78 protein-coding genes and 2 pseudogenes are annotated in these 84,138 nt (G+C 61.3%); 34 read left to right on the top strand and 46 right to left on the bottom strand.

What is annotated here, in order from left to right; translation table 11 throughout:
- The 3 genes from C9383_RS24475 to C9383_RS24465 all read right to left on the bottom strand — a co-directional run.
- On the bottom strand, positions 1–3,393 hold a 3,393-nt coding region (locus C9383_RS24475; protein WP_107338884.1), incomplete at its 3' end, for a DUF6531 domain-containing protein.
- 158 nt (positions 3,394–3,551) lie between these two features.
- A complete protein-coding gene (locus tag C9383_RS24470) occupies positions 3,552–6,635 on the bottom strand; it encodes an efflux RND transporter permease subunit (RefSeq protein WP_090370380.1) in 3,084 nt (1,027 codons plus the stop codon).
- Between the two features lie 2 nt (positions 6,636–6,637).
- On the bottom strand, positions 6,638–7,744 hold the full coding sequence (locus C9383_RS24465; RefSeq protein ID WP_090370382.1) for an efflux RND transporter periplasmic adaptor subunit: 1,107 nt from the start codon (positions 7,742–7,744) through the stop codon (positions 6,638–6,640).
- A gap of 96 nt (positions 7,745–7,840) precedes the next feature.
- Between C9383_RS24465 and C9383_RS24460 the strand changes: the two genes are divergently transcribed.
- The 4 genes from C9383_RS24460 (at position 7,841) to C9383_RS24445 (ending at position 12,160) form a co-directional block, all read left to right on the top strand.
- Entirely contained in the window at positions 7,841–9,043 is a 1,203-nt protein-coding gene (locus C9383_RS24460; RefSeq protein WP_090370384.1) for a multidrug effflux MFS transporter, read from the top strand.
- Positions 9,044–9,148: 105 nt separating this feature from the next.
- Positions 9,149–10,009: a pirin family protein gene (locus tag C9383_RS24455; protein WP_060752455.1), complete on the top strand. Its 861-nt coding sequence runs from the start codon at positions 9,149–9,151 to the stop codon at positions 10,007–10,009.
- 173 nt (positions 10,010–10,182) lie between these two features.
- Complete coding sequence (locus tag C9383_RS24450) at positions 10,183–11,628, top strand: mechanosensitive ion channel domain-containing protein (RefSeq protein ID WP_060752456.1); 1,446 nt, start codon at positions 10,183–10,185, stop codon at positions 11,626–11,628.
- A 94-nt stretch (positions 11,629–11,722) separates the two neighbouring features.
- On the top strand, positions 11,723–12,160 hold the full coding sequence (locus C9383_RS24445; RefSeq protein WP_090370387.1) for a carboxymuconolactone decarboxylase family protein: 438 nt from the start codon (positions 11,723–11,725) through the stop codon (positions 12,158–12,160).
- Here C9383_RS24445 and C9383_RS24440 read toward each other — a convergent pair whose 3' ends face one another.
- Positions 12,161–14,302 carry a TonB-dependent siderophore receptor gene (locus tag C9383_RS24440; RefSeq protein WP_090370389.1) on the bottom strand — a complete coding sequence of 714 codons (2,142 nt, stop codon included), beginning with the start codon at positions 14,300–14,302 and terminating at the stop codon, positions 12,161–12,163.
- Between the two features lie 119 nt (positions 14,303–14,421).
- Entirely contained in the window at positions 14,422–16,296 is a 1,875-nt protein-coding gene (locus C9383_RS24435; RefSeq protein WP_090370391.1) for a sigma-54-dependent Fis family transcriptional regulator, read from the bottom strand.
- A gap of 309 nt (positions 16,297–16,605) precedes the next feature.
- On the opposite strand from C9383_RS24435, the gene C9383_RS24430 reads away from it, so the two are divergent.
- Genes C9383_RS24430 through C9383_RS24420 form a run of 3 tightly spaced genes read left to right on the top strand, consistent with a single transcriptional unit; the run spans position 16,606 to position 19,730 of the window.
- Complete coding sequence (locus C9383_RS24430) at positions 16,606–17,586, top strand: thiamine pyrophosphate-dependent dehydrogenase E1 component subunit alpha (protein WP_060752460.1); 981 nt, start codon at positions 16,606–16,608, stop codon at positions 17,584–17,586.
- Positions 17,587–17,610: 24 nt separating this feature from the next.
- Positions 17,611–18,630: an alpha-ketoacid dehydrogenase subunit beta gene (locus C9383_RS24425; RefSeq protein ID WP_060752461.1), complete on the top strand. Its 1,020-nt coding sequence runs from the start codon at positions 17,611–17,613 to the stop codon at positions 18,628–18,630.
- A complete protein-coding gene (locus tag C9383_RS24420; protein ID WP_090370393.1) occupies positions 18,627–19,730 on the top strand; it encodes an acetoin dehydrogenase dihydrolipoyllysine-residue acetyltransferase subunit in 1,104 nt (367 codons plus the stop codon). Before C9383_RS24425 ends, C9383_RS24420 begins: the two co-directional genes overlap by 4 nt.
- Before the next feature lie 37 nt (positions 19,731–19,767).
- On the opposite strand, the gene C9383_RS24415 is transcribed toward C9383_RS24420, so the two are convergent.
- Positions 19,768–20,664 (bottom strand): helix-turn-helix domain-containing protein, encoded by an 897-nt coding sequence (locus C9383_RS24415; RefSeq protein WP_090370395.1) that lies wholly within the window; start codon positions 20,662–20,664, stop codon positions 19,768–19,770.
- A 139-nt stretch (positions 20,665–20,803) separates the two neighbouring features.
- On the opposite strand from C9383_RS24415, the gene C9383_RS24410 reads away from it, so the two are divergent.
- From C9383_RS24410 to C9383_RS24390, 5 genes are all read left to right on the top strand, one after another.
- On the top strand, positions 20,804–22,162 hold the full coding sequence (locus C9383_RS24410) for a glutamine synthetase family protein (protein WP_090370397.1): 1,359 nt from the start codon (positions 20,804–20,806) through the stop codon (positions 22,160–22,162).
- A gap of 23 nt (positions 22,163–22,185) precedes the next feature.
- Complete coding sequence (locus tag C9383_RS24405) at positions 22,186–23,274, top strand: polyamine ABC transporter substrate-binding protein (protein ID WP_090370399.1); 1,089 nt, start codon at positions 22,186–22,188, stop codon at positions 23,272–23,274.
- Positions 23,271–24,569, top strand: a complete 1,299-nt coding sequence (locus C9383_RS24400) for an NAD(P)/FAD-dependent oxidoreductase (protein WP_090370401.1) — start codon at positions 23,271–23,273, stop codon at positions 24,567–24,569. The genes C9383_RS24405 and C9383_RS24400 overlap by 4 nt, the downstream gene beginning before the upstream one ends.
- 120 nt (positions 24,570–24,689) lie before the next feature.
- Positions 24,690–25,487, top strand: a complete 798-nt coding sequence (locus C9383_RS24395) for an SDR family NAD(P)-dependent oxidoreductase (RefSeq protein WP_090370403.1) — start codon at positions 24,690–24,692, stop codon at positions 25,485–25,487.
- Positions 25,488–25,511: 24 nt separating this feature from the next.
- A complete protein-coding gene (locus C9383_RS24390) occupies positions 25,512–25,928 on the top strand; it encodes an SRPBCC family protein (RefSeq protein WP_090370405.1) in 417 nt (138 codons plus the stop codon).
- Here C9383_RS24390 and C9383_RS24385 read toward each other — a convergent pair.
- Positions 25,912–26,418, bottom strand: coding sequence for a P-loop nucleotide/nucleoside kinase family protein (locus C9383_RS24385; protein WP_090370408.1), 507 nt, complete (start codon positions 26,416–26,418; stop codon positions 25,912–25,914). The genes C9383_RS24390 and C9383_RS24385 overlap by 17 nt on opposite strands.
- A 42-nt stretch (positions 26,419–26,460) precedes the next feature.
- Entirely contained in the window at positions 26,461–27,495 is a 1,035-nt protein-coding gene (locus C9383_RS24380) for an alginate lyase family protein (RefSeq protein WP_090370409.1), read from the bottom strand.
- A gap of 118 nt (positions 27,496–27,613) precedes the next feature.
- Between C9383_RS24380 and dapF the strand changes: the two genes are divergently transcribed.
- Positions 27,614–28,417: a diaminopimelate epimerase gene (gene dapF / locus C9383_RS24375; RefSeq protein WP_090370411.1), complete on the top strand. Its 804-nt coding sequence runs from the start codon at positions 27,614–27,616 to the stop codon at positions 28,415–28,417.
- Here dapF and C9383_RS24370 read toward each other — a convergent pair.
- Together C9383_RS24370 and C9383_RS24365 are read right to left on the bottom strand one after the other, a co-directional pair.
- Entirely contained in the window at positions 28,405–29,547 is a 1,143-nt protein-coding gene (locus C9383_RS24370; protein WP_090370413.1) for a PAS domain-containing sensor histidine kinase, read from the bottom strand. The genes dapF and C9383_RS24370 overlap by 13 nt on opposite strands.
- Positions 29,537–30,352, bottom strand: coding sequence for an alpha/beta fold hydrolase (locus tag C9383_RS24365; RefSeq protein WP_090370415.1), 816 nt, complete (start codon positions 30,350–30,352; stop codon positions 29,537–29,539). Before C9383_RS24365 ends, C9383_RS24370 begins: the two co-directional genes overlap by 11 nt.
- Positions 30,353–30,482: 130 nt before the next feature.
- Here C9383_RS24365 and C9383_RS24360 point away from each other — a divergent pair, with 130 nt between their 5' ends.
- Entirely contained in the window at positions 30,483–31,691 is a 1,209-nt protein-coding gene (locus C9383_RS24360) for a TPM domain-containing protein (protein ID WP_090370416.1), read from the top strand.
- 36 nt (positions 31,692–31,727) lie between these two features.
- Positions 31,728–32,261, top strand: a complete 534-nt coding sequence (locus tag C9383_RS24355; RefSeq protein WP_090370419.1) for a GNAT family N-acetyltransferase — start codon at positions 31,728–31,730, stop codon at positions 32,259–32,261.
- Here C9383_RS24355 and C9383_RS24350 read toward each other — a convergent pair.
- The 13 genes and pseudogenes from C9383_RS24350 to oxdA form a co-directional block, all read right to left on the bottom strand.
- Entirely contained in the window at positions 32,248–32,673 is a 426-nt protein-coding gene (locus C9383_RS24350) for a GNAT family N-acetyltransferase (RefSeq protein ID WP_090370421.1), read from the bottom strand. The genes C9383_RS24355 and C9383_RS24350 overlap by 14 nt on opposite strands.
- 63 nt (positions 32,674–32,736) lie before the next feature.
- Positions 32,737–33,231 carry a GNAT family N-acetyltransferase gene (locus tag C9383_RS24345; protein ID WP_090370423.1) on the bottom strand — a complete coding sequence of 165 codons (495 nt, stop codon included), beginning with the start codon at positions 33,229–33,231 and terminating at the stop codon, positions 32,737–32,739.
- Between the two features lie 387 nt (positions 33,232–33,618).
- Positions 33,619–34,182, bottom strand: coding sequence for a TetR/AcrR family transcriptional regulator (locus tag C9383_RS24340; RefSeq protein WP_090372384.1), 564 nt, complete (start codon positions 34,180–34,182; stop codon positions 33,619–33,621).
- 22 nt (positions 34,183–34,204) lie between these two features.
- Positions 34,205–35,845, bottom strand: a complete 1,641-nt coding sequence (locus C9383_RS24335; protein ID WP_090370425.1) for an AMP-binding protein — start codon at positions 35,843–35,845, stop codon at positions 34,205–34,207.
- 77 nt (positions 35,846–35,922) lie between these two features.
- A pseudogene (locus C9383_RS28765) lies at positions 35,923–36,177 on the bottom strand (methyl-accepting chemotaxis protein); the annotation flags it as partial.
- 30 nt (positions 36,178–36,207) lie between these two features.
- A pseudogene (locus C9383_RS28760) lies at positions 36,208–36,870 on the bottom strand (PAS domain-containing protein); the annotation flags it as partial.
- Positions 36,871–37,223: 353 nt separating this feature from the next.
- A complete protein-coding gene (locus C9383_RS24325; protein WP_090370429.1) occupies positions 37,224–38,468 on the bottom strand; it encodes a GTP-binding protein in 1,245 nt (414 codons plus the stop codon).
- On the bottom strand, positions 38,465–39,127 hold the full coding sequence (gene nthB, locus C9383_RS24320; protein ID WP_090370431.1) for a nitrile hydratase subunit beta: 663 nt from the start codon (positions 39,125–39,127) through the stop codon (positions 38,465–38,467). Before nthB ends, C9383_RS24325 begins: the two co-directional genes overlap by 4 nt.
- A gap of 41 nt (positions 39,128–39,168) precedes the next feature.
- Positions 39,169–39,771, bottom strand: a complete 603-nt coding sequence (gene nthA, locus C9383_RS24315; protein ID WP_060752482.1) for a nitrile hydratase subunit alpha — start codon at positions 39,769–39,771, stop codon at positions 39,169–39,171.
- An 81-nt stretch (positions 39,772–39,852) separates the two neighbouring features.
- Positions 39,853–41,367, bottom strand: a complete 1,515-nt coding sequence (locus C9383_RS24310; protein ID WP_090370433.1) for an amidase — start codon at positions 41,365–41,367, stop codon at positions 39,853–39,855.
- A gap of 234 nt (positions 41,368–41,601) precedes the next feature.
- Positions 41,602–42,126 carry a group I truncated hemoglobin gene (locus C9383_RS24305; RefSeq protein WP_090370434.1) on the bottom strand — a complete coding sequence of 175 codons (525 nt, stop codon included), beginning with the start codon at positions 42,124–42,126 and terminating at the stop codon, positions 41,602–41,604.
- Between the two features lie 123 nt (positions 42,127–42,249).
- The gene (locus C9383_RS24300) at positions 42,250–43,116 is read right to left on the bottom strand and encodes a transporter (RefSeq protein ID WP_090370436.1); all 867 of its coding nucleotides are present in this window, start codon (positions 43,114–43,116) and stop codon (positions 42,250–42,252) included.
- Positions 43,117–43,203: 87 nt separating this feature from the next.
- A complete protein-coding gene (gene oxdA / locus C9383_RS24295; RefSeq protein WP_090370438.1) occupies positions 43,204–44,262 on the bottom strand; it encodes an aliphatic aldoxime dehydratase in 1,059 nt (352 codons plus the stop codon).
- Positions 44,263–44,821: 559 nt separating this feature from the next.
- Here oxdA and C9383_RS24290 point away from each other — a divergent pair.
- A complete protein-coding gene (locus tag C9383_RS24290; protein ID WP_090370440.1) occupies positions 44,822–45,757 on the top strand; it encodes an AraC-like ligand-binding domain-containing protein in 936 nt (311 codons plus the stop codon).
- A gap of 152 nt (positions 45,758–45,909) precedes the next feature.
- A complete protein-coding gene (locus tag C9383_RS24285) occupies positions 45,910–46,113 on the top strand; it encodes a hypothetical protein (protein ID WP_090370443.1) in 204 nt (67 codons plus the stop codon).
- 15 nt (positions 46,114–46,128) lie between these two features.
- Here the strand turns inward: C9383_RS24285 and C9383_RS24280 are convergent, their stop codons facing one another.
- The 3 genes from C9383_RS24280 to C9383_RS24270 form a co-directional block, all read right to left on the bottom strand.
- Positions 46,129–46,374 (bottom strand): hypothetical protein, encoded by a 246-nt coding sequence (locus C9383_RS24280; protein ID WP_060752489.1) that lies wholly within the window; start codon positions 46,372–46,374, stop codon positions 46,129–46,131.
- Between the two features lie 74 nt (positions 46,375–46,448).
- Positions 46,449–46,742 carry a superinfection immunity protein gene (locus C9383_RS24275; RefSeq protein WP_090370445.1) on the bottom strand — a complete coding sequence of 98 codons (294 nt, stop codon included), beginning with the start codon at positions 46,740–46,742 and terminating at the stop codon, positions 46,449–46,451.
- A 131-nt stretch (positions 46,743–46,873) separates the two neighbouring features.
- Positions 46,874–47,821: a helix-turn-helix transcriptional regulator gene (locus C9383_RS24270; protein ID WP_090370447.1), complete on the bottom strand. Its 948-nt coding sequence runs from the start codon at positions 47,819–47,821 to the stop codon at positions 46,874–46,876.
- A gap of 172 nt (positions 47,822–47,993) precedes the next feature.
- On the opposite strand from C9383_RS24270, the gene C9383_RS24265 reads away from it, so the two are divergent.
- The 4 genes from C9383_RS24265 to C9383_RS24250 all read left to right on the top strand — a co-directional run bounded on the left by C9383_RS24265 (position 47,994) and on the right by C9383_RS24250 (position 52,423).
- Positions 47,994–48,422, top strand: coding sequence for a hypothetical protein (locus C9383_RS24265; protein ID WP_090370450.1), 429 nt, complete (start codon positions 47,994–47,996; stop codon positions 48,420–48,422).
- Between the two features lie 36 nt (positions 48,423–48,458).
- Entirely contained in the window at positions 48,459–49,742 is a 1,284-nt protein-coding gene (locus C9383_RS24260) for a M48 family metallopeptidase (RefSeq protein ID WP_235863249.1), read from the top strand.
- A 3-nt stretch (positions 49,743–49,745) separates the two neighbouring features.
- A complete protein-coding gene (locus tag C9383_RS24255; RefSeq protein WP_235863251.1) occupies positions 49,746–50,414 on the top strand; it encodes a hypothetical protein in 669 nt (222 codons plus the stop codon).
- Between the two features lie 155 nt (positions 50,415–50,569).
- Positions 50,570–52,423, top strand: coding sequence for an ABC transporter ATP-binding protein (locus C9383_RS24250; protein ID WP_090370452.1), 1,854 nt, complete (start codon positions 50,570–50,572; stop codon positions 52,421–52,423).
- A gap of 47 nt (positions 52,424–52,470) precedes the next feature.
- Here C9383_RS24250 and C9383_RS24245 read toward each other — a convergent pair whose 3' ends face one another.
- Positions 52,471–53,112: a TetR/AcrR family transcriptional regulator gene (locus C9383_RS24245; protein WP_090370454.1), complete on the bottom strand. Its 642-nt coding sequence runs from the start codon at positions 53,110–53,112 to the stop codon at positions 52,471–52,473.
- Between the two features lie 122 nt (positions 53,113–53,234).
- Between C9383_RS24245 and C9383_RS24240 the strand changes: the two genes are divergently transcribed.
- Positions 53,235–54,452 carry an MFS transporter gene (locus tag C9383_RS24240; RefSeq protein WP_090370455.1) on the top strand — a complete coding sequence of 406 codons (1,218 nt, stop codon included), beginning with the start codon at positions 53,235–53,237 and terminating at the stop codon, positions 54,450–54,452.
- A 37-nt stretch (positions 54,453–54,489) separates the two neighbouring features.
- Here C9383_RS24240 and C9383_RS24235 read toward each other — a convergent pair whose 3' ends face one another.
- From C9383_RS24235 to C9383_RS24215, 5 genes are all read right to left on the bottom strand, one after another.
- Complete coding sequence (locus tag C9383_RS24235; protein WP_090370457.1) at positions 54,490–55,551, bottom strand: SDR family oxidoreductase; 1,062 nt, start codon at positions 55,549–55,551, stop codon at positions 54,490–54,492.
- 101 nt (positions 55,552–55,652) lie between these two features.
- Positions 55,653–56,693: an alpha/beta hydrolase family protein gene (locus tag C9383_RS24230; protein ID WP_090370459.1), complete on the bottom strand. Its 1,041-nt coding sequence runs from the start codon at positions 56,691–56,693 to the stop codon at positions 55,653–55,655.
- Between the two features lie 253 nt (positions 56,694–56,946).
- Complete coding sequence (locus tag C9383_RS24225) at positions 56,947–57,285, bottom strand: DUF6124 family protein (RefSeq protein ID WP_090370461.1); 339 nt, start codon at positions 57,283–57,285, stop codon at positions 56,947–56,949.
- A gap of 375 nt (positions 57,286–57,660) precedes the next feature.
- Positions 57,661–58,530: an AraC family transcriptional regulator gene (locus C9383_RS24220; protein WP_090370463.1), complete on the bottom strand. Its 870-nt coding sequence runs from the start codon at positions 58,528–58,530 to the stop codon at positions 57,661–57,663.
- Positions 58,531–58,832: 302 nt separating this feature from the next.
- On the bottom strand, positions 58,833–59,705 hold the full coding sequence (locus C9383_RS24215; RefSeq protein ID WP_090370465.1) for a hypothetical protein: 873 nt from the start codon (positions 59,703–59,705) through the stop codon (positions 58,833–58,835).
- 246 nt (positions 59,706–59,951) lie between these two features.
- Between C9383_RS24215 and C9383_RS24210 the strand changes: the two genes are divergently transcribed.
- From C9383_RS24210 to C9383_RS24190, 5 genes are all read left to right on the top strand, one after another.
- The gene (locus C9383_RS24210) at positions 59,952–61,025 is read left to right on the top strand and encodes an NAD(P)/FAD-dependent oxidoreductase (RefSeq protein WP_090370467.1); all 1,074 of its coding nucleotides are present in this window, start codon (positions 59,952–59,954) and stop codon (positions 61,023–61,025) included.
- Between the two features lie 100 nt (positions 61,026–61,125).
- The gene (locus tag C9383_RS24205; protein WP_090370469.1) at positions 61,126–61,527 is read left to right on the top strand and encodes a GFA family protein; all 402 of its coding nucleotides are present in this window, start codon (positions 61,126–61,128) and stop codon (positions 61,525–61,527) included.
- An 89-nt stretch (positions 61,528–61,616) separates the two neighbouring features.
- Positions 61,617–62,117, top strand: coding sequence for a GNAT family N-acetyltransferase (locus C9383_RS24200; protein WP_090370471.1), 501 nt, complete (start codon positions 61,617–61,619; stop codon positions 62,115–62,117).
- Between the two features lie 55 nt (positions 62,118–62,172).
- Entirely contained in the window at positions 62,173–62,652 is a 480-nt protein-coding gene (locus tag C9383_RS24195; protein WP_090370473.1) for a hypothetical protein, read from the top strand.
- A 12-nt stretch (positions 62,653–62,664) separates the two neighbouring features.
- On the top strand, positions 62,665–62,907 hold the full coding sequence (locus C9383_RS24190) for a hypothetical protein (protein ID WP_090370475.1): 243 nt from the start codon (positions 62,665–62,667) through the stop codon (positions 62,905–62,907).
- Between the two features lie 15 nt (positions 62,908–62,922).
- Here the strand turns inward: C9383_RS24190 and C9383_RS24185 are convergent, their stop codons facing one another.
- The 3 genes from C9383_RS24185 to C9383_RS24165 form a co-directional block, all read right to left on the bottom strand.
- A complete protein-coding gene (locus C9383_RS24185) occupies positions 62,923–63,840 on the bottom strand; it encodes a hypothetical protein (RefSeq protein WP_090370477.1) in 918 nt (305 codons plus the stop codon).
- A gap of 712 nt (positions 63,841–64,552) precedes the next feature.
- Complete coding sequence (locus tag C9383_RS24170; RefSeq protein WP_090370481.1) at positions 64,553–64,771, bottom strand: hypothetical protein; 219 nt, start codon at positions 64,769–64,771, stop codon at positions 64,553–64,555.
- 299 nt (positions 64,772–65,070) lie between these two features.
- A complete protein-coding gene (locus C9383_RS24165; RefSeq protein ID WP_090370483.1) occupies positions 65,071–66,012 on the bottom strand; it encodes a LysR family transcriptional regulator in 942 nt (313 codons plus the stop codon).
- A gap of 98 nt (positions 66,013–66,110) precedes the next feature.
- Between C9383_RS24165 and C9383_RS24160 the strand changes: the two genes are divergently transcribed.
- A complete protein-coding gene (locus C9383_RS24160; RefSeq protein WP_090370485.1) occupies positions 66,111–67,307 on the top strand; it encodes an MFS transporter in 1,197 nt (398 codons plus the stop codon).
- A 437-nt stretch (positions 67,308–67,744) separates the two neighbouring features.
- On the opposite strand, the gene C9383_RS24155 is transcribed toward C9383_RS24160, so the two are convergent.
- Complete coding sequence (locus tag C9383_RS24155) at positions 67,745–68,509, bottom strand: sulfite exporter TauE/SafE family protein (RefSeq protein ID WP_090370487.1); 765 nt, start codon at positions 68,507–68,509, stop codon at positions 67,745–67,747.
- A complete protein-coding gene (locus C9383_RS24150; RefSeq protein ID WP_090370489.1) occupies positions 68,494–69,156 on the bottom strand; it encodes an FMN-binding negative transcriptional regulator in 663 nt (220 codons plus the stop codon). Before C9383_RS24150 ends, C9383_RS24155 begins: the two co-directional genes overlap by 16 nt.
- On the opposite strand from C9383_RS24150, the gene pdxR reads away from it, so the two are divergent.
- The gene (gene pdxR, locus C9383_RS24145) at positions 69,155–70,756 is read left to right on the top strand and encodes a MocR-like pyridoxine biosynthesis transcription factor PdxR (protein WP_235863253.1); all 1,602 of its coding nucleotides are present in this window, start codon (positions 69,155–69,157) and stop codon (positions 70,754–70,756) included. The genes C9383_RS24150 and pdxR overlap by 2 nt on opposite strands.
- A gap of 349 nt (positions 70,757–71,105) precedes the next feature.
- Positions 71,106–72,662 (top strand): methyl-accepting chemotaxis protein, encoded by a 1,557-nt coding sequence (locus tag C9383_RS24140; protein ID WP_412047359.1) that lies wholly within the window; start codon positions 71,106–71,108, stop codon positions 72,660–72,662.
- A 67-nt stretch (positions 72,663–72,729) separates the two neighbouring features.
- Here C9383_RS24140 and C9383_RS24135 read toward each other — a convergent pair whose 3' ends face one another.
- Positions 72,730–74,145, bottom strand: a complete 1,416-nt coding sequence (locus C9383_RS24135) for a purine-cytosine permease family protein (protein WP_090370491.1) — start codon at positions 74,143–74,145, stop codon at positions 72,730–72,732.
- 255 nt (positions 74,146–74,400) lie between these two features.
- On the opposite strand from C9383_RS24135, the gene C9383_RS24130 reads away from it, so the two are divergent.
- Positions 74,401–75,312: a LysR substrate-binding domain-containing protein gene (locus C9383_RS24130; protein ID WP_090370493.1), complete on the top strand. Its 912-nt coding sequence runs from the start codon at positions 74,401–74,403 to the stop codon at positions 75,310–75,312.
- A 48-nt stretch (positions 75,313–75,360) separates the two neighbouring features.
- Here the strand turns inward: C9383_RS24130 and C9383_RS24125 are convergent, their stop codons facing one another.
- From C9383_RS24125 to C9383_RS24095, 7 genes are all read right to left on the bottom strand, one after another.
- Positions 75,361–75,741, bottom strand: a complete 381-nt coding sequence (locus C9383_RS24125; protein WP_090370494.1) for a hypothetical protein — start codon at positions 75,739–75,741, stop codon at positions 75,361–75,363.
- A gap of 54 nt (positions 75,742–75,795) precedes the next feature.
- Positions 75,796–76,179 carry a hypothetical protein gene (locus tag C9383_RS24120; RefSeq protein WP_143038207.1) on the bottom strand — a complete coding sequence of 128 codons (384 nt, stop codon included), beginning with the start codon at positions 76,177–76,179 and terminating at the stop codon, positions 75,796–75,798.
- Positions 76,180–76,420: 241 nt separating this feature from the next.
- Entirely contained in the window at positions 76,421–77,566 is a 1,146-nt protein-coding gene (gene argE / locus C9383_RS24115; protein ID WP_090370498.1) for an acetylornithine deacetylase, read from the bottom strand.
- The gene (locus C9383_RS24110; protein ID WP_060752513.1) at positions 77,563–78,240 is read right to left on the bottom strand and encodes a DUF1028 domain-containing protein; all 678 of its coding nucleotides are present in this window, start codon (positions 78,238–78,240) and stop codon (positions 77,563–77,565) included. Before C9383_RS24110 ends, argE begins: the two co-directional genes overlap by 4 nt.
- Before the next feature lie 11 nt (positions 78,241–78,251).
- Positions 78,252–78,662 carry a RidA family protein gene (locus C9383_RS24105; protein WP_060752514.1) on the bottom strand — a complete coding sequence of 137 codons (411 nt, stop codon included), beginning with the start codon at positions 78,660–78,662 and terminating at the stop codon, positions 78,252–78,254.
- A 25-nt stretch (positions 78,663–78,687) separates the two neighbouring features.
- Positions 78,688–80,019: a flavin-containing monooxygenase gene (locus tag C9383_RS24100; protein WP_413037836.1), complete on the bottom strand. Its 1,332-nt coding sequence runs from the start codon at positions 80,017–80,019 to the stop codon at positions 78,688–78,690.
- A gap of 108 nt (positions 80,020–80,127) precedes the next feature.
- Positions 80,128–80,730: a LuxR C-terminal-related transcriptional regulator gene (locus C9383_RS24095; RefSeq protein WP_090370502.1), complete on the bottom strand. Its 603-nt coding sequence runs from the start codon at positions 80,728–80,730 to the stop codon at positions 80,128–80,130.
- A 111-nt stretch (positions 80,731–80,841) separates the two neighbouring features.
- Here C9383_RS24095 and C9383_RS24090 point away from each other — a divergent pair, with 111 nt between their 5' ends.
- Entirely contained in the window at positions 80,842–82,455 is a 1,614-nt protein-coding gene (locus C9383_RS24090; RefSeq protein ID WP_090370504.1) for an ATP-binding response regulator, read from the top strand.
- On the opposite strand, the gene C9383_RS24085 is transcribed toward C9383_RS24090, so the two are convergent.
- Positions 82,448–82,780, bottom strand: a complete 333-nt coding sequence (locus tag C9383_RS24085; protein WP_060752518.1) for a hypothetical protein — start codon at positions 82,778–82,780, stop codon at positions 82,448–82,450. The genes C9383_RS24090 and C9383_RS24085 overlap by 8 nt on opposite strands.
- 178 nt (positions 82,781–82,958) lie before the next feature.
- On the opposite strand from C9383_RS24085, the gene C9383_RS24080 reads away from it, so the two are divergent.
- Together C9383_RS24080 and C9383_RS24075 are read left to right on the top strand one after the other, a co-directional pair.
- On the top strand, positions 82,959–83,429 hold the full coding sequence (locus C9383_RS24080; RefSeq protein WP_090370506.1) for a GNAT family N-acetyltransferase: 471 nt from the start codon (positions 82,959–82,961) through the stop codon (positions 83,427–83,429).
- Between the two features lie 136 nt (positions 83,430–83,565).
- Positions 83,566–83,895 carry a DHCW motif cupin fold protein gene (locus C9383_RS24075; protein WP_090370508.1) on the top strand — a complete coding sequence of 110 codons (330 nt, stop codon included), beginning with the start codon at positions 83,566–83,568 and terminating at the stop codon, positions 83,893–83,895.
- The last annotated feature ends 243 nt before the right edge of the window (positions 83,896–84,138 follow it).

Below are 84,138 nucleotides of genomic sequence, written 5' to 3'. Positions count from 1 at the left end.
TTGGCGTTGGTAAAGAATGTGTTCCTGCTGGGTGATGGCGTGGGCGTGCAGGCGGTGCTGGTCGTCGTAGTGGTAGTGGCTGAGCAACTGGCCTTGTTGGCGTTGGTGTTCGCGACCGTTTTTAAACAGGTGTGAGGTGAGCAGCGCACCGTTGAGTTCAACCGTGGAAAGGTGACCGCCTTTGTCATGGTTGAACACCAGACGGTTGTTGTCCGGCAGGCGCAGGTGTTTTAACTGACCACAGGCGTCATAGCCGTAACGCAGGGTGCCCCAGCCTTGGTGCTCGGCGGTGAGGCGATTCTGGACGTCGTATTCGTAGGCCAGCGCCCAGTGGCCGTCGTCGACGCTGAGCAGGTTGCCCTGGCGGTCGTAGGCGTATTCAACCACCTTGCCATCGGCAAGGGTTTTTCGTACGAGGCGCCCGGCGTGGTCGCGCTCATAACGCGTAACCAGCTGACTGCCATCGTCACCGTGTTCGGTCTTTTCCAGCAGGTTGCCGTTGAGGTCGTAGGCATACGCCGTGCGCTGGCCGTCAAAGCCGATTTCTTGCTGGATCAGTCCGTTGGGGTGGTAATCAAGCTGATAGGTTTCGCCGGCTTCGTTTTCAATCGCGGTCAGCAATAACCGCACGTTGTCGTAGCGGTACTTGACCTGGGTGCCGTCGGCATTGAGGCGGCGGCTGATCAGGTGCAGGCCGTCGGCATATTCGTAACGGGTGACGTGGCCGAGCTCGTCGCGTTCGGCGGTGATTTTTCCGTAGGGGTTGTAGCTGTATTCCCGATACGCACCGCCCGGCAAGACCACGCGAACCAGGCGACCCACGCTGTCCCACTGGTACTGGGTCAGCGCACCGTGCTCATCCTCACGCGCCACTTGCCGCCCAACGTCGTCATAGCGATAACGCTTGATGGCGCCATTGGGCAGTTGCTCCTCCAGCAATTGCCCGCGTTCATTCCAGACCAGCCGATGACAGCTGTGATCGGGGTACCAGACGCCCGTGAGTTGCCCGGATGGGTTGTAGCTGTAGTCGGTTATGTGCCCGGCGGGATCCGTCCGACGCGTCACGTCGCCCTGGTCATTGCGCTCATATTTCCAGACCGCCTGGCCGCGCCGCACCACGCGTACGAAGCCGTTGTCATGCTCGTAGGACGTCGGTTCGTCATCCCCCGGAAACACAGCCACCAAGCGTCCGGCATCGTCGTACTGATAGGCCGTCACCGCGCCCAGCGGGTCTTGCTCGACCGTCAGCCGGCCCTTGTCGTCGTAGGATTTGAAATGCTCGGCGCCGTCCGGATCGGTACGCTGTACCAGCCGTGCGCGCTGGTCATGCACGTAGACTTCCTGGCTGCCATCGGCGTTAACCACCGTGACCTGGCCGTCGTCACCCCAGGCATAACGCGCGTCCATCTGCGAGAAGCTGGCCCAATGCCGGACACAGCGCGCCGCCTTGCCGGAACGTTCCCATTCCCAGTAGAAACTCGCGCCACCGGCCAACTGCCGCTCAAGGATGACGTGCTGAGCGTCGTAGCGATAAACCTCGCGCTCACCCACGGCATTGGTCGCACACACCAGTCGGCCTGCATCGTCATAGGCGTAGGACACAACGTTGTGTTCGGTCACCCAGGTGAAGGCTTCATGGCCTTTGGCGCGCTGAACCTGGTAGTCCACTGCCACAATGCGCTCAAGCTCATAGCGCAAGAACAGCGAGCGGCCGACGCCGTTATCCAGCCGTTCAATACGCCCCGAGCGATCCCGCACAATGCGCAACCGGTTGTCGTACGCATCGCTGATGGCGGTGAGGACACCGTCGCAAAAGTGGTAGAAGCGTGACGCCTGGGCCAGCACTAATTCATCGGGCAGAGCGCCCAGATAGATCGCTACTTCGGCCAAACTGTTGGTTATTGCGGGCCGGGAAATAGACGGCAAGGGCAGCGTGGTCGACCGATTCTCATGATCCGTCCACACCACCGAATCGCCATCAACGACAAGCCTGTGCGCCAGCGCATGGCTCCAGCCAAACCCCAACCCACAATCCACTTCAACGGCACTGGTGCGATACAGCCGCGTCCACTCAAACGGCAACACGCCATCCAGCGTGCCATCGGTCAGCGTCAGCAATTCCTCGCCAGTGACCATCGACACCGGGCAGCCATGGGAGGCGGTCTTGTCCGCCGATGCCGAAGCCTCCCCATTGAGGTTTTTCCCCGAGGCCGGCACATCGTCGACAGGCTCCTGCCTGACCAGTACCGTACGTTGCGTCGCCTTGTCTCGCACTGCCGTCACGGGGTTGGAAACTAACTGATCGCCAGCTTTCAACGGCCCGATCGGTACCGTGTTGATCGGCGTCGGCGCGCTGCCGAGCCAAACCGGCTTAGCCATCTCAACGTGATCATCCACACCAGATTTGCCGAATTGCCCAGCCATCTGTTCCAGCCAGCGCCGCGCACGACGGGACTTGATCGCGCCCAGCACCTTCGTGCTCATGCCTATCGCCAGGCCCATCCCGCCTATGGCGCGGCACAGCAACAAATTGATCAGGACCTCGGCGCTGATTTGCCCCAGCAATTCGTTCATATACGGCGCTGGCAGCATGCGTATCCAACTGACCATGGCCGCCAGATAGACAAACAACAGTGGCTCATCGCTGAGCACCAGCAGGCCTTTGGCGAGGGCCTCGGTGCTGACTTTCAGCAGTTGTTCGAACTCAGCCTGGGACAGGTAGTGCAGCAGTTTTTCCGCATGGGCCAAGGGGTCGCTCAACCATTGAAACAGCTGCTTGAGGTCGTCCCAGAGCGAGTAGAGCGCGTTACCAAAGCCTCGGGCATAGGCGTGGTGCAATGTCAGGTAGCGCTTGAGGAAGTTTGCTTCGGAGTAACCCTTCCACAGTGGCTTGAAAGTGGTGCGCCACTCTGCGCGCAGCCAGTCTTCCAACGGTGCGATGAGCGACTGATACGAGGCGTACAGCGCCTTGAAGTGCGCCTTGGAGACATCGGGGTAGAAGTTGACCCGGTATTGCTGGTTGCGATCACACTCGGTGATTTCCAGAATGCCGCTTGGCCCGATGGTGTGATGAATCGGCTCGCCCAATGGCCCGCCGTCAGGATCGACGCGCTGCATGATCACCGGGGTATTGCCAATCGGCACGAAACGCGAACTCTGGAACATATGCACCAGGGTCAGGGTGCCGTTGGCTTGGCAGGTGGCGACGGTGCTGCTGGGCAGGATCGAACGGTTGATCGGCGCCACGAGCGCCACTTCATTGCCGACCTTGAAGACCTGCTCGATATCGAGCGCCGAAAAGCTGAAAAAGCTCTCTGCCCAATCGTCGTAATGGTTGAGGCAGCGCTTGAAGTCGCTGATGACCGACTCGACGTCGCGGGTCTTTGAATCCATGGCGGCCAATACCAGCAGACCGATGGTCTGGCTGGTCACGGCGATCAAGAGGCAACCCCGAAAGACAGGGTTCTAACGCAAAGAAACATCGGCAATCCCTCGCACTGTGTATTCAGGCGAGGGACTTTGCAGAGGTTTTCAGGGGAGGGGAGTAGAGCTTATCCGGCGCTTGTGTGGGATGTTTCGACGGCTTCTGTCTGTTTGCGCCCCAGCACCAGGCTGCACAGTGCCGGCAGGAACAACAGCGTCAACACGGTGCCCACCGACACCCCGCCAATCAGCACATACGCCAGGGACGACCAGAACACCGAGAACGTCAGCGGGATGAAGGCCAGCGCTGCCGCCAGCGCGGTGAGGATCACCGGCCTGGCTCGTCGCACGGTGGCTTCGACGATCGCCTCGCGAATCGCCATGCCCTGTTCCTGGTTCTGGCGAATCTGGTCGGTGAAGATCAGCGTGTTGCGCATCAGAATCCCGCCGATGCCGATCAAGCCCAGAATTGCGTTGAACCCGAACGGCTGGTTGAACAACAGCAACGTCGGCACCGCGCCGATCAACCCCAAAGGCGCGGTGGCGAACACCATGAACATCACGCCGAACGAGCGCACCTGGAACATGATCACCGTGAGGGTCAGCAGGATCATGATCGGGAACAGCGCCGCCAGCGCGACGTTGGCTTTGGCGCTTTCCTCCACCGGGCCGCCGATGTCGATCCGGTAGCTGGCAGGCAGCTTGGCGATCAGTGGTTGCAGGTCTTTGTACACGGCCATCTCCACGTCGGGCGGTTGCACGCTGTCGATGATATCGGCGCGTACTTCCACGGTGGTCGCACGGTTGCGGCGCTTGAGGATCGGCTCTTCCATCACGGCCTGGAACTGCCCGACCTGGGCCAGCGGTACCGAAGTGCCGGCGCTGTTGGTCAGGGTCATGTTGTTGAGGTTGCCGAGGTTCTCGCGCTGGCTGCCCTGGGCGCGGGCGACCACGGCAACGGTGCGGTTGCCTTCGCGCACTTCGGTGATCGGGTTGCCGCTGAGCAACGCGTTAAGCTGGGACTTGACCTCATTGGGGGTGAAACCCAGCAGGCGCAGGCGGTCTTGATCCAGGACCAGGCGATAAGTGCTGGTGCGCTCGCCCCAGTCGAGGAAGGCTTCCTTGGTCAGCTTGTTGGCGGCCACCACACGACGCACCTCTTCGGACACGCCGCGCAGCACATCCACATCCGGCCCGGACACGCGGAACACCACCGGGAATGGCACCGGCGGGCCGAACAGCAACTGCGTCACGCGCACACGGGCCGCTGGAAATTCACCGGCGGCGATGCGCTCACGCATGCGCAATTTCAACGCATCGCGAGCATGGGAATCCGGGGTCTGCACGATCAATTTGGCGAAAGCCGGGTCGGGCAATTCCGGGTTCAGCGACAGGAAAAACCGTGGCGCGCCGCCGCCCACATAAGTGTCCACCAGGCTGGTTTGCGGCTCTTGCAACAGGGCTTTTTCCAACTGCGCCGCCACCGCCTCGGTGGCTTTGAACGCGCTGCCGGGCGGCATGTACACCTCAAGAATCAGCTCGGAACGGTCGGAGTTGGGGAAGAACTGTTTCTTCACCACGGCCATGCCCAGCCCGCACAGTACAAAGGCTGCGACCACCAGGCCGGTTACCAGCCAGCGCCCACGTACGCAGGCTTCGACCAAGCTACGCAGTTTGCGGTAGTAGCGCCCGGCGTAGATCGCGTCATGGCCACCGGGCACCGGTTTGATCTGCGGCAGCAGCTTCACGCCCAGGTACGGTGTGAATACCACTGCCACTAGCCAGGAGGAGATCAGCGCAAAGCCGACGATCCAGAAAATATTGCCGGCGTATTCTCCCGCGGCCGAGCGGGCAAACCCCACCGGCAGAAAGCCGATAATCGTCACCAGGGTGCCGGTGAGCATCGGCGCGGCGGTGGAACTCCAGGCGAACGTGGCGGCGTGAATCCGATCGAAACCTTCCTCCAGTTTCACCACCATCATTTCAATGGCGATGATCGCGTCATCCACCAGCAAGCCCAGGGAAATGATCAGCGCACCCAGGGTGATACGGTCGAACTCACGGCCAGTGAGCAGCATGATCACGAACACCACCGACAAGGTCAGCGGCACCGCAGCCGCCACTACCAACCCCACGCGAAATCCCAGGGCCAACAGGCTGATCACCATGACCACGGCCAGCGCGACGAAGAATTTCAGCATGAATTCATTGACCGCCAGGCTGATGTTTTTCGCCTGGTCGGAGACCTTGGCGAAGTTCACGCCCAGCGGCAGGTCGGCCTGGATCCTGGCTTCCTCGGCCTTGAGACTTTTGTCCAGCTCCAGGCCGTTCCAGTGTTTCTCCATGATCACGCCGAGCATCAGCGCCGGGTCGCCCTGGTGGCGGATGCGGTAGCTGGGCGGGTCTTCATAACCGCGGCTGACGCTGGCCACATCGGCGATGCGCAGCACACGCCCGTTGGCTTCCAGCGGTACGTTTTCAATCAGCGACAGGCTGTCAAAGGCACCGTCGATGCGGATATAGGCGCGCGCCCCGGCGGTTTCCACAAAGCCGGACGGCGCCACTGCGTTTTGTGCGGCGAGGGCGGCGAAGATCTGGTCCGGCTTGATGCCCAGGGTTGCCAGGCGCTCATAGGAAAACTCGACAAACACCCGTTGCGCCTGCTCACCGAGGATATTGACCTTCTTCACCCCCGGCAGGTCCAGCAACTGCTGGCGTAGCGTTTCGGCCATCTGCACTTGCTGGCGGTGGGGCAGGTGCTCGGCTTCGAGGGCGTACAAGGCGAAGTACACATCGGAATATTCGTCGTTGAAGAACGGCCCGACCACGCCATTGGGCAGTTTGGCGGCTTCATCGCTGAGCTTTTTGCGGGCCTGGTAGAACAGGTCCTGGAGCTCGCCGGGGGGCGTGGACTCCTTGAAGGTCATGCGCATCGACACGAAACCCGGCTGGGCGATGGTCTCGACGCGGTCGTAGTAATCCAGTTCCTGCAGGCGCTTTTCCAGGCGGTCGGCCACCTGTTCCTGCATTTCCCGGGCGGTTGCGCCGGGCCAGGCGGCGCTGATGGTCATGACCTTGACGGTAAACGACGGGTCTTCGGCGCGCCCCAGTTTGCCGAACGAGAAGATCCCGGCGGCGAGGATCGCGATGATCAGGAACAGCGTGACCGCACGGTGTTTCACGGCCAGTTCGGAGAGGTTGATGCCGCGCATATTCAATGGTCCTGCTGACGGTTGAGGGCCACGGTTTGGGCCGGCAGCAAGCGCACCGCGTCACCCTCGTGCAACAGGTGCGCACCGAGGGCGACGATGATTTGCCCGGGGTTCACGCCGCTGTCGAGCAGGGCGTCTTCCTGGCCGAGGCTGGCGACTTGCACCGGGGCGAAGCGGACCTTGTCGTTATCACCGATCACCCACACGCCGCTGCCATGCCCGGCGTCCAGCAGCGCGCCGATGGGCACGCGGGTTTGCTGGGCCTGGCCGCTGCCTTGCAGGCGCACGGTGATGGTGGAACCGAGGGCGAAACGCTCGACGCCGCCATGCAGCACGAAGCGGGCGCGGTAGGTGCGGGTGACCGGATCGGCACTGGCGGACAACTCCCGCAGGGTGGCCGTGAGGGCTTGTTCCGGGGCGCCGAAGGGGAACGCCAAGGCTTTTTGCGAAGCTTGGTCGCGCTGGGTTTCCGGCAGGTTGACGATGGCTTCACGGGCGCCATCGTGGGCCAGCCGCGCGACGATTTGCCCTTCGGCGACCACTTGGCCGCGATCCACGCGCACGTCGGTGATGATGCCGTCACCGTCGGCCTTGAGTACCGAGTAGGTGCGCCGGTTTTCGATCTGGCTGGCATCCGACTGCGCCGCAGCCAACTCGGCTTCGGCGACGCGCAGGTTGGTCGCCGACTGGTCGAAAATCTGCCGCGACACGGCGCCGGTACTGGCCAGGCGCTGGTAGCGGTTTTCGTCGTCACGGCGTTGGCGCAACTGCGCCTGGGCGGCGTTGACGCGGTTTTTCGCTGAGCGCAGGGCCAGTTCGAAATCGCCGATATCCAATACCAGCAGCGTATCGCCACGCGAGACATGCTGGCCGGGGTCGACCTTGCGTTCAATGACCTTGCCGCCCACCCGGAAGCCCAGGTCGCTTTCGGTACGGGCCGCCACCACGCCGGTGTAGGCGCTTTGCTGGGTGCCGGCGGCCTCGACCTTGGCCGCCAATACCGGGCGGGGCAGGGGCACTTCGGCGGCGGTATCGGCCTTGCTGTTGCAACCGGCGAGGACGCTCAGCAAGGCCAGGGGGGTGAGAAGACGCAGGGCTAGAGGGTTCATGATGGGCTCCAGGGGGATCGAGCAGAAAATTATGGACATAATTTTTTGCTCATATTATGGTCGAAATATAAATTAATCCAGCCCCGGATCATCCCCATGGCAAACGCCCCGACACCCTCACGCAGTTTGTTGTTTTTATTGGTTGCCCTGACGGCACTGGGTGAAGTCTCGACCCAATTGATCATCCCGGGCCTGGGCTCTATCGAGCAGGCGCTGGCGGCGCCGCCCGGTTCGGCATTGATGGCGATGTCGGCATTTGTCGCGGCGTTTGGCCTTGGGCAACTGCTGTTTGGCCCGCTGTCGGACCGCATAGGTCGCCGTCCCGTACTGATCGGCGGCTCGGTCCTGTATGTGCTGGCCACGCTGTCGATGCTGTTGGTCAGCGACATCCACCAATTGATTGCCGCCCGGGTCGCGCAGGGGCTGGGCGCCTGCGCCGCGCTGGTGTTGGCGCGCACGGTAGTGCGCGATGTCTGGAAAGCCGAGGCGGGCCCGGCCCTGGCGTTGACCATGATCGGCATGCTCTACGCCATTGTGGTCGCACCGATGATCGGCGGCCTGCTGATCAAACTCTTCGGTTGGCGCGCGCCTATCGTCCTCTCGTTGCTCATCGGTGGCGCGGTGTTGCTGCTGGCGCTGCTGTTTTTCCGCGAGAGCAACCAATCCCTCGATCCCAAGGCCGGTCATTGGCGCACGCTGGGCGGGCAATACCTGGATTTACTCAAAAGCCGCCAATACCGCGCCTACGCCGTCGCGCTGGCCTGTACCTATGGCGCCATGTTTGCGGTGATTGCCGGCTCCTCGGCGGTGTTTATCAACCTGTTGGGTTTCAGCAGCCTTGAATACGGCATCAACTTCGGCCTGATCGTGTCGATGCTGATCCTCGGTTCCACCTACACCCGGCGCAATATCCTGCGCCTGGGCGCGCAACGGATTGTGGCGATGGGCGTGACGCTGGTGGCTGTGGGCGGCCTGTCGGCCGTATTGATCTACGCAGTGTTCGGCCTCTCGGTCGTCGGCTTGGACCTGCCGATTGCGCTGGTCACTCTCGGTGGTGGGCTGGTGCTGCCAGGCTCGGTCACCGGTGGGGTGATGCCCAATGCCCACCGCGCCGGCCTGGCCGCCGGCTTGATGGGCTTTTCCCAGATGTTCGGCGCAACCTGCAGCGGCTTGTTATTGAGCCAACTGCGCGATGGCAGCGCCGTGCCCATGATCATGCTCGAGGCCAGTTTTGCGGTGGCGGCATTCTTCGCGTTTCACCTGTTGCGTGAGCGCCGGCCGGCGCTGGCGGCTGCCTAGCCATAAGCGGTTGATTGTCTCACCTGTGGGACAGTAAGAGCTGTGGCTGCTATCTAGCGCTCAATTGGTATCGGATTTAAGGTGTATGCACTTTGGAGGTACACCATGAAGAAACTAATCGGTATCTACACCAGCCCCCGCGCCCACTGGGTCGGCGACGGCTTCCCGGTGCGTACGCTGTTTTCCTACGACACCATGGGCAAGCACATCAGCCCATTCCTGTTGCTGGACCACGCAGGCCCTGCCGATTTCACCCCCACCGAGCAACGTCGTGGCGTCGGACAGCACCCTCATCGTGGCTTTGAAACCGTGACCATCGTCTACGACGGCGAAGTCGAGCACCGCGATTCCACGGGGGCCGGCGGCAAAATCGGCCCTGGCGATGTGCAGTGGATGACGGCGGCCAAAGGCATCCTCCACGAGGAGTTCCACTCCGAAGCCTTTGCCCGCAGCGGCGGGGCACTGGAGATGGTGCAACTGTGGGTCAACTTGCCGGCCAAGGACAAAATGGCCGACGCGGGCTACCAGACCATCGTCGATGGCGACATTCCGCTGCTGCCGTTGGCTGACGGCGCCGGGCAACTGCGCCTGATTGCCGGTGAGTTCGCCGGCACCCAGGGCCCGGCGCGCACCTTTACGCCGATTGACGTGTGGGACCTGCGCCTCAACGCCGGTAAAGCGCTGACGCTGGACCTGCATGCCGGGCGCAACACCGCGTTGGTGATCCTGCGCGGCACGGTGCTGGTCAACGGTGAGGAAGTCGCACGCCAAGGCCAGTTGGCCTTGTTCGAGCGCGATGGCAGCCAGCTCACCCTGGAGGCCAACGACGACGCCAAGGTGCTGCTGCTCAGCGGCGAGCCGATCGACGAACCCATCGTCGGCCACGGTCCGTTCGTGATGAACACCGAGCAGGAAATACACCAGGCGTTTGTTGACTTCCAGTCGGGCAAGTTTGGGCGGATGTGAAGCCAAGGGTTGTCGCAACCCCCTTGTGGGAGCGGGCTTGTTGTGGCTGGGGAGCTTGCTCGCCACAGCAAGCTCCTTCATCACAACAAGCCCGCTCCCACATTTTGCTTGGCGCTATACCTGATCTGTCTATTTCATGCGATCTTCTGCGCATTCGCCCTGGAGTCGCCTGGATGCCCACATTTATCGCTGAACACCCCATGCTCTGCGCGTTGGCGCTGATCTTTATCGACATTGCCGTGTGGCGGCTGATTTCCGTCAACCTGGCCAGTTGGAAGCTGGCGGCGCGGTTGGTGATCTTCGCGGTTTTCAGTGCCGTGCTGTTCAACGACGGCATGAACCCCATGCAACTGGCGCCCTATGCCGACGACACCACCTTGCACCTGGCCGCCACGGCCCTGCAGATCGGCTGGTGGCTGTTCGCGGCGCGCACCCTCACGGTGTTGCTCGGCACCGTGATGATGCAGCGGGTCGGTCACACCGGGCGGCTGTTGCAGGACCTGATGGGCGCGGTGATTTTCCTGATCGCGATCATCGCGGCCATGGCCTATGTGCTCGACCTGCCGGTCAAGGGGGTGCTCGCCACCTCCGGCGCGGTGGCGATCATCGTCGGCCTGGCGCTGCAGAGCACCTTGAGCGACGTATTTTCCGGGATCGTGCTCAACACCACCAAGCCGTATCAACTCGATGACTGGATTTCCATCGACGGCACCGAAGGCCGCGTCACGGATATCGACTGGCGCGCCACGCGCCTGCAAACCTCCCAGGGCAGCCTGGCGGTGATTCCCAACTCCTTGGCGGCCAAAGCCAAGATCATCAACTTCTCACGCCCGGCGGACATGTTCGGGCTGGCAGTCAGCCTGCAAGTGAGCCCCCACGCGCGCCCGCAAACTGTGATCGAGGCATTGGAACGGGCGATGCTCGGGTGCCGGCCGTTGCTGGCCACGCCGGCCCCGAGCGTGGCATTCAAGTCTTCGGGCAGTGGCGGCGTCGAATATGAGATCAGTGGTTTCGTGCCGGCCATGGGCCTCAAGCGCGATGTGCGCAACCAACTCTATGACCTGGCATTCCGTCATCTGCAGGCTGCGGGCGTCAGCCTGTTGTCCGCCACCGAAAGCAGCGCGCCAAGCTTGGTGTCCGGGGCGCGGGCACTGCTGGAGCGCTCGCCGATTTTCTCCACCCTGCGTCAGGAAGAAAAGGACACCTTCAGCCAGAACATGGTCCTGCAATCGTTTCGTAGCGGCGAGATGATCTTGCCGGCGGGAGAGGTCAGCGACCACTTGTTCATCGTCGCCTCCGGTGTGGTCTCGGTCATGCTGACCAAGGATGGGCGCAAATTCGAAGCCGGGCGCATGGGGCCGGGCGAGGTGATTGGCGAGGCGGGGATTCTGTCCGACCAAGGCGTGCCGGCAGACTTCCTGGCCAAGACCTACTGCACCCTGTACCGCGTCGAGAAGGAATACCTCAAGCCTTGCCTGGATGCGCGGCATGACATCAGCGAGGCCATGAAAGCCTTGCTCGACTTCCGCCTGCACGCGGCCCAGACCTTGACTCAAGCCACACCGGTCGCGCCGGTAAAGACCGGGTTCCTGCAGTGGCTGCGCAACCGTGGCCTGTAGATTGGTCACCTGTTCTTCGCCCGAATTGGCTATTTCTCCGGGACGCCGCGCTGACTAATCTGCTCAGCGTTCCCACCGTTCCCGGAGTATCACCATGCAGGCCCGTACCGATTTCTACACCGCGTCCCCAGATGCCATGAAAGCCATGCTTGCCCTGGAAGCCGCCGTTGGCAAGCTGTCCATTGAACTGCCGTTGCTGGAGCTGGTGCGCCTGCGCGTGTCGCAGATCAACGGCTGCGCCTTCTGCCTCGACATGCACACCGCCGATGCGCGCAAGGGCGGTGAAACCGAGCGCCGCCTGTACACCGTGTCGGCCTGGCGCGAAACACCCTTCTTCACCCCCCGTGAGCGTGCCGCCCTGGCCTGGGCCGAAAGCCTGACCCTGATCAGCCAGACCCACGCCGCCGACGCCGACTACAGCGCACTGGCGGCTGAGTTCAGCCCACAGGAGCAGGTCGACCTGAGCGTGGCGATCAGTACGATCAACAGCTGGAACCGCCTGGCGGTGGGCTTTCGCAAGATGCCCAAGTAATCAGAAATTGACCGAGGCACTCAGGCGCGCCGTCAAGGGCGCCCCCTGGAACAGGTAGTCATCGCCCAGGTACTCGCCCGCGTCGCGCCAGTAGCGCTTGTCGAACAGGTTGTCGACGCTCAGGCGAAACACCGTTTCATAGCCGTCGAGCCGGGTGGTGTAGCGGCTGCCCACATTGACCACCGCATAATCCCCCACCTCCACATTGCCGCTGCGATTGGCGTACTTCTTGGCGCTGTATTGCACGCCGCCGAGTACCGCCAGGCCGTTGACCCACGGCAAGGCATAGTCGGCGTACACACTGGCGCGCAGCTTGGGCACGTTGATCGCTTGATGGCCTTCGTAAGCCGGCGTGCCGCTGCCGTTCACCCGGGCACGGATCGCCGCCACGCTGGTGGCGATTTGCAGGCGCTCAGTGGCCCATCCGTTGGCTGACAATTCCAGCCCGGTGTTCTGCTGCCGGCCTTGTTGCACGTAAGTGAACTGGCCATTTTCGGGTTTGGCGTACTGATAGGCCTGGCGCGTCTGGAACACGGCGGCGGCGAAGCTGATACGGCGCCAGTCGTATTTCACACCGGCTTCGATTTGCCGCGAGGTGGTCGGGGCCAGGGTTTCATCGGCATTGGTTGCGAACCACGGCGCGCTCCCGCCCAGGGACAGGCCCTTGCTGTAGCTGGTGTACAGCGAGAGGTTTTCAATCGGTTTATAGATCAACGACGCCTGAGGTAGAAACACAGACTGCTGGGTATGACGCGCCGGGTTGCCATCGCTGTCGAAGGCTTGTTCATCCAGGCGCACTTCACGTCCGCCGAGAATCGTCTGCCATTGCTCGTTGAAACGAATGCGGTCGGTGAAGAACAGGCCGTACTGGCGGCTGTCGAGGTTACGGTGGCTGTCGTTCAACGGGACGTCGGTGGCTGGGAAACTCGGCGCATCTTCGTTGATATTGCCGCTGCCGATGTACTCGTTGACCGGTTTGCGCTTGTCGATCACCCGGCGGAACGCGCTGGTGCCGAAGGTCAGCTCATGGCCCAGGCCCGCGGTGTCGAACAGCCCGGTCATGGCCGCTTGCACTTCGTCATCGCGGCGGGTGTCGTCGGGGCTGCGGTAGTCGTAGATGCCGTAATCGCCTTGCGCAGAAAAATAGTTGCCCAGGCCCGTCGTGTCGCCGCCCCAGGCAAACGAGCTGTAATCGTCAATCACCACCTTGCTGCGTGCCGCGCTGACGGAGCCTGTCCACTGATCGCTGAAGCGGTACTCGAACTTGCCGTTGAGGTTCAACGAATCGATACCGACCTGGCGGCCGCCGGTTTGATGGCCGAGCAGTTTTTTCGGCGACGCGTCGTGGGGCACTTCGCTGCCGCCGAGCAACTGATAGCCCGGCACCGAACGCTGCTGCTTGTTCTGGTATTCCGCATCCAGTTGCAGCACGGCATCGGGGCTGATATTCCAGTCGAACGCCAGGGACACGAAATCACGCTGGCCATTGGCATGCTCCACATAGCTGTGCAGGTCTTCATGGGCCACGTTGGCGCGCAGCCCAAATTGCTGTTCGCTGCCGAACCAGCCACCGACGTCGGTGGCGACATAACCACTGCCACGATCGTCGCTGGAAACGCTGACCGAACGCACATCCTCCGGGCGCTTGGTCACATAGTTGATCACACCGCCGGGCTCGGAGATGCCACTCTGCAAGCCGGCCAGCCCCTTGAGCACTTCCACCTGCTGCTTGTTTTCCAGGGCGACGTTCTGCTCGCCGGTGATGGTGCGCCCGTTGATCTTGTAGCTGCTCGCGGCATTCAGCGAAAAGCCGCGCACCACAAAGTTTTCGTAATAGCCAATGGGCGCATAGCTGTCACCCACTGCGGCGTCGTTGCGCAGCACTTCGCTGAGCAAGCGGGCCTGTTGGTCCTTGAGCATGGCGGCGTTGATGACTGTGATCGAGGCCGGGGTGTCCAGCAATGGCGTTTCAGTGAAGCCGCCGACCGAGGCTGTGTCGCTGCGGTAGCCGGAGGCTTCCTGGCCCTGGACCTTCACCGCCGGCAGCTCTATTTCAGCCGCCAGGCTGTTGCCGATGCCGCCGCTGAGCAGCAGGCCGAGGGCAAAATGTGAAGGAGCGACGGGACGAAAACGCAAAACCATGGGGCAGGGCCTTAAAGCGCGGGGAGGGGGCGCATAAGCTAGGGGGCAATGCGGCAGCGGGCAAGCCCAAATATCAGTCACGGAAGACTTTTTTGCGGGCGCGGGCTGTTCGCGTCAGATCATTGCTTGCCGGGCATGTCGATGCCCAACCGGTTGACCCGGCGATACAGCGTCGCCCGCGAAATCCCGAGTGCCTGCGCCGTCGGCAACGGCTTCCAGCGATGTCGAATCAGCGCGTCCAGCACGACCTGGCGTTCCGGGCTGACACTCTGTTGCACCCGTGCCTCAACCTGTTCCCCGCGCACCTCAATCGGCAAATTCGCCAATTGCAGGGTATCGCCTTCGCACACCGCACAGGCATACGCCAGCACATGCTGCAATTGCCGCACGTTGCCCGGCCAGGCATAACCGAGCAACGCCTGGAGTGCCGCCTCGCTGAGACCCAGCGTCACGCCGCTGTTGCGCGCTTGCTGTTCCAGCAGTCGGTTGATCAACGCCAGCTTGTCGGTACGCTCGCGCAATGGCGGCAGGCAGAAGCGCGCACAACCGAGGCGAAAGTACAGGTCTTCGCGAAAGCGCCCTTGGCTGACCAATTCCGCCAAGTCGCGGTGGCTGGCGCAGATCACCTGGATATCCACGCGGCGCGTCTTTGCCGCGCCCAACGGCGCCACTTCGCCTTCGGCCATCACCCGCAGCAGGCGCGTTTGCAGCGCCAGCGGCATATCGCCGATTTCGTCGAGGAACAGCGTGCCGCCATCGGCTTGTACCAGCAGCCCCGGCATACCCTTGCTGGAGGCGCCGGTAAATGCCCCGGCCACGTAGCCGAACAGTTCGCTCTCGATCAGGTTTTCCGGAATCGCTGCGCAATTCACCGCTACGAACGGCCCGTTGCGGCGAGCACTTTGTGCATGCAACTGGCGGGCAAAGACTTCCTTGCCGGCGCCGGTTTCACCCTGTACCAGCACCGGCAGGTTGCGGTCCTTGACCCGCACGGCCAGGCGCAAATGCTCTTCGACGCGCGCGTCCACCTGCGCCACCGTTGCGGCGCGCACCGGCTGGCGCCGCGGGGCATTGACGCGTACGTGCAGCGCGCCCGGTTCGCCCAGCCAATGCAGTTGCTGGGCATGTTGATCCGTGACTGCGCGCAACGCCTCCAGGTCGAACACTTCGCCGATATGCGCCGGCACCTGGCCGAAGCGTCGGCGCAGGGCTTGGCGGGCTTTGCTGTTGAGCGCCTGTAGTCGACCGTCCTGGTCCCAGGCCAGCAGCAGGTCAGGCTGGCTGTCGACGTAACCCGGCGTGCTGTGGGCTTGCAGCACCCAGTGCTGGCGAGCGCTGTGCATGAAGAAGGCATTCTCGATGGCCTGCGCACTCTGCGCCACCAGCTGGCGCACCAGGTGCTGGCTGCGGCGGTCGTCCGGCGACTGCAAGGCTGAGGCGTCCATCACGCCCAGCAGGTTGCCCTGGGGATCGAAAATCGGCGCGGCGGAGCAGGTCAGGCCGATAAACGCGGCGCGGAAGTGGTCGCGTTTATGCACCGTCACCGCCGATTGGCTGGTCAGCACCGTGGCCACGCCGCAGGTGCCTTCTTCGGCTTCCGACCAGCAGGTGCCCAGGTACAGGCCGGCCTTGCGGCAGTCGCTGCGAATCGTGGTGTCCACGCGATGGTCGATGGTCTGGCCCTGAGCGTCGGTGAGCATCACGCAGTAGTCGGCGTGACGCACGCGGTGATGCAACTGGCCGACGGCTTCGCTGGCGATGCGCATGAACAGCTCGGCACGTTCGCGGCATTCCTTGAGCAAGGGTTCGGTGAGGATGCGTGGCCCTTGCAGCGAACCTGGGTCCAGGTGGTATTGCTCCATGGAGCGGCGCCAGGAATCGAAGATCACCGACGGTACCGGCGCCTGGGGCAGGCGATCGGCATTGCGCACCACGCGGCTGACGCAGTCGACATGCTCCTTGGGGGTCAGCCCCCTTGAGTTCGCGGCGAGCATAAGGCCTCCGGTTCTCGATCTTTGTTGTTATGCCCGCCATTAAGCGCGTATGCGCCGGGAGGGACAAGGGCAGCCTGACCAAATGCCCGGCGTGAGACGCAGCGTCTCATCCGGCGCGAGACGCTGCTTGCGTATTGCACTGCCGCGTCTCATGCAGCGCTGGCCCGGGGCGTGGGCACAGGCTGGCGGCGCCGCTCTGGATCAGGCATTTGCGAGGTTTTCCAAGGCCTTGGCACAGGCTGTGCTGAAGGGCCTGTAGCTGGTCGAAGCCAGCCTTTTGTGTGTCGAGACAACCTGGAGAACAACAAGATGTCCACTCACCTGTCCACCGATCAATTGCTGCATGCCTACACCGTGATGCGCACCATCCGTGATTTTGAAGAACGCCTGCACGTGGAATTCGCCACCGGCGAGATCCCAGGCTTTGTGCACCTGTACGCCGGGCAGGAAGCCTGCGCCGCCGGGGTCATGGCCCACCTCAACGATGAAGATTGCATTGCTTCCAACCACCGTGGCCACGGGCATTGCATCGCCAAGGGCGTGGATGTGTTCGGCATGATGGCCGAGATCTACGGCAAGAAAACTGGCGTGTGTGGCGGCAAGGGCGGCTCCATGCACATCGCCGACCAGGAGAAGGGCATGCTCGGCGCCAATGGCATCGTCGGGGCCGGTGCGCCGTTGGCGGCCGGTGCGGCGCTGGCCGCCAAACTCAAGGGTAGCCAAGGCGTGGCCGTGGCGTTCTTTGGCGACGGTGGCTCCAACGAGGGGGCGGTATTCGAGGCGATGAACCTGGCTGCGATCATGCGGCTGCCCTGCCTGTTCGTCGCCGAAAACAACGGCTATGCCGAGGCCACCGGTTCCGGCTGGTCGGTAGCCTGCAAGGACATCGCCGAGCGTGCCGTAGGGTTTGGCATGCCGGGGGTGATCGTTGATGGCAATGATTTCTTCGCGGTGCATGCAGCGCTCGGCGTCGCGGTGGAGCGTGCCCGCAGCGGCCAGGGGCCGACCCTGGTGGAAGTCAAATTGAGCCGCTTCTACGGCCATTTCGAAGGCGATGCGCAAACCTATCGCGGCCCCGATGAAGTGAAAAACCTGCGCGAATCCCACGATTGCCTGACGCTGTTCCGTCAGCGCTGCAACGCCGAAGGCTGGTTGGAAGTGGCGCAACTGGAGCGCATCGACCGCGAGGTAGCGCAGTTGATTGACGACGCCGTGCGCCTGGCCAAGTCCGACCCCAAGCCTCAGGCCGCCGACCTGCTCAGCGATGTGTACGTCGCGTACCACTCATAACAACAACTACGTGGAGAGAATTTTATGGCTCGCAAAATCAGCTATCAGCAGGCGATCAACGAAGCCCTGGCCCAGGAAATGCGCCGCGACCAGAGCGTTTTCATCATTGGCCAGGACGTCTGCGGCGGCACCGGCTCGCCCGGCGAGCAGGACGCCTGGGGCGGTGTGTTGGGAGTTACCAAGGGCCTGTATCCGCAATTTCCCGACCGCGTACTGGACGCGCCGTTGTCCGAAGTCGGTTACGTGGGCATGGCGGTGGGCGCCGCCACCCGCGGCATGCGCCCGGTATGCGAGTTGATGTTCGTCGACTTTATCGGCTGCTGCCTCGACCAGTTGCTCAACCAGGCCGCCAAGTTCCGCTACATGTTCGGCGGCAAGACCACCACGCCGTTGGTGATGCGTGCCATGTACGGTGCCGGCCTGCGCGCCGCCGCCCAGCATTCGCAGATGCTCACCTCGATGTGGACGCACATTCCCGGGCTCAAGGTGGTGTGCCCGGCCACGCCCTATGACGCCAAGGGCATGCTGATCCAGGCTATCCGCGACAACGACCCGGTGATCTTCCTCGAGCACAAGATGCTCTACAGCCTGCAAGGCGAAGTGCCGGAAGAGCTGTACACCGTGCCTTTCGGCGAAGCCAACTTTGTGCGCGAAGGCCAGGACGTCACCTTGGTCACGTACGGGCGCATGGTGCATATCGCCCTGGAAGCCGCCGCCAACCTGGCGCGCCAAGGCATCGATTGCGAAGTGCTCGACCTGCGCACCACCAGCCCGCTGGACGCAGACAGCATCCTGGAAAGCGTCGAGAAAACCGGGCGCCTGGTGGTGATCGACGAATCCAACCCACGTTGTTCCATCGCCACGGATATCAGTGCGTTGGTGGCGCAGGAGGCGTTTTCATGCCTGCGTGCTCCCATCCAGATGGTCACCGCTCCGCACACGCCGGTGCCGTTTTCCGATGCGCTGGAAGACCTGTATATCCCCAACGCCGCGAAGATCGAAGCCGCGGTGCTGAAGATCGCCGACAAGAGGACCGCCGCATGATCCATACCTTGACCATGCCCAAGTGGGGGCTGTCGATGACCGAGGGCCGTATCGACATCTGGCTCAAGCAACCCGGGGACCGGGTGGAGAAGGGCGAGGCGGTGCTCGACGTGGAGACCGACAAAATCTCCAGCAGCGTCGAGGCGCCGTTCAATGGCGTACTGCGCCGGGTGCTGGCGCAGAGCGACGAGACGTTGCCGGTGGGGGCGTTGCTGGGGATTGTGGTGGAGGGCGAGGCCACCGACGCGCAGATTGATGCAGTGATCGAAAGCTTCAACGCCGGGTTTGTCGCCAGTGCGGATGAAGTCCAAGCGTCTGGCCCCAGCGCGCAGAAGGTTGAACTGGGTGGGCGTTTGCTGCGCTATCTCGACCTGGGCGAGGGCGCCACACCGTTGGTGCTGATCCATGGCTTCGGCGGTGACCTGAACAACTGGCTGTTCAACCAGCCGGCATTGGCCGTCGAACGCCGCGTGATCGCGCTTGACCTGCCAGGGCATGGCGAGTCGGGCAAGCACCTGCAAAGTGCGGACGCACACGAGTTGAGCCATGCGGTGTTGGCGTTGCTCGATCACCTTGCGCTGGACCGCGTGCATCTGGCGGGCCACTCCATGGGTGGGTTGGTCGCGCTGACGCTGACCGACCAGGCGCCCGAGCGTATTGCTTCACTGACCCTGATCGCCAGCGCCGGCCTGGGACCGGATATCAATGGTGATTACCTGCAAGGCTTTGTCGAGGCCAACCACCGCAACGCGCTCAAGCCGCAATTGACCCAGCTGTTCAGCGACCCCGCGTTGGTGACGCGGCAGATGCTCGAGGACATGCTCAAGTTCAAGCGCCTGGAAGGGGTGGATCAGGCGTTGCGGCAGCTCAATGCCAAGTTGTTCGACGGCGGGCGGCAGACGCTGGATTTGCGCAAGGTGGTGGGGCGGCAACCGAGCCTGGTGATCTGGGGCAGTGACGATGCAATCATCCCGGCCAACCACGCCGAGGGGTTGCAGGCCCGGGTAGAGATCCTGTCGGGGCAGGGGCATATGGTGCAGTTGGAGGCCGCGGAGCGGGTCAACCTGTTGATGGCGGCGTTTCTCAAGTCACAGCCTTGAGGCATCCAGGGTAGGAGCGAGCAAGCTCGCTCCAGTTTCAACCGTGACGCTTGAGGGTTTCGCTGGGCAATTCCTTGAACAGGGCACGGTAGCTGTTGGAAAACCGCCCCAAATGCCAGAACGACCAGTTCATTGCCACTTGGGCCACGGTCGTTCCCGGCGAGTTCAACAACTCCCGCCGTGCGCCATTCAAGCGGCGCAGGCGCAACCACTGCGCCGGGCTCATCCCGGTGTAGGTCTTGAAGCCCTGCTGCAACTGACGCAGCGGCACCCCCGCAATCTGCGCCAGTTCCAGCAGGTTCACGGTTTCATCCGGCGCATCCGCCGCCCAAGCGCCGATGCGCGCCATCAACTGACGTTCGGCGCTGCGACGTTGCAATGAACTGTCGTCCAGGCACACGCAGGCGTTGTCCAGAATGAACAGGCAGTCATCGAGCAGTTGCTGGGTGAGGGCGTCGCGACTGATCGGGTCGCTGACGGCGGACAAGCGCGTCAGGGTGCCGCTGAGCCAGCGGGTGAAGAGCGCGTTTTGCCGGCAGGTCAGCGGCGCCATGAACAAACCGTCCAGCTTCGCCACGTCCAACCCTTGGCGCTGCACGAACTGCGGGCCGAATACCACGGCCACCTCACGGTAGTTTTCCGGGGTGATCCAGGTGTTGCGGCTTTCGCCATTGAGCATGTAAAGCGCGTTGTCGCTGCCGTCGAAACAGAACGCCAGCGAGCCCGGCGGTGCATTGAAATGCTGTTCCACGCGAGTGTTCATGCACTCTTCGTACACCTGCACACCTTGCAGGTCGAGGTAGCGGACCTGCCCGGCAAAGTGCCCCGGTGACATCTGCTGGTACTGCTGCACCCAGCCGGGTGTTGCATTGCATTGAGCGGCCACATCACCGGTGGTGAAGGCCTGTACGCGCAAAGCGGTTGCCTGTGTCATGAATGACCTTGGCGCACTCTATTGGTGCGTTATGGTTCGTGCAAAGTGGATAGATGCCTGTTGGAGGCTGGCCCAAGATAGACCTCAATGCGCCGAGAGTACAAGCCGGCGTGTGTATCCCACCCATGACGAGGTCCTTATGAACGCCCCCTTCGATCAGCTGTCCGCCTGGCTGAAAGAACACAAGATTACCGAAGTCGAATGCGTGATCAGTGATTTGACTGGCATCGCACGCGGCAAGATTGCGCCCACCAACAAGTTCCTGCATGAGCGAGGCATGCGCCTGCCGGAAAGTGTGTTGCTGCAAACGGTGACCGGGGACTTCGTCGACGACGATATCTACTACGACCTGCTCGACCCGGCCGACATCGACATGGTGTGCCGGCCGGTATCCAACGCGACCTATGTGGTGCCCTGGGCCATAGAGCCCACCGCGATCGTGATCCACGACACCTTCGACAAGCAGGGCAACCCCATCGAGCTGTCGCCGCGCAACGTCCTGAAGAAGGTATTGCAGCTCTACACCGAGCGCGGCTGGCAGCCGATTGTCGCGCCGGAAATGGAGTTCTACCTGACCCAGCGTTGCGAAGACCCGGACCTGCCGCTGAAAACCCCGGTGGGCCGCTCCGGGCGCGCCGAAACCGGCCGCCAGTCGTTTTCCATCGACGCCGCCAACGAGTTCGACCCGTTGTTCGAAGACGTCTACGACTGGTGCGAAGCCCAGGGCCTGGACCTCGATACGCTGATCCACGAAGACGGCCCGGCACAGATGGAAATCAACTTCCGTCATGGTGACGCCCTTGACCTGGCCGACCAGATCACCGTGTTCAAGCGCACCCTGCGTGAAGCCGCACTCAAGCACAACGTCGCCGCCACCTTCATGGCCAAACCGGTGGCCGACGAGCCGGGCAGCGCCATGCACCTGCACCAGAGCGTGGTGGACATCGCCACCGGCAAACCGGTGTTCGTCGATGGCGACGGCAAGATGAGCGCCTTGTTCCTGCACCACATCGGCGGCTTGCAGAAGTACATCCCCAAGTTGCTGCCGATGTTTGCGCCCAACGTGAACTCGTTCCGGCGCTTTTTGCCGGACACCTCGGCGCCGGTCAACGTCGAGTGGGGTGAAGAAAACCGTACCGTCGGCCTGCGCGTGCCCACCTCCAGCCCCGACGCCATGCGCGTGGAAAACCGCCTGCCCGGTGCCGATGCCAACCCTTACCTGGCGATTGCCGCGAGCTTGCTGTGCGGCTACCTGGGCATGGTCGAACAGATCGAGCCGAGTGCACCGGTTGAAGGGCGTGCCTACGAGCGTCGCAACCTGCGCTTGCCGTTCACCCTCGAAGACGCGCTGGCGCGGATGGAGGATTGCGACACGGTCAAGCACTACCTGGGCGACAAGTTCGTGCGGGGCTACGTCGCGGTCAAGCGCGCCGAGCACGAGAATTTCAAGCGCGTGATCAGTTCCTGGGAGCGTGAGTTCCTGTTGTTGAGCGTCTAAAAAACCAAAAAAGGGGTGTCGATATGCGTCTTGTGAAAAAGCTTCTCCCGCTGGCCCTGGTAGCCGCCTTCAGCAGCACCAGCCAGGCGGCGCAAACGGTGAGTGTCTACAACTGGACCGATTACATCGGCGACACCACCTTGGCGGATTTCCAGGCCAAGACCGGGATAAAAGTGATCTACGACGTATTCGACTCCAACGAAACCCTGGAGGGCAAACTGCTGGCCGGGCGCACCGGCTATGACGTGGTGGTGCCGTCCAACCACTTCCTGGCGCGGCAGGTGAAAGCGGGGGCGTTCCTCAAGCTCGACCGTGCGCAGTTGCCCAACTTCAAGAACCTGGACCCCAAGTTGCTCGCGCTGCTCGAGAAAAATGACCCGGGCAACGCGCACTCGGTGCCGTACCTGTGGGGCACCAACGGCATCGGCTATAACGTCGACAAGGTCAAGCAGGTGCTGGGCATCGACCATATCGACTCGTGGGCGGTGCTGTTCGAGCCGGAAAACATCAAGAAGCTCAACCAGTGCGGCGTGGCCTTCCTCGATTCGGCGGACGAGCTGTTCCCGGCGATCCTCAACTACATGGGCAAGGACCCCCGCAGCGAGAACCCCAAGGATTACCAGGAGGCGGAAGCCAAGCTGCTGACACTGCGGCCGTATATCACTTACTTCCATTCCTCCAAGTACATCTCGGACCTGGCCAACGGTGACATCTGCGTGGCGTTCGGGTATTCCGGCGACGTGTTCCAGGCCGCCAACCGTGCCAAGGAAGCCAAGAACGGGGTGAACATCGCCTATTCGATCCCCAAGGAAGGCTCCAACCTGTGGTTCGACCTGCTGGCCATTCCCGCCGACGCCGGCAACGTCAAAGAAGCCCACGCCTTCATCAACTACCTGCTGGACCCCGAGGTGATCGCCAAGGTCAGTGCCTCGGTGGGGTATGCCAACGCCAACCCCGCGGCCAAGCCGTTCATGGCCCCGGAACTGGTGAACAACCCTGAGGTTTACCCGCCCCAGGCAGTGCTCGACAAACTCTATATTTCCACCACGCCAACCCCGGCGACCATGCGCCTGATGACCCGCGCCTGGAGCAAAGTGAAGACCAACAAATGATGCAGTCCAGTGAGCACGCCCGCTCCTATTACCGGGCGACGGCCAATGCCATGCCTGAGCGTGCGGTATTGGACGCGGATCTTGACGCCGATGTCTGTGTGATCGGCGGTGGCTTCACCGGCGTCAATACCGCCATCGAGCTGGCCCAGCGCGGGCTTTCGGTGATCCTGCTGGAGGCCCGGCGCATCGGTTGGGGCGCCAGCGGGCGCAATGGCGGGCAGTTGATTCGCGGCATCGGCCACGATGTCTCGGGGTTCGCCAAGTACATCGGCGAGGAGGGCGTGGCGTACCTGGAGCGCGCCGGCATCGATTCGGTGGCGCTGGTCGGCGAGCGGATCCGTGAGCACGGCATCGACTGCGACCTGCGCTGGGGCTTTTGCGAATTGGCCAACACCCCGGCGCAGTTCGCTGCATTCACGCGTGAGCAGGAACACCTGGCGCAGTTGGGGTACACCCCCGAAACGCGCTTGGTGCCACGCCACGCGATGGCGCAGGTGGTGGACTCCACGGTGTATGCCGGTGGCCTGGTGGACATGGGCTCCGGGCATCTGCACCCGCTCAATCTGGTGCTGGGCGAAGCCCGCGTCGCCGAGGCCCTCGGGGTGCGGATTTTCGAGCACAGCCCGGTGCTGGAGCTGATCCACGGCGACAGGGTACAGGTGCGTTGCGCCAGCGGCACGGTGCGCGCCGGCCACCTGGTGCTGGCGTGCAATGCCCACCTGGAGGAGCTGGAACCGTGCCTGAGCGGCAAGGTGTTGCCGGCGGGCAGTTACATCATCGCGACCGAACCGTTGAGCGAAACGCAGGCCAGGCAACTGATCCCGCAAAACCTTGCGCTGTGCGACCAGAAAATCGGCCTGGATTACTACCGCCTTTCAGCTGACCGCCGCCTGTTGTTCGGGGGCGCGTGTCATTATTCGGGACGCGACCCGGCCGACATCGCGGCCTATATGCAACCGAAGATGCTCAAGGTGTTCCCGCAGTTGGCCAACACCGCCATCGAGTTCCAGTGGGGCGGCAAGATCGGCATTACCGCCAATCGCTTTCCCCAGGTCGGGCGGTTGCAGCAGTACCCCAACGTGTTCTATGCCCAGGGCTATTCCGGGCATGGGCTCAACGTGACCCACTGGTGCGCGCGCTTGCTGGCCGAAGGCATTCATGCCGGGCAGAGCCGGGGCCTGGACCTGTTCAGTCGCGTGCCGCACATGACCTTCCCCGGTGGCAAGCTGTTGCGATCACCGTTGTTAGCCCTGGGCATGCTCGGCTTGCGTTTGCGCGGGCTTGTCGCTGGCTAGACCTTGAAGGACTCAAGTTGGTCGCAGTATGTCTTGGACGGTCCGATCTTTGCCGTCTAGGATCTTTTCAACGGTCATGACGACCCTGAGACTGGTTGATTCAACGTGAGGATTTCGATGATGAATATTGATGTGAGTGGCAAAGTCGCCATCGTCAGCGGCAGCACCGCCGGGATCGGCCTGGGCATCGGCCGCGCCCTGGCGCAGTCCGGCGCCACCGTAGTGGTGATCGGGCGAGAGGCGGGCAAGGTGGATGCGGCGCTGGCGAGCATTCGCCAGGACGTGCCGGGAGCGGACCTGCGTGGCGTGGTCGCCGACCTCGGCACCCTGGAGGGCGCAGAAAAACTGTTCGCCGCCGAGCCGCGTGCCGACATCCTGGTCAACAACCTGGGCATCTTCAATGATGTGGACTTCTTCGACGCGCCCGACAGCGAGTGGGCGCGTTTCTACGAGGTCAACGTGATCTCCGGCGTGCGCCTGGCGCGGCATTATGTGCCGGGCATGGTGACGCAGGGCTGGGGCCGGGTGATCTTCGTGTCTTCGGAGTCCGGCATTGCGATCCCGGCCGACATGATCAACTACGGCGTGACCAAAAGTGCCAACCTGGCGGTGTCCCATGGTTTGGCCAAACGCCTGGCGGGCACCGGTGTGACGGTCAACGCGATCCTGCCGGGACCGACCTTTACCGATGGCCTGGAGCAGATGCTCACGGACGCCACGGCCAAATCCGGACGCAGTGCCCGGGATGAAGCGGATGTGTTTGTGCAAAACGCCCGGCCGACGTCGATCATCCAGCGCGCAGCCAATGTGGATGAAGTGGCGAACCTGGTGGCGTACATTGCTTCACCGCTGTCGTCGGCCACCACTGGTGCGGCGTTGCGGGTCGATGGTGGTGTCGTCGACAGCATGGCGATCTGATTTTTCTGGAATGGAGTATGACCCGTGGCAACTGCAGCTTCTGTGATTGAAATACCGGCATCGGCCGATGAAGTCTGGCAATTGGTCGGCGGCTTCGATGCGCTGCCCGAGTGGCTGCCCTTGATCGTCAAGAGCGAAACCCGCGAAGGCGGCCGTGTGCGGCATCTGCAAGCGGCCGATGGCGGTGTAGTGGTCGAGCGTCTGCAGACGTTCGACAACGTGGCGCGCACCTACAGCTACACCATCGAACAGTCGCCGTTCCCGGTGTCGGCGTACCTCGCGACCTTGCAGGTTGAAGCCTTGACCGACACGTCGGCTAAGGCGACCTGGTCCGGCGTGTTCACTCCGGCGGCCGGCACCACGGATGAGCAGGTTGAAGCGCTGTTCGCCGGCGTCTACCGCGGCGGGCTTGAGGCGTTGCGGGCTAACTTCCCCGGCTGAGCCGTTCGAGGATCAGCGCCAGTGACTGGTCCGGCGTGACGTTCGCGGTGTCGAGCGTCAACGTCGGCTCGGTCCAGGCGACGTACTCGTGGGCCGCAACGGCCTGCCAGGTCGGCGGCGTCAGCCCTGGGATATCGCCTGTGCGGGTTTCCACGCGGCGTTGGTGTTCCTGGCGATCCGAGCAGGTCACTTGGATATTCATCAGCTCGACGCTCGCTGTCGTCGCCACGGCGCGCCAGGCTTGCCGGCTTTCTTCGACGGGGTTTACGCAGTCGGCGACCACCCCAAGCCCCAAGCGCAAGTTGCTCAGGGCCAGCGCATTCGCCACGTGGTAGCCGCTGGCCCCCACCTCGCCGGCCAATACGGCCGCCTCGCGCAGCGCCTGCTCGATCACATCGATACGTAAGTAAACCGCACCCAGCCGGCGTGCCAGTTCCCGGGCAATGGTGGTCTTGCCGGTGCCGGGCAGGCCGCTGAAGACAATAAGCATGGTCGATCCTTCGAAGAGTGGGCGCAGCCAGTCTAGCGGTGTCTACTTCAAATAGCAGGCGCTGATCCAGTCCGCCGGGTGCTCGGCCAATTGTTTGGCCACCGGCAGGTAACGGCTGTCCAGTTGTGCCGCCAACCAGAACAGCGTGGCGCTGCTCTTGGGTTGCCAGGTGCCGCTGTAGCCGGTTTCGCCGACGTTGGCGCGGTCTTTGTCGAATTGCACATGGGTGTGCACGAACTCCTGGTGGCTGCGCTGGCCGTTGGCATAGGGCACCAGCCAGTCCAGCGCAGCCCCCAGGGAAGCGCCGTTGGCGCTGAGCTTCAACCAGTCGCCGCCGATGCCGTAGGGTTTCGCCGCCAGTGCGGCCTGCACCAGCGGTTCGAGGTCGTAGACCACGTAATGCAGGGCGTCGCGGTCCTGGAAGTCGGTCACCGAACCATCGGGCAGGACATTGTCGGCGATCTGCTGTTTAAACAGTTGCAGCGCCTGCTCCAGCATCGGCCGATCACCCAGTGCGGCGGCGGCAACGGTCACCAGCTTGACGCGATGGCTCTGCCAGTTATTGGTCTGGGTGCCTTTCTTCGCGCCGTGAAATTGCTGGATCTGCGCGATGTAGCCGTTGCCCAGGCGTTGGATCAAGCGACGGCTGGCGTCGCGGGTCTCCAGCCGCAGGTGGTCGGCGGTGAGCGCGTAGGCGCTGATCAGCATGTCGAGGTTGGTTTCGTCGATGGGGTTGAAGTCCGGTTGATACACGTCGGCCCAGGCCGCCAGGTCGTTATCGACTTGCTTGAGGTAGCGCGGGTCGCCACTCATGCGCCAGGCCAGCGCGGCCTGGCGCATGATCGGCCAGTCCTTTTCGGCGGCGATGCTCTGCTCGCGGATACCCTGGTTGGGCAAGGTCCCTTCGGTATGCACACGGGGCAGCGGGTTGGGCGTGTCGCCCAAGTGCCGTTGCGCCGCCGCCAGCAACACCTTGGCATTCGGGCTGGTGGCGACCGGCTGGCAAAGAGTGGCCGCGATGGCCCCCTGGGACAACACGGCGAGTGCCGCAATTAAGGCGAGTCGGTTGGTTTTCATGAAAAGCTCGGCTGGGCTGGAACGCGACCACGCTAGCATGGGGCTGGACCGGGTTTGATGAAACTCCCCTCGACTCAGTATGCTGGCGTTCACCGCCCGCTCGCCCACAGGACTGTCCATGCCCTTGCCGTTCGTGAAAATGCACGCCCATGGCGATGATTTCATCATCATCGACCGTCGCGGCCAGGACGACCTGATCACCGCGCAAATCGCCCGTCGCCTGGGCAACCGTCACACCGGCATCGGTTTCAACCAACTGGCCGTAGTGCTCGACTGCGCGGACGCCGCTGCGCGCGTCAAGTTCTGGAACCCCAACGGCACGCCGCTGGCCACTTGCGGCAGCGCCACCCGTGGGGTGGCCGACCGCCTGATGCATGAAACCGGCACGCAGTCGGTGGTGTTGCGCACCGACCGCGGCCTGCTTACCTGTACGCGTGCGCCGGGGCGGCAGGTGGCGGTGAACATGGGCCCGCCGTCGCTGGGCTGGGCTGACGTGCCGCTGGCCGAGGCGATGGACACCGGCGCCTTGGCCATCGACGGCGCGCCGGCGGCGTGCAGCATGGGCAACCCGCACTGCACGTATTTTGTTGACGACGTCGCCGCCATCGACGTGGCGGCGCTGGGCCCGGCGCTGGAGGTTCACCCATGGTTCCCCGCCAAAACCAACGTGCATTTCGTGCAGGTACTGGACCGCCGCCACATCCGCCTGCGCATCTGGGAGCGCGGCGGCGGCGTGCCGCTGGGTTCCGGTTCGTGCTGCTGCGCGGCGGTGGTCAACGGGATCCGCCGCGGTTTACTGGATGACACGGTGGCCGTGCAGTGCGACGGCGGCACCGTCACCGTGCAGTGGGACGGGCAGGGCGGGGTGATATTGACCGGCAGCGTCGAGCCGATCATGCAGGGCAGTGCCTACGGGCTTTGAAACGTCACGGTAAAGGTCGTGCCGTCGGCCGCATCGGAGTTCACCGCCACATCCCCGCCATGCACCTTGGCCAGCTCGCGCACGATGTACAGGCCCAGGCCCACGCTGCGTACGTCGCTGCCTTGGTCGGTGCCCCGGGTCATGGGTTCGAACAGCCCCGCCAACAGTGCTTTGGGAATCGCCGCGCCGTGGTTGTGCACCGCCACTTCGCAGCCGCCGTCACCCAGGCGTGAGGTAATGGTGATCGGCTGTTGCAGGTCGCCGTACGCCACGCTATTGGCCACCAGGTTGCCGATGATCTGTTGCACCCGGTCGGCGTCCAGGCAGGCATTGCCCTGGCCTTCGGCTCGATGTTCCAGCGTGGCCTTGGGGAACGCCACGCGCAACTCATCCACGGCGTGGCGAATCACCGCATGCAAGTCCAGCGTCGCGGTCTTGATGGTGATGCCCTGGCCGACCCGGGCCTGGGTGAAGTCCAACAGGTCGGCGATCATGCGCTGGGCGCGCTCGGACGATTGGCTGATATGCCCGAGCAGTTGTTGCTCCCGGGCTGTGCGTTCGCCACGGCTGAGAAAGTCGGACGCCATGCGGATCGCGGTCAGCGGGTTTTTCAGGTCGTGGCTGACGATCGCCACCATCTGCTCGGCAAACAACGCACGGCGCTGTGAAATCGCATAGGCCTCGTGCAGTTCAGCCTGGGCCTGTTGCAACGCGACTTCGGCGGCGGTTTTTTCCTGCACGAGGGCTTCGGCTAGGTGACGTGCGTTGAGCAATTCGCGCTCGTACTTGTCGCGGTCGGTGGTGCCGAACAGCGCCAGGTCGTAGACCGCACCTTCGGGCACCTCGCGCTTGATACCGTTGAGCAGCACGGTCACTTTGTGCCCGTCGCGGTGCAGGATGTCGAGCTTCACTTCGGTGATGCGGCCATGCATGCGCAGCATGGGTGCCAAGTGGGTCTGGTGGAAAATCCGCCCGCCCATGGTCAGCAGATCCTGGAAACGGCGGCCGCCTAACTCGTCTGGGTCGAACCCCAGCCAGTCGCCGAAGCGAGCATTGGCTCGCACAATCGTGCCGTCTTCAGCGGTGACGGCCAGCGCGCAGGCGGCGTTGTCGAACAGCTCAGACAGCATCTGTGGTCGCCCAGGGGGCCAGGAAGGCGTCCATTGCCGCTGCGCAGGCCAGCGGCGTACTCATGTGCGGGCAATGGCCGACGTTGTCGACCAGGCAGTAGGTGCTGTCGGGCAGCACGCTGTGCAAGTATTCGCCCACGGCGACCGGGGCGATCAGGTCATCGCTCGATTGCAGGATCAGCACCGGCACGTTCAGGCCGAGCACGTCCTCGCGGTTGTCCGAGAGGAAGGTGACACGCGCGAACTGCTTGGCGATGTCCGGCTCGGTGCGGCAGAAACTTTCGGTCAGCTCCGTGCTGAGCGCTGGTTGGCCCGGCGCGCCCATGATCACCGGCGCCATGGCGCTCGACCAGCCGAGGTAGTTGCTGTCGAGGGTGTCGAGCAGGTCATCGATATCACTGCGCTTGAAGCCGCCCACGTAGGTATCGGTGTCGATATAGCGCGGCGAGGGGCCGATCATCACATGGGCGGCGATGCCTCCGGGCGCCAGGCGGTCGGCCAGGGTGCCGATCATCGCGCTGACCGAATGGCCCACCAGAATCACCGGGCCCTGGGCGTAAGCATCGATAATTTCGTTGAGGTCGCGGGCGTAGCCATCCAACACGCTGTATTTGTGTTTGTCGAAGGCGCCCAGGTCCGACAGGCCGGCCCCGACGAGGTCGTACAGGACCACGCGGAAACGCTCCAGGAAATGCGGCGCCAGGTAGTTCCACATCGCCTGGTTGCAACCAAAACCATGGGAGAACACCAGCGTCGCGCAGCCGTTGCCCATCACGTGGATATTGTTGCGGTGGCGGAGGTCCATGGATGAGTTCTCGATTATGGCCTAGTGCTATAGCTCTAGGAGTTTAGAGAGTCGCGCCCTCTGGGTCACGCCTTATAGCGCCGATAAGGTAGAGTCGGCAGCTTCAGGAAGAAACTTCAGGTAACAAAACATGCTGGTGATTTTGCGGCAATCCGTTGTGAGCCTCGTGGCACTGCTGCTCGTGGGCCTGCTCAGCCTGGCCCGGGCCGACACATCGCCCATCGGCGTGGCTCTTGACCAGCGGGTGATTGACCTCACCAACACCCTCGACGCGGGCACTACCGCCGGTCTGAAACAACAACTGGCGGCCCTCGAACAGCGCAAAGGCGCACAAATGGCGGTACTGCTGGTGCCCACCACCGGCGGCTCTAGCATCGAGGATTACGCCAACCAACTGTTCCGCGCCTGGAAGCTGGGGCGCAAGGACGTCAACGACGGCATCCTGCTGGTGGTGGCCAAGGATGATCGCAAAGTGCGCATCGAGGTCGGTTACGGGCTGGAAGGTACGGTGACCGACCTGCTGGCCCATCGCATCATCGAGGAACATATCACCCCGGCGTTTCGCCAGGGCGACTATGCGGGCGGCGTGCAACAGGCGGTCAATGACCTGACCGTGCTGGTGGACGGCGGCGACTTGCCCAAAGTCGCAGGGCCCGGCTTGAACCCCCAAGCGCTGGCGATAGCGCTCGCGTTTATCCTGGGGGCGGTTGGCGGTGTATTGATGGCTGCCGGCAAGCTGCGCTGGCGCAAGGCATTGCTGGCAGCGGTGGTGCTGACCCTGCTGCTGAGCTTTTTGGCCGGTGGCCGGGAGTGGTGGGCGAACCTGTTCATCCTGCCGCTGACCATGCTGATCGGCGGCGCCACGTTCGGCGCGTTATGGATGGCGCGCCCGGTGTTTTACGGCGTGGTGGGGTTGCTGGCCTACATCATTGGCCTGCTGGTGGTGGACCACTGGTATCTCGACGTCAACTTTATCCATTGGCTCGCATTGCCGCTGGGCGCACTGGCGGTACTGGGGGCCTACCTGGTGCTGTGGATGGTCATGAGAAGCGCCTGGAACACCAGCCGTGTCGGATTTGCCATACGGCTGTGCGCGGCGGTGGCGGTGTATGTGGCAGCAGGGCTGATCGCCGACGCCGGGCGTCACGGGTGGCTGATGGCGTTTCCGATTGCGTCGTTCGTGGCCTTGTTCATTTTTGCCAAGACCACTGGCGGCTCGGGCTCCGGTTCGAGCGGCTCAAGCGGTTCGGGTTCCAGCAGCTCCAGTTCCAGCTCCAGCAGCAGTTCGTCCGGGGGCGGCGGTTCCAGCGGCGGCGGTGGGGCATCGGGCAGTTGGTAAGATTTTAATCCTCATCCATTTGAATAAGGACACTCGATGCCAGCCATTACCCTTCGTCCCGCCACCACCGAGGATGCCCTGTGCATCGGTGTGCTGGGCATGCAGGTGTTTCTCGACACCTACGCGACCCAAGGTATCCGAAGCTCGATTGCCAATGAGGCACTGCAAGCGTTCGCCCCGGATGCAATCACGGCGCTGATGGCCGAGCCCGGCATTGCGCTGCTTGTCGCCGAAGCCGACCGGCACCTGGTTGGCTTCGCCCAGATCAGACTCGACACGCGCCACCCGATGATCGAGGCGCCGGACGTTGCCGAGTTGCAGCGTCTGTACATTCAGGAGCGCTTCACCGGCCAGGGCGTCGGTTATCGGTTGTTGCAAGCGGCAGAGCAGTGTGCCGCGCAAGCAGGCGCTTCACTGTTGTGGGCGACGGTGTGGGATGGCAACGAGCGTGCGCTGGGTTTTTACCCGCGGCGTGGGTATGTGGCGCTGGGCGCGCCGACCTACACCTTCCAGGGGGAGACCCATGGCAATCGGTTGTTTGGCAAACGCCTGGGTGTCACAGCGGCTTAGACAGAAACACCCGACAGCTGCCCGCAGGCTCACACGGGATCTCACCAAACCGCAGCCAGCCGTGTTTCTCATAAAACCCCGGTGCCTGGAAACTGAGGGTGTACAGCACCGCATGCGCGCAACCACGGCGGCGGGCTTCGTCTTCAAAGGCTTGCAGCAATCGGCTGCCAAGGCCCGAACCGCGTAGCGACTCGGGCAGGTGGAACAGGTCAAGAAAGGCCATGCCCAGGCTGGTCTTGCCGGTGATGCCGCCGAGAATTTGCTGAGTGTCGGGACACTTGAGCAATACCGTCAGCGGCAGGCGATCGTTCATGCCGGTAATGCCTTCATTGAATGCGGCCAGGCCGCTACCGAGGATGCCCTCGGCTGCGGGGTTGGGTTGGTCACCGATTTCAATTAGGGGCGTGGTCATGGCGGTTTCTCGGTTGTGTTATGCGCGTTGCCTTTGCTTGCCTACTTGAACCCGTAGTACACCTCAGTCAAAAATCATCACCATCTCATGCCACGCCATACCGCCGTGATCCGATGGGGAAGGCTGCACATAGCGGTAGCCCATGCGGCTGTACAGCGGCACATGTTGCTCTTTGCACATCAGGTGAATGGTCTGCTTGCCCAGCGCCCGCATGCGCTGCACGAACTCGGTCATCAGCAGTCTGGAATAGCCTTTGCCCTGATGGGCCGGGTCGACCACCACCGACATGATCACCACATTCGGCGCTTGCGGCGAATGGCCTACCAGCTCCTTGAACGCCTCGTCCGACATCACCACCTCATGGGCGCAGCCAGAGTTGATGAAACCCACCACGACGCCATCGGCTTGCAGGATCAAAAAACCTTGCGGGTACTGGGCGATGCGCGTGGCGATCTTCTCCAGGGTGGCGGCTTCGTCACCTTCGTAGGCGCTGGATTCGATCTCAAAGCAACGCGCGGCGTCGGCAGGCAGGGCGTTGCGGAAGGTGAGGGCGGGCATGGTGATTCCTGAGGCGTTGAGCGAAAGGCCACATCATAAAGAAACATCTGAAATCTGGCATTGTTGTAGTGAGCGGGCTTGCCCTAATGCCGGTCAGTTAAGCGATAAAGCGGGCGATGAATAAATTGTGGGAGGAGGCTTGCTCCCGATAGGCCGCGCAGCGGCCTCAAAAATGGGCCTGCTAAGCAGTCCATCGGGAGCAAGCCCCCTCCCACAGTGACCGCGTTAATCCTTAACTGACTGGCATTAGGGCTTGCCCCGCGCTGGGTGGCGCAGCCGCCCCAAATCCAGTCACTGCGATCTTCCTGAAACACCACGGCGTCCTTGTCGGGGCGGCTCTGCCACCCGGCGCGGGGCAAGCCCGCTCACTACAACCGAGAACGAGCTTCAGGGCAGCGACTTGATAGCGCGCACTACCGCAACGGCGATGGTCTTCGTAATGATTCTGCGCTGGGAATCCTCGATCATCGGGCTCAACCATGTAGGCAGGCTGTTGAGCATTGGCAACAGGGTGGTGAGTGCACTGTTGCGCAAGGCGCCGCAGGGTTCAGGGCCTGGCTGTGCGACCAGGCCCAGTATCTTGGCTTCATAGGCTGCTCTCAGCCCTCGTACGCAGTCTTCCATCGGCGCGCTCAGGCAGTTGGCGTCCATGACCGCCAGCTTGAAGTGCGCGCCCATGGTTTCATGCAATTGAAGATGGCCTTCGATGAGTGTCGTCAGGCGTTGCGCCGGCGTCAGTCGTTGCTTGGTGACCAGCTCGACGTGCGCCAGCAACGCCTGATACAGCTCCATCAACCACTCGAACAGCAGCGCTTCCTTGCTCTCCACATGGTGATAGATCGCGCCGGGACTTATGCCGATGTGCGCGGCCAGTTCACGCATGCTGACCTGGCTGAAACTGCGCTCCTTGAACACCTCCAGCGCCCGGCGCTGGAACTCCGAGCGGCTCAGCACGCCAGCCTCCACCGCCGGGTCATGTGGCGAGTGCCTGCTGCTTGGCGATTTCCTGGTTGCGCAGGATGAATCGCTGCAATTTGCCGCTGGGGGTCTTGGGCAGTTGCTCGACGAATTCGATTTCCCGAGGGTACGCATGCGCGGCCAGGCGCTGTCGGACATGCAGGCGCAGCACCTCAGCCAACTCGACGCTGGGCAGGTACTCACGGTTCAACACGATAAACGCCATGATCAGCTCAGTACGTTGCGGGTCGGGTTTGCCGATGACGGCAGCCTCAACCACGGCCGGGTGTTCGATGAGAGCACTCTCCACATCAAACGGCCCGACGCGATAGCCCGAGGTGGTGATCACGTCGTCGTTGCGGCCGACGAAGCTGATACTGCCGTCGTCATTGAGCTCAACGATATCGCCGCTCAAGTAATAACGCCCGACAAACGCCTGGGTCGGCATGCCGAAGTATCCATTGAACCAGCACAGGGGCGAGCGCTCGCGGTCCACCGCCAACACGCCAGGCTGGCCGGCCGGCAGTTCCCGGTGCTGAGGATCGAGCACGACAATCCGATGGCCCGGCATCGCGTAACCGGCTGAGCCCTCACGAACAGGGTGCTGCAACCCATGGTGATTGCACAGCACCATGCCGATTTCGGTCTGGCCGTAATGATCATGGATGACCACGCCGGCCTGTTCGGCAAACCAACGGATGACTTGTGGGTTGAGCGGCTCGCCGGCGCTGCTGACCACACGCAGCTGACCCCGCGCAGCGTCGGCGAACTCCGCGCCCGCCGCGATCAGCAAGCGATAGGCCGTAGGCGAGCCGGCCAGGTTGCTGATCGCGTATTTTTTGATGATCCGGCAGGTGGTGTCCACCGAGAAAGCGCCGTCATAGAACAGCGTGGCGTGGCCGCACGCCAAAGGGCCGGTGACCGCGTAATACAAGCCATAGGCCCAACCCGGGTCGGCCAGGTTCCAGAAACGGTCGTCTTCGCGCAGATCGATCGCTTCACGCATGTAGCCCTTGAAGGCCAGGATGGCGCTCAAGGGCACCTCCAGCGGTTTGGCCGGCCCCGTGGTTCCGGAGGTGCACATCAGCAAAAACGGTGCGCTGGCGTCCAGCAATTGCGGTGTGCATTGCGTCGAGTACTGATCCAGCGTACGCCAGAAGTCGTAATCGCTCGGATGCGCCGGGGCACCGTCGGTCACGATGATGGGCGGGCAGTCGCTGACATCATCCAGCTTGGGGCGGTTGAGGGCATCGGTCACGATCCAGCGTGCCTTCGAGCAACCCAACCGCTGCTCGATGGCCTTGGGACCGAAGGCGGTAAAGAGCGGCTGGTAGACCGCGCCGATACGCCAGGTCCCCAGAATGGCGATCAACAATTCAACCGTGCGCGGCATCAGGCCCGAGACACGATCTCCCGGTTGGACGCCTTGCTCGCGCAGGAAATTGCCGAAGCGCGCCGCGTGGTCCTGCAGTTCGCGGAAGGTGTGGCGCGTGGCGCGGCCATCCCGCGTTTCGCAATACAACGCGACGGCATCGCCCTCGGCGTGCCGGTCGCAACATTCGATACAGGCATTCAAGGCATTCAGCTCGCCGTGCAAATCCCGGGCGGCCAATTGTAGAAAGTCGAAAGAGTTCACTGCTGAGGTGTAATCGCGCATAACGCACCCGATTGTTATTGTTGGAATAGGTTGTGTGCCCACGCCTGCCGCGTGGGCTGTTCATCTGATCAGTTGTGCATCATCTCGGCGGCTTGCTGGGTTGCCTGGCTGGTACGGGTGGCGAGTTTGCGCACTTCATCGGCGACCACCGCAAACCCGCGCCCGGCATCGCCGGCGCGCGCCGCCTCAATGGCGGCGTTCAACGCCAGCAGGTTGGTCTGGCTGGCAATGCCCTGGATGGTGGCGACAATCTGCGTGAGCTTGTTGAGGGTGTCCTGCATCACCCGATGCTGTTGTGCCTGCGCCTCGCGCATCGTGCTTTCTTCATGGCGGGCGTGGATATCGGTGATCGCGCCGACCACCCGCTGCGGGGAGCCGTCCTGCGCACGGCGTGTTTGCCCGCGGCCACGGAACCAGCGGTAAGCGCCGTTCTGGTGTTTGAGACGATAGTCCACGTCGAAAGGGGTCTTGCCGCTACGGTCTTCAACATGGGCGACAAACGCTGCAATGGCCCGCGCGCTGTCCTCGGGGTGCAAGCGCGAGGTCCAGCTTTCCAGGGTGTTGGGGAACTCCTCGACGGTGTTGCAGCCCAGCAGCCGGCGCATTTGTGACGACCACCAAATGGTGTTTTTCGGGTTCGCCGGGTCGCCGGCCACCACCTCGATATCCCACAGCCCGTCATGCAGCATCTCCCGGGCAATATCGAAGCGGGTGGCCGCAAGCTCAAGGCCCTCGTGATGCAGGTGCTGCTCGTGAATATCACGCACGCTGCCGCCGATGGCCAGCGCCATGCCTTGTGCGTCACGTCGCGCTACTCCGCTGACCCGGCACCAGCGATAGTCGCCGTCGCCGGCAGGCTTCATGCGCACGTCCAACGCAAACGGCGTGCGCCCACTGCGATCGGCCAGATGCCGGGTGAGCGCATCCAGATGCACTGGCTGGTCTGCCGGGTGCAACTGGTCGCTCCATCGGCTCAGTTGATCAACCCCCTGAACCTGGATCGACGTCGGTCCCGCCCACTGCATGGCAGAGGTCGGCGCGGGGGCTGGGGTGCCCTGCAGTTCCAGGGCCCAGAACAGTTCATCCGCGCCTTGGCTGACCAGGTCCCAGTACGCCTCATGTTGGCGCGTCTGTTGGTTACGATCGGCCAGGTGTGCTTCCAATTGGGCGACTTGCGCAGCCAGCGCACGTGCCTGGGCCTTCAGGGTTTGCCGCTCCTGCAGCAGGTGGTCGACGCCGGTCAGCAGGCGGCGCAGTAATGGGTTGTTCGACGACACGGGCGCGCTGGCCTGGTCAGGTTGCTCCAACCTGTCGGCGAGCGGCGCCAAGACCCAGCGGGCGGTGCGGCTGAAAAAAAGCATAAACACCTCTAGCTCGGTTAAATGGAAGCCGTCGGGCTGGCCGACAAGGCACGGGTGTCAAAGGTCGTCGCCCCCGGTAGGGCGGGCCAGGCCGCCGGGCCCGCGGCGATTTCCTCGGGGCTGAGCAGGCAATGGTCGAGTTCGCGCTGCAACGCCTGGGTATCGAGGTCCTGGCCGATAAAGACCAGCTCCTGCCGACAGTCGCCGACCACGCCGTCCCACTTGGCCATGATGCCTTGCAAGCGGTATTCGTCCTTTGGCCATTGCGACGGCGCTATGAAGCTCCACCAATGCCCCACATAGTCCCACTGGAATTGCTTGCCGCTGTGCACCAGCAAGCCGGTTTCCAGGTGTCGGCTGGCAAGCCAGAAGTAACCTTTGCTGCGCAACAGGCGCCCGTTGCTCCAGGGACGCTTGAGAAAGTCGAGCAAGCGCTGGGGGTGAAACGGTGCGCGCTCGCGGTACACCCAGGAGGTCACGCCGTAGGTGTCCGACTCGGACGCCGTTGCGCTGTCAGGCTCCAGCTTGCGCATCCAGCCCGGCGCTGCGGCAAGGCTGGGTAAATCGAACAGACGGGTGTCGAGGATGCTGGCCAACCTGACGTTGCCCTGGGTCATCGGCAGGATCCGCGCGGTCGGGTTGAGGCCCGCAAGGATTGCCCGCACGGCCTGGTAAGCCGGCTCGTCGATCAGGTCCAGCTTGTTGACGAGGATCACGTTGGCGTACTCCACCTGCTCAATCAGCAGGTCCGCCAGCGGGCGCCTGGGCGCGTCTGCCTGTGCGTCGTCGCGGGCGACGCTGTCCGGTGACTCCAGCAATGCTTGAAAACGGCTGCCGTCGACCACCGTCACCAAGGTATCGAGCCGCGCCAGTTCGCTGAGGCTGAAGCCTTCGGCGTCAAGAAAGGCGAACGTCTCCGCGACCGGCATCGGCTCCGAGATCCCGGTGGATTCGATCAGCAGGTAATCGAAGCGCTGTTGACGCGCCAGCGCGCTGATCTGTTCGAGCAGATCGGCGCGCAGCGTGCAGCAGATACAACCATTGCTCATCTCGATCAACTCATCGCGGCCACGGTGCAGCGACACATCGCGCTGCACCTCTGCGGCATCGATGTTGATCTCGCTCATGTCATTGACGATGACCGCGACTCTCAGGCCCTCGCGGTTGCGCAGGATGTGGTTGAGCAGGGTGGTCTTGCCGGCGCCGAGGAAGCCGGAAAGCACGGTCACCGGCAGTCGGCCCGCCTGGGCGCCGTCCATCACAGGTTCACCGCTGGACGGCCCTCGGCCGGGTCCAGGTAGCTTTCGAACAGGTCGACCACCACGAAACCTTCATCTGCCGCGTCGCCCCACAGGTCTTTGCTGTGGAACTCGACGTGATAGGTCGGCTGATGCGCCGCGCTGATATCGCCGTGACCGATGGCATCCGGGAAAGGCCATTTTTCCGAGGTGCGATGCAACACCACGCCCTGCTTGCCGCGTACGTAGGCCGGCATGCGGATATGCCCCGCCACATATTCGTCGCGCACCACCACCCGATCGCCGACCTCAAACGGTGCTCGCCCGGTGATCGCCGCACGGCCTTCTGCATGCGCCGGGTTCGCCAGCTTGAAGTGGCTACCCAGCGCCTGGTCGAGTTCGGCCTGGGTGAGCACGCCGGTTTCGACCAGCAGGGTAGCGGTCGCGATGACATAGCGTTCGTAGTACTGGGTGCCGACATGTTGGCGAACATCCAGGCGTTCGACAGCGTGACGCACTTCGTCCACGCTGAACTTCTTCAACTGATCGACACCGATAAACATCAAGCTGTAGGCCAGGTGTTCCCAGTCCTGCTTGAAGACCTTTTTGTAGTCCAGGCTATTGATGGTGTGAGGGACTTTGCCAAAGCCTTGGAAACCGCCGAGATCGTGGAAACCATCCATAATTGAAACTCCGGTAATTGAACGATGGGGCGTTGTTTGTCTCAATCAACGCGGGGCAGGGCGACGCCGATCAGCACGTCTTTGGTCACCAGGGCCTGAAGCTGCTCCTCGCTCATATGCTCGGTGCCTTCAGGCCGTACCGGCAGCACCAGGTAGCGGCTTTCGGCGCTGGTGTCCCAGACCTTGACCACCATGTCGCTCGGCAGCTCGGTGCCCAGCTCGCGCAGGACGGTGCGGCCCTCTCGGACCAGGCGCGCGCGGAACTCGAAGCCCTTGTACCACTCAGGCGGCAGGCCGAGCACAGGCCAGTTGGTGCAGGAACACAGGCTGCAGACAATCACGTTTTTCAGCTGGGGCGTGTCTTCCAGGGCGACGATGTATTCGCCCTGCGGGCCGGTGTAGCCAAACTGGGCGCAGGCGGCGGTGCCGTCCTTGAGCAACAGCGCCCGGAACTGCGGATCGACCCAGGCCTTGGCGACCACGCGGGCACCGTTTTCCGGGCTCCAGCCGTGCTCCATCAATTGCGTGAGCTGCTCGACGTAACCTTGTGGGATGAGCTCCTTGCTCTTGAGGACTTGAAACAATGCCCAGGCTCGTTCGCCGGGTGTCGAGGTGCTCGCAGAAGTGGGCGTAGATGGACTCATTGAGGTATCTCCTATCAGTCAACGCGGTTGTGGAGTGATTGAAACGTGCCGGTCGTTCTTATTGTTTTGCAGGGTTGAAACTCAGAGCGTGCGCCAGTCCACTGCGGCTTCGAACGCCGCCGCCGCCTGGTAGATGGTGCCTTCGGCGTAGTGCCTGGCGATCAGCATCAAGCCGACGGGCATGCCGTCCACCGAGCCGCACGGAATCGACATGGCGGGATGCCCGGTGATGTCCTGAGGCGCGGTGTTGCCGATCATTTCCAGGGCGCGCGCCACGTATTCGGTGATCGAGCAGTGCGCTGGCGGGTGCGGTTGGGCCGTGATGGGAGTGGTCGGCATCACCAGCAGGTCATAGGACTGCAATGCCTTGTCATAGCCTTGCCGGGCAAAGCGCGCCAGGTTCTGGGCCTTGGCGTAGTAACGCCCGTTGTAGTGCGTCAGGCCGTATTGACCGACGAACATGCAGAGCTTGAGAGATGCGGACAATTGGTCGGCCTGTTCGCGCCAGCCAGCTTGTTTGTCCAGCAGGCCGATGTCGTACAGGCCTTTCCAGTTAAAGCCGGCGCCGTTGCCATGCATCATCTGCATGGTCAGACCTTCGCAGCCGATGGGGTGCCACAGCGATCCCGCCAGGTTGTGTTCGGGAATGGACACCGGCTCGACCTGCGCGCCCAAGGCCTCGAGATGGGCGATGGCCTCGCGCACCTTGTCCGCCACACGCGGGTCTTGATTGGCCAGCGCGAACCCTTCCTGCACCACGCCGATTCTGAGCCCGCTCACGCCCCGCCCCAGGTAGCTGCCATAGTCATCGACCTGCGGCGCTGCCTGGCGTGGGTCGAGGCCATCGGAACCGGCCATGGCCTGCAGCATCAGCGCGTTGTCGCGCACGTTGGCGGTAATCGGGCCGACGTGATCGATGGTTGCTTCAATCGCCATGATGCCGGTGTAGGGCACCAGGCCATGGGTTGGCTTCATTCCGTAGGTTCCGCAGAAAGCCGACGGGATGCGGATGGAGCCGCCTTGGTCGCCGCCCACGGCGATGTCCACCTCACCGGCGGCGACCAAGGCAGCGCTGCCCGATGAGGAACCGCCAGCGGCATAACCGTGACGATGAGGGTTGTGCACCGGGGCTGGGTCAGAGGTGTGGCTGCCCCCCGAGAGGCAGTAGTGCTCGCAGGTGGCTTTGCCGAGGATGGTCGCGCCGGCATCGAGCAAACGCGTGACCACGGTGGCGTCGAACGAAGGGACAAAACCCTCCAATGGCGCGGCGCCGTTCATCATCGGGACGCCGGCCAGGGCGATGTTGTCTTTGAGAGCGACGGTCTTGCCCGCCAGCGTGCCTGAACTGGCGCCCATCACCTCCGTCTTGTAGTACCAGGCGTTGAGCGTGTTTTCAGTGTTCGAGGGGCGGTAACCCGCGCTGCGCTCGTAGCGCACCAGCGGTGTGAAATCGGGCAGATCATCGACCAGGTCGTACGCATCGAAACTGGGTTGCATGAGCGCCAGATATTCGCTGGCTTGTTCGCGTGTCAGCTGTATGTGCAGGCTGGTAGCGAGGTCCTGCAGTTGTTCGACAGTCGGGCGGATGATGGCCATGAGACGTCCTGTTTCCTGAAGTGGGCTGGCAAATGTCTGTGCACATGTCTCGCGGCGAGGTCCTGCAAAGGTGTCCGCGTGACTGGGGTCTGTGACTAAGCTATCTCTGGTGATCGAACGGCGCTTGGTTGAGCAAGACAGCCATTTGGTTGAAAGGGACGGGTGTGTCCCGTGAGCTTCAGCTGCCAGGGCGAACCCCGGCAGCAGGGCGTATGCCCTGAAGATCTAAACGGCTTATTTCCGGGGTTCAGGCGTTGCGTCTTGCGCAGATGACTTCTCGTGTTTGGGCCAGATAACGCCGACGCTTTTCATGCCCTTGGCGGGGTCCATTTCAGGGTGGGCGAGTACGACGTCCCGATAGGAGGGGCTACCTATCACCGCCGGCTTGAACTTGATGAGAAAGTCATTGACCTCTTTGCGCAGGTTCGCCGCCAGGTCGTAGTCGTTGTAGCACTCCTCGAGACAATCGAGCACGGCTTGCCAGTGCACCTCGGTAAGCCCCATGCCCCGATGCGCGGTGACCATGTCCCGCCCCCGGTATTTGGCGCTTCCGCCCCAGTGCTCGGAGAGGAAATCGACAAAATTGATGTGTTCCTTCTGGAACGTTGATTCGGACATATGGGCCCAGATGTGCCCGATGGCAGGGTGGCCCATTGTTTTTCTCAACACGGCGCCGGCGAACTGATAGATAACGTCGTAGCCCCCGAGTCGCGTGTAGAGGGAGGGCTGTTGTTCCAGGGCGGGTTGTTGGTCGGTCATGTGTGATTTCTCCGTTTCAGTGGGGACAATCTCATTGGCTACGGCTGGCGGGTTCACGTTAGATCTGCTCGCGCGCGCACGCTTGGCTGGTGAAGACAACCGTTTGATCCAGGCGGACAGGGGTCAGAAAACCCGTGCGTAACGCAGGTTCATGCGAAAGCTTTCCTTTGGCCCGTTCTCCACGGACAGGTCGCGGCCCAGTTGCAGCTGAAACTGGTCCTTGGCGGTGACGAACTTGGTGGCGGTGACGCGAAAGTTGGTGGTCTGCATCTTGTCGTCCTGGTTGACACCCGCGACCTGGGTTTCACCGCCCCAGTTGTGGCCAAAGCCAATGGCCAGCGCGGTGGTCGGGTCAGGCATGTAGCGGCCCATCAACTGGGTTTCGTAGGAAACGTCCTGCTCCCTGCGGGCGGAGTTGGCGCCGAAGTCGTTGTTGTCGCCATACCAAATGGCATCGCCTACGAGGTCGACGGCCCACTTTTCCGAGAAGTGCTTGATGTAGGCCGCCTGGAGGTCAACCTTCCAGCGGTTCTCGCCCAGGTTGAGCGCGTCGTTCTTGTCGTAGTTGCCGCTAGGCACATAGAGGTAAGCGGTGGCGCCGAGGACGTCTTTGGCATCGTTTAGCGTGTATTTGAGCGGCGCGGTGAGAATGAGGTCGCCCACGCCACTGGTGTTGCCCAAGGCGGAAGCGTCACCGCCGCTTGAGACATGGCCGAAGGGCAACAGGAGTTGTGGCGAGACGGTGAGTCGCTCGCTCAGCTGGTAGACGTGCAGCAGTCGCAGAATGCCAACGTCGGAAGTCAGGTTGAAATCGGAACTGATTTTGTGGCCTTGGGCATAGGCACTGTTCGTGGTGGAGTGCTGGTAGTAGAGCAGGCCAAGCGTTGCATCAGCGGGCAACTGCTCGTAGTCGCCAGGGGCTACCTCGACCGCGTGGGCGCAAAGGCTGGGGAGGAGGGCTGCAAGCGACAGGTAACGAAACTGTTTCATGGTCGAGGATCCTTTTTGCGGGCAAAAAGAGCCCCGCTATCGCCAGTCAGGCAAAGCGCAGGGCTAAAAGTGGAGTCAGGGCTGGCGTCAGGCGGGCGATACTTGCGCGTCGCGCAACATGCCGGTCTGCGGATGGCAGTTGATGTACTCGAAGATCTGGCTCTTGGCGTCCGATACCGATACTTCGTGGTACAGCCGCAACTTCTTCAAGCCCGCGGCCACGCGAAAGAAGGTCACGAAAATGCGCAGGTGGGTCGGGTGGGATTCGGCCCAGCGTTCGAGTTTCTCCACCGAGCGCCAGTGACCGATGTTGTAGCTGACGTCGAGAAAGTTGCCGTCCAGGTCGATATTGCGCACGAACCGGTTGCTGTAGCAGCCCAGCGGTTGGCCGTTGTCGCGCAGGAAGTCCATGCCGTCCTGCAAGGTCGGCAGGATTTCGTCGAGGTACAGCGAGCGCTCTTCAGCCTCGGCATCCGCCCAGTCCTGGCCGGAGCGGATCAGCGTGAGGTTGTCATGCCCCAGCACCACCACGCGCCCACCTTGGGCCGGGTCACCGGCGATCACTTGCAGCTCGCTCGTCGGCTTCATCCAGTCCGTCTGCGAGATGGGGAAGCGGTCGCGCATCGAACCCCAGTAACCGTGCTCTTCGATTTCGCCACTGATGTTATCCATGACCGCGCCGACACCGGGCAGGTTGTCCTGGAAGGCGTACAGCGTCTCGAACTGCTCGGCGCGCGGTGCGCTGATCTCGCGAAAATAGCCAAGGCCGTCGTTGAGCCTGTCCTCTGACGCCCACCAGGCGTTGACCGGTGCCGAGCGCAGCCAGCGGCAGTGAGCCGCCGGGTCCTTCCAGTAGCCGACCACAATCAGATTATCGAAGCCGCTGTTGTCGGTGTGGTGGGTCAAGTCATGGGTCTGCGGGCCATCGGCCAGGCTGAAACTTTCGACGATATGACGCATCGCCTGCAGCGCGGCTGCGCGCTGCGCTTCGCCGCGATACTGCACGCCGAAGTAAGCCATCACCACCTGTTCCAAATGCTCGTCGGCGCGTGCCACCCACATTGCAAAGGGCGGCTGGTACTCATCGGGGACGCGGCGAGACAGGGTGCGTGGGCATTTGAGATGTGTGTCGATTGCAGATTCCATGTTGGGCTCCTCGTTATTTTGGTTCAGGCCTACGGTTGGGCATCAGTACTTGGGCGGCTGGCCGCGCTTGGCGGTCTGTCGTCGGTGCAGCAGCTTCATCGCCCCCCACTCGATCAACCAATACGCCGACTCTTCAGGCACGAGGTCGCGCCTCTGCAGGAGCCAGGAGGTGTCAGCCAAGGGGGGTGAACAGGGTCGATGCATGGCGAGCCTCATCAGCGGGGGTTGAGTTGCTGTGAGGTGGAAATTAGGCGTGACGACGCGCAGCCGCTTGGTTCGTCGAGACAACCGTTTGGTTGGAAAAGACAGCGTAAGCAGGCGCGCGCGGGCATGATCGAGGTTGGTGCACCACCACTGTAAACACACGGGGCCGTGCCTCTTAATGGGTAGGGCGAGGTCGTCACCTTGCATACGGGCGAGGGGAGACAATGTCGGTGACAGACGCGTGTCGATCACTCACCTGCGCCCGTGAAGGCGCCTGGCCTGTTAATTGCTAGCGCTGAAAAGCCGGTAACACCTTCTCCAGCTCTTACTGCATTGCTGTACCGAGGTCAGTGTCATGAATCCAAGTACTCAGTATTCGACCCTCGCTGTCGCCGCACCCCGTCGCTTTGAATACTGGAAAGAAGTGGTCTGTCGCCATTGCCTGGCGGCCGACAGCAAACCCCTGTCCCAGAGCAGTTTCGATGGCGCGCTTGCGGTCAATGCGTTAGGCGCTCTGGACATCTGCTCGCTGTCATCGCCACTGCATTACTGGGAGCGTTCCGAGCAGCATCTGCGCAGCGGTCCGGCCGACGATTTATGGTTGGGGTTTGCCCGAAACGGTCATGGCCAGATTGAACAGGGCGGCAGGAAAGCCAGCCTGGCAACCGGTAATTTGTTTCTTTATGACGCAACGCAAGCGTTCCGATTCAGCCTCGGTGGTACCGAAAACCACCTGGTGCGCATCCCGCGAGCCCTGCTCAGTGAACGCCTGCCGCGTATTGCGGATTACACCGCGATGGTCCTCGATGATCGACGGCCTGGCGTGATCCCCTTGCGGGAAATGCTGCGCCACGCGGCCAATACGCCTGCTGCATTCCAGGATGAAGGCATTTCCAGTCGTTATTCAGAGGCGTTGCTCGACCTGCTGGTGATCAGCCTGGAACTTCAGGACCTGAAGGCCGTTCACCAGGAACTGGACCTCTACGGCCGCATCATGCAGTACATCCAACGCCATCTGGCCGAGCCGGACCTGTCGATCGAGGCCATCGCCCAAGCCCACAATGTATCTACCCGCACCGTCACGCGTGCCTTTGCGCGCTACCAGAAAACCCCTGCGGCGGAGATCTGGAGAGAACGGCTGAATGCCAGCCGGGAAGCGATCGAGCGTGGCCAGGTGCGCAGTGTCTCGCAGGCCGCGCTGGACTTCGGGTTTTCTGACTTCTCGCATTTCAGCCATGCGTTCCGCAAGGAGTTCGGCGTCGCGCCCAACACGCTTTTGCAGCGAAATTGAGAGGGTGTGCCATTTGAAAACACCGAGCGCAACCTGCGCGGTATCGATATCGATAATGGCCTCGCGCCACCGTTGGTCGGATCTCCCCTCGCACTACTGAACGATTTTTGAAGGGCACCGCTCTATCTGCGCGGACATAATCAGGTGCTCACATGCAACATCCAATGCGGCGTTCCGCTGTGCAAAGCTGGGCTGAAATGTATGCCCAGGCCGTAAACCACGAGGATATTGAGGATCAATATTTCAAGTTGCTGAGCAAGGCCGACGATATGGAGAGCACCGGCCTCATCAATGGGAGAGAGTGGAGGAAGCTTGTTCGCCGAGCCGGCGAATACCTCGCCAGCACTGCAGAATAAGTCGATAGGGGAGCGCTAGCCGGCGCTCCTGTTCCTGGACATATCAACCTCAAACGTTATCTCGTCAGCGAGTTGCTGAACGCTCGAGCTGTCTGCCAGCTTGGCGAGGTTGATACCCGTCGTGCAAAACATCGATTCATGTTCTGGCTGCCTGACAAAAACGGTGGCCGTCCAGCCGTTGATCAGCACGCAATCCACCGTATGCCCCGGCAGACTCCGCTCCAGACCCTCAGTCAACGATATTTTCTTCCAGCTGTGCATGATGACGTACTAGCGTAAGTAGTGATGCACGATTGACCCGTGCGCGTGCAAAAAGTGCCAATAGGCCATCACTTTCAATCTTTGCGCTTGAGTACATTGGCCTCCTGCTCATGCAGTTCGGCAAGCGCCCAACGATAGGCCTTGACCCAACCGAATACGGTCCACCCCGCGAGGAGATTGATCTTGAGCAAGGAACGCGGAGGGTTCGGATGGAGGAGGGCGACGCAGATCGATGGGTACATGTAGAGTAAAACGGCACTGAGATAAAACAGGAAACTGGCCGCCAAGGCGATCGCCGTGTCACCCGTACAGATCAGAGAGCTGACGGCGCAGGTTGGGACAAGTACTGCCAGGCCAAATACCCTCATCGCCAGCTCTCCAGGCCAGCCGCTTTGGATCGCGGCTTTGAGAGCAGTGATATCACAATGCCTTGTCCTTGAACAGGCAAGCGCAAAAAATGGTCAGGCCACGATTTTCAAGGGCTCAGGCGCAACTGGCATCAGGATTCAGCCCCCGGCGGATGGCCGAAATACGCTTTATAGGCATGGCTGAAGTTGGCGGGGTTGGCATAGCCCACGCGGTGGGCAATCTGCGCCACGTGCCATTTGCGCTGACGCAGCAGGGTGCGCGCCAGTTCCAGGCGCTGGTGGCGCACGTAATCGAGCATCGACTGGCCGTACACACGGTTGAAGGCCCGTCTCAGGGTGGTTTCGCCCACACCCAACTGCCGTGCCAGCGCCTGGGTGCCGGGCGGGTTCATCAGGTTGGCGTCGAGCTGAAAGCGTGCTTCGTGTGCCAGGTCCGAATGGCTGCGCAGCGTAGCCGCAGGCTCGACCGGCGGCGCAGACAGATGCGCGGCCAGTTCCACCAGCACGGCCAGGCTCAGGCTTTCCTGGTTCAGCCGCTCCAGCGTGCCCTCGTAAGGCGAGTGATAAAGCCGCTCGAGCAAGCGCCCAACGGCGTGGCAGCCGTTCAGCTCTGAAAAGTGCATCCCATCACCGAGCAGCGTGGACAACGGTTGCAGTGCCGGGTCTTCTTCGGCCATCTCGCGCAGGTAGTCGCCACCGATGCGCAGCCCGGCCATGCGTGCACGGCTGCCTGCGGGCATCTGGTCCATGGCTTCCATGCTTTCGCTCAAGCCCAGCACATGGGGTGCGCCGGGCGTGTAGTGGTTCAGCACGCCGTCCACCCGATGCTGCCACTGCCCACCCAGCACTTGCACGATGCACACGCTGTCGGGCAGCACTTTATGGATGCTCAACGGCTCGGGGAACAGCAAGTCACAGTCGAAATACTGCAAGTACGGCTGCACCGTCTGCGCACGGTAATGCCCGATTGCGCTGCCCATGACCTGCCGCGCACTGTCATCGAATACGCCGGCCTGGGCCAGGGCTTCTGGATGATCAAAGCAGAATTGGGTATCGAGATACGGGTTGCGGCGGTCCATTGGATAAAGCGTCCGTCAGAGCTGGTTGGCAGCGTTGCATGATACCGACATCGGGCAACCGGATCAGTTGTTGTGAACCACGGCCTAATTGTTGTGCGCAGCGGCCGACCTGCTTGGCAGACCCCCGCGTGTTGATTTCAATGATCGGCTTTGAAACTTTGAGGAAGCGGATATGTTGATTTATCGCAAGTGGGCGGCCCTGCTGGGCCTGGTGTTGGCCGTGATGGCGGGGCTTGCCCACGCTGACAATCGCCCGGAAGTCGCGGAGAAAGTGCTGGCCTATGCCGGCGCGGGCGGTGTGAAGGTCTGGACCCTGCGCATCGGTGCGCGCAGTGACAACCAGGCGTTGGTGCAGGTGGACGGCGTGGATCACGACTGGAACCTGAAGATCCAGAAAATGACCGTGGAGAAGACCGCCAAGGACACCCGCTACTCCACTCGCGTGGACGGCCAGAAATTCGTGGTGCTGGTGCTGCAACAAAGCTGGGGTGAGCTGTACTTGCCCGGCGAAGCCCAAGCGCTGAGCATTGGCTATGACGAGTCGCTGTCCAGCCAAGGCAATGCGCAGGCGTTCCTGACCGATTATCTGCAGGCCAACTGAGCCATGGGCCGATTCGGACGCGGGTCATGGGCGCTGATGCTGCTGTTGTTACCGCTGGCGCTGATGGGCTGGGCCAGTGTGCAGGGCTGGCGCGCCGATGAGGTGCTGCGAGAGGCGCAGGTCATCGACCCCGTCTGGATCCGTGTACGTCAGGCCCTGGCGGCGCTGGCGTACTGGCTGGCCCTTGCCGCGCTGGTGGCGGGGCCCGCGACGTGGCTCAAGCTGCGGCTGGACGCCTGGCGCGCGCGGCAATCCAGGGACTTTCTCTACGACCGCCTGCTCCTCTGCTGGCGTGCCCTGGGGCATTGGCTGGTGGCCTACACCGCGCTGCTGGTCGGCGCGCTGGCGCTGAGCCTGGCGTATGAACTGAGCTGGGGCTGGAGCCATTTCAAGGCTGGCGGCTGGTTCATGCTGCTGGTGGCGGTGCCGGTGCTTGGCGTGCTGTGGGCGGGGTGCCTGCTGATCAAGCGGCTGCGCCAGCAATGGCATGTGCTGGAGCGCCCGTCCTCGGCATTTCTGGGGCAACCCCTGGGGCGCGACAAGGCCCCGGCCTTATGGGCGTGGATTGCGCAACTGGCGCATGCCGCCGGCGCGCCGGTGCCCGACCATATCGTAGTGGGCATCGACCAATCGTTTTTCGTGACCAGCGTCGATGTGGCGCTGCAACCGGCCGGCGAGCGGCTCACCGGACGTACTCTTTACCTGCCATTGACCTACCTTTCGACCCTGAGCCAGGCCGAGACGGCGTCGATCATCGGCCATGAACTGGGCCATTTCAGCAGTCGCGACACCGAGCGCGGCAGCGCAATCGGCGCGCAGTTCAGCCTGATGTGCCGGCACTTTTCCTCTCTCAGTGCTGAGGCGGCCGACCCTGCGTGGATCGAGCGCCCGGCACTCTGGATGACGCAGCGTTTCCTGCACCACTGGCACCTGGCGGTGCATCACTGGGGCCGTGCTCAGGAACTGGTCGCGGATCGAGTCGGCGGCAACATCGCCGGTGAGCGGCTGTTCTGCCAGGCGCTGCTACGCGTGATTGCGCTGGACACTGAAATCAACCGGCTGCTCGCCGAACACCACCCCAACCTGATCCAGGCCCTGGCCGACCACCTGCGCCACACCCCGTTGCGCTTGAACGACGCGGTGCTGGATCACGCCATCGCACACCCTTTTGATACGCACCCGCCAACGGTATTGCGCCTGCAGCAACTGGGCATGGTGCTGGATGACGCGCTGCTGGCCCAGGCCACCCGAGTGCCCACCGAACACGACCGCCACTGGTTCAGTGAACTCACCCGTATAACAAACCCTCAAGGAGAATGATCAATGACCCAACCCCGCGACCCGCTGTCGGAGCTTGCCAGCGCACTCAGCCAGGACTATGCCGACTCCCGCGAGGCTCAGCGCGAGCGTGCGATAGCCGAACTGGAGCAGGTCATCCAGCGTGTACCCGAGCAGACCGAATTCACCAACTCGCGCCGCTACAAGCTGTGCGGCCCGCTGTTTTTGCTGATTGCGCTGGGCTTTCTGGGGTTCGCCCTGCACCGGGGCTCCACCGGCCTGGCCGTGTGTGCTGCGGTGATGGCGGTGGTGTTCGTGCTACTTACCTGGCAGCACCGCAACGCCGGGCAACACGTCTTTATGCGCCTGACCCGCCGCCAGCTGTTTGTCGACACCCTGAGCGCGCCGATCGAGCTGGCCGACATTGTCGATCTCGAGGTCAGTGAGCCAGGCTGGCTGACCGTGCAGAAACTGCTGTTGCGCGCGGATGCGCCCCTGCCTGTGCACCGTTCCGCGCGCCAGCTGTTCGGCAACCAGGCGCTGGCCCTGAAAAAGCCCCAGCCGCACGTCCTCATTCAATCCGCCGGCCTGATGCATGACGGCCGCACCCTGGAGTGCGACCAGATCGCCGAGATCCTCAACGCCTACAGCCAGGCTGCCCACGCCCAACAACAGCTGGATGCCTTGCGCCAGGGCGCCCGGCACGATTCCTGAGTAGTTGAACCGGCTGCTGAGGATCAGCCCTGAGCGCATGCGCATCCGCTCGGGGCTCAAACCTGCCATTGCGCTATTTCTGCGGAACAGATGCAAACCCCGCAAAGTCTCCTTTAAATGCCAGAATCACTGCTGGAACGTTTTTGGAGAGTTTCATGCTGCGCACCTTTGAACAACGTCTCGACCCTTTCCCGCCTGACGAGGTACCGCCGCCGCCGGAAGGCCTTGCGCGGTTCCTGTGGGCCTGCACGCGAGGTGCACGCGGTTACATCCTCGCGCTTGCGCTGCTCAGTGCCGGTGTGTCGATTTACGAGGCCTGGCTGTTTTCGTTTCTCGGCCAGGTTGTGGACCTGCTCTCGACCTGGCAGGCCGGCGGCGAGGCGGCAGGGCAGGAGAGCCGCGTGGTGTGGGGTATCGCTATCGTATTGGTGACCAGCATCGGCTTGGTGGCCTTGCGCACGATGGTGCAGCACCAGGTCTTGGCGATCAATCTGCCGCTGCGGCTGCGCTGGGATTTTCACCGGTTGATGCTGCGCCAGAGCCTGTCTTTCTTCTCCGATGAGTTCTCCGGCCGCGTCACCACCAAGGTGATGCAGACCGCGCTGTCGGTGCGCGAGGTGCTGTTCACCCTGATCGAAATTGCGCCCGGTATCGGCGTGTACTTCATCGCGATCATTGCGCTGGCCGCCGGCTTCGACCCCAAGTTGATGCTGCCTTTCATTGCCTGGCTGGTGTTGTTCGGCCTGGCCATGGCGTACTTCGTGCCGCGCCTTGGCAAAGTCGGGCAAGAACAGGCCGATGCGCGCTCGTCCATGACCGGAAGGATTTCGGACGCCTACACCAACATCACCACCGTGAAGCTGTTCTCTCACTCCAAGCGCGAAGCGCATTTTGCGCGCGCGGCGATGGAGGATTTCAAGCAGACCGGTTTTCGCCAGATGCGCCTGGTCAGCCAGTTCGAGATCGTCAACCAGGCCCTGGTGGTCGGGTTGATCATGGGGGCCGGTGGGTATGCGCTGTGGTTGTGGCACCAAGGAGAAGTCGGTACCGGCGCCGTGGCGGCCATTACCGCCATGGCATTGCGCATCAATGGCATGTCTCACTGGATCATGTGGCAGATGACCGCGCTGTTCGAGAACATCGGCACCGTGCAGGACGGCATGCAAACCCTGACCCGCGGCCCCAAGGTGCAGGATCTGCCCGACGCTCCCGCGCTCATCAGCACAGCCGGTGAGGTGACCTTCGACAATGTGAGCTTCAATTACAACGGTGAACGCCAGGTGCTCGATGGCTTGAACCTGACCATCCGCCCCGGCGAAAAGATCGGGCTGGTGGGGCGCTCCGGCGCCGGTAAATCGACGCTCATCAACCTGCTGTTGCGCTTCTACGACGTGGACAAGGGCGCGATTCGCATCGATGGGCAAAACATTGCTCATGTCACCCAGGAAAGCCTGCGCAGCGTGATCGGCATGGTCACTCAGGACACCTCCCTGCTGCACCGCTCGATCCGCGACAACATCGCCTATGGCCGCCCCGACGCGACCGACGCGCAGATTCGCAGTGCCGCAGCCAGTGCCCAGGCCGATGAGTTCATCAGCCAGCTCAGCGACAAACAGGGCCACTCCGGCTACGACACGCTGGTGGGCGAGCGGGGCATCAAACTCTCCGGCGGCCAGCGTCAGCGCATCGCCATTGCCCGGGTCATGCTCAAAAACGCGCCGATCCTGCTGCTGGACGAAGCCACCAGCGCACTGGACTCGGAAGTCGAAGTCGCCATCCAGGAAAGCCTCGATGAAATGATGCAAGGCAAGACGGTGATTGCCATTGCCCATCGGTTGTCGACGATTGCGGCCATGGACAGGCTTATCGTCATGGACAACGGACGCATCATCGAGCAGGGCACGCATACCCAATTGCTGGAAAAAAATGGCACCTATGCGCGGCTCTGGCATCACCAGAGCGGGGGCTTTTTGGGGGAGGATCAAGGCGTGGTCGAGGGGGTGGAATAAGAGGGGTATTGGCCGCCGTGAAATTTTTTGCGCGCTGCTTGAAATTGTCAGCCCGAACCTTTACCCACAGGGGCGGCGATGGACGCGGCGACGTCCCAGGTCATCAAGAGTTGGCTGATCGCGGCGTCGAGTGTGGCGTGGGGTACGTTGTCCCGCGCGAGGATTGAAACCCCCTGCAAGAAGCTGTCAAACACACTCGCCATCACCGCAGGCTGAGTATGTTGCGGCAACTGGCCGCTACGCACTGCGCGCTCCACACACGCGACAATCCCTGCCCGTGTGCGCAGGCGCGACTGGGTCAGCGCATCCGCCACCCGCGCATTTTCCGGGCTTGGCGCACTCATCACGCCCAGCGCGACCATGCAGCCCTTGGGGTGTCCCTCTTCGCACTGCATGCGGACTGACTGGCGCAGCGCAGTCTCGACGGCCTGGCGCGGTGGCAGGCTTTCGTCCCACAGGCATTCGGTGACTTGGGCGTAGGTTGTCAGATAGCGCTGCACGCACTCCTCGAACAACGCCTCCTTGGAACCGAACGCGGCATAGAAACTCGGCGCGGAGATTCCGCCGCCCAGGCCGGCCTTGAGCTGGGCCAGAGACGTGGCGTCGTAGCCGTGTTGCCAGAACAGGTGCAAAGCCTGTTCCACGGCGTGCTCACGGTCGAAGGTGCGGGGGCGGCCCATTTGTGCCATGTCAGGTCTCCGGTGGCAAGGTGAGATAAATACTAGTCGATACATAAGTAATTGACAACGCGCACCGGTCGCCTGCAATATTTATATCGATCAGTATATAAGTCTTGCCAAAGGAGTTTCCCGTGACCGCCTCACTCACCGTATCGGCCGCATCCGAGCGCTTGCCTATCGGCGCCTTGCTCGCCCTGGCCATGACCGGCTTCATCTGCATCGTCACCGAAACCCTGCCTGCCGGCCTGCTGCCGTTGATCAGCGATGGCCTGGCGATCTCGCCATCAATGGCTGGGCAGATGGTCACCGCCTATGCACTGGGTTCGGTGCTGGCGGTGATTCCCATGACGATTGCCACCCGTGGCTGGCGTCGGCGCAATGTGCTGCTGCTGACCATCGTCGGTTTCCTGCTATTCAACTCGATCACCGCACTGTCGTCCCACTATGGCGTAACGCTGGTAGCTCGTTTCTTTGCCGGGGTGGCGGCGGGGTTGGCCTGGAGCCTGTTGGCCGGTTACGCGCGGCGTATGGTTGCGCCCCACCAACAGGGCAAGGCACTTGCGTTGGCGATGGTCGGCACGCCGATTGCGCTGTCGTTGGGGGTGCCTTTGGGCACCTGGCTCGGTGGACTGGTGGGCTGGCGTACCACGTTCGGCCTGATGTCGGCGCTGAGCCTGGGGCTGATCGCCTGGGTACTGGTGAAAGTCCCGGACTACGCGCCGCAGCCCGCCCACCAACGCGTGTCCCTGCGCAAGGTGCTGACTACGCCGGGCGTGCGCCCGGTGTTGGCGGTGGTGATCAGCTGGATGCTGGCACACAACATTCTGTACACCTATATCGCGCCGTTCGTGGCGCCGGCGGGGTTGGCGGAGCGTGTCGACCTGGTGCTGTTGGTATTCGGGATTGCCGCGCTGGTGGGGATTTGGATCACGGCTAAATTGGTTGAACCGTTACTGCGCAAGACCGTGTTGGTCAGCCTGGCAAGCTTTGCGCTCATCAGTGTGGTGTTCGGTTTGCTGGGAAATGTGCCGCAGGTGATCTACCTCGGCGTAGCGGTATGGGGCTTGAGCTTTGGCGGCGCCGCGACCTTGCTGCAAACCGCCCTGGCGGATGCGGCGGGCGATGGCGCGGACGTGGCGTTGTCACTCAACGTGGTGGCGTGGAACAGCGCGATTGCCGGCAGCGGCGTGGTGGGGGGCGTGTTGCTGGACACCTGGGGTGTGGCGGCGTTTCCGTGGGCGATGCTGGCATTGATCGGCGTTGCGCTCCTGATTACCGTGGCGGCGCACGCCCATGGCTTCAAGCCGGGGGCGCGTAGCGCAGGCAAGCCAGCCGTGGCCGGCCATTGAGAGAAAAGCGGCCGCCGGTGAATGGCGGCCTGTTTCTTCAAGGGATCAACCGCGCTTCACGCAACTGATCGAATACCTCAAAAAACGCCTGGTCGCTGGCCTGGTAGGCGGTAAAGCCCATCTTCCGGCTCTTGGACATATCGGTGACCACCTCGATCGGGCGCCCCAGGTCGGCATCGGTATGCCAGGGCGAGACCAGGCGGCTGATGTCGGTTTCCTTCAACCCGTGTTTGGCTGCGATCTCGCTCCAGGCCGCCTGATCATCGGCCATCTGGCTCTCAAGCGGCGAGGGTTTGGCCGGGAACGCTGCGGGTACAAGGCCAAAATAATCGGCGATCTGCGCCCACATCCATTTCCAGCGGAACACATCGCCATTAGTGATGTTGAACGCCTGGTTGGCCGCCGCCGGCGTGGTGGCCGCCCACAGCTGCTGCTGGGCCAACTGGCGCGCATCGGTCATGTCGGTGAGGCTGTCCCATTGCACGCGGGAACCGGGGAATACGAACGGGCGTGCGGTGTGCTTGCAGACACTGGCATAGACGGCGAGGGTGGTTGCCATGTTCATGGCGTTGCCCACCGCCACGCCGGTGACGGTATGGGGGCGATGCACGCTCCAGGTGAAACCGTCCTTTTTTGCGGCGGCGAACACTTCGTCTTCCTGGGCGTAGTAGAAGTTCTCCACGTCCAGGCGACCTTGTTCTTCGCGGAACGGCGTTTGCGGCAGGCTGCCCTTGCCGTAGTTTTCGAACGGCCCGAGGTAATGCTTCAAGCCGGTGACCAACGCCACATGCTGCACGCTTGTGGCGGGGCGCACGGCGTCCAGCACGTTGCGCACCATGGCCGCGTTGACACGGATGTTCTCGGCTTCGGTGGCCTGGCGTGACCAGGTGGTGATGAACACATGGGTGGGTTTCAAATCGGCCAGGGCCTGTTGCAGCGATGCAGGTTCTTGCAAGTCGGCGGCCACCGGAATCACGCCGGGTACTTGCGAGGGCTGGCGGGACAGCGCTGCGACCTGCCACTGTTGGTCGAGCAGTAACTGGGTGATGGCGCTGCCAACGATACCGCTGGCCCCGACGACTAATGCAGTCTTGGTCATAAAATTCTCCCGAAGATGTAGGGTTCTGAGCCTCTACGTGTGGGAGAGGTTCAACCTTATCCGCCAGTCTCGTCCTAGGTGCTTAAAGGTCGATACCGGCTTCAAGGTCGAAACGATTGGCGTAAAAACTCACTGATCAGCCCCACCACCTGTTGCTGAATCACCGCCCTCGGCCGAGCCCCTTCACCATCGCGGCAAATCATGCCGTCGCCCGGCGAGCTCTCCTCAATCAACGCCATGCCGCCCGGCTTGCAGATCGACATGAAACTGAAGTGGGTGGCATCGGCGATCTCCACGTATTTCGTGGTTGCTTCAGGCAGGCGCTTGACCAGGGCGGCGGACTCCAGCTGCGGGTCCATATCCTCTGAAGGCACGCCCCCTGCAATCACCAGCGCCGGTACCGGCAGCGTCGCCAGGCTCATGTCGGTGAAGCCGCGTGACAGGCCCAGGTCCAAGGACACTATGGCGCTGACGCGTTTGTCGCTCAAATCGGCGGCCAACCGAGCCTTGCCGGCTGGTGTGCCGGCGGGGTTCATCGCCTGATAGCCGATGCAGCCGCCGAGCTTGGGGTGGGCGCTGCAGTCACGGCTGAACAGGTCGGGATCGAAGCGTGCTCCGGCGGTTTCCAGCACGGTCCAGCCGCCCAGGGAATGGCCAACGGCAGCAATCTGGCCAGCCGCGACCGCGCCAAATGCCTTCGGCTGAGCCAGCACTGCATCAATCGCGCGGCTCAGGTCGGTCGGGCGTAACCACAACTGCGCAGCGGTGTGTGGGTTGCGATCCTTGGAGGTGGTGCCCGGGTGGTTGACCGCCGCGACGATGTACCCCTGATGCGCCAGCGCACTGGCCAGCCACACCTGATTGCCCCAATTACCGCCATAACCATGGGAGAGCACCACCAACGGATGTTCACCGGCCGCCGGCGGGGCGTCAGGCACGGCGAGGGCACCGATGAACACCGCGTTGTCGGCGATCAGCGTGGGGGTGGCCGTGGTGGTGGCGGGGTACCAGACGGCCAGTTCGAGTGGCCGGTTGTTTTGTGCGTCGGGCAGGGTGACGGTGTTGAAACCGACGGGGTTTTCGGCGGCGAAGGCGGGGGCGGTCAGGCACAGCAGGAGCAGGGCGTGCAGGGCGGTTTTCATTGTGGTTATCGTCCTTGATTGGGGGGGCATCATGCACTGAGTTCCCCGTTCAGTGCCATGAGCGGCGCGCCGTTTTTCATCCATACCCGTAGTAGCCTTGGCTGAGCGCGCGCTCGGGCTGGCGGTCTAGATTTCGTCATACCCGAGTTTGACCCTCACTTCATCCGTGCTGCCGCCAATGTCATAGAGGCAAGAGGTCGCCGGGTTTTTGCATAGGTTGAGACGACTCGGCGACCTTTTGTGGGCAAAGCGGCTAGCCGATAGCCGCCTCGCGCGTCATCAACTTATCCATCAGCAATACGCCCAACTCGCTGAGTTGGTGAATCGCCAACGCCACATCTCGCTGTTTCCCCGTCAGTTCATCCGACAGGTCAAGCAACAACGCAGTCACCGAAGAAAAAGTCTCATAGCTATTGGCAATCAGCACTTCACTGTTGGCATCGTCAGCGACGCTGAACAGCGTCTTCGAAGGTGGAGGAGGGGGCTCTGGTCGTTCGGTGCCAGCGTTGAGGTAATGATCAATTGCACGGTGCGCAGCCTGATTCAGTTTCAGGTCGGGACCGTTTGGAGGGTTGGGCGTGACTTTGAACATGTGTGTTGTACCTGTGTTAGGGCCAACACCTTTTCGCTACTAAACGAGAGGGTGGCAGCTGTACGCAGGTTAGTAGACCGGGGAAACACACAAAGCCGGCGCGCCCGAGGGCGCCCTGCGCACAGCCACCATCAAGTACAGACAAGAACATCTGATCGATGAGGCTCATGCACTTTATGTTGTCACGCGGGCTACTAAACCCGATCACTGAGTTGTCAGCGACCAGGCCACCTTAGAGACGCCCACTCAAGCGCACAAGCCGGCGGATTCTGACGCAACTGTAGGCAATGGAGCAAGGCGCCGAGGCTTCTAACTGGGCTTGAGCGAAAAGGGGGCGGGATTCCTTCAGAAGTAAATCCGTCCCCTTTTCGGACGCTATTTCAGCGGAACATACACATCGGTCTGCCACTGATCCTGCGGTGTCTCGGGGTAGACGCTCAGGTAATGGAAGAACAGCGGATGGTCGCGAAGCTCCTCGCCACTGGCAGGCAGCCAATCGCGATAAATCGGATAGATCGTTTCGCCGATATGATCCGGCGACCCCACATGCCGCACCACCACGCATCGCCCAGCCGGAATGACGCGCTCATGCACGCCAAACGCATTCGGCGCCACAGCCTCGTCAATCTCGCCACAGATGACAAAACGAAATTCCTCCGGCGGGGTGGTATCGGGGTTGTTATAGGGAATGCCAAACGTGCGGCTCGACGCCACCGGCGACTGGCCGCTGTGCTTGCGCCATTCGATAAACTGGCTGGTCGTCTGATTGACAAGCCCGGCGGGCCCGCGATGCTCAAGCGCGGCGACCTGGGTTTCAGTGAATTCTAAGATGCGTAATTGCATGATGATCGTCCTGGAAAAGTGAGGGATGGCGAACACCGCATTCCAGGTCTGCCAGTTCGGCGCCTTCCTGAACACACTCGGCGCCATACCGAACGCCCGCCGAAACGCCCGGCTGAACGCCTCCGGGCTTTCAAAACCGGCACTGAGCGCGGCATCCAGCACCGAATACTCGGCAAGGCTCGCCAAGCTATGGGCCGCACGACGCAGACGCATCAGCTGCACATACCGTGATACCGGCACGCCGACAAACGCAGTGAACTGTCGATGGAAGTGAAACGCCGAAAAGTTCGCCACCTGGCTCAACGTATTCACCGACAGGTCACCTTCGAGATTGGCTTCGATATAGGCGAGGACGACGTTGAAACGTTTGGTGTAGGCGAGGTGGCTGGGCGTTTCGGACACTGGAAGAAACTCCTGGAGGGGCGGTCGGCGATAGAGTCGCCTACAGCGAGGGGGGCGTGCCTAGCCGGGTTTGCTCAAGGTGCGATTGGGCTGCTCACCAAAAACCAGAAAGCCCGCCAAAGCGGGCTTTTTCACAGCTTAAATCACATCAGGCAACAGTGGGCGAAGCAAACCTGCGCTTCTAATCGAAAAGGGGGCGAATTTATTTTGGCTTTTTTGACCGGCAGAAATTGGCCAATAGCGGACATAGGCTTTGCGAGATAAGGCTTACAGGCGATGAATTGGGCAACAATGCCCTATTGTCACTCGTCTATATGAAGCTCTTCCATCAGGCTCAAGGTCATCATGGCATCAATAAAATGCTGAGCGACACCAGATTCAGGTAATAACTGATAATTATCGCGAGTCTTAAAAAATTTCCGCTCATAGATGCTGTAAAGGTTTTCAGGACCCACAACCGGAATCTGGAAGTTTATATAAATCAATGCCACCTTAGGATATTTTTCCAAGAGGCGACTCAAAATTCCGCGCCATCGTTTATAAAGTTGCTCAACTGAGAATCTCGCGTCATGGACCGACTCCATTACCGCCTTTTTTTCTACTGCCCAAAATTCTCTGCTTAAAGATATTGCTGCAATCCCGAAGTGCCCTTCCGCCACACGTTTCGACACTTGACTACAGGCATTTTTTGCGCTCTTCTCGACCCCTCCTTCAACGAATAGTCTTTTACACTCAACGGGCACGCTATTTTCGTCATATATAAACCGAATGTCTGCCTCCGAACCATGGGACGGAATCTCGGCTTCCATACCGAAAACTAGGAGGTTCGAGGCAACATAGAGTTGAAAGCAATAGTTTCTGGCTTTATTTCCAGCCCCTGCTAATTGCTCACCATCTAACGAATGAGCACCTTTCAGGCATAGAGATATCTCTGCGCGACCAATGCATCCATACCGCTCTGAAACTTTCAGAATTACATACATTTCGCTGAGTTCAACTAGAGCCCAAGCCTCGTCGGTAGTCAACTCCGGAACCTCAAGAAACCTCTCTGCGATACTCAAGTAGTGTTGAAATCTAGTACCGTTCAGATTATAACCTTCTCGCTTCAGGTATTCACCGACATACAATAACCTCCCCATGTGCTGCCTGTGGAAATGACTGGAGTCAATCTTCATATTTCTCTCGGTAAGAATGAGTTCGAAAAAACACTAAAAATTTCGTTAGATATATATTACGCTTTCCAGAAAGCAGCTGCATCTAGTTAATGGCCAAGGGAAACTTTGGGGCAAAAAATGCCACTCACGGACGACTGGTAATGGCCGAAAGTGGCCGTTCATGAGCCTCCGCTTTGGGCCAGCAGCGGACATTCAAAAAGCATCCAGCTGTCGTACCATCGGCACGTCGACAAAACGGAGGTTGATATGGGAAATGGCCAAGGTAAACGAGTCGTTGTCATTGGTGCAGGCATCGTAGGCGCGTCACTTGCGTACCACCTGGCTGGTAAGGGTGCGAATGTCATCTTGGTCGAGGCGCAAGGTATAGCGTCTGGGGTAACTGGGAGTTCATTCGCCTGGATCAATACCACACACCCCGAACCTGACCCAATTGCGCAACTGCGCGCTTCTGCCATCGAGGAGTATCGTCGACTCGAAACGCAGCTGCCTGGCATGGAAATACGATGGACAGGCGCCTTGTCATACAGCGTGATGCCGAATGCGGCGCTGTCAGCTTCGGGTAAGCAGGCATCGGATCACTGGGTCTCTCGATCGCAGATTCTCGACCTTGAGCCAAATCTTAAGAATCCTCCGCAGGCTGCTTTGTTTGTGGCGCAAGAAGGGGCGCTCGACGCCGTGGCAGCTACGCATGCGTTAATCGCGGGCGCCGAGGCATATGGGGCGAAGATTCTCACTCAAACGCGAGTTCTCGGTTTTGTAACGCAGGGTGCAAAGGTGTCCGGGGTTGAAACAACAATAGGCTGCATCGATGCCGATATCGTCGTATTAGCAGCCGGGACAGGCATAACGAAGCTGACCGACATGCTTGAGGTGTCCCTACCAATAGAGGCCTCGCCTGCCATTTTCATCCGCTACAAACCACAACCCAACCTCGTGCATACCCTGATCTCCAGCCCCGAAATGGAAGTGAGGCAAAGCTCGGACGGTGCGTTGCTGGCGGCAGAAGATTACCTGGACGAAGCCATGGAGAACCAACCGTTAGCGATCGCACTTCGAACGGCCAAGACAATCCGGAACGAACTCCATGGGGTCAATTCCATAGATGTGGAGAGTGCTTGTGTCGGACTCAGACCCATACCTGCCGATGGTATCCCCATTATCGGTTATCTACCCAAGGTGGTCGGCGCGTATGTTTGCGCAATGCACCCCGGAATTACTTTGGCGGCGATAGTCGGGCGCCTTGCCAGCGAGGAAATCATTGACGGCGTGGCGTCCAGTGCCCTTTACCCATGCCGGCCCGATAGATTTTTCCAAGCTTAGTGGCTGCTCCTGTGAGACAGGTATCGGCCAGAAGCGGGCGTTCGACTGATCAGATTCAGGCGGTTAAGCTGGCGTCTTTTCCAGCGACAGGAACGAACGCATGACAGAGGTGTACCAGGGAAGTTGCCTTTGCACAGCAATCCGTTACGAGCTTCTGACGACGCCAAAAGCAGTGAGTCATTGTCACTGCGCTCAATGCCGTAAAGGTCACGGGGCAGCATTCGCTTCGTATGCAAGCGTGCCCCGTAACGCATTACGGATACTCAACGGCGCCGGACACATCACCAGGTTTTCTTCTTCAGAATCGGTGTTTCGCGAGTTCTGCGCGCGGTGTGGCTCGACTTTGTTCTGGTCACGTGCCCAAGGTGAATTTACCGACTGGGTTTCGATTGCATTGGGCACACTCGACAGCCCCTTCACGCCTCAGAAGCAAAAACATGTTCATATCGACTCCAGAATTCACTGGCATACGCCATCCAACTTATCGCTTCAGATGGAATGACCGTATTGGGTCGGTTGCAGCCCTTCACGAAAGGCAATAGTCGGCCAAAAGCGCGCATTGAACATCTACGAATTCAGGACCGATTCAATATGCCGATCAAACCCAATCAATACTTCCCAGTGACGTTAGTCCGCGCTCAACAAAGCGACTTGAACGATCTTGTTGCCATTCGAATTGAGGCCATGCGCGAAAGTTTGGAGCGCATCGGGCGATTTGATCCCGTGCGGGCGCGCGAGCGGTTTGTTCGCTGCTTTGAAGCCCACAACACACATTACATTGAGCTTGCTGGAGAAAGGGTTGGCTTTGTAGTGGTCAAACACCACCCCAATGAACTTGTGCTCGACCACTTATACGTGAGGCCGAGCGCGCAAGGTTCGGGGATCGGCTCTGCTGTGCTCACTCAGATTTTCAAAGCTGCGGATGCGGCTGCACTCCCGATCAAAGTAGGTGCCCTCAAAGAAAGTGCCTCGAATCGTTTTTACACTCGCCATGGCTTCCAGTTCGTCGAAAGCAGTGAGTTCGATAATTACTATGTCCGTCAACACCTTACGGCGGGCATCGCACCTTGCCAGCCAGGTGAAATGATTTGAATCCAGCGCATGCCTTCTAGATAATTCCCGCCTTTGGCTCGAAAGGATGCGTGCGATGAAGTTCGAAGGGACTTTCCAATACATAGGCAATCACGGGATCGTGTTCAACGTCTCGCAGATCACCCTCACCGACAGCGAACGCGGACGCCTGCGCGAGTTGCATTTTGGCGAGGCGAAAAGCGCCCACTACGAGGTCAACCGCAAGGTGGTCGAGGTGTACGACAAGATGCTGGCCAAGAACCTGCCGTGCCTGATGATGATCGGCATTTCCAAGCCGCTGACCCGGCAGCAGGGCGATGTTCTCAACGCCCAACGCACCAAAATCGCCAACCTTGCGGCCTCGGCGTTCGCTGGCGCCACTTCTTATGTTGCCTCCCCCTATGTGGGTGCCCCGGCCGGCGCCGGTGTGCGCATGTACGTGAATGAAACCCTGCCGACCTATCACGCAGGCGACGTACTGGTGAGTATTGAGGCGCAGGTGAATGGCGGCATCGGCCCGCAACGTACCGCCTCGACACTGATCATCAAGACCTGACGGGAGACACACATGCCTGATATTACCCAACTGGTCGTTGCTCTGGTGCTGTTCTTTCTGCTCGATCGGTTTCTCAAATCGTACCCGCTTCGCAAATGGTTAGGGGTACTGCTGGTAGCGATGGGGACGGTCGGCTGCGTTGCCGCGAGCCAAATCCACTTGTCTGGGTTCGACCTGGGGTTGCTGTCGGTCTTTGCCGTTGCACTGGGGGTGGGGTTGTTCCTAAAGCGGCGGCGATTCGAGCAGAGGGGGTGAGGGTGGCAGGCGTTTTCATTGATTCGCGCTCTGAAGCCCTGTCTCGTCCGGCCGGGGGCCGACGCTGGCTTGCGCCTTGTCCGCCAGCCGTTGCACCCACTCGGCATCCTGGTCATTGACCACGGCGTAACGGTCCGGGGGCAAAAAGGCCCAGTGATGGGCCACCTCGACAAGGCGCTTGAGTTCATCGGCAGACAGCCAATACGACGTGTCGACCAATGGCATCGGTGCACCGCTGAAACGCCTGCCGAGAGAGAGGTTGGTGCCGGGGGCAAAGGCGATCGTCAGTGCCTGGCAGGGCTGCATGTGCTTGTCCGGGGTGGGCATTTTGCCAACCCGTCCATAGTTGAAGTTGCCCGCGTATTCTTCCTTGAGCACCAGCCAGTGGCCCGCAGTCGTCCTGGCCAGGACCCATTGCGTCACACCGCTGTGTTGCACGCATTCAAGCTTGCCGTTTGCCCATCGCATGAGGGTGTTGCAGTCCGGATCATAATCGGAGGACCACAGGCTGGTGCCGGATACCAGGCCATGGTGCTCAAGCTCGACCAACCCTTGCTCCGGCATGGACCGCCAGTAGCGTTTGGTCGGGTCGCGGGCATCGCGCAAGAAGTTGCGTAACCCCCAGCCCGCCATGAAGAGCAGCGTGGCGAGGGCAAGCCAGCCAAAGGAGGCTCCGACGATCCGGTCAATATCCAGGCCGGGGGCGAATAACGAGCGATAGAGCAACAGGCCCAGTAAAAACGCGATACCCGGCAACACAGGGCCAAAGCACAGCGGCGGCACCAACACTTCGATCCAACTGAAGCGGTGCCTGCACGCGTGCTCCCGCGCCCAGGCTTGCTCCTGGGCGAGCATCGGCGCCTGTTCGCGTGGGGCAATGTCAGGGTCGGGTGTCTGAAAGCGCATGAACAGTGTGTAAGGGGTATCTCTCATGGACCCATCATGCTCTTGAGGTCGAAACGGGGACAGCCTGTAGAAGATCCTGCGCCGGCTATATATGCAAGAGGTCGCCGGGTTTTTGCATAGGTTGAGGCGACTCGGCGACCTTTTGTGGGTAAAGCGTCTAGCTGATAGCCGCTTCGTGCGTCATCAACTTATCCATCAGCAATACGCCCAACCTGAGTTGTCAGCGACCAGGCCACCTCAAGGCGAGGACAACGTTGAAATGTTTGGTGGGGCGGCTATGAAGTTTGCCGATGCCTATCCGCTGCTGAAAAAATGCGGATAGCTTGACCCGGAAGGGGCGCGACCGCCTTGTGCAGTGCGCGTAGTGCATACGGTGACCGGAATTCCCGAATAAACGATCAGTTTTTAGGCTAGACGGTATAACCCTTTTCAAGGGCCGTATCATAAAGCCGATCACTATTGATCGGGCAGCGTTGGTACTCACGGACTGGATGAACTCGCGGGAGGCGGCTCCTGGAGATATCGCCGTGGTGGAAAGGGTTTCAATGGAGGGCTGGATGTACCGTTCTCTTGTTGTGCGAGCCTGGGGTAGGATTCCTTGAGTGGAGAGCGTCATATTTTGAGGCTGGGTTGACCTATGAGGTGCTTAGTAGCATTCCCACTGACGTCGTCTCTTGAATGTCTGCTCAGGGCGATTTCTACCTGCCGCCACCGTCAGCTTTGGGTCGGTAGCTGCCTCTCAGTGAAGGTGGAAAAGCCTCAAGATCAAGCGTAAGGCTTTATCACCGTCGGCCTCATAGAGACCGTGCAATCCGGCCTGATCGGTGAGTTTGTGTAGATTGAAGTGGTTATAAAACGCTTGGCCCAGTCGCTGATGCTCGAAGTTTCCTTGACTCCAAAGCCGGACGAACTCCTCATAAGCGGCGCGTTCGATCTGTAACGAGGAATCATGTCCCATGTCAGGTTCCTATCATTAGAGGGACTCAAGCGTACTAGCTGCTTATCAGCCCTTCCAGCTCGGCCTTTCCAATCAGAACGTCAGCTATCGGCCAAAAGCCGCCGCTCGGGTCAGGCGGATTCCGACCCGCTTCCGTCATTCAGAACTGACGCCCCAGCTCTATCAGCCAAGCTACTCAAGGTTTGGCTTACCTCACATACAGATTCGTAATCTACCTTCCGCTCGCGCGAACGGTAGAGGTACAAAGCTGCTGCTCCTATGGCGAAAATGGCAAGTGGGCCAAAGCTGTTCATATTCCGTCAACACCTCGGCACATCGACGTCGCGCAGAAGTTCCTCGGTGGCACATTTGAAACGCTCCACCAGAAAGTCCAACAGTACCCGCACTCTGGCAATTCGATACCGATTGCCATGCAGCACCGCAAACACCCCGGCTTCTGCTACGCAATAGTTAGGCAGCAGCATCTTCAACCGCCCGGCACGGATATCCGCTGCAGCGTCCCAAATGGTCTTGCGTGCAATGCCATGACCGGCCAGTGCCCAGGCACGTGCTACGGCGCCATCGTTGGTTTCCCAGGCGTTTTCCAATGGCACACTGTGGTTCCATGTCTGGCCGTCTACCCTGAAATGGAAGGTGTTTAAAGGACCCACCGGAGTCACCAGCAGAATAAATTTATGCCCGGTGAGCTCGGCCGGCGTCTGCGGCTCGCCGTGGCGAGCCAGGTAGTCCGGCGAAGCACAAAGCACGCGCCAGTTGGGTGCCAGTTGCCGGGCGATCAATGAGCTATCACGCAGTGGGCCGAAACGAATGGCCAGGTCGACATCGTCCTGTACTAGGTTAGACATAGCGTCCGACAAGGTCAGCGACACCTTCAACTGCGGATGCTGCGCGCAAAACATCTCGAGCCAGTCATTAAGCAGGTGACGGCCAAAGTCAGTAGAGGCAGACACACGGACTTTACCGCGTACTTCCTGCTGACTCGCCTGCAACCCCGCCTCCGCCTCATCAATGGCGCGCAAAGCGACCCAGCATTGCTGCAGATAGAACCGGCCTTCATCAGTCAGGCGCAGTTGACGGGTTGTGCGATCAAACAAGCGTGTATGCAGCGACGCCTCCAACTTGAGCAACCGTGCGCTGGCCGCCGCTGGCGAAAACCCTAACTTGCGTCCAGCTGCTGAAAGACTGCCGAGGTCGGCAGCCTCAACGAACAAGCGCATGTCCCCCAATCGATCGGTGGCCATCTTCAATCCAGATTTGATTAAGAATCAAATTCTAGACCAATTATCAAATCACAGGCACATCATCACAATCAGGCCTCACCTGTTTTTCGAGCAAAGTCATGAACCGCGAACAATCGATTCAACCCCCCCCACCGTCCTCAGAACTACCCATCACTGGCTTACTGGCCCTGACCACCGCGAGCTTTATCGCCACTGCCAACGAGAGCGTACCCGCCGGCCTGTTGCCACATATCTCCGACACGTTTGAGGTATCCCAGGCATGGGCGGGGCAGTGGGTCACCGCGTGTGCCCTCGGTTCCGGGCTGGCGGCCGTTCCCTTGACCTTAGCCTTGCAAGGTTGGCCACGGCGCCTTGTGCTATTACTGACAGTGGGAGTGTTCTGTTTGTGCAACGCGGTAACTGCCTTGTCGCCGTATTTTGCCCTCACCCTGGTCGCGCGCCTGCTCGTCGGGGTCGCCACTGGTGTGGCGTGGAGCCTGTTGGCCGGTTATGCGCGACGCATGGTCGCCGCGCCCTTGCAAGGCCGCGCGATGGCAGTGGCTATGCTGGGTATCCCCGTCGCCTTGGCGCTGGGCGTACCACTGAGTGCCTGGCTGGGTGAACAGATCGGTTGGCGCAATGTGTTCGGGCTGCTAGCGGCGTTGAGCCTGGCCCTGATGGTTTGGATTCGGCTAAATGTCCCTGACTTTGCCGGGCAACGGGCTGGCCAGCGCTTGTCCCTGGGCCACGTTTTGTGCAGGCCAGGTGTGCGACCGGTGCTGACGGTAGTTATGCTGTGGATCATGGCTCATTACATGCTCTACACCTATATTGCGGCATTCCTGGCATCGGTCGGGTTGGATCGACAGGTCGAGCAGGCATTGCTTGCGTTCGGCATTGCGGCTCTCGTGGGTATCTGGCTCACTGGGCTACTGATTGACCGCTGGTTGCGGCGGTTGGTGCTGTTGAGCCTTGCCGGGTTTGCGCTGGTATCGCTGGCATTGGCGTTGGGTGGCCTGCCTGCCATAGCGGTTTATGTGGCGATGACTGCCTGGGGGCTGAGTTACAGCGGTGCACCGACCCTGCTGCAGACAGCTTTGGCGAATGCAGCTGCCGACGGTGCCGATGTGGCTCAGTCGATGCTGGTGACCGTGCTGAACCTCGCGTTTGCGGGCAGTGCCGTAGTGGGCGGTGTACTGCTTGAGACGACAGGCGTGGGATCGATCCCCTGGGCAACCTTCGGATTGGTGCTGTTGGCCTGGTTGGTTGTTAAGGTGGGCGGCCAAGCGGGGTTTAGGAGCCTGTCCAAGCCCTGACCAGTTTTACTGCCGCGTAGTCCGAATTCGGCTCAGCCAAAATGCAGGCAAGCCAGTTCACACAAGTGCTGTGTGATGCCTTCCTCAGAGTGTTCCGGATCTGCAATCAACAGCGTCTCCGAGGCACTCGATGAGGCTTAAGCGACGGCACGCAATATGCCGGTGACATTACGCCGCCGCTCAATCCTAACTTCGTCATTCGAAGCAGCTCGATTAAATTGTTCGGAGCGCCGTCTGAGTATCTGCGTCCAGTTCAGATGCTCGGTTACTACCCTGACGAAGTCCTCAAGCGTTAATTTTAGCCCGATGAAGCACGCCTAGCCGAGCAGAGCATCGTAGTGTCACAGGCCATTTGAACGGCCTCTAACTGCTAACATCCCGTTGGCAGCCAGTCGGGTAATGGCCGTAATGTTAGGCCTCATAGTGGTGAGGCATTTTCAGACGATATAGCCACTTATGCCGTCCCACAGAAGTTTCACTGCGGTGACTACGAGCAGGCAGTAGCAGCCAAGGTACATCTGGCGTTGATCCAGCTTGGTGTGCAATCGCCAGCCCAGCCATACACCACTTGGAACTGCTAACAGGCAGATGACCATCAGGCTTAGCACGTTACCGGTGGGCCTGGCTAACAGCAGCCAAGGCACTGCCTTGAGCAGATTGCCTACGGTAAAGAACATGCTAGTGGTGCCGGCATAGGTTTTCTTGCTTAGACCGAGTGGCAACAGGTACATCGCTAATGGTGGCCCACCAGAATGCGCGACCATAGTCGTGATCCCAGAGGTGACGCCTGCGGACACCGCCTTGAGCGATGAGCGCTGGCCGACCCTGATTTCCCCGCCGGTCTTGAACCAGAGGCCGACAAAAATTAGGGTAATCGCTGCCATCACTAAGGCGACTGCGCGGTGATCAATGACGCGAAAGAGTAGATAGCCAACACCGATGCCGAAGATCAGACCTGGTAACAACAGCATCAAGTCGGGTTTAGACCAAGTGGATGGCTTCCAGTAACGCAAGCCGAACAGGTCCATCGCGATAAACAACGGCGCTAGCAGACCGCCGGCTGTGAGCGGATCCATCACCAGCGACAGCAGCGGAATGCCGACAATGGAGAATCCTCCACCGAAGGCACCTTTCATAAAGCAGATCAAAAAAACTCCGGCGAAGGTCACCAGAATCGTGGTGGTGGTCAACTCAAGGTCCACGGTGCTACCCCCTGATCCGGCTGCTCAAGGTTGGCCAGCATTATCGAAGAAAGCTCAACGTGCCCGCGCTCGCGCAAGTGCGCGATCACAGACAAGCGATCGGCGTGCGATTTGTTTTGATTGAGCTTGCGCTTGCATTCGACGCACTGCATTTCGATCTCGATACCGACGACTCTCGACACCATCTCGTCCAGGTACTCACGCGGCGCATCGCCCATCTTCCAGGGCTTGATCTCCTTGGACTCCTGGTGGCGAGTCAGCAGGGCCAGGGTGCGGCGCAGGAGCTTTTCTTCCGACATCACGCGCATGACGCCATGCACATGCACCACCTCATAGTTCCATGTGGGAACCTGGCGATGCGTTTCGTGCTTGGACGCATACCAGTTGGGCGTGATGTAGCCTTCTGCACCCCTGAAGATCACCATGACAGGCGTTCCGCCGGTGCAACGTTGCCACACAGGATTGGCGCGGGCCACATGAGCGGTCAGCAGCCCGTATGTTCCTTGGCCGGTATTGAGTTCAAAGGGAATGTGGTCCGCATCCATGCCGGATTCACCCTCAGTCACGAGGATGCCCAGCGGATTGTCGCGGATAATTCGGTGTAACTGTTCCGGGCGGTGCTCTGCGAAGTGTTCGGGAATGTACATGGGGATTTCACTACGATTGTTGGGAGTCCATAATGTCGACCACGACCTGCATCATCGAAAGTGCCAGTTTCGAGGTTTTTCCATGGGCCAGTTTTCAGCCAATCCGGATGCATTTTCTCGCGGCGCACAACGTCGGATCTATGCCAGGCTACGGGCGCAGATAGAAGACGGCACGCTTGCCGCCGGCACGAGGCTCATGTCGACGCGGGCAATCGCGGCCGAACTCGGCGTGTCGCGAACCACGGTAACGGCGGCTTATGAGCAACTGGCGGCCGAAGGCTTTGTATTAACATCAGTGGGCAAAGCCGCCACGGTAGCGAGCATAATCAGCACTCAATCCGGGTATGCCCAAGGGGATTCGGCGCAGCAAAAGGAACTGCCGCCAGTGCTTTCCCTTTACGGGAAACGTGTGGCCGTCATGACGCCGTACAACATGGCGTCACCACAAGCTCGCATCGATTTCAGGTACGGCTCGGTCGCTTCCAGGGATTTTCCGGCGCTGGGTTGGCAGCGCGCCTACCGTTCCGAACTAGTCAAGCATCAACCGAGCCTCGCTTACGGCCACCCCGAAGGGGAAGAGCGCTTGCGCAATGCGCTGCAAGGTTATCTGCGACGGGCACGCGGTCTGGCGTGTGATGCGGATCAAATACTCGTAGTGCATGGCTCGCAGCAAGGACTTGACCTGTGCGCCCGGCTTTTGCTGAACCCGCAAGATACATTTGCCTTCGAAGAGCCTGGCTACCGAATGGCCAGATATTGCTTTGAGGCCACGGGCGCGACGGCGTTGCCCATCCCCGTCGATGCCTCTGGACTGGATACCAGAGCTCTGCCGGAAGGTGATCACGTGCGTCTGGCCTTTGTGACTCCGTCGCACCAGTTTCCCATGGGGGCGGTGCTTCCTGTTGCACGTCGCCTCGAACTGCTGAGTTGGGCGAGGCGACATCGCGCGTGGATCATTGAGGACGATTACGGCGGCGAGTTTCGCTATGGCCAGCGGCCCATCGACGCACTGCAATCCATGGACGCAGATGCTCGCGTCATTTATGTCGGAACGTTCTCCAAGGCACTCTCACCGCAACTCAGGTTGGGTTATCTGGTTCTTCCACGCGAGTTGGTTCACGTTTTTCGTGAAGCAAAACGGCTGACCGATCGACACTCACCACGCTGGGAGCAAAACGTGCTCGCCTCGTTGATCGAAAGTGGAACCTATGAGCGTCACGTTCGCCGCCTGCGGCGGGAGAATGAACTGCGGCGAAGGGCATTACTGGAGGCTTTTGAACAACATCTGGCGGAATATGGGCAACTGGTCGGCATGGCGGCGGGCTTGCATGGCGTATTAACGCTACCCGCGCTTCGCGCTCAGGATGAGCCAAAGTTGCAGGCGATAGCGCTCGACCGCGGGGTTGGCGTATATCCGCTTTCGCCGCTGTTTGCCGAACCCACGTCGGTAGAATACGAGCGACCGGCAGGGCTCATTTTGGGCTATGCCGGCCTGACAACGCAGCAGATTCATGAAGGGATCGGCATTCTTGGTACAGTGGTTCGTGAGGTTGAAGAGCTTGGGGCACGGTCCGGATCAGTAGATGACTACGTCATCTAAGGTGCGGCTCGAACATGAGCAAATTTACCAGGTAGAGATAAGGCGAGTTAGAGAAACTGGTTCTGCGCGGAAGGGCCGCTTCTGGCCGATAGCCGCCTAAGTCTTTCACCGCTTTTCAACTGCCATTATTTCCCCCTTGCCCAGCCTCTCGGGCAAAAAATCTATCGCTAAGCAACGGTTTGTACAAGCTCGTTACCCGACCACCGACCCCCCTCAAACTTTCCCCCCCCAAGTCGATACAGTATTGAACGCCTCCACCCCCCCCCTCGAAAAACAGGTATCCCGCATGCGCCTCAGAAATCTCAACGTAGCCCCACGCGCTGCGCTTTTTTTCGCGTTAATCATCGCGCTGGTCTTTGTGCAGGGCGTATTTGCAGTCATGCAGATGGGCAAGCTGAAGGATTCCGAAAAGGACGTCGAACTCAACTGGATGGCCAGCGTCCGACAAACGGCGTTGATGAACAGCACGGTCCTGCGTTTGAGGCTTGAAACGCAGCGGGGTCTGGCTGACCCCACGTCCATTCAAAAAACTCTTGAAGCCTTCCCGGGTTACCGCAAGGCGTTCACCGAAGCCGTGGCGAATTACGAGCCTCTGGTTGGGGGCGATAAAGAGCGCTCGTTATACACGGCGGTGAAAACCAGCGCCGAGGCGTACATCCGTCAACTGGATCTGCTCGAGCCGTTGATGCGCCAGGGTGACCTGGAGGGCGCGGTCGGCCTGGTGAGGAGTGGTATTCGGCCCCTGACTGATGCGATGGAGACGCAGATCAATGCGTTGACCACCTTCAACAATGATGGCGCAGCGGAGGCGGGGTTGTATTCCACCAGTGTCTATAACAACGGGTTTTGGCTGATCGTGGGGCTGATTGCCGGGGTTATCGTGCTGACGGTGGGGTTGGCGCTGTTGCTGACCCGAAGCATTACCTCGCCGATCAATGATGCCTTGACGGTCGCGGAGCGTATCGCCGGCAGTGATCTGTCCAAGGAGGTTTTGGTCAGCGGCACGGATGAGGCCGGGCGTTTGTTGAAGGCGCTTGCGCAGATGCAGGCGAACCTGCGCAGTACCATCATGCAGATTTCCGATTCGTCTACTCAGTTGGCCTCGGCGTCTGAGGAGATGACGGCGGTCACGGAAGAGTCGAGCCGGGGCCTGGTGGCGCAGAATGATGAGGTCAATCAGGCGGCCACGGCGGTCACCGAAATGAGCGCGGCCGTGGATGAGGTCGCTCGCAACGCGGAGTCGGCTTCAGAGGAGTCCAAGCGTACCCAGGGCTATACCGAGGTCGGCCTGGCACGCGTGGCGCAGACGCTGCAATCGATCCAGAAGCTCAACGGTAACGTTGAAAACACCAGCGAACAGATTCAGGGGTTGTCGGATCGTGCGCAGAGCATCACCAAAGTGGTGGATGTGATTCGGGCGATTGCCGAGCAGACCAACCTGTTGGCGTTGAACGCCGCGATCGAGGCGGCACGCGCCGGTGAGCAAGGTCGTGGTTTTGCGGTGGTGGCTGACGAAGTCAGGGCATTGGCCCATCGCACCCAGGTGTCGACCCAGGAAATCGAGCAAATGATCGCCGGCATCCAGAGTGAATCGGACCTGGCAGTGAAGGCGATGAACACGAGCCGGGACCTGGCGACTGAATCACTGGGTGTGGCGCAAGAGGCCAGTACTTCGCTGGATCAGATTTCCACGGCGATTGTGCAGATCAACGAACGTAACCTGCTGATCGCGACAGCCTCCGAAGAGCAGTCGCATGTTGCGCGTGAAGTTGACCGCAATCTGGTCAGTATTCGCGAGTTGGCCACCCAGAGTGCCGCGGGGGCCAGCCAGACCGCGAGTGCCTGCGGTGAAATGTCAAAACTGGCGATCAACCTGAATCAGTTGGTCAATCGCTTTGTAGTGTGACGCGGTTTTTTTGAATGAGGTGTAAGCAGGCTTGGCGGCAGGTGACCTCTCGCCAAGCCTGCGCACGTCAGATCCCGCCGACCAACTTGCCCCCCTCCATGCGGCGCTTGTACGCGCTGTCCCGGCTCGCCAACCAGAAGTACAGCGGCGACGTCACCAGCAGCCCCACCACCCAGGACAGGTCCGCGCCATTGATGTGCTCGGAAATCGGGCCCACGTACAACGGTGTGTTCATGAACGGAATCTGCACCACGATGCCTACCGCATAGGCCAGCAGCGCCTGTGGGTTGTACTTGCCGTAGATGCCGCCGTCCACGCGGAAGATCGAGGCAATGTCGTACTTGCCCTTGTGGATCGCATAGAAGTCGATCAGGTTGATCGCCGTCCACGGCACCAGCACCACCAGCAATACCAGCACCATGTCGACGAAGTGGCCGATGAAGTCTTTGGAGGCGAACACGGCGGCAATCGAACATGCGGCCAGCACCAGCACCGAGATCACCGCGCGGCTTTTGGCGGTCGGTATCCAGCGGTAAGCGAAGGTCTGCACCAGGGTGATGATCGACAGCACCGCGCCGTACAGGTTGAGGGCGTTGTGGCTGATGACGCTGAGCAGGAACAGCACCAGCATCAATGGGCCGATGGCGCCGGTGGCGAGCTTGACGGCGTCCATGGTGTCCATGCCCACCGGGGTGGCGAGCACGGCCACGGCGCCGAAAATGAAGGCCAGGCTGGAGCCCAGTGCAGAGCCCAGGTAGGTGGTCCAGAAGGTCGACGCCACCGGTACGTCGGCCGGCAGGTAGCGGGAGTAGTCCGACACATAGGGGGCAAAGGCGATCTGCCAAAGCGCCGCCAGCGACACGGTCGCCAGCCAGCCGGACAGGTTGAATTCACCACGGGTCAGAAAGTCTGCGGTCTGCACATGGGTGAAGATGTAGCCGAAGCCCAGCACGATGCCGGCGCCGAGTACCCAGGTGCCGATGCGGTTGAGCACGTGGATGAAGCGGTAGCCGATAATGCCGATCACGCCGGAGCCAATCGCGCCGATCACGATGCCCACCGGCACCGGTACGCTGTCGACCACGCCGTGCAGGGACTTGCCCGCCAGCACGATGTTGGAGGCGAAGAAGCCGACGTACATGACGCCGGCAATCACCACCACCAGCAATGCGCCGAGCGAACCGAACTGGGTGCGGCTCTGGATCATTTGCGGGATGCCCATCTGCGGGCCCTGGGCCGAATGCAAGGCCATCAACACGCCGCCGACCAGGTGGCCGACGAGGATGGCGACAATGCCCCACAGCAGGTTCAGGTGAAACAGTTGTACGCCGAGCGCACCCGTGACGATCGGCAACGGCGCGATGTTGCCGCCGAACCACAGGGTGAACAGGTCTCTTACCTTTCCGTGGCGATCTTCCGGGGGCACGTATCCAATCGTGTGTTTTTCGATAAGCGGGGCGGAGGATGTTGCAGTGGTGACCATGACGAGCTCCAAGGCAAGGTGAGTACGTTGACGTACTTCGCTGTGCGCCGCACGGAGAGGCGCTTTCTTTGTTGTTGGAGGGATCATCTGCAATGGGCGCAGGGAGGTAAATTAGTAAGTTTGTTGCTATAGACCTTAAAAAATATAGCTCGCGGCGGATTCTGCTCCGGTATGTTGCATGCACTTGAATCCTCGTAAAAAAGCCGATTTTCACGCACTTGTTTGGGGCGAAATCCCACGTTTCTGGAGGTTCTGATGGCTGCTTACAATCTGCGCCAGCTCAGATATTTTGTAACCACGGCCGAATGCGGCAGCGTCGCCGAGGCCTCGCGCAAGCTGTATATCGCGCAACCGTCGGTGTCCACCGCCATCAAGCAGTTGGAAGACAGCTTTGGCGTGCAGCTGTTTATCCGCCATCACGCGCAGGGGGTGTCGCTCACACCCAGCGGAGCGCGGTTTTATCGCAAGGCGCTGGAGCTGTTGCGGGTGGCCCATGAGTTCGAGCAGAACGCCCTGGCGGACAATGACGTAGTGGCGGGGCAGATCGATATCGGCTGCTTTGAGACCGTGGCGCCGTTGTACCTGCCGCGCTTGATCGCAGGCTTCAAGGCGCGTTGGCCGGGGGTGGAAATCCTCATTCGCGACGGCGAACAACAAGAGCTGGTGCAGGCGTTGACGGCGGGCAGTATCGATATGGCGATGCTGTTCGAGCATGACCTGGGCGGCACCATCGAGACGACGCCATTGATGCCGCCGCAACAGCCGTATGCCTTGCTGCCGGCCGATCACCGCTTTGCGCAGCAGGCCAAGGTGTCATTGGCGGACCTGGTGCTGGAGCCGATGATTTTGCTCGATGTGCTGCCGAGTCGGACCTACTTCGTGAGCATCTTTGAAGAACGTGGGCTGACGCCGAATATCGTGTTCAGCTCACCATCGATCGAGATGGTGCGGGGCATGGTGGGCAGGGGGTTCGGCTTTTCGATCCTGGTGACCAAGCCGTATTCCGAGTATGCCTATGACGGGCAGAAGGTGGTGTGTGTGCCGTTGGCCGAGACGGTCACCGGGTCGGGCCTGTCGGCGGTATGGCTGCGGCGGGCGCCGTTGACCAAGCCGGTGCAGTTGTTTGTTGATTACTGCCGCGAGGAACTGGCGCGGCTGCTTGGCTGACAGGATCGTTCTCGCGCCAGGCGCGGGAACGATTAACAGCGCTGGCCGTTATTCAGGCGCGTAGTTCCTGATGCATTCCACGCGCATCCAGTCTTCAAACAACTGGTTGGTTTTGTTCACGCTTTCCAGATAGTGGGGGCTATAGGTGCCATCGGCTTGGTCAGGGTGGAAGCTGAAGGTGAAGGTCTCTGATTCAATTGCCCCATCGCCATAATCCAGTTTGCTCGACTCCGGCTGCCCGATGGTCACTTGGGTGCCGTGGCGCCTGGCGGCTTCAGAGAGCAGATCGATGACCCTCGCGAAGTCTTCTTTTCTTACGGTGATGCGGTTGGATTCTTTGTCCGGCGTATTGGGTTCGGGGCGCATGCGCAATGCCTCCGGTGCCGCTTGAAGGGTGTTTGAATAAAGGGAGGATTGAATATTGTTCATATTGATACTCATGGGTTACTTGGGGTGGGTTAAAACTTTCAGATAACTAATGTGTTACTCGACAGGGGCGTAGTTCGTAATTCCCGCACTTCTCATTCTGCCTTCAAACATGAGTGTTGCCCTTTCGGTTTTGTCCAAGTAGTCGGGGCTGAAAGTGCCGTCCGCCCGGTCCGGTATGAAACTGAATTTGACCGTATGGTAAGTGCCGTGCCCGCCGCCAAAGTCATTCACGGTCGCTTGATTGAATTCCAGTTTGACTTTGACCCGATTCCAGCTGACGGCATCGTAGAAAAAGTCCATGACATCAGCCAGGTCTTCTTGTTTTATGGTGAACTGAGGACTAGTTGGTTTAGCCTGCGCTTCACTTGAGCGCACAGCACGCACTTGGGTATCTGGATCCAACTGTGGGGCTGAAAGCGAAGATGAAATACTACTCATGATAAGTACCTGTAAGTTGATCAGGGTATAACCCGTCAAGTTTGACTGCCTTCATGGGTGGTCTTTAAGTTCCTTCGGTTCCAGGCGATAACTCACCAAATGTGGCGGAACATTTCATCTTTGCAGGAGGATAAGTTTTTACAGCGAAAGCGCCGGACAGCCACAAAGTAGTAGGCAACATCCGGCGCCAGGCCTGTTCGAATGTGTCAGGCCGGGAAGGGCGGTGAGGGCTGTGTCCGGCTCAGGCGCGAATCGAGTCCAGCATCCGTTGCAGCATGGCGTCGCAGCCCGCCAGTTGTTCCAGGCTCACGAATTCATCGGGCTTATGCCCCTGCTCCATGCTCCCAGGCCCGCATACCACGGTGGGTATGCCCATGGCATCAAACAACCCGCCTTCGGTACCAAACGCCACGGTGCCGAAGGCCCGAGAACCGCAAAACGCGGCAATCAACTCCGCCGCCTGGCTGCGCTCATCGGTGACCAACCCCGGATAAGCCGACAGCGCGGTAAACCGGATGTCACTCTGCGCGCTCACCGCCTGCATGCGTGGCAGCACCTGTTGCCTGGCATAGGCTTGCAGGGCTTGTGCGACCTCGGCCGGATCCTGGGAGGGCAGTGCGCGAACCTCAAAGTCAAACCGGCAGTCGGCCGGTACGATATTCAGCGCCTTGCCGCCGCTGATCACACCGGCCTGCACGGTGCTGAAGGGCGGATCAAACCTTGGGTCTTGTTGCTCGCGCAGGCGTTGCCCGATGCGTCCCAGTTCGCCAATCAGGTCGGCGGCATGTTCGATGGCATTCACGCCGTAGGGCGCATACGCCGAATGGCAGGCTTCGCCGTGCACATCACAGCGCATGGCCAGCTTGCCCTTGTGGCCGAGCACCGGTTTCAGTTCCGTCGGTTCGCCGATGATGCACAACATCGGTTTGACCGGCCGCTGTTCCAGCACTGCCAGCAGCGAGCGCACGCCCAGGCAACCGACCTCTTCGTCATACGACAGGGCAATGTGCACCGGCCTGCGCAGCGTCGCCTTGACCAGCGCCGGAACCAGCGCCAGCACGCAAGCGATATAGCCCTTCATGTCGGCCGTGCCCCGGCCAAACAGCTTGCCGTCGCGCTCGGTCAGCGCAAACGCCGGCACGCTCCAGGGTTGGCCATCCACCGGCACAACGTCGGTATGCCCCGACAGCACAATACCCGGCAGTTCCACCGGGCCGATGCTGGCGAACAGGTTGGCCTTGCTGTGTTCGTCGTTGTAGATCAACTCACAGGCCACGCCAAAACCGGCCAGGTAATCACGTACGTACTCGATCAACTGCAGGTTGGATTCGCGGCTGGTGGTGTCGAACCCCACCAGCGTTTGCAGCAATGCGCGGCTGTGGCTCATCGGTCATCTCCGGCCACGCCGTAGCCGGGTGAGCGATCAGGGGCGAGCGCACGGTCGATGTAGTCCTGCACCTGCGGGCGGTACGCGTCCCAGAGTTTTTGCAGCTCAACGATGGGCGCTTCATCGGCCCAGTCCACGCGCAGGTTGATGATCGGCCAGGTCAGCTCACCCACCACCACCAGCGCAGCGGAATGCACCGGGCCGGCTTCGCCACCGGCGGCGATGGCCGCGTGCATTGCCGCCAGCAACCGGTCCGCCAATTGGCCTTCGCTCTGTTCAAAGGCCATGACCATCGCCTCGATCACACCGCGATCGGCGAGCATATTGCCCGCCGCCACACACTGTTCGCCTGACACGGCATTGTGCGTGCCGAGGGTTTCGCTGCCGCTGAAATGTACGCTGCGCCCCAGGTGATCAATCGCCGTCAGTTGCCGGTACTGGCTGTAGCCGTTGCTCGTCAGGGCCTTGTCGAGGGCGTCGGCCGGTGCGAGGCCCTGTTCCAGCAGGTCGAGTACATCTGGGCCGAGCGCCGGCAGGGTGATGTTCTGGGTCGACACCGCGCCGACACCGGGCCGCAGCCACGGGCAACGGGCGCCTACGGCGATGCTTGAGGAACTGATGGCGATCCCCAGCTGGCCGGTGTCCGCGCAGCGGGCAACGATGGAAAAGGTCATGGGTTGCCTCCTTACTCTGGGATAACCGCGATCACGTCAATTTCCATCAACCACTGTGGCTGACCCAGGGCCGACACCACCAACCCGGTGGAAATCGGGAATACTCCTTTGAGCCACTTGCCGACTTCCTGGTACACCGGTTCGCGGTAGCGCGGATCGATCAGGTAGGTGGTGGTCTTGACGATATGCGACAGGTCGGAGCCCGCTTCCTCGAGCAACTGCTTGACGTTACGCATGGCTTGCTCGGCCTGGGCACGTGGGTCGCCGAGGCCGATCAGGTTGCCTTCGAAATCCGTGCCCACCTGGCCGCGCACATACACGGTGTTGCCGGCGCGCACGGCCTGGCACAGGTCGTTGTCCAGGCTCTGGTTGGGGTAGGTTTGCTTGGTGTTGAACATGCGGATGCGAGTGTGAGTAGGCATCAAAAAGACTCCGGCAAAAAAGTGATCAGGCGCTGACAGGGGACGGGCGAGCCACCGGGGCGGCTTCGCGGTATTCAAGGTATTGGCGCTGGATGGCGATGTGGTCGGCCACGTATTTGGCGTCGTGCCACACCCCCCAGATGAACGACGAACCCCGACGCGATTGCCACGGCAAACCGAGGAAGTAGATGCCCGATTCGCTGGCCACACCGCGCTGGTGTTGCGGCTTGCCGGCGGCGTCGAACGCGTCGACTTTCAACCAGCTGTAGTCCACGGCAAACCCGGTGGCCCAGATGATCGAGGTGATGCCGGCCTTGGCCAGGTCCAGTTCCAGGATCGGCTGCTGGATGCACTCGGCGTCGGGGAACACGCGGCGGGCTTCGGGCTCCTCCGGCAGGTCGAGGCCGTTGCGCTCGATGTAGGCGTCTGCCGCATCCAACAGGGCCAGGTAGTTCTCATCACCACGTGCCAGGTTTTCCACCAGGTTGGCCTGGAAGCGGGCGACGTTGCCGGCGAAGGACTGGGTCAGGCCGACCAGGGTCATGCCTTGCTGGGCCAGTTCGCGAAAGTCGATGGTCTTGCCGCCGTGGGCGCCGCTGACGGCAATGGTCACGTGCTCGCGGCCGGGTTTCATCGCCGCCTGGTCCCACTCGCCCAACACGCCCAGCCACCAGCAGAAATCACGCTTGCGGTAGGCACGCGGCGGGCGGTCGTGAGCGCCGACCGACAGGTACACCTGGCGCCCGGAGCGTTGCAGTTCATCGGCGATCTGCACGCCGGACGAACCGGCCCCCACCACCAGCACGGCGCCTGCCGGCAGTTGCGCAGGGTTGCGGTAGTCGGCGGAATGGATCTGATGCAGCTCGGTGTCCTTGGGCGCAATCGCCGGAATCACCGGCTTCTGGAACGGCCCGGTCGCCGCCACCACACGGTTGGCTTCGATCACCCCTTCGCTGGTGTGCACGGTGAAACCGGGGCGGCCCACATTACGCACCACAGAAAGCACATCGACACCGGTGCGTATCGGCGCATTGAACTTGCGGGCATAGGCTTCGAAGTAGGCGGCGACGCGTTCCTTCGGGGCGAAGCCGTCGGCGGCCACGTCATCAAATTCCAGCCCGGGAAAACGGTCATGCCAAGCCGGCCCGTTGGCCACCAACGAGTCCCAACGGCCGGTGCGCCAGCGCTCGGCAATGCGGCTGCGCTCCAGCACCAGATGCGGCACGCCTTGCTTGCTCAGGTGCTCGCTCATGGCGACGCCGGCTTGACCGGCTCCCACCACCAGCGTGTCTATTGTTGTTATTGCTTGAGTCATGTGTCTGTCCTTGCGTAATGCAGTTGGATTCAGCTTGGGCATGACTTCAAGGCTAGGGGGAGGGCGGTTTTTAATAAAATATTATTAAGCTGGGAATTGAGCATAAATATCGGATGCAGCCGGTGGGCGCGGCTGTGCATCGTCAAGCGCCTAGAACTCCCCCGAATACTTCACCGCTGCGGCCGCACGCGACGGCACATCCAGTGCGCGCAGCAGCGACGACACATGAATGCGCACGGTAAACGGCGAGATAGCCAGGGCTTTGGCGATTTCCTTGTTGGTCTTGCCCTGGGCGATCAGGCGCAGCACTTCCTGCTGGCGCGGGGTGAGGGTGTGGGTGTCCAGCGGCAGCAGGCCGGAGGGGGCGAACTTGACGAGCACTTCGCCTTCGCGGATCGCCAGCAACGCCTGGCCGATTTCATCCGGGGCAATGTTCTTGCCGATAAAACCGTCGACGCCCAGCGCCATGACCTGTTCGATCAACTCACGGTCATCCACCATCGACACCACCACCAGGGTGGTGCGGCGCAGTTGCTGGCGCAGCTTGGCCAGTTGGCTCATGCAGGTCAGGCCGGGGAAGCGCAGGTCGAGGATCAACGTATCGACCTCGCCGGGATCCAGCAGCAAGGCTTGCACCGCGTCCAGGTCGCCGGCTTCCTGGATCACGGCGCCGGGCAGCAGCCGTTGTACCGTGCGCGCCATGCCTTCGCGAAACATCGGGTGGTCGTCGGCAATGATGATCCGGCCTGTCATGGTGGGCTCCTTCCTGGGGCACGACGTTGCTGAGGCATGTTACTTTACCACCGGGCGGGATGCCCGCTCAGTCCCCTTGATACGCTGAACGTGACGACAAGGACGTAGTGCATGAGTCATGAGACCAACTCCGAACTCGACCAGGCCAACCTGCGAATTGTGGTTGCCAGCATCGCTATCGTGTACATCGGCGCGCTGGGCTTCCTGCCCGGGCAGTCGGTGGACACCTACCTGCCGGTCATTCTCTACATCCTTGTGTTCCTGCTGGCATCCATCGCCTTGCGCCAGGTCATCGTGCGCTGGCCCGGGCATTACCCGGCGCGGCGAATCTTCGGCATGGTGCATGACTACACCGGCACCTCGTTCGGCATGGTGGTGGGAGGCGAGGCGGCGCTGCCGCTGTATGCGGTGATGGTGTGGGTCAACCTGGGCAATGGCATGCGCTATGGCTCGCGCTATCTGGCGATCGCCACGGCATTGGCGTTGCTGGCGCTGCTGATCGTGTATCGGCTTACGCCGGTGTGGCAGGCACAGCCCTTCATGGTGCTGATGCTGATGATCACCAGCACCGTGATCCCGGTGTATGCGCATATCCTGCTCGAGCGCACGCGCAAGGCGTCTGAACAGGCCATCGCCGCCAACCTGGAAAAATCCCGCTTCCTCGCCCAGGCCAGTCACGACTTGCGCCAGCCGATCCACTCCATCGGCCTGTTCACCGCGTGCCTGCGTGAAGCGCGCCTGGGCGATGAAGAGCGGCGGCTGGTGGATAACATCGACCGTTCGCTGCTCAACGTCTCGCAATTGTTCCGTTCGATTCTCGACCTCTACACCCTCGACAACGGCCGCCTGCTGCCCAAGTACCAGCCGGTGAACCTGGGCGATTTTCTGACCGACCTGGTGCGCCAGAATGCCGAGGCCGCGCGTTGGGCCGGCGTGGAACTGCGCTTGCGGCCGTGTGCTCACTGGGTATTGGTAGACCCTGCGCTGTTGGCCACGATGGTGCAGAACGTGCTGTCCAACTGCTTCAAATACGGCGCGCATCGGCCAGTGCTGATCGGCGTGCGCATTCGTCAAGGTGGCTTGGCGGTGGAGATTCATGATCGGGGCCGGGGGATTGCCGAGGAGCATCTGTCCAAGGTCTTCGAGGAGTTTTACCGGGTGCGCCACCGCCGGGATAAAGACGTCGAAGGCGTGGGCCTGGGGCTGTCCATCGTCAAGCGCCTGGGGCAACTGATGGGCGTGCAGGTGAACCTGCGTTCGCGGGTGGGCCATGGCACCTCCGTGAGCCTGTACGGCCTGACCCTGGCGACCGCACCGCAGACCCCGGCACCCCGTGATGATGCGCGACAGGTCGGTCTGCTGACCGGTTTGAAAGTGTGCCTGGTGGAAGATGACCAGAACGTGCTGCTCGCGACCCAGGCGCTGCTGGAGCGCTGGGGCTGCGAGGTACAGGCCGAACTGTCAGGGCGCGACCTGGTCAGCGATTGCGACATCATCGTCGCCGACTACGACCTGGGCAATCATGCCACCGGTATCGAGTGCATCGACGCCTTGCGGGCGCAACGCGGCTGGGCGGTCCCGGCGCTGATCCTCACCGGGCACGATGTGGAGAAAATCCAGGCCGCGTTGCACGACCGCCAGATCGCGATTCTGTCCAAGCCGGTACGCCCCGCGGAACTGCGCGGCGCCCTGCGTGACCTCAGCCAGCAGGCGGTGATCAGTTGAACGGCACCAAGCCATTGCCGCGAGCCCCTTTGGGCTGGCAGTAAGCGGCCGGCTTCATCATGCCGAAGCTGGCCACGGCGAACATGCCGCCGCTGGCACCGCTGGGCACGGAGCAGTTGTAATCACCGCTGGCGGTGCTGGCGATGTAATAGGTCGTCATGGAGTCATTGCGCACATTGGAGATACGCTTGACCGGCTCACCCAGGTTGGTTTCCGACAGCGTCTTGAGATGGTCTTCGGTGGGCTTGATATTGCTGCAACCGGCCACACCGATAATCAAAGTACCGAGCAGGGCGAGGCGGGTCAGGGGAGCGTGGAGTTTCATGATGGATCTTCCTTGGGGTTGTTATGGCTTTTCCAACGCGCAACGAGCCCTCGCGCCCTGGAGGCACGGTGTTGGCGGAGCGTTGGAAGTGCCGGGGAATATAGCGCCGGGGACCGGCAGGGTCGATTAGCACAAATGGGCTAGTGGCAATTTGAAGTCATGGAAGGAGGCAGTACGGTTGGATATAAGACGAGCCACGCCAGACGATGCTGACCGCGCGTTTGAGATTCGCCGCGAGGCCATTCGCGGTCAATGCATCGGTGCCTACAGCGCTGAGCAAATGGCGCTCTGGACCCGAGGTTGCGCAAGCGACGGTTACAACGCCCTGATGGAAAAACTGTTTTACCTGGGGTGGGTGAACGGTCAGCCTGTCGCCACCGGCATGCTCGACCTTGCCAACAATGAAGTCGGCGCGTTGTTTGTACTGCCGGCCTTCACCGGCCGCGGGTACGGCAAGGCAATGCTCGATCATCTGGAAAGCGTGGCGCGGGCATTGGCGATTGAAGAAGTGGTGCTGGACGCCACGCTGAACGCGGCAAGCTTCTACCGTGCCTGCGGATATGTGGGTGAGGAGCAGGCGGTCTATCACTCGCCGTCGGGGCTGACGCTGGCGTGTGTGCCGATGGTGAAGCGGCTGGCTGCGGTTTGAATCCTGCAGAACCCCCGCACTTGCTTGCCTGACAAGCGAAGGCACCTGTATCCCGCAAACCCGTCGGATCTGTGTCTATCGCCAACGGCCTTGGCCCGGTAGTTTCATGCCACGCTAACTGACGACCGAGTGTCCCATGGATCTTACCGCTGTCCCGTTTGGCACCACGGATTGGGCCACCCTCGAACCCACAACCCATCCTGGCGTTACCGGCAATGCCTTATGGCGTACTTGCCATTTCGGCACCACCCGCGTGCGTCTGGTGGAGTACACGCCCGGTTACCTGGCGGATCATTGGTGCTGGAGAGGGCATGTGCTGTTGTGCCTTGAAGGCGAGTTGCACACGGAGCTGGAAGATGGCCGCCGGTTCATTCTGACGGCCGGGATGAGTTATCAGGTGGGCAATGACATGGAGGGCCATCGCTCCTCGACGGCCATCGGCGCGAAACTCTTCATCGTCGACTGATCTGTAGTGAGCGGGCTCGCCCCGCGCTGGGCTGCGAAGCGGCCCTAACCCAGGCACCTCGGTTTCACTGAAAATACTGTGGCGTTCTTATTGGGGCGGCTGCGCCACCCAGCGCGCGGCAAGCCCTAATGCCAGTCAGTTAAGCGATAAAGCGGGTGATGAATAAATTGTGGGAGGGGCGGTGCGACGATTCGACTTGCTCCCGATAGGCCGCGCAGCGGCCTCAAAAATGGGCCTGCTACG

It is taken from the genome of Pseudomonas palleroniana, assembly GCF_003031675.1.
GTDB classification, from domain to species: Bacteria; Pseudomonadota; Gammaproteobacteria; order Pseudomonadales; family Pseudomonadaceae; genus Aquipseudomonas; species Aquipseudomonas palleroniana.
Note: the sequence above shows the minus strand (reverse complement) of the source record. Positions and strands in the feature narration are given on the sequence as shown.

What these genes read in the sequence shown, in the direction of transcription:
- C9383_RS24245 (WP_090370454.1), bottom strand. Translation starts at nt 53,112, where the DNA reads ATGGCACAAATGGGCCGCCCCCGCACCTTCGACCGTGAGCACGCCGTG.
- C9383_RS24290 (WP_090370440.1), top strand. Translation starts at nt 44,822, where the DNA reads ATGAATCCAAGTACTCAGTATTCGACCCTCGCTGTCGCCGCACCCCGT.
- C9383_RS24120 (WP_143038207.1), bottom strand. Translation starts at nt 76,179, where the DNA reads ATGAGTAGTATTTCATCTTCGCTTTCAGCCCCACAGTTGGATCCAGAT.
- C9383_RS24100 (WP_413037836.1), bottom strand. Translation starts at nt 80,019, where the DNA reads ATGCCCAAGCTGAATCCAACTGCATTACGCAAGGACAGACACATGACT.
- C9383_RS24460 (WP_090370384.1), top strand. Translation starts at nt 7,841, where the DNA reads ATGGCAAACGCCCCGACACCCTCACGCAGTTTGTTGTTTTTATTGGTT.
- C9383_RS24135 (WP_090370491.1), bottom strand. Translation starts at nt 74,145, where the DNA reads ATGGTCACCACTGCAACATCCTCCGCCCCGCTTATCGAAAAACACACG.
- C9383_RS24430 (WP_060752460.1), top strand. Translation starts at nt 16,606, where the DNA reads ATGTCCACTCACCTGTCCACCGATCAATTGCTGCATGCCTACACCGTG.
- C9383_RS24305 (WP_090370434.1), bottom strand. Translation starts at nt 42,126, where the DNA reads ATGACCGACCAACAACCCGCCCTGGAACAACAGCCCTCCCTCTACACG.
- C9383_RS24310 (WP_090370433.1), bottom strand. Translation starts at nt 41,367, where the DNA reads ATGGCCATCATCCGCCCGACTGTCGAACAACTGCAGGACCTCGCTACC.
- nthA (WP_060752482.1), bottom strand. Translation starts at nt 39,771, where the DNA reads ATGAGTCCATCTACGCCCACTTCTGCGAGCACCTCGACACCCGGCGAA.
- C9383_RS24455 (WP_060752455.1), top strand. Translation starts at nt 9,149, where the DNA reads ATGAAGAAACTAATCGGTATCTACACCAGCCCCCGCGCCCACTGGGTC.
- C9383_RS24110 (WP_060752513.1), bottom strand. Translation starts at nt 78,240, where the DNA reads ATGACCTTTTCCATCGTTGCCCGCTGCGCGGACACCGGCCAGCTGGGG.
- C9383_RS24280 (WP_060752489.1), bottom strand. Translation starts at nt 46,374, where the DNA reads ATGCACAGCTGGAAGAAAATATCGTTGACTGAGGGTCTGGAGCGGAGT.
- C9383_RS24360 (WP_090370416.1), top strand. Translation starts at nt 30,483, where the DNA reads ATGCTGGTGATTTTGCGGCAATCCGTTGTGAGCCTCGTGGCACTGCTG.
- C9383_RS24160 (WP_090370485.1), top strand. Translation starts at nt 66,111, where the DNA reads ATGAACCGCGAACAATCGATTCAACCCCCCCCACCGTCCTCAGAACTA.
- oxdA (WP_090370438.1), bottom strand. Translation starts at nt 44,262, where the DNA reads ATGGAATCTGCAATCGACACACATCTCAAATGCCCACGCACCCTGTCT.
- C9383_RS24275 (WP_090370445.1), bottom strand. Translation starts at nt 46,742, where the DNA reads ATGAGGGTATTTGGCCTGGCAGTACTTGTCCCAACCTGCGCCGTCAGC.
- C9383_RS24435 (WP_090370391.1), bottom strand. Translation starts at nt 16,296, where the DNA reads ATGCTCGCCGCGAACTCAAGGGGGCTGACCCCCAAGGAGCATGTCGAC.
- C9383_RS24095 (WP_090370502.1), bottom strand. Translation starts at nt 80,730, where the DNA reads ATGACAGGCCGGATCATCATTGCCGACGACCACCCGATGTTTCGCGAA.
- C9383_RS24105 (WP_060752514.1), bottom strand. Translation starts at nt 78,662, where the DNA reads ATGCCTACTCACACTCGCATCCGCATGTTCAACACCAAGCAAACCTAC.
- C9383_RS24380 (WP_090370409.1), bottom strand. Translation starts at nt 27,495, where the DNA reads ATGAAAACCAACCGACTCGCCTTAATTGCGGCACTCGCCGTGTTGTCC.
- C9383_RS24230 (WP_090370459.1), bottom strand. Translation starts at nt 56,693, where the DNA reads ATGAAAACCGCCCTGCACGCCCTGCTCCTGCTGTGCCTGACCGCCCCC.
- C9383_RS24465 (WP_090370382.1), bottom strand. Translation starts at nt 7,744, where the DNA reads ATGAACCCTCTAGCCCTGCGTCTTCTCACCCCCCTGGCCTTGCTGAGC.
- C9383_RS24165 (WP_090370483.1), bottom strand. Translation starts at nt 66,012, where the DNA reads ATGGCCACCGATCGATTGGGGGACATGCGCTTGTTCGTTGAGGCTGCC.
- C9383_RS24150 (WP_090370489.1), bottom strand. Translation starts at nt 69,156, where the DNA reads ATGTACATTCCCGAACACTTCGCAGAGCACCGCCCGGAACAGTTACAC.
- C9383_RS24085 (WP_060752518.1), bottom strand. Translation starts at nt 82,780, where the DNA reads ATGAAACTCCACGCTCCCCTGACCCGCCTCGCCCTGCTCGGTACTTTG.
- pdxR (WP_235863253.1), top strand. Translation starts at nt 69,155, where the DNA reads ATGGGGATTTCACTACGATTGTTGGGAGTCCATAATGTCGACCACGAC.
- C9383_RS24235 (WP_090370457.1), bottom strand. Translation starts at nt 55,551, where the DNA reads ATGACCAAGACTGCATTAGTCGTCGGGGCCAGCGGTATCGTTGGCAGC.
- C9383_RS24125 (WP_090370494.1), bottom strand. Translation starts at nt 75,741, where the DNA reads ATGAACAATATTCAATCCTCCCTTTATTCAAACACCCTTCAAGCGGCA.
- C9383_RS24185 (WP_090370477.1), bottom strand. Translation starts at nt 63,840, where the DNA reads ATGAGAGATACCCCTTACACACTGTTCATGCGCTTTCAGACACCCGAC.
- C9383_RS24210 (WP_090370467.1), top strand. Translation starts at nt 59,952, where the DNA reads ATGGGAAATGGCCAAGGTAAACGAGTCGTTGTCATTGGTGCAGGCATC.
- C9383_RS24300 (WP_090370436.1), bottom strand. Translation starts at nt 43,116, where the DNA reads ATGAAACAGTTTCGTTACCTGTCGCTTGCAGCCCTCCTCCCCAGCCTT.
- C9383_RS24270 (WP_090370447.1), bottom strand. Translation starts at nt 47,821, where the DNA reads ATGGACCGCCGCAACCCGTATCTCGATACCCAATTCTGCTTTGATCAT.
- C9383_RS24365 (WP_090370415.1), bottom strand. Translation starts at nt 30,352, where the DNA reads ATGGACCTCCGCCACCGCAACAATATCCACGTGATGGGCAACGGCTGC.
- C9383_RS24215 (WP_090370465.1), bottom strand. Translation starts at nt 59,705, where the DNA reads ATGAAGATTGACTCCAGTCATTTCCACAGGCAGCACATGGGGAGGTTA.
- C9383_RS24425 (WP_060752461.1), top strand. Translation starts at nt 17,611, where the DNA reads ATGGCTCGCAAAATCAGCTATCAGCAGGCGATCAACGAAGCCCTGGCC.
- C9383_RS24285 (WP_090370443.1), top strand. Translation starts at nt 45,910, where the DNA reads ATGCAACATCCAATGCGGCGTTCCGCTGTGCAAAGCTGGGCTGAAATG.
- C9383_RS24335 (WP_090370425.1), bottom strand. Translation starts at nt 35,845, where the DNA reads ATGCGCGATTACACCTCAGCAGTGAACTCTTTCGACTTTCTACAATTG.
- C9383_RS24470 (WP_090370380.1), bottom strand. Translation starts at nt 6,635, where the DNA reads ATGCGCGGCATCAACCTCTCCGAACTGGCCGTGAAACACCGTGCGGTC.
- nthB (WP_090370431.1), bottom strand. Translation starts at nt 39,127, where the DNA reads ATGGATGGTTTCCACGATCTCGGCGGTTTCCAAGGCTTTGGCAAAGTC.
- C9383_RS24190 (WP_090370475.1), top strand. Translation starts at nt 62,665, where the DNA reads ATGCCTGATATTACCCAACTGGTCGTTGCTCTGGTGCTGTTCTTTCTG.
- C9383_RS24075 (WP_090370508.1), top strand. Translation starts at nt 83,566, where the DNA reads ATGGATCTTACCGCTGTCCCGTTTGGCACCACGGATTGGGCCACCCTC.
- C9383_RS24255 (WP_235863251.1), top strand. Translation starts at nt 49,746, where the DNA reads ATGACCCAACCCCGCGACCCGCTGTCGGAGCTTGCCAGCGCACTCAGC.
- C9383_RS24265 (WP_090370450.1), top strand. Translation starts at nt 47,994, where the DNA reads ATGTTGATTTATCGCAAGTGGGCGGCCCTGCTGGGCCTGGTGTTGGCC.
- C9383_RS24415 (WP_090370395.1), bottom strand. Translation starts at nt 20,664, where the DNA reads ATGACACAGGCAACCGCTTTGCGCGTACAGGCCTTCACCACCGGTGAT.
- C9383_RS24195 (WP_090370473.1), top strand. Translation starts at nt 62,173, where the DNA reads ATGAAGTTCGAAGGGACTTTCCAATACATAGGCAATCACGGGATCGTG.
- C9383_RS24420 (WP_090370393.1), top strand. Translation starts at nt 18,627, where the DNA reads ATGATCCATACCTTGACCATGCCCAAGTGGGGGCTGTCGATGACCGAG.
- C9383_RS24410 (WP_090370397.1), top strand. Translation starts at nt 20,804, where the DNA reads ATGAACGCCCCCTTCGATCAGCTGTCCGCCTGGCTGAAAGAACACAAG.
- C9383_RS24170 (WP_090370481.1), bottom strand. Translation starts at nt 64,771, where the DNA reads ATGGGACATGATTCCTCGTTACAGATCGAACGCGCCGCTTATGAGGAG.
- C9383_RS24450 (WP_060752456.1), top strand. Translation starts at nt 10,183, where the DNA reads ATGCCCACATTTATCGCTGAACACCCCATGCTCTGCGCGTTGGCGCTG.
- C9383_RS24405 (WP_090370399.1), top strand. Translation starts at nt 22,186, where the DNA reads ATGCGTCTTGTGAAAAAGCTTCTCCCGCTGGCCCTGGTAGCCGCCTTC.
- dapF (WP_090370411.1), top strand. Translation starts at nt 27,614, where the DNA reads ATGCCCTTGCCGTTCGTGAAAATGCACGCCCATGGCGATGATTTCATC.
- C9383_RS24345 (WP_090370423.1), bottom strand. Translation starts at nt 33,231, where the DNA reads ATGCCCGCCCTCACCTTCCGCAACGCCCTGCCTGCCGACGCCGCGCGT.
- C9383_RS24090 (WP_090370504.1), top strand. Translation starts at nt 80,842, where the DNA reads ATGAGTCATGAGACCAACTCCGAACTCGACCAGGCCAACCTGCGAATT.
- C9383_RS24395 (WP_090370403.1), top strand. Translation starts at nt 24,690, where the DNA reads ATGAATATTGATGTGAGTGGCAAAGTCGCCATCGTCAGCGGCAGCACC.
- C9383_RS24205 (WP_090370469.1), top strand. Translation starts at nt 61,126, where the DNA reads ATGACAGAGGTGTACCAGGGAAGTTGCCTTTGCACAGCAATCCGTTAC.
- C9383_RS24400 (WP_090370401.1), top strand. Translation starts at nt 23,271, where the DNA reads ATGATGCAGTCCAGTGAGCACGCCCGCTCCTATTACCGGGCGACGGCC.
- C9383_RS24200 (WP_090370471.1), top strand. Translation starts at nt 61,617, where the DNA reads ATGCCGATCAAACCCAATCAATACTTCCCAGTGACGTTAGTCCGCGCT.
- argE (WP_090370498.1), bottom strand. Translation starts at nt 77,566, where the DNA reads ATGAGCCACAGCCGCGCATTGCTGCAAACGCTGGTGGGGTTCGACACC.
- C9383_RS24370 (WP_090370413.1), bottom strand. Translation starts at nt 29,547, where the DNA reads ATGCTGTCTGAGCTGTTCGACAACGCCGCCTGCGCGCTGGCCGTCACC.
- C9383_RS24250 (WP_090370452.1), top strand. Translation starts at nt 50,570, where the DNA reads ATGCTGCGCACCTTTGAACAACGTCTCGACCCTTTCCCGCCTGACGAG.
- C9383_RS24440 (WP_090370389.1), bottom strand. Translation starts at nt 14,302, where the DNA reads ATGGTTTTGCGTTTTCGTCCCGTCGCTCCTTCACATTTTGCCCTCGGC.
- C9383_RS24445 (WP_090370387.1), top strand. Translation starts at nt 11,723, where the DNA reads ATGCAGGCCCGTACCGATTTCTACACCGCGTCCCCAGATGCCATGAAA.
- C9383_RS24355 (WP_090370419.1), top strand. Translation starts at nt 31,728, where the DNA reads ATGCCAGCCATTACCCTTCGTCCCGCCACCACCGAGGATGCCCTGTGC.
- C9383_RS24225 (WP_090370461.1), bottom strand. Translation starts at nt 57,285, where the DNA reads ATGTTCAAAGTCACGCCCAACCCTCCAAACGGTCCCGACCTGAAACTG.
- C9383_RS24130 (WP_090370493.1), top strand. Translation starts at nt 74,401, where the DNA reads ATGGCTGCTTACAATCTGCGCCAGCTCAGATATTTTGTAACCACGGCC.
- C9383_RS24260 (WP_235863249.1), top strand. Translation starts at nt 48,459, where the DNA reads ATGCTGCTGTTGTTACCGCTGGCGCTGATGGGCTGGGCCAGTGTGCAG.
- C9383_RS24350 (WP_090370421.1), bottom strand. Translation starts at nt 32,673, where the DNA reads ATGACCACGCCCCTAATTGAAATCGGTGACCAACCCAACCCCGCAGCC.
- C9383_RS24385 (WP_090370408.1), bottom strand. Translation starts at nt 26,418, where the DNA reads ATGCTTATTGTCTTCAGCGGCCTGCCCGGCACCGGCAAGACCACCATT.